The following is a 109,401-nucleotide window of genomic DNA, read 5'->3' as shown; positions in this document are numbered from 1 at the left end:
CGACCCGCAGGGCGCCCTCGATCCGGTGATCGACGCGCTCGACCGCCGCCGCGGTCTGCTGCTGTCGAGCGGGGTGGAGGCGCCGGGCCGCTACCGCCGCCACGCGCTGGGCTTCACCGATCCGCCGCTGGCGCTCACCGCGCGCGGGCGGACGCTGCGCCTCGACGCGCTGAACGCGCGGGGCCGGGTGCTGCTGCCGGCCATCGCCGAGGCCCTGCTCGGTCTGGAGGCGCTGGCCGGGCTGGAGGAGGCGCCGTCGCGCGTCACCGCCCTGGTCCGCAAGCCCCAGCACCCCTTCCCGGAAGAGGAGCGGAGCCGCCAGCCCTCCGTCTTCTCGGTCCTGCGCACGGTGCTGGAGCTGTTCGCCGCCCCAGACGACCCGCTGCTCGGGCTCTACGGCGCCTTCGCCTATGACCTCGCCTTCCAGTTCGAGCCGATCCGCCTGCGGCTGGAGCGGCCGGACGACCAGCGCGATCTGGTGCTCTACCTGCCGGACCGGCTCGTCGCTCTGGACCCCATCGCAGGACTCGCGCGGCTCGTCGAGTATGAGTTCGCCACGGTGGCGGGCAGCACCGAGGGGCTGGAGCGCGCTGGGCGCGACCATCCCTACCGCCCCGACACCAACACCGAGGCCGGCTGCGACCACGCGCCCGGCGCGTATCAGCGCGTCGTCGAGACCGCCAAGGCCGCCTTCCGCCGCGGCGACCTGTTCGAGGTGGTGCCCGGCCAGACCTTCGCCGAGCCCTGCGCCGACGCGCCCTCGGCGGTGTTCCGGCGGCTGCGCGCCGCCAACCCGGCGCCCTACGAGGCCTTCGTCAACCTTGGGCGGGGCGAGTTCCTCGTCGCCGCCAGCCCGGAAATGTACGTGCGGGTGGCGGGCGGTCGAATGGGCGGGCGGGTGGAGACCTGCCCGATCTCCGGCACCGTGGCGCGGGGGGCCGACGCGCTGGGCGACTCCTCCCAGATCCTCCGCCTGCTGACCTCGGCCAAGGACGCGGCGGAGCTGACCATGTGCACCGACGTCGACCGCAACGACAAGGCGCGGGTGTGCGAGCCTGGGTCCGTCCGGGTAATCGGGCGGCGGATGATCGAGCTGTACTCCCGCCTGATCCATACGGTGGACCATGTCGAGGGGCAGCTGCGGCCCGGCCTGGACGCGCTGGACGCCTTCCTCACCCACACCTGGGCGGTGACGGTGACCGGGGCGCCCAAGCGCTGGGCCATGCAGTTCCTGGAGGACACGGAGCAATCGCCGCGGCGCTGGTACGGCGGGGCCTTCGGCCGGCTGGGCTTTGACGGCGGGATGGACACCGGCCTGACCCTGCGCACCATCCGCATGGCCGAGGGCGTCGCTTACGTGCGGGCCGGGGCGACCCTGCTGTCCGACAGCGACCCGGATGCGGAGGACGCGGAGTGCCGCCTGAAGGCCGCCGCCTTCCGCGACGCCATCCGCGGGGTGACGGAAGGCGTGGCGTGCGCTCTTCCGGCGGCTCCCAACGGCGGGCGGGGCCGGCGGGTGCTGCTGGTGGATCACGACGACAGCTTCGTCCACACGCTGGCCGATTACCTGCGCCAGACCGGCGCGTCGGTGACGACGCTGCGTCACAGCCACGCGCGGGCGGCGCTGGCGGAGCGGAGGCCGGATCTGGTCGTGCTGTCCCCCGGTCCGGGGCGCCCGGCGGATTTCGACGTGGCCGGCACCATCGATGCGGCGCTGGCGCTCGGCCTGCCGGTGTTCGGCGTCTGCCTGGGCTTGCAGGGGATGGTGGAGCGCTTCGGCGGCGCGCTGGACGTGCTGCCGGAGCCGGTCCACGGCAAGGCGACGGAGGTCCGTGTGCTGGGCGGTGCGCTGTTCGCCGGCCTGCCGGAGCGGATGAGGGTCGGGCGCTACCACTCGCTGGTGGCGCGGCGCGACCGGTTGCCGGCGGACCTCACGGTGACCGCGGAGACCGCCGACGGTCTGGTGATGGCGGTCGAGCACCGGCGGCTTCCGCTCGCCGCCGTGCAGTTCCACCCCGAGTCGATCCTGTCGCTCGACGGTGGGGCCGGTCTTGCCCTGCTGGGCAACGTGATGGACCGGCTGGCCGCCGGCGCCCTGACGGACGCTGCGGCTTGATCGGGGCGGCGTAACGGGGAAGGAGTTGGGGGTGGTTACTCCACCATCCCCAGCGCTTCCTTATAGAGTTCCAGGATGGCTTCCTGCTCCTGGCGGTCGGCCTTGTCCATTTTGCGCAGCCGGATGATCTGGCGGATGATCTTGGTGTCGAAACCGGTGCCCTTGGCCTCGGAGTAGACCTCCTTGATGTCCTCCTGCAGGCCGCGCTTCTCTTCTTCCAGGCGCTCGATGCGCTCCACGAAGGATTTCAGGCGATCCGCCGCAATGCCGCCGACGTCGGACATGATAAGGGTAACCTCAAATTGGGTGCTTCCGGGGAATCCGGCGCGGACGATATCGGCGGGCGCCGTCGATGGCAAGCGACTCCCGGCGTCATCGGCACGGATGCCACAGGGCGCGGCAAAGCGCGCAAGGTCTCGGCCGGGTGTGCCCGGTAGTGGGATACGCCCGTGGCGACGAGCGCCGTGTCGGAGGACGCCTGATGCGAAAGACCGATGGCGGGAGCGTGCGAAAGCGGCGACCTTGCACTTTCCGTTGCACGCGGGCGTGCCAACCCTCTCCGGGCTGTTGCGCCGCACCCATCACCGCTGGTAATACCATCGACGCTCAAGAGCTTCACAAAGTCACATAAATCCGGCATTGATGCCGACGGTCTAGGCCGATTGCACGCAAATCGGCCACTTGCGGCAGGGGAGATAAAGAACCATGAAAATCGCCATACCCAGGGAGCGGCGCGCGGGCGAGAATCGCGTCGCGGCGTCTCCGGAGACGGTCAAGAAACTCAAAGCCCTCAGCCTGGAAGTGGTCGTGGAGACCGGGGCCGGTCTGGGCTCGAACCTGCCGGACCGGGTGTATCAGGACGCCGGCGCGGAGATCGCGCCGGATGCCGCGTCGGCGCTGGCCGACGCCGACATCGTGCTGAAGGTGCAGCGCCCGCTGCTGGCCGGGGAAGGGGACCTCGACGAGCTGGCGCTGATCAAGCGCGGCGCGCTGCTGTTCGCCATCCTCAACCCCTACAACAGCCGCGACCACGTGGCGGCCTACGCCGCGGCCGGGGTGAACGCCTTCGCCATGGAGTTCATGCCGCGCATCACTCGCGCCCAGGTCATGGACGTGCTGTCCTCGCAGGCCAACCTCGCCGGCTACAAGGCGGTGGTCGATGCCGCCAGCGAGTACGGCCGGGCCTACCCGATGATGATGACCGCGGCGGGCACCGTGCCGCCGGCGCGCGCCTTCATCATGGGCGTCGGTGTGGCGGGCCTGCAGGCCATCGCCACGGCCAAGCGGCTGGGCGCCATCGTCTCGGCGACCGACGTGCGTCCGGCGGTCAAGGAGCAGGTGCAGTCGCTGGGCGGCAGCTTCGTCGCGGTCGAGAACGACGAGTTCAAGCAGGCCGAGACCGCGGGCGGCTACGCCAAGGAGATGTCCGACGACTACAAGCGCCAGCAGGCGGCGCTGGTGGCCGAGCACATCAAGAAGCAGGACATCGTCATCACCACGGCGCTGATCCCCGGGCGCAAGGCGCCGATCCTGGTGACGCGCGAGCATGTGGCGTCGATGAAGCCGGGCTCGGTGCTGATCGATCTGGCGGTGGAGCAGGGCGGCAACGTCGAGGGCTCGGAGCTGGGCAAGGTCGTCACCACGGAGAACGGGGTGAAGATCGTCGGCCACGCCAACTACCCCAGCCGCATCGCCGAGAGCGCCTCGCTGCTCTACGCCAAGAACCTGCTCGCTCTGCTGCAGTCACTGCACGACAAGGACCCCGAAGACAACACAAAGGGTCGCGTCACGCTCAACTGGGACGACGAGATCGTGAAGGCCATCGCGCTCACCCGCGATGGGCAGGTCGTTCATCCCGCCTTCGCCGGCCAGACGGTCTAAAGGCCGGACGGAATTAGGGAGAGACACATGGATCAGACTCAATTGTCCAACCGCGTCGCTGAGCTGAAGGCCCAGCTCGCCGCGGCCAGCCAGCAGATCGACGCGCTCGCCGCCCAGGCCGCCGCGCTCGGCCACGCCACTCCCGTCGCGGACGCGGCGAGCCACGGCAACTTCTTCATCACCGGCCTGACGGTGTTCGTTCTGGCCTGCTTCGTCGGCTACTACGTGGTGTGGCGGGTGACGCCGGCGCTGCACTCGCCGCTGATGGCGGTGACCAACGCGGTGTCCTCGGTGATCATCGTCGGTGCCCTGATCGCCGCCGGCCCCGCGGGGTTCGGCTTCTCCAAGATCATGGGCTTCCTCGCGGTCATCCTGGCCAGCGTCAACATCTTCGGCGGCTTCCTGGTCACCCAGCGCATGCTGTCGATGTTCAAGAAGAAGGGCAAGTAACCATGGAAACCCTGTCCGCCCTTCTCTATCTGGTCGCCTCGGTCTGCTTCATCATGGCGCTGCGCGGCCTGTCCAGCCCGGAGACCTCCCGCCAGGGCAACTTCTTCGGCATGGCCGGCATGACCATCGCCGTGCTGACCACGCTGGCCCTGCCCATTGTCCAGTCCTACTGGATGATCGTGCTCGGCATCGCGATCGGCGGCGGCATCGGCTACGTCATCGCCAAGAAGATCGAGATGACCGCCCTGCCGCAGCTCGTCGCCGCCTTCCACTCGCTGGTCGGTCTGGCCGCGGTGTTCGTGGCGCTGTCGGCCTTCTACTCGCCCGAGGCCTACGGCATCGGCGTCCCCGGCGCCATCGCCAAGGGCTCGCTGGTCGAGATGGCGCTGGGCACCGCCATCGGTGCGATCACCTTCACCGGCTCGATCGTCGCCTTTGCCAAGCTGCAGGGCCTGGTCACCGGCAAGCCGCTGGTCTTCCCCTTCCAGCACCACCTCAACGCCGGCCTCGGCATCCTCACCATCCTGCTCATCGTCTGGCTGGTGCAGAGCAACTCCGGCGTGGCGATGTGGATCATCGTTCTGGTTGCTCTGGCGCTCGGCTTCCTGCTGATCCTGCCGATCGGCGGCGCCGACATGCCGGTGGTCATCTCGATGCTGAACAGCTACTCGGGCTGGGCGGCAGCGGGCATCGGCTTCACGCTGCAGAACAACCTGCTGATCGTCACGGGCGCGCTGGTCGGCTCGTCGGGCGCGATCCTGTCCTACATCATGTGCAAGGGCATGAACCGCTCGATCTTCAACGTCATCCTGGGCGGCTTCGGCGGCGACAGCGGGGCGGCGTCGGCAGCGGCCGGCGGCGGCGAGCGCGGCACGGTCAAGGCTGGCTCGCCGGAGGACGCGGCCTACATCATGAAGAACGCCCAGTCGGTGATCATCGTCCCCGGCTACGGCATGGCGGTGGCTCAGGCCCAGCACGCGCTGCGCGAGATGGCCGACCTGCTGAAGAAGGAGGGCGTCGAGGTCAAGTACGCCATCCATCCGGTGGCGGGGCGCATGCCCGGGCACATGAACGTACTGCTGGCCGAGGCCAACGTGCCCTACGACGAGGTGTTCGAGCTGGAGGACATCAACCGCGACTTCGGCACCGCGGACGTGGCCTTCGTGATCGGCGCCAACGACGTGACCAACCCGGCGGCCAAGACCGATCCGCAGTCGCCGATCTACGGCATGCCGATCCTCGACGTCGAGAAGGCCAAGACGGTGTTCTTCATCAAGCGCGGCATGGCCGCCGGCTACGCCGGCGTCGAGAACGAGCTGTTCTTCCGCCCCAACACCATGATGCTGTTCGGCGACGCCAAGAAGGTCACCGAAGAGGTCGTGAAGTCGATGGAGTGACCCGCACCCTTACCGGTGTGGCGTAAGATGAACCCCCGGGGCCGGCGCGCCCCGGGGGTTTCTTTTTGCCCTCACAAGAAACGGAGAGAGGACGCCATGCCCGCCTACATCATCGCCGACGTGAACGTGACGAATCCCGCGGCCTATGAAAACTACAAGAAGCTGACCCCGAACGCGGTCGCCAAGAATGGCGGGCGCTTCATCGCCCGCGGCGGGCAGGCGGAGGAGCTGGAAGGCGGCTGGCAGCCCAACCGCGTGGTCATCCTGGAATTCCCAGACTACGCCACCGCCAAGGCCTTCTACGACAGCCCCGAATACCGTGAAGCGCGCGAGGTCCGGAAGGACGCCGCCGATTTCCGCATGATCGTGGTGGACGGCGCCTGACGCTCCCCGGAACAAGAAAAAGCCGTGCGGAGCCGCACGGCTTTTTCTTTTGGGAAAGGGAAGGGGGCCTTACGCCTTCTTGATGCCGAAGCAATGCTCCGGACCGGGGAAGCTGCGGGCCTTCACCTCGGCGGCGTAGGTCGCGGCGGCTTCGCCGATGGCGGTGCCGAGCTGGGCGTAGCGCTTGACGAACTTGGGCTGGAACTCGCCGAACAGGCCGAACATGTCGTCGGACACCAGGACCTGCCCGTCGCAGGCTGGGGAGGCGCCGATGCCGATGGTCGGTATGGTCACATCCTCGGTGATCTGGCGGGCCAGCGACTCCATCGTGCCCTCGATGACCAGGGAGAAAGCGCCAGCCTCGGCGATGGCGCGGGCGTCGGCGCGGATGCGCTCCGCCGCTTCCGGATCGCGGCCCACCGCCTTGTAGCCGCCGAGCGCGTTGACCGACTGCGGCAGCAGCCCGACATGGCCCATCACCGGCACGCCGCGGGTGGTCAGGTAGGCCACCGTCTCAGCCATCTCCAGTCCGCCTTCCACCTTCACCGCCTGGGCGCCACTCTCCGCCATGACGCGGGCGGCGTTGCGGAAGGCCACCTGGGGGCTCTCCTGGTAGCTGCCGAAGGGCAGGTCCACCACCACGCAGGCGTGGCGCGAGCCGCGCACCACGGCCGCGCCGTGGGCGATCATCATGTCGAGCGTGACGGGCAGCGTGCTGTCGAAGCCGTAAATCACCATGCCCAGCGAGTCGCCGACCAGCAGCAGATCGACGTGCGGGTCCAGCAGGCGGGCGACCGGAGTGGTGTAGGCGGTCAGGCAAACGATCGGCTCCCCGCCCTTGCGCGCGCGCAGCGCCGGCACGGAAACGCGCGGAGTGTCCTTGGATGCGCTCATTGGCGACCCTCCCCATTCTTTTCTTGGCAAGCTTTATTCGGTGCGGCGAAGCGGACCGCAGATGCACCAAAACCGCCCACGCGCAGACGCGGGGCGGCAGGTGCAAGACACAAGAGGGGCAAGCGCGCGAACGCGCATGGATGCCCGGCGCGCCGAAGCGCGCCTGTCAATCCGGCGCGAAACGCGCCTGAGGATTAATAGCCCTCGCGCTCCATACGCTTGCGGAGCAGCTTGCGGGTGCGACGCACCGCCTCAGCCTTCTCACGCGCGCGCTTCTCCGAGGGCTTCTCGTAGTTCCGGCGCAGCTTCATTTCCCGGAAAATGCCCTCGCGCTGCATCTTCTTCTTCAGCGCGCGGAGGGCCTGATCGACGTTGTTGTCTCGGACCAGAACTTGCACGTTAACCGTCACCTTTATCAAGTGAGCCGAGTTGCCATGAAGCAACAAACAGGCATGCGACAGGCATGCGCTTTCGGGCGCACCCCTTGTGTGGACCTTTATGTAGCACGGCCGGGGCCGCCTGTGAAGCGGAGTCTTCCAACCCTGCGTGTTCCGCTGCGACAAGGTGTGGGCAAAACGGTTGCCCGGCGGCCCGCGCCGCCCAGATAATAGGGCATGGCCCTGTTGAAGATCGCCCGCATGGGGCACCCGGTGCTGCGCAAGGTCGCAGACCCCGTGCCCGACCCGACGGCCCCGGAGATCCGGCGGCTGGCGTCCGACATGATCGACACCATGCTGGACGCGCCCGGAGTCGGGCTGGCGGCCCCGCAGGTGCACGAATCGCTGCGCATGATCGTGTTCCGCGTCCCCGCCATGCGTTCCGGCGGCGAGTCGGTGGAGCCGACCGTCCTCATCAACCCGGTGATCGAGCCGCTGGACGATGGGATGGAACACGGGATGGAGGGCTGCCTGTCGATCCCCGAGCTGCGCGGCGTCGTTCCGCGATTCGCGCGCATCCGCTACCGCGGAGTCGGGCTGGATGGCGAACCCATCGAGCGTGAGGCGTCGGGATTCCACGCCCGCGTCATCCAGCACGAGTGCGATCACCTGGACGGCGTGCTTTACATCGACCGGATGACCGATCTGCGCTATCTGGCCTTCACCGACGAGGCGCATCACATCACCGAGGCGCTGGAACAGCAGGAGGGGAGAGACTGACATGGACGCTGCGCTGGATATGGACGCGGTGCGGGACGACATCCTGCTCTCCACGCTTCCCAACATCGTGTTCGACGGCTGGAGCCTCCAGGCGCTGCGCGACGGCGCCCAGATGGCCGGCTACGACACGGCGACCATGCACCGCGCCTTCCCCGGCGGTGTGCCGGAGCTGGCCGAGCATTTCGGCGCCTGGACCGACCGCCGCATGCTGGCCGAGCTGGACAAGCACCCGCTCGACGAGATGAGGGTGGGCGAGAAGATCGCGCTCGCCATCCGCACCCATTTCGAGGTGCTGGAACCGCACATGGAGGCCAAGCGCCGCCTGCTCGCCTACCTCGCCATGCCGCAGAATATCGGCATGGGGCTGACCATGCTCTACCGCACGGTGGACGCCATGTGGTTCGCGGCGGGCGACACGGCCACTGACTTCAACCACTACACCAAGCGCGCCACGCTGGCCGCGGTGCTCAGCTCCGCGACCTTCTACTGGCTGGACGACCGGTCGGAGGGCCATGCCGAGACCTGGGCCTTTGTGGACCGCCGGCTCCGCGACGTCATGAGCATGGGCAAGGCGATGTCCGCCATGGGCCGCGCCGGCCGTCTGCTCAGCCATCTGCCAAGTCCGGCGCGCTTTGCCCGTCAGGTCCGCCAGCGTGCCGGCGCCGCTCCGGTGGACACCGCCTCCGCCCATATGGCCGAGAACATCTGACGGCTCAGGCCCTGGCCTTCTTAAGGATAGCTTTCTTGCGGGACGGTTTCTTGACGGCGGCGGTGCGGATCGCCGCCGCCAGGGCCGGGCGGGCCCAGAGCAGAAGCTCGTCCGGGTCGTCCAGCGCCGAGTCGGGCGGCGGAAAGTAGGGCAGGACCGTCGGCTTGTCGTCGAAGGGCTTGAAGGGGCGCAGGCCCAGCGCCTCGTACTCCGCGCGGTTGCCGTCGTCGGTCTTGAAATACAGGATGTTGCGGGCGACCAGGGCGAAGACGACGCCGTCGCAATAGACCGCGTAACCGCCGAACATGCGGCGGGCGGTGATGGCCCCCAACGGCGTCAGCGACTCGCACAGGAAACGGACGAGTTCGCTGACCGTGGCCATGGTGGGGAGCCTGTTGGTAAAAGCCTATTTTTTGCGGAAAGCGTCGAGCGCCACGACCTCGCCGCGCTTCGGCTCCTCGCCGGAACGGTCGGAGTCGGGCTTGCCGGATTCGGCCTTGCCGATATCCGACTTGGCGAGCTTCGCGATGGACGGCTTCGGCCCATCCTTGCCGTCCGCAGCCTTCTTCTCCGACGTCTCGCGCGCGGGAATGGTGGCGATCTCCGCCGATTCGGCGGGCTCGACCGGCTGGAACTGCAGGGCGAAATTCTCCGACGGATCGGCGAAGGTGGTGATGGCGGCGTAGGGAATCACCAGCCGCTCATGCACGTTGTTGAAGCTCAGCGTCACCTCGAAATGATCGTCCAGCGCCTCCAGCCCGTAGAACTGGTACTGGATGACGATGGTCATCTCGTTGGGATACTGGGACGACAGATATTCGGGGATGTCGACGCCTGGGTAACCCGTCCGGAAGGTCAGGTAGAAGTGATGATCGCCGGGGAGCCCGCGGTCCGTCACCTGGCGGAGCGCGTCACGGACGACACCGCGCAGGGCGGCCTCGACCATGCGGTCATAACGCAACTGCTCTCTCGGCATTCTTGGGCGGGTCCTTAACGCCAGACAGGTAAGTGTGGGCCTTCTGTTGCTAGGCGGCCCACGGCCCCACCCTCAGGTGCTACCCATCGGGGATTGATTTCGGTCAGTTACCGCTGTTAGGCGGCAACGGCGACCGGAGCAACGTTGTCGTTGGCAACTATTGCAATGGCCCGATAACGGCGGAACCATGCCGGGCGAAGACCATGCCTTTACCACGCGTGTCGATCCTATTTCGCCCCCAACGAACCCGCTCCCTACGGCAACGCCCGAGAGACCGGTGGTTTGTTTGGTGGAGGCGCCGGGTACCGCCCCCGGGTCCACAACGCTTATTCCGCAAGGCGTTTATCGCCATAGTCGGCTGCTGCCGACGGACCCAATATAGGCCCTTCATCCGGATATGGAAAGGGGGTGCGGCGGATTCTGACCGGAGGCTCCTGCAAAGGGGTGACTGTCCGGGTTCGCGGACGTAGAGTGCCGCCCGAATTTCAGTCCCCGGAGTACCCATGCCGATCACGCCCGAGCAGCGCGCCGAGATCGACCGCCTGCGCGCCGTCACCGCCACCACCCGCCGCGCCACCGTTCCGGCCCTGGAGGAGATCCTCTACGAGCCGATCGAGGTCCTGGACCACGGCTTCGTGCGCGTCGTCGACTACATGGGCGACGATTCGGCCGTCGTCCAGGCGGCGCGCGTGTCCTACGGCAAGGGCACCAAGAAGGTCACCGAGGACGCCGGCCTCATCAAGTATCTGATGCGCCACCGCCACTCGACCCCGTTCGAGATGTGCGAGATCAAGTTCCACGTCAAGCTGCCGATCTTCGTCGCCCGCCAGTGGATTCGCCATCGCACGGCGAACGTCAACGAATACTCCGCGCGCTACTCCATCCTCGACCGCGAGTTCTACATCCCGACGCCCGAGAACCTGGGCGCCCAGGCCGTCGTCAACCGGCAGGGCCGCGGCGACGTTCTTCAGGGCGACGAGGCGGCGGCGGTGATGAAGCTGCTGCGCGACGATTCGGAGACGGTTTACGCGCACTACGAGGAGATGCTGAACCAGCGCGAGGACGGCACCACCATCGAGGAAGGGCGCCAGGGTCTGGCGCGCGAGCTGGCGCGCATGAACCTGACGCTGAACTACTACACGCAGTGGTACTGGAAGGTCGATCTCCACAACCTTCTTCATTTCCTCAGCCTGCGCGCCGACCCGCACGCCCAGTACGAGATCCGCGTCTACGCCGAGGCCATGCTGGACGTGGTGAAGCGCTGGGTCCCCGCCGTGTTCGACGCATTCAGCGAGTACCGGCTGGGCGGCACCCACATGTCGAAAACCGGCCTGGAGGTCGTGAAGCGCCTGCTGTCCGGCGAGGCCGTGACCCAGGAAGCCAGCGGACTGTCCAAGCGCGAATGGCGGGAACTGATGGACCAGCTCGGCCGCGCCGAGTAACGCCCGCTTCAACTGAAGGACCAACCGTCATGACGCCGCCCCCGATGACTCCGCACGAGGCCGATGGACTTCACCGCCAGGGCCTCGTCGCAGCACAGGCCGGGCGGTTTGACGAGGCGCTGGAGCTGATCGGGCGGGCCATCGCCGCCTATCCCTCGGTCCCCGTCTGGTGGGCCAACTACGGGCTGGTGATGGAAAGCCTGGGCGACGTCGCCGGGGCGGCCAACGCCTATGCCGGGGCGCTGAACCTCGATCCGTCGCTGGAGATGGCGATGGACGGGCTGCTCACCATGGCGGAGGCGGTGCGCCAGGCCGGCGATTCGGCGCGCGCGGAGGCCTTCTTCCGCCGCGCCATCGCACTGAACCCGAAGACTCTGGCGGCCGTCGCCAATCTGGGGGTGCTGCTGCGCGCCCAGGCGCGGCGGGCGGAGGCGGTGACGCTCTATGAGAGGGCCGGGCGGCTCGACCCGGCCAACTGGGCGCACCCCTACAACCTCGGCAACGCGCTGGCCGAGATGAACCGGCTGGGCGAAGCCGACGATGCCTATGAAGCGGCGCTCGCCCTCGCGCCGGGCCGGGCGGAGGTGCGGGCCAACCGCGCCACCCGCGTGCTCGCCATGCAGGGGCGGGCGGACGAGGCGCTGGCGGAAATTGACGCCGTGGTGGCGCAGCACGGCACCGTCGATTCGCTGCACGCCTCGCGCCTTTATCTGATGCAGTTCGTGCCGGGGCTGACCATGCCGGCCATCGCCCAGGCCCACGCGGACTGGGGCGCCCGCTACCCCGACCGTCCGGCGCCCGCGGTGGCCGCCCCGGCGCCGAAGATTCGCATCGGCTATGTCTCGCCGGACTTCCGCGCCCATCCCGTGGGCTTCTTCCTGGAGCCGGTGCTGGCGAACCACGACCGCTCGGCCTTCGAGGTCGTGTGCTACGCCAACACCGCCAACCCGGATTGGAAGACCGAGCGGCTGATGGCCCAGGCCGACCACTGGGTCTGGACCACCGGCCTGGACGACGCGGCGCTGGCCCAGCGCATCCAGGCGGACGGCATCCACATCCTGGTCGATCTGGCCGGGCAGACCTTCGGCAACCGCCTGCCGGTCTTCGCGCGGCGCGCGGCGCCGGTGCAGGCAACCTGGGCGGGCTATGTCGGCACCACCGGCCTGCCGGCCATGGATTACCTGATTTCCGATTCGCGGCAGAGCCCGCCGGGATCGGACGGTTGGTGCATCGAGGGCGTCGTGCGCATGCCGGACGCCTACGTCCCTTGGGCGCCGCCCGAGGACGCGCCGGCTGTGGCTTCGCTGCCGCTGGCGACGCGCGGCCACGCCACCTTCGGCTCCTTCAACGCACTGCCCAAGCTGAACGCGGAGGTCGCGGCGCTGTGGGCACGCGTGCTGGGCGCCGTCCCCGGTTCCCGCCTGCTGCTGCGCACGCCGGGCCTGGACGACGCCGGCACCGCCGCGCGCACCCTGGCGTTGTTCGAGCGGGCCGGGCTGGATCCGGCGCGGGTGGATTTGCGGGGCGGGGCGCCGCACCGGGAGTTCCTGGCCGGCTACGGCGAGGTCGACGTGGCGCTCGACCCCTTCCCTTATTCCGGCGGTCTGACGACTCTGGAGGCGCTGTGGATGGGCGTGCCGGTGGTGACGCTGGGCGGCGACCGCTTCTGCGCCCGCCATTCGGTGACGCACCTCGCCTCGGCGGGGCTGTCCGATCTGGTGGCCGACGGGCCGGACGGCTACGTCGCCAAGGCGGCGGCGCTGGTGGCCGACCCGGCGGCGCTAGCGGCCCTGCGCGGCGGCCTGCGGGACCGGCTGGCGGCGTCGCCGGCGCTGAACGGCGTGCGCTTCACCCGCGCGCTGGAGGCCGCCTTCGGCGTGATGTGGCAGCGCTTCCAGGCCGGGCAGGGGCGGGCGAGCTTCGCGCTCAGTTTCGATTGAGCCTCAGGCGCGCTCCGACCCCGGCGCGCCGGTGCTCCACAGCAGGCCCAGCACCACGCCCTTGCAACGCGGCAGCAGCAGGCCGGTCAGCAACAGGGTCAACAGCGGCCAGATGGTGAGATGCACCCAGGTGGCCGGCTCGTAGCTCTGCTCGACCGACAGGACCGCCGGAATGATGATGTGGCCGACGATCAGGATGGTCATCCAAGGCGGGGCGTCGTCGGCGCGCAGATGGCCGAACGCCTCGCCGCAATGGGCGCAGTGGTCGACCGGCTTCAGATAGTTCCGCAGCAGGCGCCCGCGTCCGCAGGCCGGGCATTGCCCCATCAGCCCGCGCAGCGCCGCCGTCGTCTTCGACCGCGCGCCGTCCTGAGTGCCGTCTTCCACCGCCCTGTCTTCCGCCGTCATGACCGTACCCCTGCGATCCGCTCCCCGAAGGGCCTCATATGGGGAGGGAGCGACCGATCGTCACGCCGTTCCGTCGCCCGCACCCCGGGGTTGCGCCGCGCGCAGGGCCTCCACGCGGCGGGCGATGTTCTCCAGCCGCATCTGAAGCTCATGGGCGCACAGCGCGTGCGCGGCGGCGCGGGCCTCCGCCTCGATGTCGGCGATGGCGGCTTCGAAGGCATTGAGTCGGGCTTGGAGTCGGGCGTCGCGCGGGTCTTCGCTCATCGGATTCCTGCTCCGGCAGTTGACGGACCGGCCCCTGGGCGTCTACGGGATGCACAAACCCCCTCCGGGAGCCTGGAGCCATGACGATCACCCGCCTGTTTCTCGCCGCCGCCACGGCGGCTGTCGCGCTGACCAGCGCCGCCGCCTTCGCCCAGACCAAGACCGTCGCGATCACCGCCATCGTCGAGCATCCGGCGCTGGACGCCACGCGCGACGGCGTGATCGAGGCGCTGAAGGCCGCGGGCTACACGCCGGGTGACACCCTGAAGGTCGAGTATCAGAGCGCCCAGGGCAACCCCGCGACCGCCGCGCAGATCGCGCGCCAGTTCGCCGGCGCCCGTCCGGACGTGATCGTTCCGATCTCCACCCCCTCCGCCCAGGCCGTCGTCGCCTCGACCCGCGACATTCCGGTGGTCTTCACCGCGGTGACCGACCCGGTCGGCGCGCAACTCGTCCGCAGCCTGGACAAGCCCGGCGCCAACGTCACCGGCGTGTCGGACATGGCCCCGGTGGCCGAGCATGTCGCGCTGATCCGCGAGATCGTGCCGTCCGTGAAGCGTCTGGGCGTCCTCTACAACGCCGGCGAGCCGAACTCGGTCTCGCTGGTCAAGGCGCTGAAGGACGAGGCGCAGAAGGCAGGGCTGACCGTGGTCGAGGCGACCGCCACCAAGTCCGCCGATGCCCAGCCCGCCGCCCGCAGCCTCGTCGGCAAGGCGGACGCGATCTACGTGCCGCTGGACAACACGGTCGTCTCGGCGCTTGAGAGCGTCGTCGCGGTGGGCCAGCAGGCCAAGCTGCCGGTCTTCTCCGCCGACACCGACAGCGTGGCGCGCGGCACGGTGGCCTCCATCGGCTTCGACTATCGGCAGGTCGGCCGCCAGACCGGCGAGGCCGTGGTCCGCATCCTCAAGGGCGAGAAGCCGGGCGACGTTCCGGTAACCTTCGCCAAGGGCACCGACCTGTTCGTGAATCCGAAATCCGCCGCGGCGATGGGCGTGACCATCCCCGAAGCGGTGACCCGGCGCGCGACCAAGGTGGTCGGGCAGTAAGTTTAATCTGCAAGGACCAAGTTCCGCTGGCTCTGCCCCCTCCCTAGCCCTCCCCCGCCTTCGGCGAGGGAGGGGACTCCTCCCCCGCCTTCGGCGAGGGAGGGGACTGATTCTCCCTCTCCCGCGTGAGCGGGGGAGGGTTGGGGTGGGGGCAAAGCCGGCGAAGCCGGATACACACATGAGTGAAATCGCCTTTTTCGGGGCCGTCGAGATCGGGCTGGTGTACGCGCTGGTCGCCCTTGGCGTGTACCTGTCCTTCCGGGTGCTCGATTTCCCGGACCTGACGGTGGACGGCAGCTTCCCACTGGGCGCGGCGGTCTGCGCCACGCTGCTGGTCGCCGGGGTCAACCCGTGGATCGCCAGCCTCGTCGCGGCGCTGGCCGGGTCGATGGCCGGGCTGGTCACGGCGACGCTGAACGTCCGCTTCAAGATCCTGCACCTGCTGGCCAGCATCCTGACCATGATCGCGCTGTTCTCGGTGAACCTGCGCGTGATGGGCCGCCCGAACGTGGCGCTGCTGATGCAGGACACGGTGCTGACGCCCTTTTACGGGCTGGGGCTGCCCGACCATGTGGTGCGGCCGCTCGTCGTGCTGGTCGTGGTCGTTGTGATCGTCCTGCTGCTGGCTCGCTTCCTGAACAGCGAATTCGGCCTCGCCATGCGGGCGACCGGCGTCAACGCCCGGATGGCCCGCGCACAGGGGGTTCAGACGGACTTCCACATCTACGCCGGCATGGCGCTGTCGAACGGGCTGTGCGCCCTGGCCGGGGCGCTGTTCGCCCAGACCAACGGCTTCGCCGACGTGACCACCGGCATCGGCACCATCGTGGTCGGTCTGGCCGCGGTGATCGTCGGCGAGACGGTGCTGCCGGCCCGCGCGATGCTGTGGGCGCTGGTCGGCTGCGTCGTCGGCTCCATCCTCTACCGTCTGGCGGTCCAGCTGGCCCTGTCGGCGGACGCCATCGGGCTCCAGGCCTCCGACCTCAACCTCGTCACCGCCGTCCTGGTTGCGGTGGCGCTGATCCTGCCGCGGATGCGGCTGAAAGCCGCATCGAAGAAGAGGGAGGCCGCCCGATGATCACGGTCAACGGCATCCATGTCACCTTCGGGCGCGGCACCCCGCTGGAGAAGCACGCCCTGCGCGGCGTCGACCTGACGATCCCGGAAGGGCAGTTCGTCACCGTCATTGGCTCCAACGGCGCCGGCAAGTCGACCTTCCTGGGTGCGCTGGCCGGCGACGTGATCGCCGAGGAGGGCCGCATCGCCATCGACGGGGTCGACGTCACCCGCTGGGCGACGCCGAAGCGCGCCTCGCTGGTCGCCCGCGTCTTCCAGGACCCGATGGTCGGAAGCTGCACCGCGCTGACCATCGAGGAGAACATGGCGCTGGCCGCCGCCCGCGGGCGCCGCCGCGGCCTGGGCTTCGCCCTGCGCGGCGACCGCCGCCGGCATTTCCGCGAGCGCATCGCGGAACTGGGGCTGGGGCTGGAAAACCGGCTGCACGACCGCATGGGACTGCTGTCCGGCGGGCAGCGGCAGGCGGTCAGCCTGCTTATGGCGACGCTCGCCGGGTCGAAGATCCTGCTGCTCGACGAGCACACGGCGGCGCTCGACCCCGGAACGGCGGAGTTCGTGCTGGGCCTGACCCGCCGCATCGTCGAGGAGAACCGGCTGACCACGCTGATGGTCACCCACTCCATGCGGCAGGCGCTGGACTACGGCGACCGCACGGTGATGCTGCACGAGGGAAGGATCGTGCTCGACGTGTCGGGGGAGCAGCGCGCCGGGCTGGACGTGCCGCATCTTCTGGCCCTGTTCGCCAAGCAGCGCGGCGGCGAGGACATCACCGACGACAGCCTGCTGATCGGGTGAGGTCTGATCGGCTGAGGCGGGGGAGGGGCGTCAGACGGTCTTGCGGTCGCGCTCCCCCTCCGGGTCCTCGCGGTCGGCCTCGAACAGGGCCTGAAGCTCGGCGGCGGCCTGCCGGGAGGTCTGGATCAGGCGGTTCTCGTCGTGGTGCACGGCGTGCTGTCGGATCAGCGTGCGCTCGTCATGCTCGCGGAAGGTGTCCAGCGTGTGCCGGGTTTCCTCCGGCGGCAGGCCCAGCGATTCCAGCACGCCGCCGGTCAGCCGCAGGCTGGAATCGTAGGTCTCGCGCACGAAATGCGTGACCCCGCGGTCCATCAGGAAATGGGCGTGGCGGCGGTTGCGGGCGCGGGCGTGGATGACGAGGTGGGGGAAATGGCGCGTCGCCAGCTCCACCACGCGCAGCGACTGCTCCATGTCCTCCAGCGCCACCACCAGCACCTTGGCCTTGTCGGCCCCGGCGGCGCGCAGCAGGTCGAGCCGCGACGGGTCGCCGTAATAGACCTTGTTGCCGAAGCGCCGCACGACGTCGACCTGCTCGGCGCTCTGCTCCAGCGCCGTAAAGGGGATGCCGCGCAGCCGCAGCACGCGCCCGACGATCTGCCCGACCCGGCCGAAGCCGCAGATCAGCACCGGCGGCTCCCCGTCCGGCGCGATGGTGTCGTAGGGGCGGACGGGCTTCACGATCAGCCGCGGCGCCAGCCAGCGCTCCTCCGCCGCGAAGACGAAGGGGGTGGCGATCATCGACAGCGTGACCACCAGCATGGCCGTCGCCGCCTGCCCCCCGCTCATCGCCCCGACGCCGACGGCCAGACCGAACAGCACGAAGCCGAACTCGCCGCCCTGGCTCAGCACGGTGGACAGCCGCGTCGAGCCGCCCGGACGCAGGCCGGACAGGCGGGCCAGCCCGAACAGCACTGCGGCCTTCAGCGCCATCAGCCCAAGCGCCAGCGACAGGTAGCGCACCGGCTCGGCCATCAGCGCCGCCACGTCGGCCCCCATGCCCACCGACACGAAGAACAGGCCGAGCAGCAGCCCCTCGAACGGCGCGATGTCGGCCTGCACCTCGTGCCGGTACTCCGAATCGGACAGCAGCACCCCGGCCATGAAAGCGCCGAGCGACATGGACAGCCCCGCCCAGGCGGCGAACAGGGCGGTGCCCAGCACGATCAGCAGGGCGGTGGCGGTGAAGATCTCCGGCGTCCGGGCGCCGTCCACGATGCGCAGCACCGGGCGCAGCAGGTAGCGCCCGCCGGCCAGGATCACCGCGATCGCTCCGCCGGCCTTCAGCACGGCCAGCCACGCGGTTCCCGCGTCCGGCACCTCCCCGGCGCCATGGCCGAGCAGGGGCAGCAGCGCCACCGCCGGGATGATGGCGAGGTCCTGGAACAGCAGGATCGAGAAGGCGCTGCGTCCGGCGTTGGTGGTCAGCAACTCCCGTTCCGCCAGCATGGGCAGCACCATGGCGGTGGAGGAGAGTGACAGGCCGAATCCGGTCACCGCCGCGGCGGCGGGGGTGAATCCCAGCAGGAAAATGGTGGCGGCGGCGATCACGACGGAGGTCACCGCGACCTGGGCACCGCCGAGCCCCAGGACCGATCGTCGCATCACCCAGAGGCGGGCGGGGCGCAACTCCAGCCCGATCAGGAACAGCAGCATGATGACGCCGAGTTCCGAGACGTGCCGGATCGCCTCGACGTCCGTCACCAGACCGAGCCCGCCCGGCCCGATGGCCAACCCCGCGGCGAGATAGCCGAGCGGCCCGCCGAAGCCGATCCGCTTGGCCACCGGCACCGCCAGGACCACGGCGGCCAGCAGCACCACCAACGTCACGAAATCCGGCATCGGCCCCACCCCCTAAAGGCTTTCCCCCACCTAACCCTCCCCCGCTAAACGCAGGGGAGGGAACTTAGGCCCTCCCCTGCGTTAGCTCTCGCGCAAACCAAAGGTTTGCGCTGATGCGGCAGGCGGACCTTCGGTCCGCCGAGAGCGGGGGAGGGAGGGGACCCACGAAGTGGGGAGGGTGGGGGCAAGCACGTCCCCTTACGACACCACGATCCGCGGCGCCGCCCGGGCCGGACCCTGTTCGCCGGCGATCTTCTCCCACAGGCGCTTGGCAATCCCGCGGTACACCTTCGCGTGTTCCGATTCGGGCTGGGACACCACGATGGGCTGGCCCTGGTCGGAGGTCTCACGGATGTCGAGGTGCAGCGGGACCTCGCCGAGGAACTCCATGCCCAGGTCCGACGCCTCCTTGCGGGCGCCGCCGTGACTGAAGATGTCCGTGCGGTGGCCGCAGTTGGGGCAGCAGAAGTAGCTCATGTTCTCGATGATGCCGAGGACGGGCACGTCCACGCGGCGGAACATGTTCAGCCCCTTGCGGGCGTCGAGCAGGGCGATGTCCTGCGGGGTCGAGACGATGATCGCCCCGGCCAGCGGCACCTGCTGCGCCATGGTGAGCTGGGCGTCGCCGGTGCCCGGCGGCATGTCCACCACCAGAACGTCGAGCGTGCCCCAGTTCACGTCGCGCAGCATCTGCTGGAGCGCGCTCATCACCATCGGGCCGCGCCAGATCATCGGCGTGTCCTCGGCCACCAGGAAGCCCATCGACATCACCTTGATGCCGTAGTTTTCCATCGGCTCCAGGATCTTGCCGTCGCGGCTGGTCGGCCGGCCGGAGATGCCCAGCATGCGCGGCATGGACGGGCCGTAGATGTCGGCGTCCAGAAGCCCGACCTTCAACCCGTTCGCCGCCATGGCGAGGGCGAGGTTGCTGGCCGTGGTGGACTTGCCGACGCCGCCCTTGCCCGACGCGACGGCGACGATGGCCTTCACGCCCGGCACCAGCGGCTTCTGCTCCGCCGGCTGGCCGTGGGAGTGGCCGGCATGGGAGTGGCCATGCCCGCCATGGGAGTGCCCGTGATCGTGCCCGTGGCCCTGCTGCGGGGCGGCACCCTGGCCGGCGGGGCGGTGCGCCGTCAGGACCGCGGTGACCGACAGAACGCCCGGCAGGGCCTCCACCGCTTTCTCGGCGGCGTGGCGCACCGGCTCGGCCTGGGCGCCGCGCTTGGGGTCCACTTCGATCGAAAAGGCGACGTGCCCGTCACGCACGACAAGTCCGGACAACATGCCGAGGCTGACGACGTCCTTGCCCCGTTCCGGATCGACAACCGTCCTCAGAGCTTCAAGGACTTGAGCTTCGCTGACCTGCGCCATGGTTGAAAACTCCGCTTCCTTCCCGATATTGGCGGATATCCGTCGGTGAAATCCTTCCCCGAATGGGATGGGCACTATAGGGCCGGCGGACAATAATGGTAAAGGGATCGGACGGTCCGGAAACGATTTGTTTTCCGGAATTTCCGTCCCAAGAATTGAGAGAGCGCGAAGGGGAACGAACGGAATGCCGTGGAGCAATCAGGGAGGGGGCGGCGGTGGCGGCCCCTGGGGTCCTCCGCCGGGTGGTGGCGGTCAGAATCCGTGGGGCCGTCCGCCGGGTGGCGGTGGAGGCGGCGGTGGAGGCGGCGGCGGAGGGCCGCAGCCGCCGGACCTGGAGGATCTGCTGCGCCGCGGCCAGGACCGCCTGAAGCGGGTGATGCCGGGCGGCGTCGGCAGCGGCCGGGGCATCGCGCTCGTCGTCGGCCTGCTGGCCGTGGTCTGGCTGGCCAGCGGCATCTACCGCGTCGAGGCGGATGAGCAGGGCGTCGTGCTGCGCTTCGGCCAGTGGGTGCGCACCGAGCAGCCTGGTCTGCGCTACCACCTGCCGTCGCCCATCGAAACGGTGCTGATGCCCAAGGTGACGCGCGTCAACCGCATCGAGGTCGGCTACCGCTCGGCCGGCGACGGGCGTCGCGGCGACCGTGACGTTCCCGACGAGTCGCTGATGCTGACCGGCGACGAGAACATCATCGACATCGATTTCACCGTCTTCTGGGTCATCAAGGACGCGGGCGAGTATCTGTTCAAGATCCGCGACCCCGAGGCCACCGTGAAGAAGGCGGCGGAAAGCGCGATGCGCGAGGTCATCGGCCGCACCGACCTGCAGCCGGCCCTGACCGAGGCCCGCCAGCAGATCGAAACCTCCACCCGCCAGCTCCTCCAGGCCATGCTGGACGACTATGAGGGCGGCATCGAGGTGACGCAGGTGCAGCTGCAGAAGGCCGACCCGCCGTCGCCCGTTATCGACGCCTTCAACGACGTGCAGCGCGCCCGCGCCGACCGCGAGCGCGCCCGCAACGAGGCCGAGGCCTACCGGAACGACGTGATCCCGCGCGCCCGAGGCGACGCGGAGCGGCTGATCCAGGAAGCGTCCGCCTACCGCGAGCAGGTCGTGAACCTGGCCCAGGGTGACGCCGACCGCTTCCGCAAGGTGTTCGACGCCTACTCGACCGCCAAGGACGTGACCGCCAAGCGCATGTATCTGGAGACCATGGAAGAGATCCTGAGCGGCGCCAACAAGGTCATCATCGACGGCAACGCGCAGGGTGCCCAGGGCGTGGTTCCCTATCTGCCGCTCAACCAGCTTCAGCCTGCTCCGGCGCGGCCCGCCGGCCAGCAGCCGGCCCGTTGAGGAGGGATGCCATGAACCGCACATTGTTGGTCGCCGGCATCGGCATCCTCGCCGCGGGCGTGCTCGCCTCGGCCTCGCTGTTCACGGTGAACGAGGCGCAGCAGGCGCTCGTCCTCCAGTTCGGCGAGCCGATGCGCGTGATCCGCGAACCCGGCCTGAAGGCCAAGGTTCCCTTCATCCAGGAAGTCCGCATCCTCGACCGCCGCGTGCTCGACCTCGACCCGCCGGTGGAGCAGGTCATCCTGGCCGACCAGAAGCGCCTGGACGTGGACGCCTTCGCGCGCTACCGCATCCTGGACCCGCTGCGCTTCTACCAGACCGCCGGCAACGAGGCGGTGGCCGAGACGCGGATGAACGCCATCGTGAACTCGGCGCTCCGCCGCGTTCTCGGCAGCGTGACGCTGCTCGCCATCCTGTCGGACGAGCGTCCGCGCGTGATGAACGACATCCGCGGGCAGGTGAACGACGAGGCGAAGCGCTTCGGCATCGAGATCGTCGATGTCCGCATCCGCCGCGCCGACCTGCCGGAGGAAACCAGCCAGTCGATCTTCGCCCGCATGCGGTCGGAGCGTGAGCGCGAAGCCGCCGAGGCCCGCGCCCAGGGTCAGGAGCAGTCGCAGCAGATCCGCTCCCGCGCGGACCGCGAGCGCACCGTCATCCTGGCCGAAGCGCAGCGCGATTCGCAGATCCTGCGCGGTGAAGGCGACAACCAGGCGCTGAAGATGATCGCCGAGGCGACGTCGCAGGACCCGCAGTTCTACAGCTTCTACCGGACGCTCGAAGCCTACCGGAAGTCGCTGAACAAGGACGATACCACCATGGTGCTGTCCCCGACCGGCGAGTTCTTCCGCTACTTCGGCGACATCACCGGTGGCGGCAACGGCCAGCCGGCGCCGGCCTCGGGCAGTGGTGCCGTGCCGCAGCGGGCCCCGGCCCCGGCGACCGCCCAGCAGCAGTAAGACGTCGCGCTCGTCTCCCCCTCCCCCGTCCCGGGGGAGGGGGTGGGGTGGGGGCTCCCGTTCTCCCACCCCGATTTTGTCTTTCCGCCCAGACTTCCTTCTCGGAAATGCCGCCCGACCGATGACGGATTTTCTCACCGCGCTGGCCCTGGTCCTGGTGATCGAGGGCGTGCTCTACGCGCTGTTCCCGTCCGCGATGCGGCGTCTGATCGTCGAAGCGCTGACGATGCCGGAGAACCGGCTGCGCACCGTCGGGCTGGTGACGGCGATGGCCGGCGTCGGATTCGTCTGGCTTCTGCGCGGCGCCTGACACCCTTTTGCCGCGCGCGCGTCGCTGGACCGCGCCGCCATTTTCCGGCCATACTCCGACTTCTATACTCGCGCGTCCTCCGTGGCGGATGGGACCCGTGCGCCTTTGCTTGAAGCGGTGAGGCGCGGGGATTACATCCGGCACACGGATCGGTGAAGCGCCCCCTCGGACCGCGTTCGCATGAAACCGCGGGCCGATTGGAACAGATGGCCGATTGGAACAAGAAGGTGCCGGATGTCCGGCAGGGAGAGCTGAGTTGAACCCGAACCACCCCATCCACCGCGCCGAATCCGGCCGCCGGCTGCGCGTCGTGCCGCTGATCGCCGCTCTCCTGTTGGGGCTGTCCGCCGCCGTCGGCACCCCCGCCATGGCCCAGTCTCGCCCGGCGCCGACCAGCTTCGCCGACCTGTCGGAAAAGCTGCTGCCCGCCGTGGTCAACATCTCCACCAGCCAGGCGGTGCCGCAGCGCCAGCAGGGCGCCCGTCCCGAGATGCCGCAGTTCCCGCCGGGCTCGCCGTTCGAGGAATTCTTCCGCGACTTCTTCGACCGTCAGCAGCAGGACCAGCCGCAGCAGCCGCGCAAGTCGACCTCGCTCGGCTCCGGCTTCATCATCGACGCCAAGAACGGCTACGTGGTCACCAACAACCACGTCATCCAGGACGCCGACGAGATCACCGTCATCCTGCAGGACGACACCAACATCAAGGCGGAGCTGATCGGCAAGGACCCGAAGACCGACGTCGCCCTGCTGAAGATTAACACCAGCCACCCGCTGGTCGCCGTGCCCTTCGGCGATTCGGATGCCATGCGCGTGGGCGACTGGGTGCTGGCCATCGGCAACCCGTTCGGCCTGGGCGGCTCGGTCACCGCCGGCATCATCTCGGCGCGCCAGCGCGACATCAACGCCGGCCCCTACGACGACTTCCTGCAGACCGACGCCTCGATCAACCGCGGCAACTCCGGCGGCCCGATGTTCAACCTGAACGGCGAGGTCATCGGCATCAACACGGCGATCTTCTCGCCGTCGGGCGGCTCGGTCGGCATCGGCTTCGCCATCCCGTCCAACCTCGCCAAGCAGGTGGTCGCGCAGCTCCGCGAGTACGGCAAGACCCGCCGCGGCTGGCTGGGCGTGCGCATCCAGGGCGTGACCCCGGAGATCGCCGAGAGCCTGGGCCTGCAGGGCCACAAGGGCGCGCTGGTCGCCTCGATCACCCCGAACGGCCCGGCGGCCAAGGCCGGCATCCAGGCGGGCGACGTGGTGACCAAGTTCGACGGCAAGGAAATCAACGAGATGCGCCGCCTGCCGCGCGTCGTCGCCGAAACGCCGATCGACAAGGCCGTCCCGATCGAGGTGTGGCGCAAGGGCAAGTCGCAGCAGCTCCAAGTGAAGGTGGGCGAGCTTGAGGCCGCCGAGGAATCGGGTCTTCTCGCCGCCAATCCGGAGGAGCAGCGCCGCCAGCCGCAGCAGGCCCCGGCCCAGAAGCCGACCGAGACGCTGGGCCTGAAGCTGACCAACATCACGCCCGAACTGCGCCAGCAGTTCGAGATCAAGCCCGAGCTGAAGGGCGTCGTGGTGACCGAGGTGGCCGGCAACTCGACCGCGTCGGAAAAGGGCATCCGCGCCGGCGACGTCATCATCGAGGTCGGCCAGGAGGAGGTCCGCAAGCCGGAGGACGTGACGTCCAAGATCCAGAAGGCCAAGGAGCAGGGCAAGAAGTCCATCCTGCTGCTGGTGGACCGTCACGGCGACCTGCGCTTCGTCGCCATCCCGCTCAGCCAGGGCTGATCCGGGGGCTCCCAAACGAAAAGGGCACCGGCGGGAGACCGCCGGTGCCCTTTCGCTTTGTGAGGTGCGTTGGTGGGCGGTCAGCCCTCCACGAACTCCCCGATCCGGTAGCCCTGGGCGAACAGCAGGGCGGTGAGGTCGCCATGGTCCACGCGGGCGCGGGCCTGGGCGGCCACCGTCGGTTTGGCGTGGAAGGCGACGCCCAGCCCGGCGGCCAGCAGCATCGGCAGGTCGTTGGCGCCGTCGCCGACGGCCATCGTCTCGACGGTCGGGACGTGGCGCTCCCCGGCGTAGGCGAGCAGGGCCTCCAGCTTGCTGTCCTTGTCGAGGATCGGCTCGACCACCGCACCGGTCATGACGCCGTCCACCACCTCCAGCACGTTGCCGCGGTCGTCGTCGAAGCCGACCCACTGGCGCACCCGCTCCGTGAAGCAGCGGAAGCCGCCGGAGACCAGGACGCAGGTTGCCCCGTTGGCGCGCATGGTGGAAACCAAAGTCTTGGCGCCCGGCATCAGGGTGGCGCGCTGCCACACCTCGTCGACGACGCTCTCGTTCAGGCCCTTGAGCAGGGCGACCCGCTCGCGCACCGCGCCCTTGAAGTCGATCTCGCCGTTCATGGCGCGGGCGGTGATCGCGGCGATGTGGTCCTTCAGCCCGACGTAATCGCCCAGCTCGTCCAACATCTCCTGCTCGATGATCGTCGATTCCATATCGGCGACCAGCAGGCGCTTCTTCCGGTTGCCCGGCTTCTGGGCGATGACGTCCACGGCCAGCCCGCCCGGCACGAGATTGGTCAGCGCGTGGCGGACGGCGGCTTCGGCCTGCTCGGGCACCAGCCCATCCTCGGCGATGTCGCAGGCACGGTCCGGCGCCAGCCAGTCCGGCTTGGCGGTGTCGGCCCCCAGCGCGGTCAGGGACGCGCGGGCGGCCTGCACGGCCTGCTCGTCGAGAACGGCGGAGGCGGCGGCGATCAGCGTAACGACAGCGCTCATGGCGGGGCGATCCTGGAAGAGCCGTGGGGAAGGGCGCGCGCGCTCCCTAGCACAGCCGGGAGTTTGCGCCAACCCACTCCGCCAAGCGTCGTAGACATTCCGCGCCAGGGACCTCAGCACCTGCCACCGCGTTTCCGCTCAAATCGCGGGAGGGTTCGTCCATGATCCAGCGGCCTGCCACCCTTCTTACCCCGTCCATTCTCGCTTTCACCCTGCTGTTGGCCGGATGCGGCGCCGGGACCGATCTGGCGCAGCGCCCGCCGCCCGGCTATGTCGGCGACGTGGCGGCACGCGTCTCGGCGGTGGATTGGGCGCAGGCCCGCCCCGTGACGGTGCAGTTGGACGAGTTCCAGTTCCAGCCCGACCGTTTGGCCTTCGAGCGGGGAACTCCGTACCGCCTGACGCTGGAGAACCGCGGGACCGTCGCGCACACCTTCACTTCCGAAGGCTTCTTCAAGGCCATCGCGGTGCGGCGGGTCACCACCGCGCAAGGCGCCGTCGAGACGCCGGCCCTGGTGAATCTGGAGATCCCCGCCGGCCAGACCGACGTGGTGGAGTTCGTTCCGGTCGAGGCCGGAACCTACGACCTGGCCTGCCATGAACCGCTGCACAGCAGTTTCGGCATGACCGGGACGATCACGGTTCGCTGAGGCCCCGCACCGGTCGCCGCACCGGTCGCCCTTGCCAAGCCGAGCCTTCCCCTGCCATACGCTGTAGCCGGAGGAACGTCAGGCAAGGCGACATGGCAGAGGACAGCCCGCGCAACCGGGATGTGCAGCACCGGCACGTGGTGGTGATCGGCGGCCCGACGGCGTCGGGCAAGTCGGGCATGGCGCTCGACATCGCCTTGGCGCGCAACGGCACGGTCATCAACGCCGACAGCATGCAGCTCTACGCCGAGCTGGACGTGCTGACCGCCCGTCCGGGGGCGGAGGATCTGGCGCAGGCCCCGCATCGGCTCTACGGCGTGCTTCCCGCGGCAGAGCGCGGGTCCGCGGCACGCTGGCGCGACATGGCGCTGGCCGAGATCGCCGCCGCTCACGCCGCCGGGCGGCTGCCCATCGTCGTCGGTGGCACCGGCCTCTACCTGCGCACGCTGATGGAGGGCTTGAGCGCCGTTCCCGCTGTCCCGGACGAGGTCCGCAAGGCCGCCCACGCCCGGCTCCAGGAGCTGGGGGGCGAGGCGTTCCGCGCGGAGCTGGTGGGCCGCGACCCGGCCTCGGCCAAGCTGAACCCCGGCGACACCACCCGCCTGACCCGCGCCTGGGAGGTGCTGGAGGCCACCGGCCTTCCGCTCTCCCACTGGCAGACCCAGCGCGCCGAGGGCCCGCCGGAGGGCCTGCTGTTCTCCGTGCTGGTGATCGACCCGCCGCGCGACGCGCTCTACGCCAACTGCGACCGCCGCTTCCGCGTGATGATGGGGCAGGGGGCGCTGGAGGAGGTGCGGCGTCTGGACGCGCTCGGCCTCGATCCCGACCTGCCGGCGATGAAGGCGCTCGGAGTGCCGGAACTGCGCGACCATCTGCGCGGCGCGCTGACCCTCGACGAAGCCATTGCGCTGGCTCAGCAATCGACCCGCCGCTACGCGAAGCGGCAGGTCACATGGTTCCGCCACCAGCTCGCGGGTCGGCCGCCAGCTTCCGCGCTGCATGGCTGCCATACGATCAATTCGCTCTACACAAGACCACTTAGTGAAGCAATACTGACCTATCTTGAAACGACGTTGCGTCGTTGACCCTCAGGAGGATTGAAAGTGACGGTCGATTGGGGAAACGTGTTTGCCGGTCGCGTCGCCGGTATGGGAGCCTCGGAAATCCGGGAGCTGCTGAAGCTGCTCGAACGGCCGGAAATCATCTCCTTCGCCGGGGGCATCCCGGACCCCGATTTCTTCCCGACCGCGGCCATCGCCCGCGCCTATGAGAAGATCTTCCAGTCCAACAGCGGGGCCGGCGGCGCGCTTCAATACACCATCAGCGAGGGCTTCACGCCGCTGCGCGAGTGGATCTGCGCCTATCTGGGTCGCCGCGGCATCCAGGCCGGGCTGGACGAGGTGCTGGTGACCAGCGGGTCGCAGCAGGCGCTGGAGTTCGTCGGCAAGCTGCTGATCGGGCCGGGCGAGAAGATCCTGGTGACCCGTCCGACCTATCTCGGCGCGCTCCAGGCTTTTTCGCCCTACGAGCCGCAGTATCTTTCCGTTCCCGGCGACGCCGAGGGACCGGACCTCGCCGCGGTTGAGGCGGCGCTGGAGCAGAAGCCGAAGTTCTTCTATCTCGTCCCCGACTTCCAGAACCCCAACGGCACGACGATCTCGCTGGCCCGCCGCGAGGCGCTTCTCGACCTCTGCGCCAAGCACGGCGTGCCGATCGTCGAGGACGCCGCCTACACCGAACTGCGCTACGAGGGCGAGGCGATCCCGTCCCTCGTCGCGCTGGACGCCGCCCGCAACGGTGGCAAGATCACCAACGTGCTCTTCTGCGGCTCCTTCTCCAAGACGATGGTGCCGGCGCTGCGCGTGGGCTGGATCAACGGCCCGGCCGAGGTCATCAACCGGCTGGTTCTGATGAAGCAGGCCGGCGACCTGCACACCAGCACCATCAACCAGATCGTGCTGCACGACGTGGTGTCGCAGAACTTCGACAGCCACATCCGCCGCCTGCGCGCCGGCTACAAGGAGCGCCGCGACGCCATGCTGACCGCGCTGGACGAGTTCGCCCCGGCCGGGGTGACCTGGACCAAGCCGGAAGGCGGCATGTTCGTCTGGATCGAACTGCCGGAGGGCACCGACGGGGTGGACCTGCTGGCCCGCGCCATCAAGGACGCCAACGTCGCCTTCGTCCCCGGCTCGGCCTTCCACGCCGACCGCTCGGGCAAGAACACGCTGCGCCTCAGCTTCTCCAACAACAACCCGGAGCGCATCCGCGAAGGCATCCGCCGCCTCTGCGGCCTGCTTCAAACCGTCGCGGCTTAACTTCGCGAGTCCTCGCGCAACGGCCTGCCTTCGCACCCGCGGGGCAGGCCGTTCGTGTTTACGGGCGGCTTTGCGGGGAGGGCGGTCTTTCCAGCTTGCGAAATATTTGGAAAAACTGCGGCAAAAAATCTTTTCGATCATTCGCAAAATGGGTTGACCAAGGACTGGCGGATTGTCTAGTTTGCCGGTCCCGGCCTTCGCCTTTGGGGATAACCCCTTGTTTTCCCAGCAGGCCATCGCCGGGGTTTGAGAAGGAACAGGGCCGCCCGTGAAAAGAGGGGCCCCCATTGGAAGGTCGTGAGCTATGCCCGAACAGAAGCTGACCGGCGCGCAGATCGTCATCAAGGCCCTGAAGGATCAGGGCGTAGACATCATCTTCGGTTATCCGGGCGGCGCGGTACTTCCGATCTACGACGCCATCTTCCAGCAGAACGACATCAAGCACATCCTGGTCCGGCATGAGCAGGCCGCCGTGCACGCCGCGGAAGGCTACGCCCGCTCCACCGGCAAGGTGGGCTGCGTGCTGGTGACCTCCGGCCCCGGCGCCACCAACGCCGTGACGGGCCTGCTCGACGCGCTGTGCGACAGCATTCCGCTGGTCTGCCTGTCGGGGCAGGTGCCGACCCACCTGATCGGCAACGACGCCTTCCAGGAGGCTGACACCACCGGCATCACGCGCCCCTGCACCAAGCACAATTATCTGGTGAAGGACGTCAACCAGCTGGCCCGCACCATGCACGAGGCCTTCTACGTGGCGCGCAGCGGCCGTCCCGGCCCGGTGCTGGTCGACATCCCGAAGGACGTGCAGTTCGCCGACGGCACCTACATCCCGCCGACCGAGGTCAAGCACAAGACCTACCGCCCGCAGGTGAAGCCCGAGATCGCCCGCGTGGAGGAGGCCATCGAGCTGATCGCCACCGCCAAGCGCCCGATCTTCTACACCGGCGGCGGCGTGGTGAACGCCGGCCCGATCGCGGCGAAGCTGCTGACCCAGTTCGTGAAGATGACCGGCTTCCCGATCACCTCGACCCTGATGGGGCTGGGCGCCTTCCCGGCGTCGGACCCGCAGTGGCTGGGCATGCTGGGCATGCACGGCACGTACGAGGCGAACCTCGCCATGTACAACTGCGACGTGATGATCAACATCGGCGCCCGCTTCGACGACCGCGTGACCGGCAAGCTGTCGGAGTTCGCGCCGGGCTCGAAGAAGATCCACGTCGACATCGACCCCAGCTCGATCAACAAGAACGTCGCGGTGGACATCCCCATTGTCGGTGACGCCGGCGCCGTGCTCGAGGACATGATCCGCATCTGGAAGGCCCGCCAGAAGCGCGCCGACCAGACCGCGCTGAAGGAGTGGTGGGGGCAGGTCGAGGGCTGGCGCGCCCGCAACTGCCTGAACTACAACCGCACCGAGGCGGTCATCAAGCCGCAGTACGCGCTGGAGCGGCTGCGCGAGGCTCTGCGCGGCAAGAACCATTACGTGACGACCGAGGTCGGCCAGCACCAGATGTGGGCCGCCCAGTTCCTGCCCTTCGACGAGCCGAACCGCTGGATGACCTCCGGCGGCCTGGGCACCATGGGCTACGGCCTGCCGGCGGCCATCGGCGCGCAGCTCGCCCACCCCGACGCCATCGTGGTGGACGTGTCGGGCGAGGCGTCCTTCCTGATGAACATGCAGGAGATCGGCACGGCGGTGCAGTACCGCGCCCCGGTCAAGATCTTCATCCTGAACAACAAGTACATGGGCATGGTGCGCCAGTGGCAGGAGCTGCTGCACGGCTCCCGCTACTCCAACAGCTACTCCGAGGCGCTGCCCGACTTCGTGAAGCTGGCGGAAAGCTGGGGCTGCGTCGGCCTGCGGGCGACCACGGTGGCCGAGGTGGACGAGGTCATCGAGAAGATGCTGGCCGTCACCGACCGCCCCTGCATCATCGACATCGCCGTGGACCCGAAGGAGAACTGCTTCCCGATGATCCCCGGCGGCAAGGCCCACAACGAAATCCTGTTCGGTCCGGAGGACAGCCCGTCCGAGGCCACGCCGGAAGACGGCATGGTGCTGGTCTGATCGCGGCGACCAAGACGAACGGTTGAAGGCCCTCTGGCGGAGTACGGATCGTGGAAGAGAAGATCGAGAAGCACACCATCGCCGTGCTGGTGGACAACGAGCCGGGCGTGCTGGCCCGCGTCATCGGCCTGTTCTCGGGCCGCGGCTACAACATCGAAAGCCTGACGGTGGCGGAGGTGAACAACGCCGACCACCTGTCGCGCATCACCCTGGTCACCTCCGGCACCCGCATGGTGGTGGAGCAGATCAAGGCCCAACTCGACCGCCTCGTGCCGGTGCACAAGGTGCACGACCTGACGGACGAGGGGCCGTCGGTGGAGCGCGAGCTGGCGCTGGTCAAGGTCGCCGGCACCGGCGAGCGCCGCATCGAGGCGCTGCGCCTGGCCGACATCTTCAAGGCGAAGGTCGTGGACGCCACCCTGACTTCCTTCGTGTTCGAACTGACCGGCACGACGGCGGAGGTCGACGATTTCGTCGGGCTGATGGCCCAGCTCGGCCTCGTCGAGGCCAGCCGCACCGGCGTCGTCGCCATGTCGAAGGGAGCCACCGGGTTCTGATCCCGGCCCGAAACGGCGGGCTATGACGCCACCCATGACAGGAAGGCGACCCAGCCCGCCGTCCTTTTGCAGGTCTGCCGAACAGTCTTATGCTTGACGCGGCCCTTTCGCCGGTGGAGTAATTCCGCTGCGCAAAACTCGCACCACCAGATCGAAAAATCCAAGGAAGACCACCATGCGCGTCTATTATGATCGTGATGCCGACGTGAACCTGATCAAGGGGAAGAAGGTCGTCATCGTCGGCTACGGCAGCCAGGGCCACGCCCACGCCAACAACCTGCGTGACAGCGGTGTGAAGGACGTGCGCATCGCCCTCCGCCCGGGTTCGGCCACCATCAAGAAGGCTGAGGCCGCCGGCTTCACGGTCATGGCTCCGGGCGAGGCCGCCGCCTGGGCCGACGTGGTGATGATCCTCACCCCGGACGAGCTGCAGGCCGACCTGTACCGCGACGACCTTGCCAAGAACCTGAAGGAAGGCGCCGCCCTGGCCTTCGCGCACGGCCTGAACGTGCACTTCAACCTGATCGAGCCGCGCGCCGACCTCGACGTGTTCATGATCGCGCCGAAGGGCCCCGGCCACACCGTCCGCGGCGAGTACCAGCGCGGCGGCGGCGTGCCCTGCCTCGTGGCCGTGCACCAGAACGCCTCGGGCAACGGGCTGGACATCGCCCTGTCCTACGCCTCGGCCATCGGCGGCGGCCGCGCCGGCATCATCGAGACGACCTTCAAGGAAGAGTGCGAGACCGACCTGTTCGGCGAGCAGGCCGTGCTCTGCGGCGGCCTGACCGAGCTGATCAAGGCCGGCTACGAGACGCTGACCGAGGCCGGCTACGCTCCGGAGATGGCCTATTTCGAGTGCCTGCACGAGGTGAAGCTGATCGTCGACCTCATGTATGAGGGCGGCATGGCCAACATGCGCTACTCGATCTCCAACACCGCCGAATACGGCGACTACAAGACCGGCCCGCGCATCATCACCCCGGAGACCAAGGCCGAGATGAAGCGCGTTCTGGAGGACATCCAGACCGGCCGCTTCGTCCGCGACTGGATGCTGGAGTGCAAGGCCGGCCAGCCGTCCTTCAAGGCGACCCGCCGCCGCAACGCCGAGCATTCGATCGAGCAGGTCGGCGAGAAGCTGCGCGCCATGATGCCGTGGATCGCCGAGCGCCGTCTGGTGGACAAGTCCAAGAACTGATCGGTTCCTGGATCAAGAAACGGGAAAGCGCGCCGCGAGGCGCGCTTTTTTGTTTTTGGGGTGCAGGAATGGGGAACTTTGGCCCCCTCCCTAACCCTCCCCCGCTGCGCGAGGGAGGGGACCTACCTCCCTCCACCGCAAAGCGGGGGAGGGCCGGGGAGGGGGCAAGCGCTCGCTTTCCCTCACACATCCCCCCGCGAGCGGTCTGCCTTCGGCCGCTCGTCGAGCAGCGGCCGGCCGGTGTGCACGAAATGCACCACCTCCGCGATGTTGGTCGCGTGGTCGCCGATGCGCTCCAGGCTCTTGGCGATGAACAGCAGGTGCATGTGGGCGGTGAACATCTCCGGCAGGCGGGCCGCCGACTGGTTGATGCTCTCGCACAGGCTGGTGTAGAGCGCGTCCACCTCGTCGTCGGTGCGCCAGACGCGCAGCGCCAGCTCGACGTCGCCATCCACATAGGCATCCACCGCCGTGGTCAGGCGCTGGCGCACCAAGCGGCCCAGGTTGGGCAGGGTGCTCATCGCCGGAGACTCGGGAAACTCCGCCACGGCGACGGCGCGGCGGGCGGTGTTGGCGGCGTGGTCGCCGACGCGCTCCAGGTTGCCGGCGATCTTCAGCGCGGCGATCACCTCGCGCAGGTCGTCGGCCACCGGCTGGCGCAGCACCAGCATGCGCATGCAGTTGGCCTCGATCTCGTGCTCGTAGCTGTCGAGCCGCGCGTCGGACTCGACGATGGCGCGGGCCTGCTCCGGGTTGCGCTGGGTCAGGCAGGTCAGCGCGCCGTCGAGCTGGGTTTCCGCGGCGCCCGCCATCTGCACGATGCTGGCCTTCAGCCGCTTCATGGCGTCTTCGAACGCGGTGACGATGTGCGGGGCGGGGTGCTTCATGGGACTGGCCTTATCGGTGCGGCGGACGGCCGGGAACGTTACCGTTTCGCAGCCCCGCAGGCCAGTGCTCTTGCCACGGGGCGACACGGCGGGTGCGGCATGGGAACGGTTGATTTCGCATGTGCGAAATGGCAAGAGTCCGGCCCTCCTACCCCTTATGACCAAGCACGGACGCCGACCGTCATGATCGAACGCCGTTTCGAACAGATCATCTTCGCCAGCCGCTGGCTGCTGGCCCCCTTCTATCTGGGGCTCGTCGTGTCGCTGGTGCTCCTGCTGGCGAAGTTCACCCAGGAGATCTTCCACATCGTCCCGCATGTGCTGGAGATGCAGGAGAAGGACGTGCTGCTGGCCGTGTTGACCCTGATCGACCTGTCGCTGGCCGGCAACCTGCTGCTGATGGTGATCTTTTCGGGATACGAGAACTTCGTGTCGAAGATCGACGTGGCCGACCACAAGGACCGTCCGGACTGGATGGGCAAGGTCGACTTCGGCGGGCTGAAGCTGAAGCTGATCGCCTCCATCGTGGCGATCTCCGGCATCCATCTGCTGAAGAGCTTCATGAACATCGACAACACCAGCAAGGAAAACCTGATGTGGATGGTCATCGTCCACATGACCTTCGTGGTGTCGGGCGTGTTGCTGGCCCTGATGGACCGGCTGGAGGGGAGCCATCACGGAGCGCACGGCACGGCCGCGGCCGCGGCGAAATCAGACCATCATTGAGGCCGCCGGAGCGGTTTCAAACCCGACACAAAGCCGTTGCGGCGGGTTGGGAATCAGCCTAAGGATACCCCCGCCGCGAGCGGGGCGGTTTGGCCGGACGCCGGAGGTATCCGCCTCCTGTTGACGGAAAATTAACCCTGACGCGGCAGTGTGGCGGGCACCGGAGGGCGGCGTTCCGCCTGCACTTCGGGGACTGGACATTCCGCCGGGACCGGCCTTGCCTCAAGGACCGCCTCCCATCGACCAGAGCGCCGGACCGGCGCCGGCGACCGCCCCACGGGCGCCGGCAACAGGGCTCGGCAAGGCGTGCCGGTTGCACTCTCCGCTTGAGCGCGAAGGGGCATTCGTCTATGGAACCGTTGGCGGGCGTGGCCCTCCGCACCGGAGCGGGCACATCGCCGGCAAGGCCGTCTCAACCGCATTGAAGAGTTAGTCGGGTCCATGCTTTCCAAACTCCTCGGCGTGCTTTCCGCCGACATGGCGATCGATTTGGGGACGGCCAACACCCTGGTCTACGTCAAGGGCCGCGGCATCGTTCTGAACGAACCCTCGGTCGTGGCGATCGCCAACGTCCGCGGCAAGAAGCAGGTGCTGGCCGTCGGCGACGAGGCGAAGATGATGCTGGGCCGCACGCCCGGCAACATCCAGGCCATCCGCCCCCTCCGCGACGGCGTCATCGCCGACTTCGAAGTCGCCGAGGAGATGATCAAGCACTTCATCCGCAAGGTGCACAACCGGCGCAGCTTCGCCAGCCCGCAGGTCATCATCTGCGTGCCGTCGGGCTCCACCGCCGTCGAGCGCCGCGCGATCCAGGAATCGGCGGAGGCCGCCGGCGCCCGCCGCGTCTTCCTGATCGAGGAGCCGATGGCCGCCGCGATCGGCGCCGGGCTTCCGGTGACGGAGCCGACCGGTTCCATGGTCGTGGACATCGGCGGCGGCACCACCGAGGTGGCCGTTCTGTCGCTGGGCGGCATCGTCTATTCCCGCTCGGTCCGCGTGGGCGGCGACAAGATGGACGAGGCCATCATCGGCTACATCCGCCGCACCCACAATCTGCTGGTCGGCGAAGGCTCGGCGGAGCGGATCAAGAAGGAAATCGGCTCGGCCTGCCCGCCGGAAGACGGCGAGGGCCGCATCCTGGAGATCAAGGGCCGCGACCTGATGAACGGCGTGCCCAAGGAACTCATCATCTCCGAGCGGCAGATCGCCGAATCCCTGGCGGAGCCGGTGTCGGCCATCGTCGAGGCGGTGAAGGTTGCGCTGGAGCACACGGCGCCGGAACTGGCCGCGGACATCGTGGACAAGGGCATCGTGCTGACCGGCGGCGGCGCCCTGCTGGGCAACCTGGACTTCGTCCTGCGCCACGCCACCGGCCTGCCGGTGTCGATCGCCGACGACCCGCTGTCCTGCGTCGCGCTGGGCACCGGGCGGGCGCTGGAGGAGATGAAGACGCTGCGAAACGTCTTGGTCAGCGCCTACTGATTGGTGTATTGCTCGCTTGGGTTCCCCCGGTGGTTCGTCCATTCGCCGGCGTAGCCGGGGGCGGATCGCGTACCTGGACGGGATGATCCTGTGAAGCCTCGCAATTCCGGTTCCGTCGTGCGCCTTGCCGCCCCGCTGCGGGCGCTCGCCCAGCGCTTCTCCTTCCTGTTGCTGGTGCTCGCCTCCGTCGCCCTGATGATGGTGGGCCGGATCGACGCGCTGTCGGTGGACAGCGCGCGCGCCCGGGTGACCGACGCCTTCGCCCCAATCCTCGACGCGATCTCGCGCCCCGCCGCCACCGCCGCCCATGTCGTGGAGTCGGTGGTCGAGGTGCAGAACGCCTTCGAGGAGAACCAGCGGCTGAAGGCGGAGAACGCGCGGCTGCTGCAGTGGAAGCAGGCGGCGCTGCGGCTGGAGGCGGAGAACATCAGCCTGCGCTCGCTGCTGAAGGCGACGCCGGAGCCATCCTCCTCCTTCATCACGGCGCGGGTCATCGCCGCTCCCGGCAGCTCCTTCCTGCGCACGCTGGTGGTCACCGCCGGCCGCCGCGACGGGGTGCGGAAGGGGCAGGCGGCCATCGCCGGCAGTGGGCTGGTCGGCCGGGTGATCGAGGTCGGGGAGTGGTCGGCCCGCGTCCTCCTGCTGACCGACATCAACACCCGCATCCCCGTGGTTCTGGAGCGCTCGCGCCAGCGGGCGGTGATGGCGGGCGACAATTCCGACCAGACGCGACTCCTTTACCTGCCGCCGGAAGCCCCGGTGCAGGTGGGCGAGCGGGTGGTGACCTCCGGTCACGGCGGGCAGTTCCCGCCGGGCCTGCCGGTGGGCGTGGTGTCCTCGGCTGGTGAACGTGGCGTCCGGGTGCAGCCGAACGTCGATCTGTCGCGGGTCGAGCACCTGCAGCTGGTCGAGTTCAGCCTGCCGGGAAGCGAGGCGGAACCGTCGTCCGAGTCGAAATGACGCTGACCTTGTGGCAGCGGCTGGACAAGACGGGGCGGAATCTCGCCCCGTTCGCGGTGACGGTCATGCTGGCGCTGGCCGGGATGATCCCGGTGCCGCTGCCCGGCTATGCGTCGGTGGCACCTTTCCTGACCGCCATCGCCGTCTATTATTGGGCGATCCATAGGCCCGACCTGATGGGGCCGGGCACCGCCTTCCTGATCGGTCTGCTGCAGGACCTGCTGACCGGAGGGCCTCTGGGGGTGAACGCGCTGGTGCTGGTGCTGGTCCATTGGGCGGTGTCCAGCCAGCGGCGCGTGCTGGTGTCCAGCACCTTCGCCCTGATGTGGTTCGGCTTCGGGCTGGTCATGATGGGCGTGGCCTGCATCCAGTGGCTGGCCTTCTCGGCGCTCCAGGCGACGGTGCTGCCGTTCCGGCCGGCGCTGTTCCAGGCGCTGCTGACCATGGCCTTCTTCCCGGCCATCGCCTGGATGCTGATCCGCGTGCACCGCGCGTTTCTTCAGGGGTGATGGAACTGGGGTGACGGGCAGGAATAGCCGGCAGGGATGATCTGGCAGGGGATGTGAGCCTTTGACTGCGATGGACCGCGACACCGACCGCTACCGCCTGCTGACCCGCCGCGCCGCCGTGCTGGGCGGGCTGAAGCTCGCCGGTCTGTCCGCTCTGGTCGGGCGGCTCTATTACCTGCAGGTGGTGGAATCCGCGCGCTTCACCATGCTGGCGGAGGAGAACCGCATCAGCCTGCGGCTGGTCGCTCCGTCGCGCGGCACCATCGTCGACCGGTTCGGCGCGCCGCTGGCGGTGAACCAGCAGAACTACCGCGTCGTCGTGGTGTCGGAGCGCACGCGCAACATCCAGGACACGCTCGACAAGATTTCCAAGATCGTCCCGCTGACCGACGGCGACCGCCGCCGCGTGATGCGCGAACTGCACCGCAAGCGGCGCTTCGTGCCGGTCACCGTGCGCGAGAACCTGACCTGGGAGCAGGTCGCCACCATCGAGATGAACACGCCGGACCTGCCCGGCGTCGCCATCGAGGTCGGCGAGATCCGCCATTACCCGGAGGCGGAGGCGACCGCCCACATCCTGGGCTATGTCGGCGCCGTGTCGGAGGCGGAGCTGAACGGCGACCCCGTGCTGTCGCTGCCCGGCTTTCGCATCGGCAAGGCCGGGATGGAGAAGTATCACGAGAAGGCGCTGCGCGGCACGGCGGGCACCAGCCAACTCGAGGTCAACGCCGTCGGGCGCGTCATCCGCGAGCTGTCGCGCGACGAGGGGCAGCCGGGCCGCGAGGTCCAGCTGACCATCGACATCGGCCTGCAGAAATTCGTGCAGCAGCGGCTGGCGCAGGAGGTCAGCGCCTCCTGCGTGGTGATGGACGTGCACACCGGCGGCATCTACGCCCTGTGCTCCCACCCCAGCTACGACCCCAACCAGTTCACCATGGGCATCAGCGCCGAGCTGTGGGAGGAGCTGCTGTCCAACCAGGCGACTCCGCTCAACAACAAGGCGGTGGCCGGGCAATACCCGCCGGGCTCGACCTTCAAGCCGGTGGTGGCCCTGGCGGCGCTGGAGTCCGGCTTGATCAGCCGCAACCACTCGGTGTTCTGCCCGGGCCACATGGACCTCGGCGACCACCGCTTCCATTGCTGGAAGAAGGGCGGGCACGGCACGGTGGACGTGGTCGGCGCGCTGCGCCATTCCTGCGACGTGTGGTTCTACGACGTGTCGCGGCGCATCGGCATCGACCGCATCGCCGAGATGGCCAACCGCTTCGACATGGGGCAGCTGACCGGGCTGGACCTGCCGCACGAGCGGCCGGGCCTGATCCCCTCCATCGACTGGAAGAAGGGCGCGCTCGGCAAGCCCTGGGCGCAGGGCGAGACGCTGATCGCGGCGATCGGGCAGGGCTACGTGCTGTCCACGCCGATGCAGCTCGTCGCCATGACGGCGCGGCTGGCCAACGGCGGCTTCGCGGTGAAGCCCCACCTGACCAAGCAGATCAAGGCGCTGTCCGGAGAGCAGACGAGCTGGCCGCCGATCGGGGTGAAGAAGGAGAACCTCGACCTCGTCCTGCGCGGCCTCTACGAGGTGACCAACGCGCCGAACGGCACCGCCTACAAGTCGCGCATCACCGAGCCCGGCTATGAGATGGCCGGGAAGACCGGCTCCGCCCAGGTCCGCCGCATCACCATGGCCGAGCGCAGCACCGGGGTGAAGAAGAACGAGGACCTGCCCTGGCGGGAGCGCGACCACGCGCTGTTCATCTCCTACGCGCCGGTCAGTTCCCCGCGCTACGCCTGCGCGGTGTTCGTGGAGCATGGCGGCGGCGGGTCCACCGCGGCGGCGCCGATCGCGCGCGACATCCTGCTGGAGTGCCAGAAGCGCGATCCGGGCCGCGCCGCCGTGGCGGAAAGCGCCCCGCCGCCCCCGCCGCCGGGCGGCACCCGGGGCTAGGGGCTTTGGAGACGCGCGGTCGATCAGGCCGCGCGCACTTCGGACAGGAACTGATCCACCTCGCGCTTCAGGCTCGATGCGCGTTCGGCCAGCTGGTCGGCCGCCTCCTTCACGCTGTGGGTGGCGGCGCTGGTCTCCGACTCCGCCTGCTGGATGCCGGCGACGTTGCTGGACACTTCCGCGGTGCCGTTGGCGGCCTGCTGGGCGTTGCGGCTGATCTCGCCGGTCGCCGCGCTCTGCTGCTCGACGGAGGCGGCCATCTCCGCGGTGGAACGGTCGATGTCCTCGACCTGGGTGATGATGGCGCGCATGGCGTCCACCGTCCGGCCGGAGGCGTTCTTCACCGCGGCGATCTGGTTGCCGATCTGCTCGGTCATCGCGTGGGTCTGGTTGGCGAGGTTCTTCACTTCGCTCGCCACCACCGCGAAGCCCTTGCCGGCCTCCCCGGCGCGGGCGGCCTCGATGGTCGCGTTCAGCGCCAGCAGATTGGTCTGGGCGGCGACGGCGTTGATGGAAGCGACGATCTGGTCGACCTGTTCGATGGCGGCGGACAGGGAGTCGAGCTGGGCCTGGGCCAGATTGGCCCCCTCCGCCGCGGCCTTGGAGCGGGCGGCGGCGCGGGTCACGCGCTCGGCCAGTTCGTGGATGGAGGCGGACATCTCCTCCGACGCCGAGGCGACCGTCTGCACGTTGGCGCTGGCCTCCTCCGACGCGCCGGCCACGGCGTTGCATTGGGCGCCGACCTCCTCGACCGCCGAGGCGAGCTGCGCGGCCGTGGCCTGAAGCTCCGTCGCGGCGCCGCCGACGTCGTTGACGATGACGCCCACCTGCGATTCGAAGCGGCCGGCCAGCGCGAGCATCGACGCGCGCTTCTCCGCCTGGGACCGGGCCTCCGCCTCCTTGGCCTCCCGCTCCATCGCGCGGCTGTGGAGGAGGTTGCGCTTGAACACGTCCGCGGTGGCGGCGATCGCGCCGACTTCATCCTTGCGGTCGGTGCCGTACACCTCGGTGTCCAACTTGCCGTCGGCCAGCCCACGCAGGCAGGCGACGATGGCGGTCACCGGGCGGACGATGCCGAACTGCGACATGAGCCAGCCCAGCAGCAGCCCGACGAGAATGCCGACCGCGGCCGCCGCGATGAGCTGGACGGCCCGCCGCTCCGCCAGTTGGGAGGCGTCGTCGGACAGCCGTGCCGCCTTGTCGTCGGTGTAGGCGGTGTATTTGACGCTCAGATCCTGGAGCGTCCGCGCGGCGACGGCGCTGTTCTCGACCGAAGAGAGAATGTCCTGATGGAATCCGACGGCGCCCTTCGCGTTGATCTGACGGGCGACGGCCAGAGTCTGTTCCAATTGAGTCTTGTAGAGCGACAACGCCGCTTCGAAGTCTGCCAGCAAGCGCTTCTGCTCGGGGTCGGCGGTTTCCTTGACCCTCGTGAGGTTCGTGGACAGCGTTTCGCGGCCCGTCGTGATGGAGGGCAGGACCACCGGCAGATCGGCCGGGTTGGCGGCAAGGCGGTATTCGTCGCGGAGCAGTTCAGCCACCAAGCGATTCAGCCGCGCGCCGACCCTCATGTCATCCCCGGAAGCCTTGATCTCGTCGGTGGCGCGGCTCAGCGCGTCCAATCCGGAGACCGACGTCGCCGTGATGCCCGCGCAGATGGCTCCCAGCAAGATGATAATGGACAAGATTTTCGTGGATATCTTGAAGTTGCTTAGAAGCATGGCGGTTCTCTCTTTTTTGACATGGCGGATTGGATGCGCCATGGCAGGTATCGAACGGAGACGCTCGACTGCATACAGAGGTGTGTAAGTCTCTTACCTATTTTATATCCAAACATTTATTGTCTGGATGTGACATGCGGTTTTGCGCCGCGATATCGTTCAGGAACCGATGGCCCGCCGGCTTGTTTTTTGACGGATTAAAATCTGGGTGGGCAGAAATGGCTGGCGGACTGACCAATTGGCTGGTCGATGTGATGCACACGATGAATTACGTGGGCATCTTCCTGCTGCTGGTCCTGGCGCGGGTCATCCCGCCGGTTCCCGCGGAATCGGTCATTCCATTGGCCGGCATCGCGGCGGCGCAGGGCGAGTACAATCTGTTCGGCGTTGCCTTGGCCGGTGGGTTGGGCTCGCTGGCCGGGCAACTGGTCTGGTTCCTGCCCAGCCGTCTGATGGGCCGCGATCGGCTGGAAGCCTTTTTAAAACGCTACGGCCACTGGCTGACGATCCACCCCAGGAAGGTCCGACGAAGCACGGAGTGGTTTGGAAAGCATGGCGGGATCGCCGTCTTCCTGACCCAGCCGGTGCCGGGGGTGCGGACGCTGATCTCGATCCCGGCGGGGGCCTGCCGGATGTCGATCCCGCTCTACTGCCTCTATTCCGGGGTCGGGTCGATCCTGTGGACCCTGCTGCTCGCCTGGACCGGCTACATGCTGTCCCGCTGGCCCTTCGCGCACAGTCTGGTGGGCTATTTCACCGTGGGGCTGCTGGTGGTGCTGGTCGGGCTGTACCTGTACCGGCTGGTCAGCCATTTCCACGGCATCCGCCGAGCCCAGAAGTCGTCGCGTGGGCCGGATGGCGACCCGCCGGTGGCGGGGGCCCCGCTCAGCCCTTAAGGATCACCCCATGGCCCAGCCGGCCATGCCGGTGAAGGCCATGCCGAGCGCCCAGAGCCCGAAGGCCGCCAGCGCCACCCCCGTGCAATGATTCAGCCGGGTCAGCCCGCGGTCGGAGATGCGGTGGCGCACGGCGGCGACTCCCATGGACAGGGTGAACCACCACAGCGAGGCGCCGATGAAGACGCCGGCCACCAGCGTGGTGGCGTCCACCCGACCGAGATTTCCACCCAGACCGAAGCCGGCGAAGATGGCGATGAAGGCCATGATGGTCGCCGGGTTGGTCAGGGTCAGCGACAGGCCGGTCATGAAGCCGCCGAGGAAGGACGGCGTGTCGGGCGCGCTGGCGGCCTCGCGCTCCTCGTCCTCCGGCTTCTGGCGGAAGGTGCGGATGGCGACGACGAGCAGGAAGATGCCGCCGACGAGCTGGAAGGCGATCTCATGCCCCTGCAGGAAGTCCAGCGCGGCGGACACGCCGAAGGCGGCGATGGCGCCGTAGATGGTGTCGGCCACGGCGGCGCCGAAGCCGGTGAAGAAACCCATCAGCGGCCCGTGCTGGAGCGTGCGGCGGATGCAGAGCAGGCCGATCGGACCGACGGGGGCGGCGATGGCGATTCCCAGGACGATGCCCTGCAGCAGCACCACCAGACCATGCACGCCGATCACCTCGTCCAATCTGCGATTCCCTCCTTCGGGCCCCTCCTCCGGGCAATGGCGGGCGTGATAGCGGGCCACCGCCCATCCGTCAACCGGCGTCGCGGGCGGAGGTCCCATACGGGCCATGGCCTGCGGCGGAATTCCCCCTGCCATGTGCCCCCTGTCACCGGGCGGGAGGAGCGGCTATCCTGGCCGCCACGACCCGGCAAGCGGGCGAACCGGAACGGGGAAGCGGAACGATGACGATGACGCGCATTCTGACCATTCTGGCGCTGTCGCTGACGGCGGCGGCCGTTCCCGCCGTGGGCCCTGCCCTGGCGGCGGACGAGTTCATGCCGGCGGTGGTGTTCGACCAGGGCGGCAAGTTCGACAAGTCCTTCAACGAGGCGGCCTACAACGGGGCGGAGCGCTTCAAGAAGGAGACCGGGATCGTCTACCGCGAGTTCGAGGTCACCAGCGAGAGCCAGCGCGAGCAGGCGCTGCGCAACATGGCGCGGCGCGGCGCCACCGTCATCACGGCGGTCGGCTTCTCCCAGTCCGCCGCCGTGGACAAGGTGTCGCGGGAGTATCCCAACACGAAATTCTGCCTGATCGACGACAAGCTGGACCTGCCGAACGTCCAGTCGGTGACCTTCAAGGAGCATGAGGGCTCCTTCCTCGTCGGCATGCTGGCGGCGCTGGCCTCGCAGAGCGGCAAGGTCGGCTTCATCGGGGGCATGGACATCCCGCTGATCCGCAACTTCCTGACCGGCTATGAACAGGGCGTGAAACATGTGAAGGCGGACGGCGAGGTCTTCACCAACATGACCGGAACCACCCCCGCCGCCTGGAACGACCCCACCCGCGGGGCGGAGCTGGCCAAGAGCCAGTTCGGGCGCGGCGCCGACGTGGTCTTCGCGGCGGCCGGGGCGACCGGGCTGGGCGTGCTCCAGGCTGCGGCGGACGCCGGCAAGCTGGGCGTCGGGGTGGACAGCAACCAGAACTGGATTCATCCGGGCAAGATCCTGACCTCGATGGTCAAGCGGGTGGACGTGACCGTCTACGACTGCATGAAGTCGGCCAAGGACGGCAGCTGGACGCCGGGCCACCGCGTCGTCGGGCTGAAGGAGGAGGGCGTCGGCTACGCGCTCGACGAGAACAACCGCAAGCTCGTCACGGCGGAGATGGAGAAGGCGGTCGAGGACGCCAAGCGCAAGATCATTGCTGGCGAGCTGATGGTGAAGCCGTATCAGCCGTGAGCTGATTTTCTGCGTCGTCGACCGTTTTCGGCCCTCTCCCGCCCAGCGGGGGAGGGACGGGGACCCGCGAAGCGGGGAGGGTGGGGGCGAGAACCTCTCCATAATAGATTCCCCATGCCCCAACACCCTCCCGCTCTGGAAACCCGCGGCGTCAACAAGTGGTTCGGCGCCAACCACGCCAACCGCGACGTGTCGCTGGCCGTGCCGAAGGGCACCATCCACGGCGTGATCGGCGAGAACGGCGCCGGCAAGTCGACGATCATGAGCATCGTCTACGGCTATCTGCCCGCCGACGGTGGCACCATCCTGGTGGACGGCCGCCCGGTGGCGGTGCGCAGCCCGCGCGACGCCCTGGCCGCCGGGATCGGCATGGTCCACCAGCATTTCATGCTCGTCGATCCCTTCACGGTGCTGGAGAACGTGCTGCTGGGCGCGGAGGGCGGCGTTACCCTGGCCGCCGGGATGGCGCGGGCGCGGACGGAGTTGACCAGGCTCGCCCGCGACTACGGGCTGGAGGTCGACCTCGACCGCCCGGTCGGCGAGCTGCCGGTGGGGGCGCAGCAGCGGGTGGAGATCCTCAAGGCGCTCTACCGCGGCGCCGACATCCTGATCCTCGACGAGCCCACGGGCGTCCTCACCCCGCAGGAGACCGACCACCTCTTCCGCATCCTCCGCGCGTTGCGCGGGCAGGGGAAGACGGTCGTCATCATCACCCACAAGCTGCGCGAAATCATGGAGCTGACCGACAACGTGACGGTCATGCGCCGCGGGCAGGTGGTGGCGAACGTCGCCACCGCCCGCACCAGCCGCGAGGAACTGGCCGAGCTGATGGTCGGGCGCAAGGTGCCGCTGCGGGTGGAGAAGGCGCCGGCCACGCCCGGCCCGGCGGTGCTGGAGGTCTCCGGCCTGCGCGTGCGCGACGGCGCCGGGGTGGAGCGGGTGAAGGGCGTCGGCCTGACCGTGCGCGCCGGGGAGATCGTCGGCATCGCCGGTGTCTCCGGCAACGGCCAGTCCGAACTGCTGGAGGCGCTGGCTGGGATGCGTCCACCGGCGGGCGGCTCCGTCCGCCTGCGCGGGGAGGAGCTGACCGCCACGCCCGACCGCTTCACGGCGCGGGGGCTGCGCGCCCTCGGCGTCGGCCATGTGCCGGAGGACCGGCAGAAGGTCGGCCTCGTCACCGGCTTCGAGGCGCAGGAGTGCGCGATCCTCGGCCATCAGGGCGATCCGGCCTTCAACGGGCGGCTCCTGATGGACCGCCGCGCGCTGTTCGACCGCTGTGCCGCCGAGATGGACGCCTACGACGTGCGCCCGCGCGACCCGCGCCTGCCCGCCGCCAACTTCTCCGGCGGCAACCAGCAGAAGATCGTGCTGGCCCGCGAGATGGAGCGGAACCCCGACCTGCTGCTGGTCGGTCAGCCCACCCGCGGCGTGGACATCGGCGCCATCGAGTTCATCCACCGCCGTCTGGTGGCGCTGCGCGACCAGGGCAAGGCGATTCTGCTGGTGTCGGTGGAGCTGGACGAGATTCGCGCCCTGTCCGACCGCATCCTGGTCATGTTCGACGGCCGTCTGGTGGGCGAGGTTGCCCCGGACGAGGCGGACGAGCGGCGTCTCGGCCTGATGATGGCCGGGGTGGCGGAGGCAGCGTAAGGTTGACCCCGAACGCTCCCGCTTGCGCTGGTCCCGTGCGCGGGGCACTTTCCTGTGGGCAGGGACGTTCGAGCCGTCCGGCTTGTGAACGGGCGTGACCACGGATGGAGCCGGGATGGCGCAGGACGCGGCGCAGGGGGGGACGGGCCGGGGCTTCGGCCGGCCGGGCGAGGTGCCCGGCTGGGTCGGCTACGCGCTTCTGCCGCTGCTGAACCTGCTGGCCGCCCTCGTCCTGTCCGGGCTGGTCATCCTGGTGATCGGCGAGAATCCGCTGGACGTGCTGGCGCTGCTGGTGACCGAGGCCGTCGGCTATCCCGAGGCCATCGGCTACACCCTCTACTACACGACCAGCTACATCTTCACCGGGCTGGCGGTCGCCATCGCCTTCCATTGCGGGCTGTTCAACATCGGTGGGGAGGGGCAGGCCTATCTCGGCGGGCTGGGGGCCGGGCTCGTCGGGCTGGCGCTGACCGGCTGGCCCTGGCCGGTGGCGGCGCTGGGGGCGGTGGCCCTGTCGGCGCTGTTCGGGGCGGCCTGGGCGGCAATCCCCGGCTGGCTCCAGGCCAAGCGCGGCAGCCACATCGTCATCACGACGATCATGTTCAACTTCATCGCCGCCGCGATCATGACCTACCTGCTGGTCGACGTGCTGATCCGCCCCGGATCGCAGTCGCCGGAAACGCGGGAGTTCGATCCCGGCGTCTGGCTGCCGACCATGGACCGGGCGGTCGGCTGGATCGGCGTCGCCATCCCGGTCTCGCCTCTGAACCTGTCCTTCCTGTGGGCGCTGGCCTGCTGCGCGCTGTTTTACCTGTTCCTGTGGCGGACCCGCTGGGGCTACGAGATCCGCACGGTCGGGCGGAACGAGCGGGCGGCGGTCTACGCCGGCATCTCCCCGGCGCGGAACATCATCCTCGCCATGGCGATCTCAGGGGCGCTTGCCGGCTTCGTCGGCGTGAACGAGATCATGGGGGTGCAGCACCGCATTCTGCTGAACTTCACCGGCGGGGTGGGCTTCGTCGGCATCGCCGTGGCGCTGATGGGGCGCAACCATCCGGTGGGGATCGTCCTGGCGGCGCTGCTGTTCGGCGTGCTGGCGCAGGGGGGCGGGCAGGTGTCCTTCGAATACCCCACCGTGAACCGGGAGTTGGTGATGGTCATCCAGGGCCTCGTCATCCTGTTCGCCGGGGCGCTGGAGAACCTGTTCAAGCCTCGGGTCGAGGCGCTGTTCCGCCGCCGCGGCGGGGGCCATGACGGGGGAACAGCGCATGGATGACGCCCTGCTCGTCGTCCTGCTGCTGGCCGACGCCACCATCCGCGTGGCGACTCCGCTGGTGCTCGCCGCCTTCGCGGCGCTCTACAGCGAGCGGGCGGGGGTGGTGGACATCGGGCTGGAGGGCAAGATGCTGGCCGGCGCCTTCTTCGCCGCCGCCGTCGCGTCGTCCACCGGCAGCCCCTGGCTGGGCTTGGGCGCCGCCGTCGCGGCCTCGGTGGCGCTGGCGCTGGTCCATGGCTTCGCCTGCATCACCCACAAGGGCAATCAGGTGGTGTCGGGCATGGCGATCAACATCCTGGTCGCCGGGCTGGCGCCGACCCTGGCCTACGCCTGGTTCCGCCAGGGCGGCCAGACCCCGCTGCTGCCGGGGGAGGCGCGGCTGCCGCAGGTCCGTCTGCCGGGGGTGGAGGCGCTGTCCGAGATTCCGGTCCTTGGCCCCGTCTACCGGGAACTGATCGATGACGCCAACGTGTTGATCTGGCTGACCGTCCTTCTGGTGGTGGCGACCCACTGGGTGTTCACCCGCTCGCGCTTCGGGCTGCGGCTGCGCGCGGTGGGGGAGAACCCGTCGGCGGTCGACACGGCGGGCCTGTCAGTCACGCGGCTGCGCTATCAGGCGGTGATCATCACCGGAGTGCTGACGGGGATCGCCGGTGCCTATCTGTCCACCGCCCACGGCGCCGGCTTCGTGCGCGACATGACGGCGGGCAAGGGCTATCTGGCGCTGGCCGCGCTGATCTTCGGGAAATGGCGCCCCTGGCCGACGCTGTTCGCCTGCCTGCTGTTCGCCTTCACCGACGCGGTGCAGGTGCGCCTGCAGGGCGTGCCGCTGCCGGTGGTGGGGGTGATCCCGGTGCAGTTCATCCAGATGCTGCCCTATGTGCTGACCGTGCTCCTGCTCGCCGGCTTCGTCGGCCGGGCGGTGGCGCCCAGGGCCAGCGGTGTCCCCTACGTGAAGGAACGGTGATGAGCGACCCGCTGGATTCCCTGATCGCCGACTCCCTGATTGCCGCCGCCCGCGACGCGATGGCGCAGGCCTACGCGCCCTATTCTCATTTTTCGGTCGGTGCGGCCATTTTGGGCGAATCCGGGCGCATCCACGCCGGGGCGAATGTGGAGAACGCGGCCTACCCGCAGGGTCAGTGCGCCGAGGCCTCGGCCATCGGGGCGATGATCCTGTCCGGGGACCGAAGCATCCGGGCGATCGCGGTGATGGGCGGCCAGACCGGCGACGGCCGGCTGTGCACGCCCTGCGGCGGCTGCCGCCAGCGCCTGCGCGAGTTCGCCAAACCCGACACGCCGATTCATGTCTGTGGACCGGAAGGGCTTCGGCAAACGTTTCGGTTGGACGAGTTGCTGCCGCATTCCTTCGGCCCTGACAATCTCGACTTCTGAGGGGAACTGACCGCCATGACCGCCGCACGCGCCGCCGCGGAAATCCTGCACCGGGTCCCCGGCTTCCGCCCGCGGGTGGGGATCGTGCTCGGCTCCGGCCTGGGCGGGGTCGCCGACCGGATCGAGGGGGCGACCGTCATGCCCTATGGCGACCTGCCCGGCTTCCCGCTGCCCAGCGTGGAGGGGCACATGGGCCGGCTGGTGCTGGGCCATCTCGGCGGCCAGCCCGTCGCCTGCATGCAGGGGCGCGTCCACGCCTATGAGGGCAACGGCTTCGACGCGCTGAAGACGGCGGTCCGCGCCCTGAAGCTGGCCGGTTGCGACACGCTGGTGCTGACCTGCGCCGCCGGCTCGCTGCGGGTGGAGGTCGGGCCGGGGCGGCTGATGGCGATTTCCGACCACATCAACATGCTGGGCGCCAACCCGCTGACCGGCCCCAACGAGGACAGCTTCGGCCCGCGCTTCCCCAGCATGACCGACGCTTGGGACCCCGCCCTGCGCGCGCTGATGCGGCGCCGGGCGCTGGAACTGAACATCGATCTGGTCGAGGGCGTGTACACCGCCTATCCCGGCCCCTCCTTCGAGACGCCGGCCGAGGTCCGGATGTTGAAGGTCCTGGGGGCGGACGCGGTCGGCATGTCCACGGTGCCCGAATGCATCGTCGCGCGGCATTGCGGCCTGCGGGTCGTGGGCTGCGCGGTCATCACCAACCTGGGGGTGGGACTCGGCGACGGGCCGGTGGACCATGACCAGACCCTGCGCGCCGCCTCGGCCGCCGCCTCCGATCTGGAGCGGCTGCTGACCGGCTTTCTCGACGGGCTGCACATAGACGAAGGACGCCGGTCATGAAACTTCCCGCCGATCTGCAACGGGCGCTCGACACTGCGGCCGCCGTCAAGGCCGACGCCAAGGGGGCCGGCCGGGCCATCGGCCTGCTCGACCTGACCAGCCTGAACGACGACGACACCGACCAGACGGTGGAGGCGCTGTGCAAGCGCGCCGTCACCCCCGCCGGCAAGGTCGCCGCGGTGTGCGTCTGGCCGCGCTTCGTCAAGACCGCGCGCAAGGCGCTGAAGGGCAGCGGCGTGAAGATCGCCACCGTCGTCAACTTCCCCTCGGGCGAGGCCGACGCGGCGACGGTGGCGGCGGAGACCAAGGCGGCCATCAAGGACGGCGCGAACGAGATCGACGTGGTGCTTCCCTACCGCGCCTTCATCGACGGCGCCCGCACCCAGCCGATGAACGTGATCCGCGCCTGCCGCGAGGCCTGCGGGACCGACGTGACGATGAAGGTGATCCTGGAGTCCGGCTGCTTTCCCGACCCGGAGCTGCTGGCCTGGGCCGCCCGCGATTCCATCGCCGCCGGGGCGGATTTCCTGAAGACCTCCACCGGCAAGGTGCAGCCGGCCGCGACGCTGGAGGCGGCGGCGCTGCTGCTGCACGTCATCCACGAGTCGGGCAAGCCGGTGGGCTTCAAGGCGGCGGGCGGCATCCGCGACGCCGATGGGGCGGCGGCCTTCCTGGCGCTCGCCACCGCGATCCAGGGCAAGGGCTGGGCCAAGCCGGACACCTTCCGCTTCGGCGCGTCGGCGCTGCTGGACTCGCTGCTCGCCACCGCCGGCCATGGCGGCGGCAAGGGTGAGGGAAAGGGAGAGGGCAAGGACAAGGACGCCAAAGACGGCAAGGGTGACGGCAAGGGCGGTGGAGCGGTTGCCCAGCCGGCCACCGCCGGCTATTGATCCGCGCGACAGACTCGACCACGGAACGGACGCACGGATGCTTCCCCAGGAACTGATTCGCAAGAAGCGCGACGGCGCACGCCTGGACGCGGCGGAGATCGGCGCCTTCGTGCGCGGCATCACCGACGGCTCCGTCAGCGAAGGGCAGGCAGCGGCTTTCGCCATGGCCGTCTTCTTCCGCGGCATGACGCTGGAGGAGCGGGTGGCCCTGACGCTGGCCATGCGGGATTCCGGGACGGTGATGCGCTGGGACCATCTGGACCTGCCGGGACCGGTGGTCGACAAGCATTCGACCGGCGGCGTCGGCGACAAGGTCAGCCTGATCCTCGCCCCGGCGCTGGCCGCCTGCGGCGGCTTCGTGCCGATGGTGTCGGGGCGCGGGCTTGGCCACACCGGCGGCACGCTCGACAAGTTCGAGAGCATCCCCGGCTACCGCGCCAAGCCCGACCGGGCGACGCTGGAGCGGGTGGTGAAGGAGGTCGGATGCGCGGTGATCGGCGCCACCGACGACATCGCCCCCGCCGACCGCCGCCTCTACGCCATCCGCGACGTGACGGCGACGGTGGAGACCATCGACCTGCTGACCTCCTCGATCCTGTCGAAGAAGCTGGCGGCGGGGCTGGACGCGCTGGTGATGGACGTGAAGTTCGGTTCCGGAGCCTTCCTGCCCGACATCGCCAAGGCGCGGGAACTGGCCGACAGCCTCGTCACCGTGGCCGAGGGCGCCGGGCTGCCCACCGTCGCGCTGCTGACCGACATGAACGAGGTGCTGGGCCTGACCGCCGGCAACGCGCTGGAGATGCGGGAGTGCATCGACATCCTGCGCGGCGGCGCAGCCGACTCCCGGCTCTACGAGGTCACCGCCGCCCAGGCCGCCGAACTGCTGGTTCTGGCCGGGCTGGTTCCCGACGCCGACGCCGGCCGCGCCCGCTTCGATGCGGCGATGGCCAGCGGGCAGGCCGCTGAGCGCTTCGCCCGGATGGTCCACGCGCTGGGCGGCCCGGCGGACCTGCTGGACGCGCCGGACCGTTATCTGGATACCGCCCCCGTCGTCCAGCCGGTCTTCGCCGAGCGGGCGGGCGTGGTGGCGGCCATCGACGTACGGGCGGTCGGCATCGCCGTGGTGGCCCTGGGCGGCGGGCGGACCAAGACGACCGATCCCATCGACTTCGCGGTCGGGCTGGCCGATGTCGTCGGGCTGGGGGCTTCGGTGGGGCCGGCGGAGCGCCCGCTTGCCGTCGTTCATGCCCGCAGCGCGGCGCAGGCGGAGGACGCGGCGGCGCTGCTCCGTCGCGCCTTCACCGTGGCCGACAGCGCTCCGCCGGCCGGGCCGCTGATCGCCGACCGCATCCGGCTGTAGGGGGCGGCTTCACGCGGCGCGGCGTCCGTCCTCGGCCTGCCGCGCCCGCACCGGCCCGACCAGAGCCTCCGCGGCAAGGCGGCCCGAGATGACGCAAGCCTCCACCCCCGAACCGGGGAAGACCCCGCCGCCGGCCAGCAGCAAGCCGGGCACCGGTGACTTGGCGGGGAGCGCCGGATCGGTGCCATAGATCGCCCCTTCCGTCGTGTGGGCGTAGCGGGCGAAGGTGGCGGCGCTGGCGTCCTGCCGGTGCAGGATGTGGCGCTCCAGATCCGGGATCACGGCGGCGGCCGCGGTGATCATCGCGTCGCCCTCCCGCGTTTTCCGCGCGCGGTAGTCAGGGGCGGAGCGGTCCCAGGCGGCGCCCACCGGGTCCAACCGCATCAGCGTCAGCGCCGCGCAGCCCGGCGGCGCCAGACTGGCGTCATGGGCCGACGGCAGGGCCAGCGCCATCCCTGCATCCTTCAGAAAGATCATGGCCGGCAGGTCCGGGCGGATGTCCAGCGCCAGCGTGACCATGAAGGCGGAGGTCGAGGGGCGCAGTGCGCGATATTGATCCGCGCTCCCGGCGGGCAGATGCTCCTCCCCCACCAGCTCCAGCAGGGTCCGCCGGGCGTCGGCGTTGGAGATCACTGCGGCGGCGGCGATGCGCTCCTCGTCCATGATTTCGACCCCGGCGGCCCGGCCGTCCTCGACCAGGATGCGGCGGACGGGGGTGCACAGCCGGACCTCGGGGCAATGACCCGCTCCGGCAGGAAACGGCAGGCGGCGGCTTTCACCTTGGTGGCGAGTGTGGCGGTGAGCGAGGCTACGGACGGCATGACGGACCCTTGCGGTGGTGACGCCCGCCAGACTGTCCAAGGCACCGGACGGGGCCAGCGCCGATCCGCGAAAGGCCGGGGCCGCTTCGCCAAACGCCCGAACGTCGATTCACGAAGCGTGAAACGCCGGTGCTTTCTCTGGGCAATGTGGCCTCCGGGCGATGTGGCGCGGGCCAGACCTGCGGTTGCGGCATTGGGCAGCATCCGGGCTGCTCATATACTGTGCAATCATGACCCAAGCCGCCGCTCTTCCCGCCGCCGCCGCCAGCGACGATACACGCCGCGCCATTGGCTGCTTCGTGTTGGCCATCTTCCTGTTCGCGGGCATGGACACGCTCATCAAATACCTGAGCAGCGGCTATCCGGTGGCGCAGCTCATGTTCGCGCGGTCGGTGGTGGCGGTGGTGCTGGTCGGCGGCATCTCGGTGGCGCGCAGCGGGTGGGGCGGGATGCGCACACGGCGCCCGGTCGCCCACGTCTTCCGTTCGCTGGCCGGGCTGCTGTCGATGGGCTGCTTCTTCTACGCCTTCAAGCATCTGCCGCTGGCCGAGGTCTATGTGCTGAGCTTCGCCGGGCCGCTGTTCATCACGGCGCTGTCCATGCCGCTGCTCGGCGAGCCGGTGGGCTGGCGGCGTTGGGCGGCGGTGCTGGTCGGGTTCGGCGGCGTGGTGGTGATGGCCCGTCCGGAGGCCGACGCGCCGCTCCTGCCGATTCTCGTCGGCGTGGCCGCAGCCTTCTTCTACGCGCTGGCGATGATCGCGGTGCGCGGCCTGTCGCGGACGGAGAGCAACACGGCCATCGTCGTCTATCTGCTGCTGACCACCACGGTGGTGAGCGGCGTGGCGGCGATCCCCGACTGGGTGCAGCCGGGCGGCTTCGACCTGGGGCTGATGCTTCTGGTCGGCACGCTGGGCGGCGCGGCGCAGGTGCTGATGACCCAGGCCTTCCGCCTGGGCCGCGCCGCGGTGGTGGCGCCCTTCGAATACACGGGGATGATCTGGGCGACCCTGCTCGGCTTCCTGGTCTTCGGCGACGTGCCGACCCCCACGGTGCTGGCCGGTGCCGGGATCATCATCGCCAGCGGGCTCTACATCCTCTATCGGGAAACGCTGCGCCGCGGCGACTGACGGGTCAGGCGGCGGCGGGAAGCGCCAGCCCGCCGTCAATGATGCGCGGGGAGTCCGTCAGGGCGACGATCCGGCTGCGTTCCAGCACGCGCCGGATCCGCGGCGGGTGATTTTCGAAGGCGATGGCGCCGCCGTGGTCGAGCACCGCATTGCGGAGCGCCAGCAAAATGCCGATGCCGCAGGAATCGAGGAACTCCACCCGCCCCAGATCGACGCACAGGGTCACTGCCCGCGCCTCCGCGACGCGGCGGAGCAGCGGCGTCAGGCCGGGCAGGGCGGCGTGGTCGACCCGCCCCGACAGGACGGCGCGCAGTCCGTATCCGCCCTGCGCCGTGGCGAAGGGGTGCAGGCTGACGGTGCTGTGCGACGGGGTAGGCCGCATGCTTCGTGACGACTTTCCGGTTGGGGCGACGGTCCGGCGCGGGCCGGGGGCGGCGGAAGGAACCACGGGAAGCGCGACTCTCCGGTGTCTGTTGCGTTGCGAAATTGTGAAAAGGCGCCGGGCCGCCGCTTGACAGCCGCGCGCCGGGCTCACACTGTGCACACGAACGGCTGGGGTGCCTGCCGAAAGGCGGGCTGAGACCACACCCATCGAACCTGATCTGGGTCATGCCAGCGAAGGGAGCCAAGCGTTCGAGGCTGTGCCGCCGCTACACCCCTGGCCTCCTCGTCCTCGCGCGGTTCTTCGCCGGGCAGGAGGAGACACATCCATGCGGCGCTTCCTTTCCATCCTCTCGGCAACGGTCTTTTCTGCGTCCCTCCTGTCCGGTGCGGCGCGGGCGGGCGAGGCCTCGGTCCCCGTGCTGGTGCCGTTGACCGGCTTCCTGTCGCTGGAGGGGACGAGCCAGCGCAACGGCGCCGTCCTGGCGCTGAAGGACGCGCCCGCGGGTGTCGCGGTGCGGTCGGAGGTGATCGACACCGGCACCTCGCCGGAGGCCGCGGTCACGGCGCTGGAGCGCGCGGCAGGCGGCAAGGTCACGGCGGTGGCGGCCAGCATGCTGGGCACGCAGATGCTGGCGATGCTGCCGCTGGCCCAGGATTACGGCATTCCGCTGGTCACGGTCTCCGGCACGGCGAGCATCACCGAGCAGGGCAACCCCTGGGTTTTCCGCTTCTTCCCCGGCGACGCGGTGACCAAGGAGGCCCATGCCCGCTACGTGACGGAGGAATTGGGCAAGAAGCGCCCGGCGGTCATCTACCAGACCACCGCCTACGGGCAGAGCGGCAAGGCCCATCTGGAGCAGGCCTTCAAAAAGTTGGGCGTCGAGCCGGTGTTCGAGGAGGGGGTGGACCCCGCCGCCAAGGATCTGCTGCCAGTCCTGACCAAGGCGCTGGCGGCCAAGCCCGACGTGTTGGTGCTGCATCTGCATTCCGGCCCGACCGCCCTGTTCATCCGGCAGGCGGCGGCCAACGGGGTGGCGGTGCCGATCGTCGCCGGCTCCGCCATGCACCAACCGAGCACCGCGGCGCTTCTGGAGCCAGCCGAGCTGAAGGGCGTCTGCGCCGAGACGGCGGCCTCGCCGATCTCCGGCGGCAACCCGGAGGTGGAGGCCTTCACCGCCGCCTACCGCGCCGCCTTCAACGCGGAGCCGGACGCCTTCGCGCTCGGCCAGTATGACGGCATCCGCATGGTGCTGGCGGCGGTGCAGGGCGGCGCGGAGAACGCGGAGGCGGTGCGCAAGGCTCTGTCCGGCGGGACCCACCAGGGCCTCGCCATGACCTACCGGTCGGACGGTAAGGGCAACATGGCGCATTCCGCGGTGATCGTTTGCTACGACGGCGCCTCACGGGTGCCGGCGATCGCCAAGCGCTACGACAACCTGACCGGTGTGGTGACCGGCGCGGTGAAGTGAGCGGGCCTTGATCACCCTGCAGCTTCTCGTCAACGGCCTCGCCCTGGGCGCGGCCTACGCGCTGGTCGCGCTGGGCTTCGTGCTGGTGCTGAACGCCACCGCGGCGGTGAATTTCGCGCAGGGCGATCTCGTGATGGCCGGCGGGCTGCTCGGCGTGGCGCTGGCGCCGCATCTGCCGGGGTATCTGCCGCTGCCCGGGCTGCTCCTGCTGCCGGTGGTGCTGGTGCTGATGGCCGGGCTGGGGCTGCTGCTGGCGGCTGCGGCCTATCTGCCGCTGCGGCGCCGCCCACCGGTGGCGGTCTTCATCAGCACCATCGCGGCGGGCATCATCCTGCAGAACGGCGCCTCCGTCCTGTTCGGGCCGGAACCGCGGGCGGCACCGCCGCTGCTGAGCGGGGGAACGCTCGACCTCGGTGGGCTGGTGGTGGCGGAGCAGTCGCTGGCCATCATCGCCGTTGCCGCTCTGCTCATCGCCGGGCAGCAATGGCTGTTCGGGCGGACCCAGCTCGGCCGGCGCCTGCGCGCCACGGCCCAGGACCCGGAGATGGCGCGGGCCTGCGGCGTGCCGGTGACGGCGATGATCCTGATCACCTTCGCGCTCGGCACCGCCTTCGCCGGGGCGGCGGGGCTGCTGCTCGCCAACCGCTACTTCGTCACGCCGACGGCGGGTGGTGACCTGATCCTTAAGGCCTACATCGCCGTGACCATCGGCGGCTGGGGTTCCGTCCCCGGAGCGGTGGCCGGCGCGCTGCTGATCGCGCTGTTCGAGGTGGGAGTGTCGTCGGTGCTGTCCTATCCGGTGGCGCTGGGGCTGCTCTACGCCACGCTGCTGATCATCCTGGTCGCCCGCCCGCAGGGGCTGTTCGGGGAGGCGGCGCGGCGCCGTGCGTAAGGGCGTGTGCAAGTTGTGGGCGCTGGCCCCCACCCTGACCCTCCCCCGCTGGGCGGGGGAGGGAATGATGCTTGCGGTGCTGCTGGCGTACGCGCTGCTGTACGCGTCGCCCTACGGGCTGCGCGTGTTGACCGTGGCGGGGGTGTACGCGCTGGCCGCCATCGGGTTCCAGATCGTGTTCGGGCTGGGCGGGGCGCTGTCGCTGGCCCATGGCGCCTTCTTCGGAATCGGGGCCTACGCCACCGGCATCCTGGGCAGCCAGTGGGGGTGGGGCTTCGCCGCGACCTTCCCGGTGTCGCTGCTGGTGCCGCTGCTGCTGGCCCTGCTGGTCGGACTGCCGGTGCTGCGGCTGGAATCCCATTACTTCGCGCTGGCGACGCTGGGCATCGCGCAGGTTGTCCATCTGCTGGCGGTCAACAGCCCCGGCCTGACCGGCGGCGCCAACGGATTGCCGGGGGTGCCGGGCATCGTCCTGTTTGGTTGGGCGGTGCCGCGCGGCCTGCCGCTGGCGGCGGTGGTCTGGGGCTTCGTGGCGCTGGGCGGGTTGCTCGCCTGGAGATTGGCGCGCGGGCGCTGGGGGCGGGCGCTGACGCTGGTGCGCGACGACCCGCTGGCCGCGGGCACGCTGGGTCTGGACGTCGGCGGACTGCGGCTGGCCGCTTTCGCGCTGAGCGCCGTCTATACCGGGGCGGCGGGCGCCTTGGCGGTGCACACCCAGCGCGTCGTCTCGCCGGAGGTGCTGGAATTTCCGGTCATGGTCTCCGTCCTGACCATCGCCGTGGTCGGCGGGCGGGGGCGGGTGGCCGGGGCGATCCTGGGGGCGGTGCTGCTGCTCCACCTGCCGGAGTGGTTCCGCTTCCTGGAGCGCAGCTATCTGATCGTCTATGGCGTGGCGCTGCTTGCCACCATCGTGCTGGCGCCGCACGGGCTGACCGGCCTGCTCGACCGGCTGTTCCCGGCCCGCCCGGCGTCGATGCCCAGGCCCGAAGCGCCGCCGGAAAAGGCCATTCCGAACGGGCCTTTGCTGCGGGTCGAGGGGCTGATCAAGGGCTTCGGCGGCGTGCGGGCGGTGGACGGCGTGTCGCTGACGCTGGAGGCCGGGACCATCACCGGGCTGATCGGCCCCAACGGTTCCGGCAAGACGACGCTGGTCAACCTGATCTCCGGCCTGGAGACGCCGGACGGCGGGCGGGTGCTGATGGGTGGGAAGAACCTGGCTGGACAGCGGCCCGACCGCATCGCCCGCGCCGGGATCGCCCGCACCTTCCAGGCGGTCAGCCTGCCGGAGGGCGCGAGCGTCCTGGCCGCCGTGGCCGCGGCACGGCTGGAGCGCGACGGCTCGATCGCCCAGGCCGAGGCCCACGCCTTGTGGGCGCTGGAGCGGCTGGGCGCGGCGGACCTCGCTGGGAAGCCCTGTGCCGGACTGCCCGCGGCGCTGCGCCGCCGGGTGGAGCTGACTCGCGCGCTGGCCCGCCAGCCCGCCGTACTGCTGCTCGACGAGCCGGCGGCGGGGCTGACCGACGGGGAGAAGGCGGAACTGGCCGGTCACCTGCGCGCCATCGCCGCCACCGGCACCGCGCTGCTGGTGGTAGAGCACGACATGGGCTTCCTGCTGCCGCTCGCCGGCCATGTGCTGTGCCTGGACCAGGGCCGCCCGCTCTACGCCGGCCCGCCGGAGGGGGTGCGCAACGATCCCGCCGTGGTCGCCGCCTATCTGGGGGAGGGAGCGTGATGAGCGAACCTCTCTTGCGCGTGGAAGAGCTGTCCGCCGGCTATGGCGGGGCGGTGGCGGTGGACCGGCTGTCGCTGTCCGTGGCGGCCGGGGAGGCGGTGGCCCTGCTGGGCGCCAACGGGGCGGGCAAATCCACGCTGCTGAAGGCCATCCTCGGCCTCGTCCCGGCGACGGGCGGGCGGGTCCGGCTGGCGGGCGAGGAGATCGGCGCCCTCGCCCCGGAACGGCGGGTGCGCCGCGGCCTGGGCTATGTGCCGGAGGGGCGGCGCGTCTTCCCCGGCATGAGTGTGCGCGACAATCTGGAGGTGGCGAGCTGGCTGGGCCGGACCGAGCGCGCCTGCGACCTGGAGCGCGTCTTCGCCCTGTTCCCGGCGCTCGAGGGCAAGGCGGAGGAACGGGCGTGGCGCCTGTCCGGCGGGCAGCAGCAGATGCTGGCGGTGGGGCGCGCGCTGATGGGCCGCCCGCGGGTCCTGCTGCTCGACGAGCCGTCGCTCGGCCTGTCGCCCAAGCTGGCCGGGGAGGTCTTCGCCGCCGTCCGCGCCATCGCCGCGACCGGAACGGCGGTTCTGGTCGCCGAGCAGAGCGCCGCCCGCGCCCTGTCCGCCGCCGGGCGCGTCGTGCTGCTGCGGCTCGGCCGGGCGGTCCATGACGGGCCGGTGGACACCCTTCCCGCCGATGCGGTGCGGGACGCGTTTCTGGGCGGCTGACGGGGCGGGGAAACCGGTTGCCGAGGGCGGCGCCGGACGCAATTCGGCATTGCGGCAACAGGCCGGGATCTTTGTCGTGACTTTCTCGTCTTGCGCTTGCCGATCCCAAACGGCGGGGCTAGCTTCCGGCGTCGCCCCGCCCGTAAGGATTACCTCTGCCATGCTGGACAAAGCCGTCGCTGCTGCACTCTCCTCCCTTCTTCTGCTGGGCGCCGCCGCCGCCCACGCCGATGGGGCGCAGGTGGCGGAGCTGGTCCCCGTGAACCCGCCGACCATGTATTACCCGGCGCCGTCCTCCGGACCGGCGCCGGCGCCCCGCACCGTCGCTCCGTCGGCGCCGTCGGCTCCGGCCGCCGCCGATCCCACCGAGAAGACCGGGCCGGCCGAGCTTGAGGATGGCTGGGAAGGCGGCCCGTCGCGCGACCGGGACGGCAAGTTCGCCTATTGCGCCATCGAGGGCCGCTTCGACACCGGCCATGTCCTGATGATCGCGCGCAACGTCAAGGGCGAGGTCAATCTCGGCATGGGCATCCCGGGCGCCGAGCTGCCGGGCGGCGAACAGTGGAAGGTCAAGGTCGTGGTCGACGGCAAGCTGACGCGCGAACGCCGCGCCCTGGCGCCAAAGCCGGACATGCTGGTCATCCCCAACGGCAAGGACGAGGAACTCTACACCGCCCTGATGAACGGCAAGGAGGTGGTCTTCGCCTCCGACGCCGACCGCATGGCCTTCGCGCTGAAGGGCACCAAGAAGGTGCTCACCGACCTGAAGACCTGCGTGGACAAGGCCGGCGCCGTTCCGCCCATCGACACCCGCACCAAGAAGGTCGCGACCCGCCCCGACGAATTGCCGGAAGGGCTGGCCGACCTGCTGAAGGCGGCCGGCGTGCGCGACGTCAAGCGCGTGTCGCTGGAGAATGTGCCGAAGGGCGAGCGCCCCGCCGACATGGCCTGGCGCATCGGCCCGATCGTCGGCGGCATCCGCGAGCGGATGGTCGAGGAGGGCTCCAAGCTGGAGGAGCTGTCCGCCGGCTACGTCGACGCGATGAAGAAGCGTTGTGAGGGCGGCACGCCGACCGCGTCGCTCAGCGCCGTCGAGGATCTGCCCGGTCTGGCGCTGCGCACCGGTTCGGTGGATTGCGCGATGAAGGAGGGCAAGATGCACGTCTCGCTGACCTTCTTCCTGTCGCCGGGCCGCCTGTTCACGATCCTGTTCCACGAGGCGCAGGAGGCTGACATCGGGCTGGCCGACAAGGTGCGCGACAATCTGGCGGAGGTTCTGCGCCGCCTCGCCGTCAACCCGCCGTCCGCCCAGCCTTCGGCTCAGGCGCCGGCCTCTCCGGCGCCGGCCCAGACGGGCAAGCCCTAAGGGGGTAGGTCCGCGCCCTGCGGTTGACGGCGCGGAGGCAGGGCACACATTGACCGGCATGCCGGACGACATGACGGGAATCCGGGGCTCCGCGGGGGATGCGGCGGGCGCCCTGACCAGAGCACGAAACCCCGGCCGGCGGTTCCTCAGGGTGCTGACACGGCGGAGCCTGCGCGACAGCGTCCTGGGCGTGCTGATGCTCGCCGGGGCCATCGGCGCCGGGGTCGGGCTGGCCGTCGCCCTGCTGCACGAGGCCGTGGTCTGGACGCAGTCCTTCGTCTTTTCGGTCGCCCATGGGCAGGATCTGGGCGAGGCCGCGCTGTCCGACCCCTGGCGGACCCTGCTGGTGCCGGCCATCGGCGGCCTGCTGCTCGGCGTGATGGTGAAGTTGGTGCGGCGCTGGCGCTCGAACGACATCGTCGACCCGGTCGAGGCGAACGCCCTCTACGGCGGCAAGATGTCCCTGATCGACAGCCTGCGCCTGACCCTGGCGACCCTGCTGTCCAACGGCTCCGGCGCGTCGGTGGGGATGGAGGCGGCCTACACCCAGGCGGGGGCGGGCATTGCCTCGACACTTGGCCAAAAGCTCCATCTGCGGCGGGCGGATTTGCGCACGCTGGTCGGCTGCGGGGCTGCGGCGGCCATTTCCGCCGCCTACGGCGCGCCGCTGGCCGGCGCCTTCTATGCCTTCGAACTGGTCATGGGTGGCTACACCATCGCCACGCTGGCCCCGATCGGGGCGGCGTCGGTCGCCGCGGTGGCGGTGGCCCACTGGCTGACCGATCCGTCGCCGGCCCTGTTCTTCGGCCGCCCGGTGGCGGTGGAGGGCTGGGACTATGTCGCCTGCGGGGTCCTCGGCTTCCTGGCCGGCTGGCTCAGCATCCTCGCCATGCAGGCGGTGACGGTGGCCGAGCGCGGTTTCCGCGCGCTGCCCATTCCGGTCTGGGGGCGCCCTGCGCTGGGCGGGCTCGCTCTTGGCGCGCTGGCACTGGCGGTGCCGCAGGTGCTGGGGGCCGGACCCGGCGCCGATCCGTCGCAGCTGGCCCGCGGACTGGAGGCCATGGCGATCCTGCTGGTCGCCAAGATCGTCGCGTCGGCCCTGTCGCTCGGTTCGGGCTTCCGCGGCGGGCTGTTCAGCGCCTCGCTGCTTCTCGGCGGGCTGTTCGGCGGGCTGGCCTATGGGGTGGTCGAGCTGCTGGTGCCGGGGCTGGGGCTCGACCGGATGCTGCTGGTGCTGGCCGGCATGGGGGCGGTGGCCGCCGGCATCATCGGCGCGCCGGTCACCATGGTGCTTCTGGTGCTGGAGGCGACGCAGGATTTCTGGGCAGCGTCCGGCGTGCTGATCGGCGTGGTGGTGTCGACCACCGTGGTCCGGCAGGCCTTCGGCTATTCCTTCGCGACGTGGCGCTTCCACCTGCGCGGCGTGCCGATCCGCGGCGCCTACGACGTCGGCTGGGTGTCGGAGCTGACGGCGATGCGGCTGATGCGTGGCGACGTGAAGACGATCCTGACCACCCAGACCCTGGACACGCTGCGCCGCTTGCACCCGCTGGGCGCCGCCAAGACCGTCTTCGCGGTGGAGCCGGACGGGTCCTACGCCGGCATCATCGACATGGGCGCCGTCCACGACCCGTCGCTCGGCGACGAGGACGCAAAGACGCCGGTCGGCGAGTTGGCCAAGCACGCCGACGACTTCCTGCGGCCGGGCGACGACGTGCGCAGCGTGCTCCAGCGCTTCTGCAGCGCCGAGGTGGAGGCCTTGCCGGTCGTGACGTCGCCCACCGACCGCCGGATCGTCGGCTACGTCACCGAGGCCTACGCCCTGCGCCGCTACAGCCAGGAGCTGGAGCGGCAGCGCGGCGAGGAATTGGGCGAACGCAGCCTCTACGGGCGGGACTGACCGCCCGTTTGGCGGCTGTGGTCAGTACACCTCCGGCACCCAGTTCTGCTTCGACTTCTTCGGCCGCTTGTAGCCGTCGTCGCTCTGCCGCGGCGGCAAGTCCAGCTCGACCGGGGCGATGTCCTGGTAGGGGATCTGCTGCAGCAGATGGTGGATGCAGTTCAGCCGGGCCTTCTTCTTGTCGTCGGCGTCGACGATGTACCAGGGGGTCAGCTTCTTGTCGGTGTGCTCCAGCATGGCGTCCTTGGCCTTGGAATACTCGACCCAGTGCTTGCGCGATTCGAGGTCCATCGGGCTGAGCTTCCAGCGCTTGATCGGGTTGCGCATCCGCTCGGTGAAGCGCTTCTCCTGCTCCTCGTCGCTGACCGAGAACCAGTATTTGATCAGGATGATGCCGGACTGGACCAGCATCTCCTCGAACAGCGGGCAGGCGCGCAGGAACTCCTGGTACTCCGCGTCGGTGCAGAAGCCCATGACATGCTCGACGCCGGCGCGGTTGTACCAGCTGCGGTCGAACAGGACGATCTCACCCTTGGCGGGAAGCTGCGCCACGTAGCGCTGGAAGTACCATTGCCCGCGCTCCTTCTCGGTCGGCGTGCCGAGCGCCACGATCCGGCAGACGCGGGGGTTGAGGCTTTCGGTGATGCGCTTGATGACGCCGCCCTTGCCGGCGGCGTCGCGCCCTTCGAACAGCACGCAGACCTTCAGGCCGTTGACCCGCACCCATTCCTGGAGCTTGATCAGCTCGAACTGCAGCCGGGCCAGCTCGTCGATGTACTTGACCTTCTTGCCGCCCTTCGCCGCCTTGCCGCCACCGAGGCCGCGCCAGTGGGATTCGATGGCCGCGACCTCCTTGGCGTCGCGCAGCACCTCGCCGCCGGTGGCCGGCACGCCGAGCCCGAGGTCCTTCAGCTTCAGCGCCTTGCGCTTCTTCCGCGGCTTGTCCTCCGCCCTGGCCTCGGCACCCGTCTTGACCTCGTCCATCGAACGCACCCTGCTTATTGTTTTACCCGCGAACCAACGCTAGGAGATGCCGGCGCGTCAGGCAACCGCCCGCACGCCCACCGCGACGAAGTGACCGAGGCCAAGGGCGCCGGCGGTCAGTCCTTCTCCTTCGCGTCGAAGGTCAGGTGGACGCCCAGCACCTCCGCGGCGATCCGGGCGACGGTCAGGTCGATGGGCGGCGGCGCGACGTTGACGCCCCGGCTCAGCGCCTCGGTGACGATCTCCATGACCTTCAGGCGGGCGTGCCATTTGGAGTTGGCGGGGACGACCTGCCAGGGTGCCGCCTCGGTCGAGGTCTTCTCGAACATCGCCTCGATGGCCTTGCTGTAGTCGTCCCAGCGGGCGCGGTTGCGCAAATCCTCCTCGGTCAGCTTCCAGCGCTTGTAGGGGTTGCTCAGCCGCTCGCGGAAGCGGTTGAGCTGCTCGTCCGGCGTGATGTGCATGAAGATCTTGATGATGCGGACCCCGTCATCGGTCAGCATCTTTTCGAACTGGTTGATCTCGTCGTAGGCGCGCTTCCATTGCTCCTTTTCGGCGAAGCCCTCCACCCGCTCCACCAGCACGCGGCCGTACCAGGAGCGGTCGAAGATGGCGAAGGTGCCGGGGGCGGGCAGCTTGGTCCAGAAGCGGTAGAGGTAGTGCTTGCCCTGCTCGTCCGCCGCTGGGGCGCCGATCGGCCAGACATGGAAGCCGCGGGGGTCGAGCGGTTCGGTCAGGCGGCGGATGCAGCCGCCCTTGCCGGCGGCGTCCCAGCCCTCGAACACCAGGATGGCCCGGCGCTTCTCGTGCCAGTAGGTCTGCTGGATGTGCAGCAGGTCCTTCTGGAGTTTGGCGAGGCGGCGTTCGTAGTCGTCCTTGCTGCCGATGCCTTCCGCCGTCATATCGAGCTTGTCGAGACGGATCTTGCCGTTTCCGTTGCCCATGCACGCACCTTTCGAAATGTCTGGCCCAAGTGTTTTGGCCCAAGTGTCAGGTTTCGGAACCTTCGCGCTTCGCAGGGGTTGAGCGCGTGCGCCCCGCAGGGCGCGCGTTGCAACCTCGCGATGGTCCTTCCGGTGATGGTCCTTCGGCCGGTGACGGTCTTCTGGACGATCCACGGGAGGCGCCACGCTTGTCAACCAGCGGCGACCGGCTGGCGTGCCGCTGCCGACCAGGAGGAATTCCCCGATGGCCACCGCCGGACCGCGCATCTACAACCTGTTTCCCACGCTCGTCGGCCCGATGCGCGACTGGGCCGGGCATCTGCCCCGCATCCAGGGGATGGGCTTCGACTGGCTGTTCCTGAACCCGATCCACTATCCGGGCTTTTCCGGCAGCCTCTACGCCGTGAAGGACTATTACCGGCTGCACGACCGCATCCAGGGCGGCGCGCCGGAGCATCCGGACGAGCTGCTGCGCGGCTTCATCGCCGAGGCGGGGCGGCACGGCCAGTCGGTCATGCTCGATCTCGTCATCAACCACACCGCCAAGGACGCGATCCTGGTGGGGGAGCATCCGGACTGGTACCGGCGCGACGCCAACGGCGACCTCTACAGCCCGCGGGCCGTCGACCCGGTGGATCCGTCGCGGGTGACCATCTGGGGCGACCTCGCCATGCTCGACTACGAGCGGCTGGAGGTCCGGGCGGGGCTGACCGACTATTGGACGCGCTACCTGCGCCATTACATCGGGCTGGGCGTGAAGGGCTTCCGCTGCGACGCCGCCTACCAGATCCCGGCGGAGGTGTGGAAGACGCTGATCGAGCGCTCCCGCGAGGCCGATCCGGAGGTCAAGTTCTTCGCCGAGACGCTGGGCTGCACGGTGGAGCAGGTGCGCGACCTCTGCGGCGCGGGCTTCGACTTCCTGTTCAACAGCGCCAAATGGTGGGACTTCAAGTCCGACTGGCTGCTCGACCAGTATGACGAGTTCCGCTGGATCGCCCCCTCCATCGCCTTTCCGGAAAGCCACGACACCGACCGTCTGGCGGCGGAGGTCGGCAGCCAGGACACCGAGCGGCTGGCCGCCCAGCTGAAGATGCACTACCTGTTCGCCGCCTCCTTCTCGACCGGCGTGATGATGCCGGTGGGGTTCGAATACGGCTTCACCCGCAAGCTGGACGTGGTGAACACGACGCCGGACGACTGGGAGCAGCCGAAGTTGGACCTGACCGGCTTCATCGGGGCGGTCAACGCCATGAAGGCGGACAGCCCGGCGCTGAACGTCGAAGGGCCGCAGCGGCGCGTGACCTCCCCGCACAACCCGGTGATCGGGCTGATCCGCGAGACCAGCGGCTGGGCCAACGGGAGCGGGGAGGGCTGTTCCGTCCTGCTCATCAACCCCGATGAGAACCAGCCCCACGCCATCGACCCCGGCCCGCTGCTGGCCAGCACCGGCGGCGGCTTCGCCGATTTCGAGGACGTGACCCCGGAGGCCGCACCGCTGCCCTTCGAGCCGGGCCGCGACCTGCGTCTGCGCCCGCTGGAGATGCGCGTCTTCCGCGCCCGCCCGGCGCAGAGCCGCCCCATCGAGCTGAACCATCTGGGCGAGCGCGGAGCGGAGCACGACTCCGCCACCCGCGCTTGGATGGACGAGCTGGCCTCCCGCCGCGTCACCATCGAGAACGTCTATCCGGAACTGGACGGCGGACGCTTCCCGGTCAAGCGGGTGGTCGGCGACGTGATGGAGGTGTGGGCGGACATCTACACCGACGGCACCTTCGTGCTCGGCGCCGCCGTCACCTACCGCCCGGTCGACGAGGAGGAATGGCGCGAGGTGCCCATGACCTTCTTCGACAACGACCGCTGGATCGGCAAGCTGCCGCTGACCCGCAACACGCGCTACCAGTACAGCATCCTGGCGTGGCGCGACGTCTGGGAGAGCTGGCGCGCCGACTTCAAGAAGAAGAACGACGCCGGTCTCGACGTCGGGCTGGAGCTGATCGAGGGCCGCCGCTTCGTCGAGCACGCGGTCGGGCTGAACGAGGGCGAGGGCCGCGCCGCGCTGGAGCGGGTGGTCGAGCGGATGAACAGCCTGCAGGGGGCGGAGCTGACCGCCTACGCCCTGTCGGACGAGCCGCGCCAAGCCATGGCCAAATATGGCGAGCGGCAGTATCTGTCCCGCTACGGCTGCGATCTGGAGGTCTATGTGGACCGCACCGCGGCCCGCTATTCGGCGTGGTTCGAGATATTCCCGCGCTCGGCCTCCCCGGACCCGTCGCGGCCCGGCACCTTCGACGACGTGTCGAACATGCTGCCCTTCATCCGGGGCATGGGCTTCGACGTGCTGTATTTCCCGCCGATCCACCCGATCGGGCGCAGCTTCCGCAAGGGGCGCAACAACACGCTGAACCCCGGCCCGAACGATCCCGGCGTGCCCTACGCCATCGGTGCCTCGGAGGGCGGGCACGCCGACATCGACCCGATGATCGGCGACTTCGAGGGCTTCCGCCGGCTGGTCAAGGAGGCGCGGCGGCACGGGATCGAGATCGCGCTGGACTTCGCCGTCCAGTGCTCCCCCGACCATCCCTGGATCAAGTCGCACCCGCAGTGGTTCTACTGGCGCCCCGACGGCACGATCCGCTACGCCGAGAACCCGCCCAAGAAGTACCAGGATATCGTCAACGTCAGCTTCTACCGCGAGTCCTACCCGGACCTGTGGTACGCGCTGCGCGACGTGGTGCTGTTCTGGTGCGACGAGGGGGTGCGCATCTTCCGCGTCGACAACCCGCACACCAAGCCCTTCCCCTTCTGGGAGTGGATGATCCGCGAGGTGCAGGACCGCTTCCCCGACGCGCTGTTCCTCGCCGAGGCCTTTACCCGCCCCAAGCTGATGCGGCGGCTGGCGAAGATCGGCTTCACCCAGTCCTACAGCTACTTCACGTGGCGCAACACCAAGGCGGAGCTGACCGAGTATCTGACGGAGCTGACCCAGGGCGAGTCCAAGGACTATATGCAGCCCAATTTCTTCGCCAACACGCCGGACATCCTGCCGCCGATCCTGGTCCATGGCGGACGGCCCGCCCACATGATGCGTGCCGTGCTGGCCGGGACCTTGTCGGGCGTCTACGGCCTCTATGCCCCGTATTTCGTCTGCGAGGCCGACCCCTATCCGGGCAAGGAGGAGTACAACCACTCCGAAAAATACGAGATCCGGCACTGGGATTGGAACAAGCCCGGCAACATCGTCGATTACGTCACGCGGCTGAACAGGATCCGTGCGGAGAACCCGGCGCTTCATAAGTTCACGAACCTGAAGTTCTACAACGCCTACGACGACAACATCCTGCTCTACGGCAAGATGACGGAGAGCAAGGACAACGTGATCCTGATCGCGGTGAACCTCGACCCGCACAACGGCCATGGCGGCACCATCGAGGTTCCGTTGTGGGAACTGGGGCTGGACGATGGCGCCCATGTCCAGGTGGAGGATCTGTTCACCGGCCAGCGCTTCACCTGGATCGGCAAGTTCCAGCATGTCTGGCTGGACCCGCAACAGAACCCGGCGGCGATCTGGCGCATCCGCCCGCCGGGGCGGTGAGAAGGGGGGAGCGTAGGGCCCACACCGCTCCCGGACGCTACGCCGTCCCGTCGCGCGACGAACCCTCCCCCGCTTTGCAGGGGAGGGCTTAACTCCTCCCCCTGCGCAGCGGGGGGAGGTCGGGAGGGGGGCTCGCCGCAACCACTCCCCACACCACCGCCTCACCGAAACTCTGGCATTCCCGCCCAGCCCAAGCTAGAACCCGGCCGGTCCGTGACGGTTCTTCCTGGCGAGGGACGGGTGCAGTACCGACTCGACGACGAGGCGTCCCTGTGTTCGATCGACATCCTGGCTCAGGCGGTCGAGCGCATCTGCGTCAAAGGCGTGCTGGAGTTGCGCATGCTGCGCAACGCGCTCCGCGAGGCCGCCACCAGTCCGACGCCCGACGCGGTCAAGTTCGCCTTCGCCATGTTCTCGCGGGTGGACGGTGACTACCGGCGCCTGATCGCGCACGAGGCGCTGACCCTCGCGACCGAGCAAAGGGGGCGTTACGCCGCCCCACGGCCGCGGGCGGTGCGCCGCCCGCGGATGCTGTAGCCCGCTCAGGCCACCGCCAATTCGAAGTCCATGACGGGCGTCGCCTCCAGCCGTTCCACCGCCGGGCGGGCGAACAGATAGCCCTGCATCAGCGTGATCCCCAGATCGCGCAGTACCCTCGCCTCGCCGGGCGTTTCGATGCCCTCGGCCACCGGGGTGATCCCCAGATCGCGGCACACGGTGAGGATGGCGCTGACGATGCTGCGGCGGGCGCGGTCGGTGTCGATGGAGCGGGTCAGCTCCATGTCCAGCTTGATGATGTCCGGCTGGAACTCGGCGAGCAGGTTCAGGCCGGAATAGCCCGATCCGAAATCGTCGATGGCGGTGTGGAAGCCCTGGCGCTTGTATTCGGTGAAGATCGACTTCAGATGGGCGCCGTCGACGACCCGCTCGTTTTCCGTCACCTCGAAGATGATGCGCTCCGGCGGGAAGCCGGTGCGCTTGGCGGCGGCGAGCGTGGCGCGGATGCAGGCTTCGGGCTGGTAGACGGCGTTGGGCAGGAAGTTGATCGACAGCCGGGTGTCGGGCTGCTGGCCCATGCCGAGGCTGGCGGCCAGCTCGATCGCCTTGACCCGGCAGGCCTGGTCGAAGGCGTAGCGGTTGGCCTCGGTCACCTGGCCCAGCACCCAGCCGGCCCCCTGGCCGTCGAGGCCGCGCACCAGCGCCTCGTGCGCCCACGGCCGTCCGCCGCCGGGCCCATCACCGACATCAACGATGGGCTGAAAGGCCATGGTGAAGTCGAATCCCAATCCCTCGGTGCACTGCCCGCCGCACCCGCCGCCCCTGATCCGCTCCGCCGTCATGCCCGTTTCTCTCTTGGGGTGATTCTATGTTAATTCATTATAGCACGTATATTGTCTCAAATTTATTCGACGCAAGGTGTGACATCGGGTCTGGAAATAGGGCCTATGACGTCGTTACTCCGTTCTTCATCATTCGGCAGCGGCTTTACTATGCGTCTGGATCGCGGTCCATACGGACAGCGGGGTCGCCGGCATGTCGATGTGGTCGATTCCATAGTCCGAGAGCGCGTCCACCAGGGCGTTGATGACGGCGGGCGGCGCGCCGATGGCCCCGGCCTCGCCGGCGCCCTTCATGCCCAGCGCGTTGGTGGTGCTGGGCACGCAATTCAGCTTGATGCGGATGTCCGGAACGTCCACGGCGCGCGGCATCTGGTAGTCCATGAAGGAGCCGCTGAGCAGCTGGCCGCTGTCCGGGTCGAACACCACCCGCTCCTGAAGCGCCTGCCCGATGCCCTGGGCGACGCCGCCATGGACCTGTCCCATGACCAGCAGCGGGTTCACCACCGTCCCGAAATCGTCGACAACGGTGTAGCCGACGACCTCGACCACGCCGGTGTCGGGATCGACCTCGACCTCCGCCACGTGGCAACCGTTGGGGAAGGTGTTGGCGGGCGGGGTCCAGCGGGCGACCTCGGTGAAGGCGATGGGGCCTTGCGCCGCCGCTTTGGCGGCCACCTCCTTGAAGGAGACGCTGCGGTCGGTGCCGACGACGCTGAAGCGGCCCTCGACGAACTCGACGTCCACCGCGGCGGTCTCCAGCAGGTCGGCGGCGACCTCGGTCGCCTTGGTCACCACGCGCGCCGCGCCCTCTGCCAGCGCCGCCCCGCCCACCGGGACGGAGCGGGAGCCGCCGGTGCCGGCCCCCCAGGACACCCGGTCGGTGTCGCCCTGCACGACCTCCACATCCTCCGGCGGGACGCCCAGCCGGTCGGCGATGATCTGCTTGTAGGCGGTCTCGTGGCCCTGGCCGTTGGTCTGGGTGCCGATCATCAGGACGATGCGCCCGTCGCCGTTGACCTGCACCGTCGCCTGCTCCGCGCCGCCGCCGGCGCAGGCCTCGATGTAGGTGGCGATCCCGGCCCCGCGCAGCTTCCCGCGCGCCTTCGCCGCCGCCTTGCGGGCGGGCAGGCCGGCGTGGTCGGACAGCTCCAGCCCGTCGCGCAGATTCTGCTCGAATTCGCCGGTGTCGTAGGTCTGGCCCATCGGCGTGGCGTAGGGCATGGCGGTGGGCGGGATGAAGTTGCGTCGCCGGATCTCCGCCGGGCCGAGGCCGGTGACGCGCCCGGCATGGTCGATCAGCCGTTCCAGCAGATAGGCCGCCTCCGGCCGGCCGGCGCCGCGGTAGGCGTCCACCGGCTGGGTGTTGGTGAAGACGCCCTTCACCCGCACATAGACCGCCGGCGTTGTGTAGGAGCCGACGAGCATCGCCGACCCGGCGTCGGTCGGGATGAAGGGGCCGTAGTTCGACAGGTAGGCCCCCAGATTGGCGACCGTGTCCACCCGCAGCCCGAGGAAGCGCCCGTCGCCGTCCAGCGCCAGCCGGGCGCGGCTGACATGGTCGCGCCCGTGGTCGTCGCTGAGGAAGCCCTCGGTCCGCTCCGCCGCCCATTTCACCGGCCGGTTCAGGCGGCGCGCGGCGAACAGGCAGACCATGTATTCCGGGTAGTTGAACAGCTTCATGCCGAAGCCGCCGCCGACGTCGGTGGTGATGACGCGGAATTTCGATTCCGGCAGGCCGAACAGCTGGGCGAACTGTTTGCGCAGCCCGTGCACGCCCTGGCTGGTGACGTAAATGACCAGCCGGCCGGTCTCCGCCTCCACCGCGGCGAGGCAGGCGCGGCCCTCCATCGGGTTGGCGACGACGCGGTTGTTGACGATCTCCAGCTCCACCACGCGGGCGGCCTTGGCAATCGCCGACTCCACCGCCTCTTCCTCGCCCTGTTCCCAGTCGAAGCAGAGGTTGCCCGGCGCCTCGTCCCACACCTGCGGGCGGCCCTCCTCCAGCGCCTCCGCCGTGCCGGCGATGGCGGGCCGGTCGTCGTAATCGACCATCACCAGCTCCGCCGCGTCGCGGGCGGCGTCCAGCGTTTCGGCCACCACCACGGCGACCGGATCGCCGACGTGGCGCACGCGTCCCTTGGCCAGCGCCGGGCGGGGCGGGGCGACGTAGGGGGAGCCGTCGCGCTGGGTCAGCGCCGCGGCGCAGGGGATCGGCTGGATGCCGTCCGCCTCCAGGTCGGCGACGGTGAAGATGCCGAGCACCCCCGGCTGCGCCGCCGCCTCCACCGCGTCGATCCCGCGGATGTCGGCGTGGGCGTGGGGGGAGCGCACGAAGACCGCGTAGGTCTGGCCGGGAAGCGACACGTCGTCGGTGTAGCGCCCGCCGCCGGTCAGCAGGCGCGCGTCTTCGGTGCGGGGGACCGGCTGGCCGATGCCGAACTTCATCATGGGGCGGGGCTTTCCTATGGCGTGGAGAGACACCCGGAGAAGATAGGCGGAGCCTTGGCCGGCGAAAACCCTCGGTTGGGCATAAGCCGGCGGTGGCGTGGGGGCGCCGGGCCACCTATTCTTAGGCCATGTGCGGACGCATGATACTCGCCACGCCGGCCGCGGAGGTTCAGCGGCTGTTCGGCTTCCCCGAACTGCCGAACCTCCAGCCCCGCTGGAACGTGGCTCCCACCCAGCCGGTGCCCGCCGTGCGGCGGGAGGAGGATGGGCGCCATCTGGTCACCCTGCGCTGGGGCCTCGTGCCCTTCCGGGCGGACGACCCGTCCATCGGGGCGCGGCTGATCAACGCGCGCGGGGAGACGCTGGCCGAGAAGCCGTCCTTCCGGGAGGCGTTCCGCAAGCGGCGCTGCCTCGTCCCGGTGGACGGATTCTATGAGTGGAAAGCGGAGGGCAAGCGCAAGCAGGGCTACGCCATCCGCCGCCGCGACCGCGCGCCCTTCGCCTTCGCCGGCCTGTGGGAGCGCTGGAACGGTCCGAAGGGCGGCCCGGCCCTTGCGGAGCCCGTGGAGACGCTGACCATCGTCACCACCACGGCGAACGCGGTGCTGAAGCCGCTGCACGATCGCATGCCGGTGATCCTCGACGAGACGGACTGGGACCTGTGGCTGGACCCCGCCGCCCCGCTGCCGGTGCTGGAGGGGCTGCTGAAGCCGGCGCCCGACGCGCTGCTGGAGGCCCATCCGGTGGGACCGCGCGTCAACAACGTGCGCAACGACGACGAGGCGTGCGCGGCTCCCTTGGACGATGCACCGCCCGATGACGCGCCGACCTTGTTCTGAGTGGCTCGCTCCTTTGGTGGCGCTTCTCGTCCTGTGCTCAACCGGAACGGTGTATGCCCAGGGAGGGACGACCAAAGGCAAGGTCGCCAACACCCCCAATGAAACGTTAAAAGGACAGGGTGTCGCCATGGAGGGCGATACCTTGTCCATCAAGGGCGCGCCGGTTCGCCTGATGGGGATCGACGCCCCCGACGTCGGGCAGAAATGCCGGAACCGGTACGGGCATGAGCTGGACTGCTTCCGCATCGCCACCGCGGTGCTGGCCAGCCTGATCAAGGACCAGGAGGTGACCTGCACCATCGCCGAACGCGACCGCAACGGCCAGCAATTGGGCGAATGCCGGGTGCTCGGCGTCGATCTGGGGGCGGCCATGGTGGCGCGCGGCTGGGCCTTCGCCTACCGCAGCCTGTCGCCGGCCTACGCCTCCAGCGAGGCCTTCGCGCAGAGCCGCCGGCTGGGCCTGTGGGCGGGGCAGGTGGAGAAGCCCTGGCAGTGGCGGTCGCGCCAGCAGCGGGAGCAGGCGCGGTAGGCCCAGCGATGCGGTTCGGCCATGTGGCCTCTGCCAACGGGGGAAGGGGGACTCGGCCTTTTTTTCGGTTCGCCCTCCTTGGGGGGCGTGATAGTGTTTCAGAGTGTTAACAAGTTATGAATCAAGCCGACCGGCCAGCGCCCCTCGGTGCCGAAGGCCGGACGGACCCACCCACCGGCGCGGAAGAACGGGTCATGCGAGTCTACGCACGCCAGCTTTACGATCATCTCCCTTACCTGCGCCGCTACGCGCGCGCGCTGACCGGAGCGACCGAACGCGGTGACGATCTCGTGACGCGCTGCGTCGAGGTCGCCGTGATGGCCCCGTCCCGCTTCGGGCTGGAAGCCGGGGCGCGGGTGCCGCTCTATGCACTGCTGAATCTGCTGTTCGACGAGGACGGGGACGGGCTGCCGACCCCGTCGCCGCACCCCATCGAACGGGCGCTGGCGTCCCTGCCGGAAGGCGAACGGCGCATGTATCTGCTGATCACGCTGGAGGGGCTGACGGTTCCCGAGGCCGCCCAGGTGCTGCAGATCCCCGCGCCCGAGGGCCACGACCGGCTGACCGTCGCCCGCGACAAGGTGCGCAACGCCTTGACCCAGCGGGTTCTGGTGGTCGAGGACAACCCGATCCTGGCGATGGAGATCGGCTCGCTGGTCACCGACATGGGCCACGTCGTCTGCGGCACCGCCAACAACGAGCAGGAGGCCCTGGAACTGCTGGAGGCCGAGAAGCCGACGCTGGCCCTGCTCGACGTCCGGCTGGCCGACGGCGGCAGCGGGGTCGAGGTCGCCCGCCGGCTGCGCCAGAAGCGCGCCATGCGGACCATTTTTGTCACGGCCTTCGACGGCGACCTGGAGGAGGCGGATGCCCGCCATCTCGGCCAGATCGTCCGCAAGCCCTTCACCAACGAGGCGATCCAGGCGGCGATCTCCCGCGCGGTCTTCATGCCGAGCCCGGTTGCCCTGGCGTAACAACTGCGGTCCGGTGATCTGCGGTCCGGATGGAAAAGCGAAAGGGCGGCCCCGTCGGGCCGCCCTTTGCGTGTGCGGTGTGGTGTGCCGCAGTCTCAGACGGTGGTCCGGCGCCCGGCGATCATGCGGTAGATGGCCAGGATGATGATGGCGCCGACGATGGCGCCGATGAAGCCGGCCCCTTCGCCCGCCCGGTACCAGCCCACGGCCTCGCCCAGATAGGTGGCGACGAAGGCACCCGCGATGCCGAGCAGCGTGGTGATGATGAAGCCGCCCGGATCACGGCCCGGCATCAGGAACTTGGCGACGATGCCGGCCAGGAAGCCGATGATGATCGTCCACAGAATACCCATAACCTCTCTCCCTCCAGTATCGATGTCCTCGATCCCACGCAGCCATAACGCCCAGAACGGCGTTTGGTTCTGCCCGAAGGAGGACCCTCTTGCGGATAAACCCACCTGGAGCATGGCCGGGAGGGAGAGGGGTGGGCCGGAGATCAGCTCCGGAGAGCGCGGATGTTGGCGGCGTAACGGTCCGGCCCGCCGGTGAAGGTGGCGGTTCCGGCGACCAGAACGTCGGCCCCCGCCTCGATGGCGATGCGGGCGGTCTCGCCGTTGATGCCGCCGTCCACCTGGAGGTCGATGGGCTTGCCCAGCGCGTCGATGCGGCGGCGCAGCTCATGGATCTTGGGAAGCTGGTTGGCGATGAAACTCTGCCCGCCGAAGCCGGGGTTGACCGTCATGACCAGGATGAGGTCGAGGTCTTCCAGCAGATAGTCGACGGCCTCCAGCGGGGTGGCCGGGTTCAGCGACAGGCCGGCCTTCTTGCCCAGCGACTTGATGAGCTGGATGGTGCGGTGGACGTGCGCGCCGGCCTCCGGATGGACGGTGATGATGTCGGCGCCGGCGTCGGCGAAGGCGGCGATGTAGGGGTCCACCGGGGAGATCATCAGATGCACGTCGAAGGGCTTCGCCGTGTGCGGGCGCAGCGCCTTCACCACCGCCGGGCCGATGGTGATGTTGGGGACGAAATGGCCGTCCATCACGTCGATGTGGATGTAGTCGGCGCCCGCCGCATCGATGGCGCGCACTTCCTCGCCCAGCCGGGCGAAATCGGCGGAGAGGATGGACGGGGCGATCTTGACCGGGCGCATGGCGGAAATCCTTGGCGTGAGCGATGCGGGAAAGGGTGGTGGAAAATCCGCCTTCCCATACCACGGCTCCCCCGTCGCCCCAACCCCTCTCGCCGTTTGGAAGAACCGTCAGGCCGGCTTGCAGCCGGGCTTCAGCCCAGGGTCGCCGGAGAAGCTGCCGTCGTCCGCCGGGTTGCTTCCCGCGCCATACCCGGCGTTGAGCATCCCCTCCAGCGCCTCCAGCCGGGGGGTCGTCGCGGCGAAGGCATCGCGCTCCACCGCTCGGTAATGCTCGATCACCCGCTCGCCGAAGGCGGTCAGCGCGGTCCCGCCGCCATGCTTGCCGCCCACCGCGGCGGAGACCACCGGCTCGGCGAAGATGCGGTTCAGGTCGTCGACCAGCAGCCAGGCGCGGCGGTAGGACATGTCCAGGGTCCGCGCCGCGGCGGAAATGGAACCGGTCTCCCGGATCCGCTCCAGCAGCATGATCTTGCCCGGCCCGACCGAGCCGCCGGTGTCGAAGTCGATGCGGATGCGCAGGCGGGTCATGGCGCCGCCCAAGACGCACCGGTCTCGCCGGCCCGCTTCCGGCATCCGAGCCACTTCACCCCGGCCATTCCCGCTTCTCCGCTCCGCTCCCTTGGGACGGGAGACTGGCCGTCCCCCGCCCAAAAGGCAAGGAGGGGTTCAGAAGCCGGCCAGCACGATCTTGCCCTTGGCCCGCCCGCTTTCGAGCAGGGCGTGGGCGCGCGTCAGGTTGGTGGCGTTGATGGTGCCGAACGTCTCGGCCAGCGTCGTGCGGACGGTGCCGGCGTCGACGAGGCGCGACACCTCGCTGAGCAGCGCGTGCTGGGCGTCGATGTCGGCGGTGCCGAACACCGGCCGGGTGAACATGAATTCCCAATGCAGCGACACGCTCTTGCGCTTCAGCACCATGACGTCCAGCCCCGCCGGGTCGTCGATCAGCGCGACGCGGCCCTGCGGGGCGATCAGGGCGGCGATCTCCGGCAGGTGGGCGCCGGTGTCGTTGGTCGAGAAGACGAAGGCGGGGGCGCCGATGCCCAGCGCCTCCACCTGGGCGGCCAGCGGCTTGCGGTGGTCGACGACGTGATGGGCGCCCAGATCGCGGCACCAGGCCTGCGTCTCCTCACGGGACGCGGTGGCGATGACCGTCAGGTCGGTCAGCTGCCGGGCGAGCTGGATGGCGATGGAACCGACGCCGCCGGCCCCGCCGACGATCAGGATGGCGTTGGCCGCCCCCGGCACCGGACGCCGCACGTCCAGCCGGTCGAACATGGCTTCCCACGCGGTGATGCTGGTCAGCGGCAGGGCGGCGGCCTGGGCGAAGTCGAGGCTGGCCGGCTTCGGCCCGACGATGCGCTCGTCCACCAGATGGAACTCGGCGTTGGTGCCGTCGCGGTCGATGGCCCCGGCGTAGAAGACGGCGTCTCCCGGCTTGAACAGCGTGGCCTGCGGCCCGGCGGCGACCACGGTGCCGGCGGCGTCCCAGCCCAGCACCTTCATGGCGCCCGGTGCGGGCGGCATGTTGCGGCGGACCTTGGTGTCCACGGGGTTGACCGAGACGGCCTCGATCTTGACGAGAAGGTCGCGGCCCTGGGGTTCGGGGCGGGGGCGCTCGACGTCGATTAGGGCGTCGGGGGCGTCGATGGGCAGGGATTGGGTGAAGGCGACAGCGCGCATGGCCTGAAGTCCTTGTGCTTGTTGTTGGGTGCTTGTTGCGGCGTGGTGTGCTCTGCCGACAGACTTGCGCCTTGCAGCACCGGGGCGCAAGAATGCACATGAAACGCACATAGTGTCGAAAAGGATACCGTCATGGCCCGCGTTCCCCACGCCAACCTGGACTGCTCGCCGGGCTGCCCGGTGGAGGGTGTTCTGGCCCTCATCGGCGGGAAGTGGAAGGGGCTGATCCTCTACCATCTGCTGGACGGCACGCTGCGCTTCAACGAGATCCGCCGCCGCGTGCCGAACGTCACCCAGCGCATGCTGACCACCCAACTCCGCGAGCTGGAGGCGGACGGGCTGCTGGTCCGCACCGTCTATGCGGAGGTGCCGCCGCGCGTCGAATACAGCCTGTCGCCGCGCGGGCGGAGCCTGGAGCCGATCATCCTGGCGCTGAAGGCCTGGGGTGAGGAGCATCTGCGCCCCGCCGCGGCGGTTTCTGACACCGCCTCTGCTGTCGTCGCCGCATGAGCGCCTTCGTCCCGCCGCCCCCGCAGCGTCCGTGGGGGCACCGCCTGTTCTTTCCCACCGCCGCGCTCTATGGGGCGCTCAGCGTGCCGCTGTGGGTGGCCGGTTATTTCGGCTGGCTCGGCATCGGCTGGACCCCGGCGCTGCACGCCCACGAGATGCTGATGGGCTACGCGCTGGCGGTGGTCGGCGGCTTCCTGCTGACGCGACCGTCCGGGATGGCGCTGACCGTCGCCTTCGCCGCGTGGCTGGCCGGGCGGCTGGCGGTGCTGGGCGGCCTGCCGCCGGAGGTCGCGGCACCGCTGGCGTTGGCCTATCCGCTGGCGCTCTTCGTGATCGCCGGCGTGCCCTTCCTGCGCGCCGCCAAGAGCGGCCACAACAGGCTGTTCGGCCCGGTGATCGGCGCCTTCGCGCTGGCCGAGGCGCTGGTCTGGTGGGGCGGCGACGGCGGACGGACGGGCGCTTTGTTCGCGCTGCATCTCGTCGGCATCCTGATGCTGGTGATGGGCGGGCGCATCATCCCGTCGGCCACGGCGGGGGAAGTCCGCAAGCAGGGCGGGACGCTGGTCGAGCGGGTGCAACCGCGCCTGGAATGGGCCGGTGTCGCCGGAGCGGTGCTGGCCGCCCTGACCGTGGCCGCCGGGTTGACGACCGGTCCGTTGGCCTGGATCGGGACGGCGGGTGCGGCGCTGGCCGGGGTGACCGCCTGGGCGCGTCTGGCGCGCTGGCGGACGGGTGCCGTGCTGAAGCGTCCGGACCTGTGGAGTCTGCATCTGGGCTACGGCTGGCTCGGGCTCGGCTGGCTGTTCCTGGGGGTGGAGCGGCTGGCTCCGCTGACCGGCGGGGCGGGCTGGCACGTGATCGGGGCGGGCGCGCTGGGCACGCTGGCGGCCTCCATGATGGTGCGCGCGACCCTGCAGCGCGAGGCGCTGCCGCCGGACTTCTCCCGGCCCGCCACCGCCGCCATCGCCCTGGTCGGCCTGTCCGCCGCGCTGCGCGTCGCCGCGGCCAGCACGGCGCCGGGCCTGCTGATGCCCGCGGCGGCGCTGGCCTGGATGGCAGCGCATCTTCTGGTGCTGTGGGTGCTGCTGCGCGTCCCGAAGCGGATCAGGGCGTGAACCATCCGCCGCTTGACGCTCCCCGCCGCGCCCCCGACACTCCGAAGCAACGGCCATTGCTAACGGGCCACGGGGAGACGCGGACGCGTCCGCAGGGGGGATCATGAGCGATGCGTTGGAACCGGTCCGCAGCGCGGGCGTCGTCGGGCTCGGCTCCATGGGCATGGGGGTGGCGCTGTCGCTGCTCCGTGCCGGCTTCCGGGTCGTCGGCTGCGACCTCGACGCCGCCAAATGCATGAGCCTCGTCACCCATGGCGGGGAGGCCGCGGGATCGCCCGCCGACGTCGGGCGCCGGGTGGATCGCGTCATCGTCCTGGTCGCCACGGCGGATCAGGCGGAGGAGGTGCTGTTCGGCGTCGAGGGCGTGGCTGGCACCCTGCCGAAGGGCGGCGTGGTCGTCCTGTCCACCAGCGTCCCGCCGGACATGGCTGCGGCCATCGGCCGCCGCCTCGCCGAGCGGGACCTGCTGATGCTCGACGCGCCGGTCGGCGGAGGTCCGGTGCGGGCGGCGGAAGGGCGCATGGTGGTGATGGCCTCCGGCCCCGAGGACGCCTTCGCGCGGGCGGCCGATCTGATCGCCGCCGCGTCGGGCACGCTGCACCGCGTCGGCACCGAGCACGGGCAGGGCTCCGCCGTGAAGGCGGTGGAGCAGATGCTGACCGGCATCCACGCCGCCGCGGTGGCGGAGGCCACGGCCTTCGGAGTCCGCGCCGGGGTCGATCCGCAGCGGCTGGCCGAGATCCTCGCCGCCGGTCCCTTCCACATCCCGTCGCAACGGCCGCTGGGCATCGTCGGGGCGGACCTGGGCAACGTGATGGACGCCGCGCGGCGGCTGACCGTGCCGACTCCGCTGGCCGCCTCCGCCCTGCAACTCTTCACCATGGCCGCCGCGGTTGGGCTGGGGCGCGAGGGCGACGGCGCGCTCGCCCGGATTTTCGACCGGCTGGCCGGCAACCCGCAGGAGGGCTAAGAAACCATGTCCACCACGCTCACATCGCTGGTCGTCACCGGCGGCGGTCGGGGTATCGGGGCGGCGGTCGCCCGCATGGCCGCGCAGCGCGGCCACGCCGTCACCTTCTCCTACATCGGCAACGAAGCGGCGGCGGAGGCCACGCTGGCGGCGATCCGCGAGGCCGGCGGGCAGGCCCAGGCCGTCAAAGGCGATGCGGCTCGCGAAGAGGACATCCGCGCTCTGTTCGACGCGGCGGAGGACCGCTTCGGCCCCACCGCTGGACTGGTCAACAACGCCGGCATCATCGGCCCTTACGGACGGCTTGACGAGGCCGCGCCGGACGACCTGCGCCGCATGCTGGACATCAACGTGACCGGCGCGGTCCTCTGCGCGCGGGAGGCGGTGCGCCGCATGTCCACCCGCCACGGCGGGAAAGGTGGCAGCATCGTCAACGTCGGCTCCATTGCCGCCGTGCTGGGCTCGCCCAACGAGTATGTGGGCTATGCGGCCAGCAAGGGCGCGGTGGACAGCCTGACCGTCGGCCTCGCCCGCGAGGTGGCGAAGGAGGGCGTCCGCGTGAACTGCGTGCGGCCCGGCCTGATCGACACCGACATCCAGATCATTCCCGGCATCGGCAACCGGCTCGACAACCCCGCCCTGATCCCGCCCGCCGGGCGCGCCGGGACGGCGGACGAGGTCGCCGAAACCGTATTGTGGCTGCTGTCCAACGCCGCGTCCTACGTGACCGGCGCCCTTCTCAACGTTTCCGGAGGCCGCTGAGCCATGCCCGCGTCGAATTCCTTTGCCATCGGCCACCAGGACATCGTCGAGGCCGCGGCGCGGCTGGACGGCTTCGCCGTGCGCACGCCGCTCCTGGAGAACGCCCTGCTGAATGAGCGGGTCGGCGGGCGTGTCCTGCTGAAGCCAGAGGTCCTGCAGCGCAGCGGCTCCTTCAAGTTCCGCGGCGCCTTCAACCGGCTCTCCCAACTGACGCCGGAGGAGCGCCGGGGCGGGGTGGTCGCCTGGTCGTCGGGCAACCACGCCCAGGGCGTCGCGGCGGCGGCGGCGCTGCTCGGCATGCCCGCGGTCATCGTCATGCCCAGCGACGCGCCGGCCCTGAAGATCGCCAACACCCGCGGCTACGGCGCCGAGGTGGTTCTCTACGACCGCTGGACCGAAAGCCGCGAAGCCATCGCCACGGCCATCGCGGAGGAGCGGGGTGCGGCCACCGTGCCGCCCTACGACCATCCGCAGATCATGGCCGGGCAGGGTACGGTCGGGTTGGAGATCGCGGCGCAGGCGCAGGCCATCGGCGCGGTTCCGGACGACGTGATCGCGCCGTGCAGCGGCGGCGGGCTGATGTCCGGGGTCGCGACGGCGGTCCGCCACAGCTTCCCCGACGCCCGCCTGTGGGCGGCGGAGCCGGCGGGCTTCGACGACGTGGCGCGCTCGCTGGCCGCCGGGGAGCGGGTGGAGAACGCCGCCGGGCAACGCTCCATCTGCGACGCGCTGCTGACGCCGACACCGGGCGCCCTGACCTTCCCGGTGATGAAGGACCTGCTGTCCGGCAGCCTCGCCGTCACCGACGCCGAGGTGAAGGCCGCCATGGCCTACGCCTTCACCGTGCTGAAGCTGGTGGTCGAGCCGGGCGGGGCGGTCGGGCTGGCCGCCGTGCTGACGGGCAAGCTGCCGGCGGCGGGCCGCACCGTCGCCGTGGTGCTGAGCGGCGGCAACGTCGACGCGGCGACCTTCACGGACGCGCTGGCGTCGTCGTAGCGCGCTCCAGCACGTAATAGACGGCGCCGGGGGCGAACTTCTTGCGGAGCGAGTCGCGGTGGTAGGCGATGTTCCACCGCGTCAGCGCGCAGGCCGCCTCGTCCAGTCGCACCAGCAGCGGGTTGCCGTAGGGCAGGGAGACGCCCATCAGCGGCCCCAGCCGCTCGGTCAGCGGGAAGGAGCAGAAACGGCGCTGCCGCACCGTGAAGCCCAGCCGGGCGAAGCGCTCCTCCAACCACTCCACGGGGAAACCGCGCTCGTTCGCGGTCAGGCCGCGGCGGGGGCGGCGCCAGTCGCCCATGGTGCTGATCGGCTCGCGCAGGATGAACAGACCGCCGGGGCCGGTGACGCGGGCGAACTCGGCCAGCAGGGCGCCGGCGTTCGGGATGTGGTGCAGCGTGTGCAGGCAGACGGTCAGGTCGTTGGCCCCGTCCGCGCAGTCGATGCGCCCACCCAGCGTGGGACGGCGGTACTCGGCGGGGGTGCCGGCGATGTCGGTCCGCCAGAAGCGCTCGATGGGTTCCACGGCGAGGAAGCGGTCCACCTGCCCGGCGATCGGCGCCACGTCGTCCCCCGCGGCGCAGCCGAAGGCCAGCGCCTGCCGGAAGCGCCGCCCGGCCAGGAAGCGGAAGGCGTGGCGGTGGTTCAGCGCGTGGTATTCGTAGCGATAGCCGGGCCGCTCGGGCGCCGTGCGCGCGAATTCCTCTTCCAGGTTCCGCGCCGCGACACCATACCAGCCGGCGATCCGGGCCGCGTCGAAGTCGTCGCCGTAAAGGGCGGCACCGGAGAAATACTGATCCTCGAAACTGGTTGTCTCGACGCTGGCCGACTCGAAGGTGGCGGTCATGGGGGCTGAGGCTCCGCTGGATGGACCGCGCGACGATAGCGCGCCGGTTCCGGCGGAAACATTCAGCTTGCCCGCCTAGGACGGAGGGGGAGTCCTATGGCGGAGCGCGATCGCGCGGCGTGAAGGGGGCGCCTCCGGTTGATAGGGAGCCATCCGAAAGGGTGGCGCTACAGCCGGATGTCGCTTTGGAAGAGGCCGAGGTCGAGATGCTCCATCGGCACGCGGCGGGCGCGGCGGCGGCTGAAGCGTTGCACGGCGTGGCGGGCGCGACCGATGAGGGCGGCGTAGCTCTTCAACGTCTTGGGCATGTCCGTTCTTCCCAATCTGTGTAGGGGGTGAACGGATCACAGCTATGACGGGTCCATGTGACAAATTCTATCGCACCGCACACCGGCCCGAGGAACGCCGCGCCACGCCGTCTGTTCGAGAAGGAATACCCCCAAAAACACGTGGGCAGCATGGTGAGGAGGCGGCGATGAGCGGCGTTCTGAAGGCCGTCATTTTCGACGTGGACGGCACGTTGGTCGACTCGGTGGACCTGCACGCCCACGCCTGGGTGGAGGCGATCCGGCATTTCGGCTACCACGCGGAGTTCGACGCGGTGCGCTCCCAGATCGGCAAGGGTGGGGATCAACTGATGCCGGTCTTCGTGCCGGAGGAGGATCTGGACCGCATCGAAGATGAGCTGGACCATTTCCGGCACGAGCTGTTCGCCCGCAAATACATGCCGAAGGTCCGCGGTTTCCGCCGGGTGCGCGGCCTGTTCCAGCATCTCCACGCCGAGGGGCTGCGCATCGCGCTCGCCTCCTCCGCCAAGGGGGACGAGCTGGAGCGCTACAAGCGCGCGGCGGAGATTACGGACTTGGTGGACGTGGAAACCTCGTCCGACGACGCCGAGCGGTCGAAGCCGCATCCGGACATATTCGAGGCGACGTTGGAAAGGCTGGGCCTGCCGGCGGAGGAGGCGGTGGTGGTCGGTGACAGCCCCTGGGACGCCAAGGCCGCGGGGCGGGCCGGGCTGACCGTGGTGGGGGTTCTGTGTGGCGGCTTTGCAGAGCAGGATCTGCGCCGGGCCGGCTGCGCGGAGATTTTCCGTGATCCGGAAGACCTCCAGCGCCGCTTCGCCACCAGCCTCATCGGGAAACGCAGCCCACGTGCGATGGGCCTTCTTCAGCCCGGTGGACCTCAGCCGGAGCGGCCGTCGGCCCGCGGGGCGAGCAGAATGGGCGCGTAGACGTAGAGGTAGCAGGCGAAGGCCGCGATCCAGGCCGCACCGGCGGCCTCCAGGGCGGTCCAGTAGAGGCCGCCCGGCAGCTCGGGCGCCAGCACCCGCAGCAGCGCTGCGGCGGTCAGCAGGATGTAGGCGGCCACGGTCGGGCGGGTCACCACCAGCATCCGCCCGGTGTGGCCGAGCGTGGCCCGCGTCATCACCGCCAGGATCATCGTGGCGAAGGCCCCCGCGGTCAGCGCATGGACCCAGGCGGAGCTTTCCACGCCCGCCCCCAGCAGGTGCGCGGCCTTCAGCGCCAGCGCCGCCGGCACCCAGGCGTAGCCGAGATGCAGCACCCACAGGATCGGCTGGTCCAGCGTCTTCGCCGGCTGCCAACCGGCCAACCGCAGGGCGTGGGCGAGCGCCGCGACAAGCGCCAGCAATCCGGCGATGGCGGTGCCCGGCAGAGCGAGGTCGGCGGGGATCATCAGCAGGGTCGAGACGAGCGTCACCTTCTCCACCCAGGGGCGGGAGACGACGGTGCCGTCCAGCCCGCGCAGCCGCAGGGCGTTGCGGGTGAAGGCCGGGACGATGCGCCCGCCGATCACCGCGATCATCATCAGCACGACGCCGATGGCCAGCGTCTCACCCAGCGCGGTGCCGCCGGACAGCACGCCCAGCCAGTCCAGATGGAACAGCAGGTTGGCGGCGGTCAGCAGGCCCAGCAGGGCGAGGAAGGCGGTGTTGCGGATCTTGCCCGCCGCCACCAGCGGCCCGGCCAGCGCCACGCCGAGCGCCGGCAGGAAGGCGAGGTCGAGGATGGCCGCAACCGGCAGCGGCACGCCGAGGACAGGCAGCAGCGCCACCCGCCCGGCCAGCCACAGCGCCGTCAGGCCGGCGAGCGGCAGGCCGGACAGCGCCTTGGTGCCCGTCCAACTCGGCACCGCGGTCAGCAGGAAACCGGCCACCGCGGCGACCACGAAGGCGAACAGCATCTCGTGCGCGTGCCAGGAGGCCGCCGGGACGGCGCCGTCCGGCCAGGACCCGGTCGCCAGCACGGCGATCCAGGCGGCCAGCAGGACGGGTGCGGCAAGGCCGGAGAGCAGGAAGAAGGGCCGGAACCCATAGGCGAAGATCAGGGGGACCGGCGGGCGGTCCGGCTGGTCGGCAACGGAACTGGTCATGGCGTTCCCCGCGCGTTTGAGGCATCGGTCATGCCGTCACACTGCGCCGGGGGCGGTCACCCTTCTTTGACCGCCGTCAAACAGAAACCCTCCAAACAAAAATCTGGCACGTTGGAGAAAAGCCGCGGTCAGACCGTGATGCCGTTCTCGGCCATCAGGCGCTTCAGCGCGTCGCGGGCGGGCGCGTCCAGAACGGGAAGGCCGTCGCGGGCGGTCAGCACGAAGGCGCCGGGATCGGCCAGGGTGCGCAGGGCGAAACCGCCCACGCGCGGCGGGCCGCTGCTCAGCGGCGCGTCCTCGTAGATCGGCGAGAAGGTGCAGCCCAGAAGCATGGCGCGGGCGATCAGCGCCTCGTCCGACGACCCGCCCGACGCCGGGCTGTTGATGCCGAAGAGCAGACGCTCGGCCTCGCCGCTGGTGACGAGCCCGCGTTCCTGAAGGATGTCCACCATGGCTGAGGTGGTCATGACCGGGGCGGCGCGGCCCTTCCAGCAGAAGCGCCCGTCGTCCCACCCGATGTCCAGGCAGCGGTAGATCATGTGCGGATCGGCGCCGCCGGGTGACCCGGCGACGATGTAGTTGACCCGAAGCAACCCGTTCCACGCCCCGGCCGGAGCGACGATGCAGGAAACACCGCGCCGGGTCAGGCGCAGATAGGTGTCGTTGATGCCCGAAGGCTCGAAATCGAACAGCATGGCTGGCTCACCTTGATCGGGGACCCCGCTCCCCTCGAACGAAAAAGGTGAGCACGGGTTCCCGCAAGGCAACATGGCCATGCGTATGGTATTCCTCTCCGCACGCGCAAAAAGGGTATAGGCAAAAGCTCAGGACTTCGGGCGGAATGCCTTGCAGACCAATGGGTCAGTGTCGATGCGCGCCGCGCCGATCAGATCGAGGCAATACGGAATTGCCGGAAAGACCGCCATCAGGCAATCGTGAATGGCGGAAGGCTTGCCCGGAAGGTTCACGATCAGGCTGGAGCCGCGGATTCCCGCGGTCTGGCGCGACAGGATGGCGGTCGGCACCACGGTCAGGCTGACCGACCGCATCAGCTCGCCGAAGCCGGGCATCATCTTTTCGCAGACCTGCTCCGTCGCCTCCGGCGTCACGTCGCGCGGGGCGGGGCCGGTGCCGCCGGTGGTGACGATCAGGTCGCAACGCTCCCGGTCGGCCAGCTCGATCAGGGTGGCGGCGATGCCCTCGCGGTCGTCGGGGATGACCCGGGCCACCGGCTCCCAGGGGGAGGCGACGATGCGCGTCAGCTCGTCCCGGATGGCCGGGCCGCCCTTGTCCTCGTAGATGCCCTGGCTGGCCCGGTCGGACACGGTGACGATGCCGATGCGGGCGGGCTTTGCGGAGGTCATGGGCGGCGGTCCTTATGGAATGTCCGGCAGGCTTACTTGCTGCCCGGCGCCAGGAACACGCTCTTGTAGCTGTCGCGGTCGCCGTTGTTGGTGTCGGTCAGCTGGAAGGTGACCGGGGTGGAGGCGTCCGGCACGGAGTCGCGCGGCACCGTGACGTAGACGCGGTAGGTCGCCACGCTGTCCGGCGAGGCGGAGATGTGGCTGACCGCGCTGCCGCTGTCCTCGTCGCGCTCTCCCACCACCTTCACCTCGGCACCGGCGATGCCGGCGGCGGCCAGCGTGTAGGAACGGTCCTGGCGGGTCTTGTTGGAGACCTTGAAGGTGTAGGCGTTGCGGATGGTGCCGTCCTGCAGCGTGACGAAGAGCGGGGCGCGGTCGCGCTGCACGGCGATGTCCAGCCGCGGGCGCAGCGCGTAGCTCCAGGCCATGGCGCCAGTGATCACCAGCATCAGCAGGCCGTAGACGATGGTGCGCGGGCGGATCAGCCGCCACTGGTAGGTCTTGCCCTGGGCGCGGGTGTCCTGGGCGGCCAGGCTGTCGAAGCGGATCAGGCCCTTCGGCAGCTCCTGCGACACCATGATGTTGTCGCAGGCGTCCGCGCACAGGCCGCAATTGATGCAGTCCGCCTGCTCACCGGTGCGGATGTCGACGCCGACCGGGCAGACCTGCACGCACTGGCCGCAATCGATGCAATCGCCGAAGCCCTTGGTCCGGCGCTCGTCCCAGCTCTGCGACTTGCGCTTCGGGCCGCGGGTGTCGCCGCGCAGCGTGTCGTAGGTGACGACGAGGCTGTGCTCGTCCAGCATGGCGGTTTGGATGCGCGGCCACGGGCACATATAGTAGCACATCTGCTCGCGCGTCCAGCCGGCCATGACGTAGGTCATGCCCGCGAACAGCGCGAAGAAGCCCGCCGCCTCATAGGTCGCGTTGAAGGTCAGCAGATCGACGGCCAAACGCGGCGCGTCGGTGAAGAAGGCGACGAAGCCGAAGCCGGTGATGACGGACAGCGCCAGCCAGCCGGCGTGCTTGCCGGTCTTGCGCAGGACCTTCTTCGCGCTCCAGGGGGCCTTGTCCAGGCGGATGCGCTCCGCCCGGTCGCCTTCGAAGGCGCGCTCGATCCAGACGAACAGGTCGGTCCACACCGTCTGCGGGCAGGTGAAGCCGCACCACACGCGCCCGGCCAGCGCCGTCGCCAGGAACAGCCCCAGCGCCGCCACGATCAGGACGCCGGTGAGGTAGTAGATTTCCTGCGGCCAGATCTCGATCCAGAAGATGAAGAAGCGCGGCGTCGTCAGGTCGAACAGCACCGCCTGGGCCGGCGCGTCGGGGCCGCGTTCCCAGCGAATCCAGGGGGCGATGAAGAAGACCGCCAGAAGCACCCAGGTCAGGATGGTCTTCCAGCGCCGGTAGCGTCCGGAGACGGCCTTCGGGTGGATCTTCTTCTGGCTCTCGAAAAACTGGATTTTCGCCGGCGTGACAGCGCTTCCGTCTGGCATATCGTCTGCCTTGGCTCCGGATAGGGACGCAAGACCGGACAATAGCGGACAGGACCCGAGCGCTTCTTGATCGGGATCAAGACGAGAACGGATTTGAAAAATCCCTATGGATTATAAGGATTTTTCAGCGGCGCTGGTGACCGGCCGGGATTACCGGCTGTAATACGTCCATCGGCCGATTGGCTCAAGCTTCGTTTCGCAATGCGGAAACGTTTCCGTCCGCCGCCGCTGTGCCTTCGGACGCCGCATCTTGTGGTGCGGGCCGGGATGGTGACGGACGGGTGACGATGTAGACGGCCACCGCCGCCATGCAGGTGCCGGCCAGGACGGGAACCAGCGGGCGGCTGGCGGTCAGCGCCACGATCGCCCAGCTCACGCTCATGCCGATCAGCGCCGCCGCCTTCGCCTTGCGGGGGATCGCTCCTTCGGACTGCCAGTCGCGCAGCAGCGGGCCGAAGCGCGGGTCGCGGTACAGCCGGTCGCGCAGGGCGGGGCTGCTCTTGGCGAAGGCCCCGGCGGCCAGCAGAAGGAACGGGGTGGTCGGCAGGAGCGGCAGCACGGTGCCCGCGATGCCCAGCCCGACCGCGGCGTATCCCAGCGCCAGCCACAGCCGGCGCCGCAGGGGGGAAGCGCAGACGGGTGCGTCCTCCGCAAGGGCGGTCTGGTCATCCATGGGGTGAATGTAGGCCGCTCACACGGCCAGGACCAGCACCGCGTAGCGGGCCGCCTTGCCCGCGGTGACCAGCAGCAGGAAAATCCGGATGTCCACCCGCAGGATGCCGGCCACCAGCGTCAGCGGATCGCCGATGACGGGCATCCAGGCCAGCAGCAGCGACCACACCCCGAAACGTTGGTACCAGCGGGTGGCCCGCGCCACCATGGACGCGGGGACCGGGAACCAGCGGCGATCCTGGAAATGCATCAGGTAGCGCCCGAGCGCCCAGTTGACCACCGACCCCAGCACGTTGCCCGCCGTGGCGAACAGCAGAAGTGCCAGATGGTCGTAGTTGCCGGTGGCGTGCATGCCGACCAGCAGGATTTCCGATTGGGCCGGAAAGATCGTCGCGGCCAGGAACGCGGTGAGGAACAGCCCGCCGTAGGCGGCAAACTCGGACATGCGGCGGTCGGTCCTTCCGGGCCGGGGGTGGCGGAGGCTAGAACATGGGTGCGCATACAGGAATGCGGGAGGCGCCATGGTGCAGCCGCGATAAACTGGTGTAGATTCATTTTGTATGAATTCGCAGCGGATGGACTCGGAACGCCCGACCGGTCTCATCCGGCGGGCGTCATTCTGGGGAATGAAGGGGAGTGTTCGCGGATGGCCGCTGCCGGCCTTGCCCGCTTCGATGCCGACGGGCGCCTGATCTGGGCCAACGCCGTGTTCCGGGCGTCGCTGGGCGGTCGTCCGGGGGATCGCCTCGACGCCCTTCTGGCGTCGCTTCCGTTGCGTGAGGACGCTGCCGCGGCGGCGGAGCGGTTGCGCGCCGGGGAGACGGTGGCGCTTGCGGTTCCGCCGGGTGAAGGACGCAGACTCCTGATTCCGGCGGAGGGCGAGAGCGGCGACTTGGTGCTGACCCTTGCCGGTGATGGCGGCGCCCTGCAGGAGGACACCGGCTTCTTCGGCCTGGAGGACCTTCTGGGCGACCGGGCCGGCGAGGCGGAGCGGGCGATCATGCAGGCCATTGCCGTTCCCCTGGTGGTGACCCGGCTGTCCGACGGCTTGGTGATGGCGGTCAACCAGCCCGCCGGCCGGCTGTTCGGGGTGCCGCCCGACGACGTGGTCGGGCGCAGCTTCGCCAAGGCCTACTACACCGAACCGGCGGAGCGGGAACGGCTCCTCGCCGCCCTGTGCGACGGGGCGGGCGGCGTGGATGGGTTCGAAACCCGGCTGTGCCGGCCCGACGGCAGCGATCTCTGGGCGATGGTCTCCGCCCGGCGGTTCCGGTTCCGGGGCGAGGACGCCATGCTCGCCTGCATCAGCGACATCTCCGCCCGCAAGCGCACCGAACAGGCGCTCGAAGCCCAGTGGGACCAGAGCCGGGCGGTCCTGAACGGGCTGGGCCAGGGGGTGATGGCCTTCGATCGGGGGCTTCGGCTGGTCGCCTGGAACTTGCGGGCCGCGGAGCTTCTGGGGGTGGAGCCGGAATTCCTGCGCTACCACATGCCCTACGCCGCCATCGCCGGGCGGGTCGGGGAGGGGCTGGCCTTCGGGCCGGCGAGTGCTTGCCCCGCCACCCTGTCCGCTGGCGGGCCGTCCGCGGCCCTCGAGGTGCCGCTTCCCGCCCGCCCCGCCCCGGACGAGCGGTCCTGGGAGTGCACCCGTTCCGACGGTCATGTGCTGGAATGCCTGATCCGGCCTCTGCCCGACGGCGGATTCGTCGTCACCTACACCGACGTGACCGAGCGGCGGAACGCTGAGCGGGAGATCATCGCCAGCCGGGAGCTGTTCGAACTGGCGATCCAGGCGGCGCGCGAGGGGATCTGGCAATGGGACGTGCGCACGGGGGAGTTGTGGCTGTCGCCCTACTGGTGGGGAATGCTCGGCTACGGCGAGGATGAGATGGTCAACACCGCCGCCCGCTGGGCCGAGCTGATCCTGCCCGAGGATCGCGAGTTGTCGGCCCGGATGGCCCGCGACCTGATCAACGGCGCGATGGGCGAATGCCAGTTCATCCTGCGCTTCCGCCACAAGCGCGGCACCGTGGTTCATATGCTGAGCCGCGCCATCCGCGTTCTTGGTCCGGACGGCGAGCTGTTCCGCATCGTCGGTTCGCACACCGACGTGTCGGACCGCGTCCATGCGGAGGAGCGCGCCCACGCCGCGCGGGATGAGGCCGAACGCGCGCTCCATGACCTGAAGGAGGCGCAGGCCCATCTGATCCAGTCCGAGAAGATGGCCGCGCTGGGGTCCCTGGTGGCGGGGGTGGCGCATGAGATCAACACCCCCATCGGCATCGCCCTGACCGGCGCCTCGCTGATGGCGGAACGGACCCGGGTCATCCGGCGCGATTTCGAGGCGGGAACGCTGCGCCGGCCCGACTTCGCCGACTTCCTCGACATGGCCGGGGAGGCGGCACAGCTGATGCTGCTGAACATCGACCGTGCCGCCCAGCTCATCCAGAGCTTCAAGCAGATCGCCGTCGATCAGGCGAGCGAGGAACGCCGCGTGTTCGACCTGCGCGACTACATCGACGAGGTGCTGCGCAGCCTGGGCGTCCGCATCAAGCGGGCGGCCCACGGCGTGGAGGTGGATTGCCCGGCGGATCTGCTGATCGACGGCTATCCCGGCGCGCTCAGCCAGGTGCTGACCAACCTCGTGATGAACTCGATCATCCATGGCTACGCCCCGGGCCAGCACGGGACGCTGCGCGTTGCCGCGCGCGCGGTGGGGGGCGACGAGGTGGAGCTGGTCTATGCCGACGACGGGCGCGGCATCCCGTCCGAACTCCATGGCAAGGTGTTCGAGCCCTTCTTCACCACCAGCCGTGGAACGGGCGGCAGCGGGCTGGGGCTGAACATCGTCTACAACATCGCCACCCGCCGGCTGAGGGGCCGCATCGCGCTCGACAGCGCGCCGGGCCGCGGCGCGGCTTTCACCCTGCGCTTTCCCCGGGTCGCGCCGGCGGAGCGTGCGCCGGCCTGACGGCTTTCCTCTTACTGCGCATCCACCCAGGCGATGCGCAGGATGTTGGTGTTGCCGGGGGTGCCGAAGGGCACGCCGGCGGTGATGACCAGCCGCTGGCCCTCCACCGCCAGCCCGTCCTCATAGGCGCAGCGGGCGGCCTTCTGGACCATCTCGTTGAAGTCGGCGACGTCGGCGGAGTGCACGCTGTGCACCCCGTAGGCGAGCTGGAGCCGCCGCGCCGTCTCCAGGCTGGACGTCAGGCACATGATCGGCACCTCCGGCCGCTCGCGGGCGGCGCGCAACGTGGTGGAGCCGCTGGTGGTGTAGGTGACGATGGCCGCGGCCTGGATGGTGTGGGCGACCTGCCGCGCCGCCGCGGTGACGGCGTCGGTGGAGGTCTGCTGCGGGTCGGGATGCTGGGCGTCGGTTATGGTGCGGTAGAGCGGGTCCTGCTCGACCCGGCGGGCGATGCGGTCCATCATCGACACCGCCTCGATGGGGTAGGTGCCCGCCGCGGTCTCGGCCGACAGCATCACCGCGTCCGCGCCGTCATAGACCGCAGTCGCCACGTCCGACGCCTCCGCGCGGGTCGGAGCCGGGGCGCCGATCATCGACTCGAGCATCTGGGTGGCGACGATCACCGGCTTTCCGGCCCTGCGCGACTCGCGGATGATCCGCTTCTGGATGCTCGGCACGTCCTCCGCCGGCATCTCGACGCCGAGATCGCCGCGGGCCACCATCACGCCGTCCGACAGTTCGACGATGCGCTCCAGATGCTGGATGGCCTGCGGCTTCTCCATCTTCGACAGCAGGGCGGCACGCCCGGCGACCAGCTTGCGCGCCTCGGCCACGTCCTCCGGCCGCTGCACGAAGGACAGGGCCACCCAGTCCACTCCCTGGTCGAGCGCGAAGGCCAGATCCTCGTGATCCTTCGGGGTCAGCGGCGTCAGCGGCAGGACGACGCCCGGAACGTTCACGCCCTTGCGGTCGGACAGGCGGCTGCCGGACAGCACGACGCAGTCGGCGTGGTCGGGGCTGCAGTCGACGACGCGCAGGCGGACCTTGCCGTCGTCCACCAGCAGTTCCGCCTCCGGCTCAAGCGCGGCGAAGATTTCCGGGTGGGGCAGGCCGACGCGGGTCGCGTCGCCCGGCTCGGTGGAGAGGTCGAGGCGGATGCGGTGCCCCGGTTCGACGGTGATGGGGCCATCGACGAAGGTGCCCAGCCGCAGCTTCGGCCCTTGAAGGTCGGCCATCACCGCGATGGGGTGGTCCAATTCCGCCTCCAGCGCGCGCAGCGTGGCGAGGCGCTGGCCGTGATCCTCGTGCGTGCCGTGGCTGAAGTTCAGGCGGAAGACGTCCACGCCCGCCTCGAACAGCGCGCGGATCATCTCCGGCGTCGCGGTGGCCGGCCCAAGCGTGGCGACGATCTTGGTCAGGCGGAAGCGCCGGAAGGGGATGCCTTTGCGGGTCATGGGACTGCCTTCTGATATGTGCCGTTCGGATTGTTCCGTTCGGGGCGGGCCGTTCATCTCAAGTTCTGCCGTCCGGCTTGTCAACCGCGGTCCGCCTCCCCACAATGGTCGGGCACCGGGAAAAGCACGGTAACGCCGCAGAACGGCCTTGACAGATTTCCGGCTTTTTCTATAGTCGCACCCTCCCGCGGCCCAACCGGCCCGGCGGGAGACATTGTGCGTCCCGTATCCGTGTTTTGCCTCCGGGCCTTCGGGCCCCGGCGTCCGGATCGGGGATCAATCGGTGTGTAGGCGGCCCATGAGGGCTGCCGTTGAGATATCGAGGAGAGCAGGCGTGGCGCGTATCGCTGGCGTCAACATCCCCGCGCAGAAGCGCGTGGAGATTGCGTTGACCTACATTCATGGCATCGGCCCCTTCAAGGCCAAGGAAATCTGCACGAAGCTGGAGATCCCGGCGGAGCGCCGTGTGAACCAGCTCACGGACGACGAGATCCTCAAGATCCGCGAGACCATCGACGCCGACTACCGCGTCGAGGGCGACCTGCGCCGTTCGGTCGCCATGAACATCAAGCGTCTGATGGACATGGCCTGCTACCGTGGCCTGCGTCACCGCAAGGGCCTGCCGGTCCGCGGCCAGCGCACCCACACGAACGCCCGCACCCGCAAGGGTCCGGCCAAGCCGATCGCCGGCAAGAAGAAGTAAGAGGACGCACGGACCATGGCCAAGCCCTCAGCCGCTTCGCAGCGTCTTCGTCGTCGCGAGCGCAAGAACATCACCGCCGGCGTCGCTCACGTGAACGCCTCCTTCAACAACACGATGATCACCATCACCGACGCGCAGGGCAACACCATTGCATGGTCGTCGTCGGGCACGATGGGCTTCAAGGGTTCGCGCAAGTCGACCCCCTACGCCGCCCAGGTCGCCGCCGAGGACGCGGGCCGCAAGGCCCAGGAGCACGGCATGAAGACCCTCGAGGTCGAGGTGAAGGGTCCGGGTTCGGGGCGTGAGTCGGCGCTGCGCGCTCTGCAGTCGATCGGCTTCCAGATCACCTCGATCCGCGACGTCACGCCGATCCCGCACAACGGCGTCCGTCCGCCGAAGAAGCGTCGCGTCTAAGAAGCATCGCTACTCCGCACCCGCGGGGACCCGCCGTTCCGGGACAGGCGCCGCAGCCATCGCGGCGCCATCGGATGGGAACGGCCGGTCCCCGCGGACGTGTGTCCACCCCGATGGCATGAGGTAATACCGTGGCTCTTCAGAAGAACTGGCAGGAACTGATCAAGCCGAACAAGCTGGACATCCAGCCCGGTGACGACGCCGACCGCACGGCGACCGTCGTGGCCGAGCCGCTGGAGCGTGGCTTCGGTCTGACGCTCGGCAACGCGCTGCGCCGCGTGCTGCTCTCCTCGCTGCAGGGTGCGGCCGTCACGGCGATCCACATCGACGGCGTGCTGCACGAGTTCTCGTCGATCCCCGGCGTGCGCGAGGACGTGACCGACATCGTCCTCAACATCAAGTCGATGGGTCTGCGCATGGGTGGTGACGGCCCGAAGCGCATGCGCCTGCGCGCCGAAGGCCCCGGCGAGGTGAAGGCCGGCATGATCGAGACCGGCGCGGACATCCAGGTGATGGACCCGGACCTCGTGATCTGCACGCTGGACAACGGCGCCCGCCTGAACATGGAACTGACGGTCGAGACCGGCAAGGGCTACGTCCCGGCCAGCCAGAACCGTCCGGAAGACGCTCCGATCGGCCTGATCCCGGTCGACGCGCTGTTCTCGCCGGTCCGCAAGATCTCCTATAAGGTCGACAACGCCCGCGTCGGGCAGGTCACCGACTATGACCGCCTGTCGATGGTCGTCGAGACCAACGGCGCCGTGAAGCCGGACGACGCGGTGGCGCTCGCCGCCCGCATCCTCCAGGACCAGCTGCAGCTGTTCATCAACTTCGAGGAGCCGACCCACGCGGTCGCCGAGGAGAAGCACGAGGAGGTTCCGTTCAACAAGAACCTGCTCCGCAAGGTGGACGAGCTGGAACTGTCGGTCCGTTCGGCCAACTGCCTCAAGAACGACAACATCGTCTACATCGGCGATCTGGTGCAGAAGACGGAAGCGGAGATGCTCCGCACGCCGAACTTCGGCCGCAAGTCGCTGAACGAGATCAAGGAAGTGCTGGCCCAGATGGGTCTGCACCTCGGTATGGAAATCCCGAACTGGCCGCCCGAGAACATCGAAGAGCTGGCCAAGCGTCTGGAAGAGCCGTACTAAGTCTCGCACACCTTATTGCCCCCTCCCTGACCCTCCCCCGCTTCGCAGGGGAGGGGATGATCTCCCTCCCTTGCCGAAGGCGGGGGAGGGCCGGGGAGGGGGCAAGTGTTCCCAGGGCCACCAACCGGCCCGCCCCGCGCCGTACCAGCCGAAAACTGGGCGGTCGGGTTCACCACCGGCTCCCCGAGGGGGGCCACGCCATGAAGGAGGACCGTCATGCGTCACGGCGTTTCCGGACGTAAGTTCAGCAAGACCACCAGCCACCGCAAGGCCATGTTCTCGAACATGGCGAACGCCCTGATCAAGCACGAGCAGATCAAGACGACCCTGCCGAAGGCCAAGGATCTGCGCCCGATCGTCGAGCGTCTGATCACCCTCGGCAAGAAGGGTGGCCTCGCCAACCGCCGTCTCGCCTTCGCGCAGCTGCGCGACGACGCGATGGTGACCAAGCTGTTCACCGTCCTGGCCGACCGCTACAAGGACCGCCAGGGTGGCTACAGCCGCGTTCTGAAGGCCGGCTTCCGCTACGGCGATGCCGCCGCCATGGGCGTGATCGAACTGGTCGACCGCGATGTCGCCGCCAAGGGCCAGGACTCGGGCCCGGTGGAGATCAAGGAAGAGGTCGAGGCCGAGGGCTGAGCCCCCCGGTTGAGCGATCGTGAAATCTTGTCGCCGCCGTTGCCCACCGGGCCGCGGACGACGATATAGGTGACCGACCGGCCCTCCCTTCGGGTTCATCCCCGGAGGGAGGGTTTCCGGTTTTCGGGTTCCGTCACTTCGGGAGGGCGCCGCGCGCGCGGTATGCTGAAACCTCTCTATAACCGGATTCTCAAGCTCTCCGCCCGCAAGGACGCCGTCTGGTGGATGTCCGCCGTCTCCTTCGCGGAAAGCTCCTTCTTCCCTCTGCCGCCCGACGTCATGCTGGTGCCGATGTGTCTGGCGGAGCCCAAGAAGCTCTGGCGCTACACCAACATCTGCGCACTGGCCTCGCTGATCGGCGGGCTGTTCGGCTACGCGGTCGGGTTCTATCTGTTCGAGAGCATCGGACGGCTGATCATCGACCTCTACAACGCACAAGAGTCGTTCCAGCGCTTTCAGGACATGTTCGCCGAATTCGGCCCCTGGTTCCTGATTCTCAAGGGCATCACGCCCATACCCTACAAATTGCTGACGATCACCGCGGGATTCGCGCACCTCGACCTGACGGTGTTCATCCTGTGCTCGATCGTCGCACGATTCTCGCGATTCTACATGATCGCGATCCTGCTGCATTTCTATGGGCCGCAGGTGCGCGACATCATCGAAAAGCGGCTGATGCTGGTGACGACCGTTCTGCTGGTCATCATCATCGGCGGATTGCTCAGCTTCAAATTCGTGTGAGCCGCGCGGGGCTCGGCCCCGCGCGTCACCCTCATTTTCCGGCCAACATCAATCGGGCATCCCGCGGTCCTGGCGGTTGCGCTCCGACGGGGGCAGGGCGTTGCGCTCGCGGCGGTCGCGCATGACCATCACCCCGATGGCCAGTGCCATGCCGATGCCGGCCAGCAGGGGCAGCACGACCTCGCCGGCGCTGACGGTGGGCATGGAGAGCATGCGCACGATGAGCAGCAGCAAGCCGCCGATCAGCAGCGCCACGAAGACGGTGGTCGATGTCCGGCGGCGCGGCGACGGGCCGGGATTGTTGGGACTCATTTGAGGCATTCCCTTATCGCTTGCGTTCCCGGCATAGTGGGCGCCGAGCCCGCGGCATGGTCCAATGCGGGGGACCATCCGCCAACGTCCGGGGTCACGCAAGAACAATGGGAGTCAAAGCCGAGATGTTCCGTCCGAAACTCATTCTGGGGCCGGTGCTGGCCCTCGCCCTGGTTGCGCTCGCCGCCTGCGCGGACGCGCCGGGGCGTTCGTCCGGCGCCGCCGTGGGCGGTGCTCCGGCGGCCTCCACCACGGCCCCTACGACGGCTCCCGCCGGGGCGCCGGCATCCTCGCGCCCGGCCCGCGGGGTCGAAGACCCGTCGCTCCGCCTGGACGGCGGCGTCGGCAGCGACGATTCCTGCCGCGCCCAGTGCGAGCGCAGCAACAACTCCTGCATGGACTCGGTGGCCGCGCGCGCGCAGAGCGGGCTCGACCGTCCGGACCGCGGCGGCATCTTCTCGCCGACCGACAACTGCCAGCATTCGCTGCGCATGTGCTACCAGCGCTGCGGCGCGCCCACCAACCAGTGACCGGTCCGGTGCGATCGGTGGATCGGCGATGAGCAAACGCGGCGACTCCGGAGCCACCGGCGGCCTGTTCGAGGCGGGCGCCCCCCGCCCGCTGGCCGACCGGCTGCGCCCGCGCAGCCTGGGCGAGGTGGTCGGGCAGGAGCATCTGCTGAAGCCCGACGGCCCGCTGGGCCGCATGGTCGCCGCGCGCCGGCTGGCCTCCATGATCCTGTGGGGGCCGCCCGGCTGCGGCAAGACAACCATCGCGCGGCTGCTGGCCCTGTCCACCGACCTGCATTTCGAGCCGCTGTCGGCGGTCTTCTCCGGCGTGGCCGACCTGCGCAAGGTCTTCGACGCCGCGCGGGCGCGGCGCGCGGCCGGGCAGGGCACGCTGCTGTTCATTGACGAGATCCACCGCTTCAACCGCTCCCAGCAGGACGGCTTCCTGCCCTATGTGGAGGACGGCACGGTCACGCTGGTCGGCGCCACCACCGAGAATCCGTCCTTCGAGCTGAACGCGGCGCTTCTGTCCCGCGCTCAGGTCTTCGTGCTGAACCGGCTGGACGACGCAGCGCTGGAAAAGCTGCTGTCGCGGGCCGAAGCGGAGATGGGCCGCCCGCTGCCGCTGACGCCAGACGCGCGGTCCGCACTGAAGGCGATGGCCGACGGCGACGGGCGCTTCTGCCTGAATCTCTGCGAGGAGCTGTTCGCCCTGCCGGTGCCGGAGGACGGGGCGCTTCTCGACAACAACGCGCTCGCCACCGCCATCCAGCGCCGCGCCCCGCTCTACGACAAGGCGCAGGAGGGGCACTACAACCTTATCAGCGCGCTGCACAAGTCGCTGCGCGGGTCGGACACCGACGCGGCGCTCTACTGGTACGCCCGCATGCTGGAAGGTGGCGAGGACCCGCGCTACATCGCCCGGCGGCTGACCCGCTTCGCGGTGGAGGACATCGGCATGGCCGACCCCAACGCGCTGGCCCAGGCCACCGCCGCCTGGGAGGCCTACGAGCGGCTGGGCAGCCCGGAGGGGGAACTCGCCATCGCCCAGCTGGTGATCTATCTGGGGACGGCGCCGAAGTCGAACGCCGGCTACACCGCCTACAAGAGCGCGGTGCGCGCCGCCAAGGAAACCGGCAGCCTGATGCCGCCCAAGCACATCCTGAACGCCCCGACCAAGCTGATGAAGCAGATCGGCTACGGCAAGGGCTACGAGTACGACCACGACACGGCGGACGGCTTCTCCGGCCAGAACTACTTCCCGGAGGGCATGGCGCGGCGCGCCTTCTACCAGCCGGTGGAGCGCGGATTCGAGCGCGAGATCAAGAAGCGCCAGGACTATTGGGCGCGCCTGCGCGAGCGCAAGGCGGCCGAGGGCGAGGAGTAGGATCGTTTCACGGCTTCGGGTAGGCGACCCCGAGAATCCAGATCGGGGCGTGCGGCGGGCCAGCGTGTTCGAACCCATAAGTCATGGTCGTGCTGGTGAAGGAGCGCGCGTCACTGCAGCGCCCGATGTCGTCGTTGTCCCCGCACACTTCGTGTTGTTTCACGGATGCTCGGTGTCAGGATTCGTGAAATGGGAGGAGGCGCGTGGGCATGATGGTGGGTGACTCAGTTCCGGCATTCTCACGCTTCATCGCCATCGATTGGTCGGGCGCCGCCGGCAAGCGCTACGCGGGCGTTGCCGTTGCCGAATGCGGAGCCGAGGGGCCGCCGCGGATCGTCGCGCCCACGGAGCGGCAATGGTCGCGCACCGCCGTGTTCGACTGGCTGCTCGACGGGCTGGAGCGCGGGCCGGCGCTGGTAGGAATCGACTGCGCCTTCTCGCTGCCCTTCGACGTGGCTCAGCGCTATTTCCCCGACCCCGACGCGGCGACGGTGTTCGACCTGTGGGACCGGGTGGAGGCGGTGGCCGGGGCGGAGCCGGACTTCGCCGGAGGCGGCTTCGCGGCGCACCCGGACTACGGCGCCGATTTCTGGCGCGCCGGGATGCAGCCGGACTGGTACCGCGACCCGCACCGGCTGACCGAGCGGGTGTGCCGCGCCGACGGCTACGGCAGCCCGCAGAGCCCCTACAAGCTGATCGGCGCCAAGCAGGTGGGGAAGGGCGGGCTGGCCGGGATGCGCATGCTGCGCGCGCTGAAGCAGGCGGCCCCGGACCGGGTGGCGGTGTGGCCCTTCGATCCGCCGGGGCCGGGCCGCACCGTCTTCTGCGAGATCTACCCGCGCCTGTTCCTCATCCGCGCCGGCTTCGGGCTGCGCAAGATCCGCGACGGGGCGGCGGTCGACGCCGCGCTGGCCGTCCTCGGCGCGCCGCCCGCCGGCCTGTCCGGGGCAGTGACCGACCATGACGCGGACGCGCTGGTCTCCGCGGCGGGGCTGCGTTGGCTGGCCGGACGGCAGGCGGTGTGGAGTCCGCCGGCCATGGACGCGCGGGCGCGGCGGCAGGAGGGCTGGATCTTCGGCGTGGGCGACCGGAATGCGGGGCTTCCTGCGCCCGGCGCGTGACAAGCCGCCGCAATTCTGGCTCTAATCCGCGCGGGATGCCCGTCGTCCCGTCCGTTCCGGAGGCTTCGTGATCGCATCACCGTCCACGCTCGCCGCGGTCGCCGTCGGCGGTGCCGTCGGCTCCATGGCGCGCTATCTGCTGATGACGGCGGTCGGCCAATGGCTGGGCACGCAGTTTCCCTACGGGACGCTGATCGTGAACGCCGTGGGCTGCTTCACCATGGGCGCGCTGGCAGAGCTGGCCGCGCTGGTGTGGTCGCCCTCGCCGGAGCTGCGCGCGTTGCTGATGGTCGGGGTGCTGGGGGGATTCACGACCTTCTCCTCCTTCACGCTCGACGTCGGTCTGCTGGTGGAGCGGAACGCCCTGCCGGCGGCGGCGGGTTACATCCTCGCCTCGATGGTGCTGACCATCGCGGGTTTCTTTGCCGGCCTCGCGGTCGTGCGTTCTCTTGTTTCGGTGCCCGTTTGATGAGTGAGAACAAAGCCCCCAGCGTTGAAACCCGGACCGTGACGTCCGACGAGGCCGATGTGCGCCTCGACCGCTGGTTCAAGCGCCATTTCCCCGACGTGGGGCACGGCTATCTTCAGAAGCTGCTGCGCACCGGCCAGATCCGCGTGGACGGCAAGCGGGCGGAGACCTCGACCCGGCTCGCCGCCGGCCAGTCCATCCGCATCCCGCCGCTGGCCGACTGGGCCAAGCCGGAGGGCGCCGCCCCGGCCCCCGCGCCGAAGAAGCCGGCCATGTCGGACAAGGACATCGCGGCGCTCCAGGCGCTGGTTCTCTTCAAGGACGGCGACGTCATCGCGCTGAACAAGCCGGCCGGGCTCGCCGTTCAGGGCGGCACCAACACCACCAAGCATCTCGACGCCATGCTGGACGCCCTGCGCTTCGACGCGAAGGAGCGGCCCAAGCTGGTCCACCGGCTGGACAAGGACACCTCGGGCGTTCTGCTGCTGGCGCGCAACACCTTCGCGGCGTCCAAGCTGACCGAGCAGTTCCGCGGCCGCGACGTGCGCAAGATCTACTGGGCCGCCACGGTCGGCGTGCCGAAGCCCTACCAGGGCAAGATCGACCTCGCGCTGGCCAAGGAAGGCGGGCCGCAGGGCGAGCGGGTGGCCGGCGACGAGGACGACGGCAAACGCGCCGTCACCTATTACACGGTGCTGGAAAACCTGGGCAAGCAGGCGGCCTTCGTGGCCATGTGGCCGCGCACGGGCCGCACCCACCAGCTCCGCGTCCACATGAACGCCATCGGCACGCCGATCCTGGGCGACGGCAAGTATGCCGGGCAGGGGGCCTATCTGCCGGGCGCCGAGGTCCAGAAGAAGCTGCATCTGCACGCCCGCCGCCTGATCCTGCCGCACCCGCGCGGCGGCAACCGGATGATCGACGTGACGGCGCCGCTGCCCGACCACATGCTGACCACTTGGAAGTATCTGGGCTTCAGCGCCAGCCTGAAGGGCGATCCGTTCGAGGGGGTCGAATAGAGGCGGGGTTTACCCCGCTTCGCGCCCCTCCAAAAACGCCGTAAGCTGCTCCGCCGCCTGCCCGACATGGTCGGTGACCAGTCGGCAGGCCGTGTCCGCATCGCCCGCCCGGCAGGCCGCCAGCAGCGCGCGGTGCTCGTCCTGCGACCGCGGCCGGTAGCCCAGCGCCGCGAACTGGAATCGCAGATAGCGGTCGGCGGCCAGCAGATGCTGCTCCGTCAGCGCCAGCAGCCGGGGCCGCCCGGCCCGCGCGTAGAGCGTCATGTGGAAGCGCCGGTTCAGCTCCCCCATGCGGCCGGGATCGGCCTCTCCATCCATCTCGGCGATCAGTTCCTCCGCCTGATCGAGGTCCGCCGCCGTCAGGCCGGGCAGCGACAGGCGGAGCGCCATCGGTTCCAGCGCCATGCGGATCGCCCCGATGTCGGCGCCGTCCGCCGCCGAGATTTCCGCGACGACGGCCCCGCGGTGCGGGTGGAACTCGGCGAGCGCCCGCGCCTCCAACTGGCGCAATGCCTCGCGCACCGGCATGCGGCTGACCCCGAAGGTTTCCGCCAGCTCCTCCTGCCGCAGTGGCGTGCCCGGCGCGATGACCCCGGACAGGATCGCCTCGCGCAGCGTCGCCTCCACGAACTCCGCGGTGGTGCGGTGGCGCGGTCGCGCGCGCGCCACGAGGCGCGACAGCCCGTCGTTAAGCGCCATGCGTGATCTCCCCTTGCCAGGATATTGGATCCAATCTATCACCTTCCCCATCGTCCTGCACCCCCGATGGAGGGTTTCGCGCCATGTCCTCTTCCGACACCGTCCCGGCGACGGGCCTTTCGACGGGGCTTTCCCTGCGCGCGGTCGGCGCCGGCCTGCTGGCGGCCCTGGTCGGCTACGCCAGTTCGGTGGCGGTGGTCATCCATGGGCTAACCGCCGTGGGTGCCGGCACGGAGCAGGTGGTGTCGGGCCTCGTCCTGCTGGGCTTCGCCATGGGGCTGACGGCGATGGGCCTCAGCCTGCACCGACGCAAGCCGATCAGCATCGCCTGGACGACGCCGGGCATGGCGCTGCTCGCCACCACCGGGGCGGTGGAGGGCGGCTTCGCCGCCGCGGTGGGGGCCTTCGTGGTGACCGGGGTGCTGATCGTCCTGGCCGGGCTGTGGTCGCCGCTGGGCCGCTGGATCGCGGCGATTCCCAAGCCGCTGGCCAACGGCATGCTGGCGGGCATCCTGCTGAAGCTCTGCCTCGCCCCCTTCCTGGCGGTGTCGCAGGCGCCGGGGATGGCGCTGCTGGTGCTGGCAACCTGGGCGGTGGTGGGGCGGGTGGCAAGACTCTACGCCGTGCCCGCCGCGGTGGCGGTGGCGCTGGGGGCGATGGCGCTGGACCCTTCCAGCGGTCTGGCCGGCGGGGCGGCGCTGTCCGGCGCGCTGTGGCCCAGCGTGACCTTCGTGCAGCCGGTCTTCACCTGGGAGGCGATGGTCGGCATCGCCCTGCCGCTGTTCGTCGTCACCATGGCGTCGCAGAACATTCCCGGCCTCGCCGTCCTGGCGACCTACAACTACGCGCCGCCGACCCGCCCGATCTTCCTGGCGACGGGGGCGGCCTCCGCCCTGACGGCGCTGGGCGGCGCGCCCACCATCAACCTCGCGGCGATCACCGCGGCGCTCTGCGCCAGCCCGGACGCCGACCCCAACCCGGCGCGGCGCTGGCAGGCCGCCTTCGTCGGCGGCGTCGGCTACATCCTGTTCGCCGGGCTGGCCGGGATGACGGCGGTGATGGTCACCCGCTCCCCGCCGATCCTGATCGAGGCGGTGGCCGGGCTGGCACTCGTCGGCGCCTTCGGCTCCGCCCTGATGGGCGCCGTGCAGGTGGAGGCGAACCGGACGGCCGCGCTGGTCACCATGCTGGTCACCGCCTCCGGCCTGTCCTTCGCCGGGGTGGGCTCAGCTTTCTGGGGCCTGCTGCTGGGCGGGGCGGTCCATCTGCTCCATTGGCGCCCTTCGGTGTCGCAGCCGGCAAAGTGAGTTGCGCTTTCCCGACGCGGCCCGCATAAGTCCGGTACGACCCGCGTCCCGGAGGCGATGCCCGTGAGCAGCTCAGAGAATGCCCGTCCGCTGCGGCTGGCCCTGTTCGATTGCGACGGCACGCTGGTGGACAGCCAGTTCGCCATCATCGACGCCATGACCAGCGCCTGGGCCGTCCACGGTCTGGGCGAGCCGGACCCGCTGGAGGTGCGCCGCATGGTCGGGCTGCCGCTGGTGCAGGCGGTATCGCAACTGCTGCCGAACCTGGACACCGACCGCCATGTGGCCGTCGCGGAAAGCTACAAGGACGCCTTCGCGGCGCTGCGCCACCGCGGCGACCTGCACGAGCCGCTGTTTCCCGGCCTGCGCGACACGCTGGACGCGCTGGAGGCGGAAGGCGTTCTGCTCGGCGTGGCGACCGGCAAGTCGCGGCGCGGGCTGGACGCCGTGCTGGCCCATCACGGGTTGACCGAGCGCTTCGTCACGCTCCAGACCAGTGATATCGGCCCCGGCAAGCCGCACCCCGACATGGTCTACCGCGCTCTGGCCGAAACCGGGGTGGAGGCGGCGCGGACGGTTGTGATCGGCGACACCACCTACGACATTCAGATGGCCCGCAACGCGCGGGTCGCGTCGGTCGGCGTCTCCTGGGGCTATCACGCGGTGGCCGAGCTGGAGGGCGCCGGGGCCGACCGCATCGTCCACCGCGGGCGCGAGGTGGCCGGCGCCGTGCTGGACCTGTTGCACCGTTAAGAGAGCATTCGAAGGACCCTGATGAAGCGCTTCTACAAGACCGCCTCCGTCGACGAGGCCGCCGGCGGCGGCTTCGAGGTGCGCCTGGACAACCGCCCGATCCGCAGCCCGGCCAAGGCGCCGCTGGTCTTCGCGAGCTGGCCGCTGGCCCAGGCCGTCGCCGCCGAATGGGACGCCCAGCCCGAGGACATCGCTCCGGACAGCATGCCGCTGATGCAGCTCGCCAGCACGGCGGTGGACCTGATCGGCAAGGGCCGTGCCGCCATCGTCGACGGCGTGGCCGCCTATGCGGAGACGGACCTGCTCTGCTACCGCGCGGAGCATCCCCGGAACCTGGTGGAGCGGCAGGCGCAGCGCTGGCAGCCGCTGCTCGACTGGGCGACGTTGCGCTACGACGCGCCGCTGCACGTCAACGCCGGTCTGATGCCCAAGCCGCAGCCGCCCGAGGCGCTGCGCGCCCTGCGCAATGCGGTCGAGGCCTACGACGACTGGACGCTGTCGGCGCTCCAGACCGCGACCGGTTCCTGCGGCTCGCTGATCGTCGCGCTGGCGCTGGTCGAGGGGCGCATCGACGCCGAGGAGGCGTTCGAGGTGTCACAGCTCGACGAGACCTTCCAGATCGAAGCCTGGGGCGAGGACCCGGAGGCAACCAAGCGCCGCGCCGCCCTGCGCGTGGACATTGCCGCCTGCCGACGCTTCGTCGATTTGCTGCGGGCCTGATCATCCTTCGGGTGGGGACGGAATAAAGCGGCGCGGCGGGCGTCCTGTCAGTGAGGGGCGGGTCCAATTACCCGCCCCGTCACGACAGGGAGGTTCCGTCCATGCACCGCTTCACCCGTTTCACCGCCGCCGCGGCGATCGCGCTGGCGCTCGGCCTCGTGGCGCCGTCTGGTTTCGCGCCGTCCGCCTTCGCGCAGGGCGCCATGCCCGCCAAGACCGGCCAGTCGGCCGGCGGCCCCGTGCTGACCGACAGCAAGGGCATGACGCTGTACGTTTTCGACCGCGATGCGGGCGGCAAGTCCGCCTGCAACGGGCAGTGCGCCACCAACTGGCCGCCCCTGATGGCCCCGGCGGGCGCCAAGGCGATGGGTGACTATTCGGTCGTCACCCGCGACGATGGTTCCATGCAGTGGGCCTACAAGGGCAAGCCGCTCTACAACTGGGCGAAAGACGGCAAGCCGGGCGACACCACCGGCGACGGCGTCAACAACGTCTGGCACGTCGCGCGTCCGTAAGCACGATTCCGAACAGGGAAAAGCCCCCGCGGCGCTTGGCCGCGGGGGCTTTTCATGACCGGATCGGCGATTACTGGCCGGTGCCCGACGGAGCGGCCGGCGGGGTGCCGGTGGCGCCGCCCGGGGCGGTCATGGTGCCGGAGGTCCCGGTGGAGGAGCGGCTCGCCGCGCCGTTCACCGTGTCGCCGGCCTTGTCCTTGTTGCGGTTCAGCGAGGTGGTGGTGTCGGAGTACTCGAACTCCGGCATCTCCTTCACCTGATCGCGGGTCAGGCCCGAGAGCTGGACGCGCTCCTGCTGGGCGTCCCAGTTGGCGTTGCCGATGTCCACGGCGATCTGCTTCTCGCCGATGCCGAGGAAGCCGCCCGAGGAGATCACGAGCTGGCGGGCCTGGCCGTTGCTGTCGAGGATGATGTCCTCGACCTCGCCGACCTTCTCGTTGTCGGTGCCGTAGACGTTCTTGCCCATCATGTTCTCGGCGCTGGCGAGCGTGCCGCCGGTCAGGCCCGAGGCACTGCCGGTCGTGGCGCTGCCGGTCGCGGCGCTGCCCGGGGCGCTGCCGCTTTTGTTCATCTCGGTCGCGGTCGGGGCGCCGGTGGTGGGGCTGCCGGTGGTCGGCGACGTGGTCTGCGCCATCGCCGTGCCGGTCATCAGCGCCAGGACGGACGCAGCCGCGATGATTTCCCTACGCATAACTCACTCCTCTCCGTGTTTCGGCGTGTCGTCGAGTGCCTTGGTTTGTCTCGGTAAGGCAGTTCGACAACAGGGCCTCGGCGGGAATGGTCACGCGGAAAATCGAAAAAATCTTTCGGCTAGTCCGTGCAAGTTTCGGGAATAAAAGTGACGAAGAACTCAAAAGCTTGCCCAGACTGGCTTTGCCGGCGTGACTGTGGCCTCTCCGGCTGTCAAGACCAATCCGTCTTGCCCCGCACGGGTGAGGTCTTCCAGCCGCAACAAAGCCAGGGCGGAGGAGCCGGAACCGCTGCGGATCTCGCCGACCTCCTTGCCCTCCAGCGTCACCGGCGTGCCGGGGGCGGGCAGCGGGCCGTCCAGCGTCACTGGGAACAGCTTCTTCTTGATCAGGGCGCGGTACTTGGTGCGGGCGGTCAACTCCTGCCCCATGTAGCAGCCCTTGTCCCAGGAGATGGCGTTGAGGTCGTCCAGATCGTTCTCCAGAGGCAGCGCCTTGTCAGGGGTGAGGTCGCGGCTGCCCTCCGGGACGCCGAGCGAAAGGCGCAGCCGGTCGTAGTCCTCCGCACCGCGCGGAACGAAGCCCGCCGCTTCCAGCGCCGCCGCGGCGCCCTCGCGCGGCAGGAAGGCACGGGCGCCCAGCGCCGGCAGGCGCGGGTCGGTGAAGGCGACGCCGCCCGCGAAGGGGATTGCGGCCCCGGCCTCCTCCGGCAAACCCAGCCGCGCAAGCGCGTCGCCGCCGAACAGGACGACGGCCAGCATGGCGTCGGCCCGATCCTCCAGCGTGATCTTGGAGCGCAGCTTGTACATTTTCAGGCGGCGCAGGAATTCCTCGCGCCGCTCCGTCTCGGGGTCGAGCAGAAGGGCGCCGTCCGATTCGGCGATGCGGAAGTCGTGCAGGAATTTGCCCTGCGGGGTCAGGAACAAGGCGTAGACAGCGCGGTCCGCGGCGACGCGGCGCACGTCGTTGGACACCAGCCCTTGCAGGAAGGCCGCCCGGTCCTCGCCCGCGACCGCGATGACGCCCCGATCCTCCAGGATCGCGTAGCCCGCCTGTTCCGCCGTCATGCCCTTGCTCCGATTGTCCCGTTCAAGTCCCCGATAGTTGGGCGAAGGGGGCAGGGGAGGCAAGGGTGGCGAGGTCTGTGCCCTTGCATGGCGCGTCCGCCTTTTCCGCGGACGCGCCACGGTGCAAGCCGTGGTCGATGGACCTTCAGGTGGGCCGTCAGGCCGCCGGAGGTTCGATCCGCAAGACCTGCACCGACTTGGTGCGGCCGTCGAGCGTGCCGTAGGCGATGGATTGCCCCTCGGACAGGCCGAGCAGGGCGGCGCCCACCGGTGTCAGGATCGAGATGCCGTCCTGGCGCCGGGCCGCTTCGTCCGGTGTGATGAGTGTGGCGGTATGCCGCGTGCCCCGGTCGTCCGCGAAGGTGACCCGGCTGCCGAGCCGGACGAAGGGCGTTCCGCCGTCGTCGGAATAATCCGCGACATCGGCGCGGTCGACCTCGCGCTGGAGGAAGTCGATGACGCCGGCGGGCTGGCTGAGATGGGCGAGAAGGACGTCGAGACGCCCAAGGTCATGGGGGGTGATTCGGATCGGCGGCGGATCGCCGAGCATCGACTTGCGGTTCATTCCAAAAGCTCCATAAGCAAAGGCCGCCGGAAATGGCGGCCCTTCCCATAGCTGAGGACGACGGCGGCCTCTTGTCAACCGTGCGGCGGCGTGGCATCTGTCCGTGTGCGAAGCAACTGCTGATTTGTTGGGTCATCTGCCGCTTTGTTGGGCTGCGACAGGCGCCCGAAACGGGGCGAATGACCGCAGGCTGGGCAACCGCTTCCCCTGTTGACGGCGAACAGCCTTGACGGGCAAGACTCTCCGAAAGTGGCATGGCTTTGGCAATGCCCTGCCGACTTCACCCCTACCCGGTCCGTCTCCTTGGATTCCCCATCCGTGTCATCCCCTCCGCACCGGCTCGAACTGCGCGGCATCACCAAGCGCTTTCCGGGCTGTCTGGCGAACGATCAGGTCGATCTCGTCCTCCGGCCGGGGGAGATCCACGCGCTGCTGGGCGAGAACGGCGCCGGCAAGTCGACGCTGGTGAAGATCATCTACGGCGTGCTGCACGCCGACGCCGGCCGGATTCAGTGGAACGGGCATGATGCGCACATTCCCGATCCGGCGGGCGCCCGCCGGCTGGGCATCGGCATGGTGTTCCAGCATTTCTCCCTGTTCGACACGCTGACGGTCGCCGAGAACATCTCGCTCGGCCTCGATCAGCCCGGCCCGATGGACGCGCTGTCGGCGCGCATCGCCGAGGTGTCGGAACGCTACGGCCTGTCGCTGGACCCGCGCCGCCACGTCCACAACCTGTCGGTCGGCGAGCGGCAGCGGGTGGAGATCGTGCGCTGCCTGCTCCAGGACCCCAAGCTGCTCATCATGGACGAGCCGACTTCGGTCCTGACGCCGCAGGAGGCGACGCGCCTGTTCGAGACTCTGCGCCGGCTGGCGGCGGAGGGCTGCACGATCCTCTACATCAGCCACAAGCTGGAGGAGATCCGCGCGCTCTGCGACACCGCCACGGTGCTGCGCGGCGGGCGCGTGGTGGGGAGCTGCGATCCGCGCAGGGAGACGGCGCGCAGCCTCGCCGAAATGATGATCGGCACCGAGCTGTCGACCCCGGAGCGGTTGCCGCAGGGCGAGGCCGGGGCGGCGAAGCTGCAGGTCCGCCACCTCTCCACCACCTCCGACAACCCCTTCGCCACCAACCTGAAGGACGTGTCCTTCGAGGTGCGGGCCGGCGAGATCCTGGGCATCGCCGGTGTGGCCGGCAACGGGCAGGCGGAGCTGATGGCCGCGCTGAGCGGCGAGGCTCTGGTGCCCGACCCGGCGTCGGTTGCCATCGAGGGGCGGCCCGCCGGGCATCTCGGCCCACGCGAGCGGCGCCTGCTCGGCCTCGCCTTCGTGCCGGAGGAGCGGCTGGGCCGCGGCGCCGTGCCGGAGCTGAGCCTGTCGGAGAACGCGCTGCTCTCCGGCTACGCCCGCGAGCCGCTGGTGCGCAGCGGGCTGGTGCATTTCGGGCGCGCGCGCTCCTACGCCGAACGGATCATCGGCGCCTTCAACGTGGTCACCCACGGCCACCGGGCGGAGGCGCGGTCGCTGTCGGGCGGCAACCTTCAGAAATTCATCATCGGCCGCGAGATTCTTCAGAAGCCGCGCCTGCTGGTTGTTGGCCAGCCGACCTGGGGCGTGGACGCGGGTGCTGCGGCGGCGATCCACCGGGCGCTGATCGACCTTGCGCGCTCCGGCGCCGCCGTCCTGGTCATCAGCCAGGATCTGGACGAGCTGTTTGTGCTGAGCGACCGCATCGCCGTGCTGTTCCACGGCCATCTCTCGGAAAGCCGTCCCACCCACCACACCAGCGTGGAGGAGATCGGCCTGCTGATGGGCGGCCTGTTCAACCACCCGCCCGACGAGGATGAGGAGTGATGGGACCGACGCTTCATACCCTCTCCCCTCTGGGGAGAGGGGAGGGTGAGGGGGATGCCCTTCTGCCGGACGCCGCGCCCTGCGCAACCCCCTCCCCCCAACCCTCTCCCCGCTCCCGGCGGACCTTTGGTCCGCCTGCCGCGTCAGCGCAAACTTCGTTTGCGCGTGAGCGGGGGGGAGAGGGGGCAATCCTCGGCAAGGTGCGGGCATGACCCTCCTCCGTCTCGAACCCCGCGGCGAGGCGTCGCGCGCGATGGTCTACGCGACGCCGCTGTTGGCGGTCGCGCTCACGCTCGTCAGCGGCTTCCTGCTGTTCTGGGCCATGGGCTTCGACCCGGTGAAGGCGCTGCACGCCTTCTTCATCGCGCCGCTGATGTCGCTGCGCGGCCTCGGTGAGCTGGCGGTCAAGGCGACTCCGCTGGTGCTCTGCGCCATCGGCCTCGCCATCGGCTTCCGCGCCAACGTCTGGAACATCGGGGCCGAGGGGCAGCTTACGCTCGGCGCCATCACCGGCGGCGGGCTGGCGTTGGCTTTCTACGGCGAGGGCGGCTGGTGGCTGCTGCCGCTGATGATCGTCGCGGGCATGGCCGGCGGCGCGCTGTGGGCGGCGATCCCCGCCTTCCTGCGGGTGCGCTTCAACGCCAGCGAGATCCTGACCAGTCTGATGCTGAACTACGTGGCGCTGCATCTGCTGAACTACCTGATGCACGGCCCTTACCGCGATCCGGACGGCTTCGCCTTCCCGGAATCCCGCCTGTTCGAGGCCGACGCGGTGCTGCCGCTGCTCGTCGCCGGGACGCGCGTGCATCTGGGGTCGCTGTTCGCCCTGCTCGCGGTGGCGGCGGGCTGGTTCCTGATGGCGCGGACCTTCATCGGCTTCCAGATCAAGGTCATCGGCCTGACCCCGACGGCGGCGGGTTACGCCGGCTTCAACCAGAAGAAGATTATCTGGCTGACGCTGCTGCTGTCCGGCGCGCTGGCCGGTCTGGCCGGGCTGGGCGAGGTCGCCGGGCCGATCGGCCAGATGAACCCGACCATCTCCCCCGGCTACGGCTACACCGCCATCATCGTCGCCTTCCTGGGGCGGCTGCACCCGGTGGGCATCCTGCTGGCCGGCTTCCTGATGGCGCTGTCCTTCATCGGCGGCGAGGCGGCGCAGATCGCGCTCGGCCTGCCCAAGGCCATCACCGGTGTGTTCCAGGGCATGCTGCTGTTCTTCCTGCTGGCGACCGACGTGCTGATCCGTTACCGCGTGCGCTTCGGCGCGAAAGGCGCTGCCGGGTCCGGGGTGGGGAGGGCTGCGGCATGAGCGCCGAACTGGCCCTGATCGGCCCGATCCTGGCGGCCATGCTGGCCGCCGCCACGCCGTTGCTCTTCGCCGCTCTGGGCGAGCTGGTGGTGGAGAAGTCCGGCGTCCTGAATCTGGGCGTTGAGGGCATGATGCTGGTGGGCGCCGTCTGCGGCTTCGCCGTGGCGGTCCAGACCGGCAGCTCCACGCTGGGCTTCGTCGCCGGAGCGGCGGCGGGGGCGGGCATGGCGGCGCTGTTCGGCGTGCT

109 protein-coding genes, 1 other RNA gene and 1 riboswitch (2 of these 111 running past the window's edge) are annotated in these 109,401 nt (G+C 69.5%); of the genes, 72 read left to right on the top strand and 38 right to left on the bottom strand.

Going from position 1 to position 109,401, the window contains the following annotated elements:
• A protein-coding gene (locus tag ABAZ39_RS08960) for an anthranilate synthase (RefSeq protein ID WP_038528657.1) crosses the window boundary here: on the top strand, positions 1–2,116 show its 3' portion. Its footprint begins 98 nt before the window's first position; 2,116 of the gene's 2,214 nt are visible here — the last part of the coding sequence; its start codon lies beyond the left edge, outside the window; it ends in the stop codon at positions 2,114–2,116.
• Positions 2,117–2,151: 35 nt separating this feature from the next.
• On the opposite strand, the gene ABAZ39_RS08955 is transcribed toward ABAZ39_RS08960, so the two are convergent.
• Positions 2,152–2,400 carry a DUF2312 domain-containing protein gene (locus tag ABAZ39_RS08955; protein ID WP_014239966.1) on the bottom strand — a complete coding sequence of 83 codons (249 nt, stop codon included), beginning with the start codon at positions 2,398–2,400 and terminating at the stop codon, positions 2,152–2,154.
• Between the two features lie 421 nt (positions 2,401–2,821).
• Between ABAZ39_RS08955 and ABAZ39_RS08950 the strand changes: the two genes are divergently transcribed.
• The 4 genes from ABAZ39_RS08950 to ABAZ39_RS08935 all read left to right on the top strand — a co-directional run bounded on the left by ABAZ39_RS08950 (position 2,822) and on the right by ABAZ39_RS08935 (position 6,228).
• Positions 2,822–3,997, top strand: coding sequence for a Re/Si-specific NAD(P)(+) transhydrogenase subunit alpha (locus tag ABAZ39_RS08950; protein ID WP_038528653.1), 1,176 nt, complete (start codon positions 2,822–2,824; stop codon positions 3,995–3,997).
• Positions 3,998–4,024: 27 nt separating this feature from the next.
• Positions 4,025–4,447 (top strand): NAD(P) transhydrogenase subunit alpha part 2, encoded by a 423-nt coding sequence (locus ABAZ39_RS08945; protein WP_038528650.1) that lies wholly within the window; start codon positions 4,025–4,027, stop codon positions 4,445–4,447.
• A gap of 2 nt (positions 4,448–4,449) precedes the next feature.
• Complete coding sequence (locus ABAZ39_RS08940) at positions 4,450–5,844, top strand: NAD(P)(+) transhydrogenase (Re/Si-specific) subunit beta (protein WP_038528648.1); 1,395 nt, start codon at positions 4,450–4,452, stop codon at positions 5,842–5,844.
• Between the two features lie 96 nt (positions 5,845–5,940).
• Complete coding sequence (locus tag ABAZ39_RS08935) at positions 5,941–6,228, top strand: DUF1330 domain-containing protein (protein ID WP_038528644.1); 288 nt, start codon at positions 5,941–5,943, stop codon at positions 6,226–6,228.
• A gap of 69 nt (positions 6,229–6,297) precedes the next feature.
• On the opposite strand, the gene panB is transcribed toward ABAZ39_RS08935, so the two are convergent.
• Both panB and rpsU read right to left on the bottom strand, forming a co-directional pair.
• Positions 6,298–7,122 carry a 3-methyl-2-oxobutanoate hydroxymethyltransferase gene (gene panB / locus ABAZ39_RS08930; protein WP_038528641.1) on the bottom strand — a complete coding sequence of 275 codons (825 nt, stop codon included), beginning with the start codon at positions 7,120–7,122 and terminating at the stop codon, positions 6,298–6,300.
• Positions 7,123–7,316: 194 nt separating this feature from the next.
• Positions 7,317–7,520, bottom strand: coding sequence for a 30S ribosomal protein S21 (gene rpsU / locus ABAZ39_RS08925; protein WP_012974546.1), 204 nt, complete (start codon positions 7,518–7,520; stop codon positions 7,317–7,319).
• A gap of 216 nt (positions 7,521–7,736) precedes the next feature.
• Between rpsU and def the strand changes: the two genes are divergently transcribed.
• Both def and ABAZ39_RS08915 read left to right on the top strand, forming a co-directional pair.
• Positions 7,737–8,279: a peptide deformylase gene (gene def / locus ABAZ39_RS08920; protein WP_038528638.1), complete on the top strand. Its 543-nt coding sequence runs from the start codon at positions 7,737–7,739 to the stop codon at positions 8,277–8,279.
• Between the two features lies 1 nt (position 8,280).
• Positions 8,281–8,988, top strand: coding sequence for a COQ9 family protein (locus tag ABAZ39_RS08915; protein WP_051657888.1), 708 nt, complete (start codon positions 8,281–8,283; stop codon positions 8,986–8,988).
• 4 nt (positions 8,989–8,992) lie between these two features.
• Here ABAZ39_RS08915 and ABAZ39_RS08910 read toward each other — a convergent pair whose 3' ends face one another.
• The 3 genes from ABAZ39_RS08910 to ssrA form a co-directional block, all read right to left on the bottom strand.
• Positions 8,993–9,370 carry a TfoX/Sxy family protein gene (locus ABAZ39_RS08910; RefSeq protein ID WP_038528635.1) on the bottom strand — a complete coding sequence of 126 codons (378 nt, stop codon included), beginning with the start codon at positions 9,368–9,370 and terminating at the stop codon, positions 8,993–8,995.
• A 24-nt stretch (positions 9,371–9,394) separates the two neighbouring features.
• Positions 9,395–9,964 (bottom strand): SspB family protein, encoded by a 570-nt coding sequence (locus ABAZ39_RS08905; RefSeq protein WP_038528632.1) that lies wholly within the window; start codon positions 9,962–9,964, stop codon positions 9,395–9,397.
• 31 nt (positions 9,965–9,995) lie between these two features.
• Positions 9,996–10,372: a transfer-messenger RNA gene (gene ssrA / locus ABAZ39_RS33725) on the bottom strand.
• A 95-nt stretch (positions 10,373–10,467) separates the two neighbouring features.
• Between ssrA and thyX the strand changes: the two genes are divergently transcribed.
• Together thyX and ABAZ39_RS08895 are read left to right on the top strand one after the other, a co-directional pair.
• Positions 10,468–11,406, top strand: coding sequence for an FAD-dependent thymidylate synthase (gene thyX / locus ABAZ39_RS08900; protein WP_038528629.1), 939 nt, complete (start codon positions 10,468–10,470; stop codon positions 11,404–11,406).
• A gap of 29 nt (positions 11,407–11,435) precedes the next feature.
• Complete coding sequence (locus ABAZ39_RS08895; protein WP_038528627.1) at positions 11,436–13,346, top strand: O-linked N-acetylglucosamine transferase, SPINDLY family protein; 1,911 nt, start codon at positions 11,436–11,438, stop codon at positions 13,344–13,346.
• Positions 13,347–13,349: 3 nt separating this feature from the next.
• On the opposite strand, the gene ABAZ39_RS08890 is transcribed toward ABAZ39_RS08895, so the two are convergent.
• Positions 13,350–13,754, bottom strand: a complete 405-nt coding sequence (locus tag ABAZ39_RS08890; protein ID WP_038528624.1) for a DUF983 domain-containing protein — start codon at positions 13,752–13,754, stop codon at positions 13,350–13,352.
• A gap of 60 nt (positions 13,755–13,814) precedes the next feature.
• On the bottom strand, positions 13,815–14,018 hold the full coding sequence (locus tag ABAZ39_RS08885) for a hypothetical protein (RefSeq protein WP_038528622.1): 204 nt from the start codon (positions 14,016–14,018) through the stop codon (positions 13,815–13,817).
• 80 nt (positions 14,019–14,098) lie between these two features.
• On the opposite strand from ABAZ39_RS08885, the gene ABAZ39_RS08880 reads away from it, so the two are divergent.
• The 3 genes from ABAZ39_RS08880 to ABAZ39_RS08870 all read left to right on the top strand — a co-directional run bounded on the left by ABAZ39_RS08880 (position 14,099) and on the right by ABAZ39_RS08870 (position 16,939).
• Entirely contained in the window at positions 14,099–15,067 is a 969-nt protein-coding gene (locus ABAZ39_RS08880; protein WP_038528618.1) for an ABC transporter substrate-binding protein, read from the top strand.
• Positions 15,068–15,245: 178 nt separating this feature from the next.
• Positions 15,246–16,145, top strand: coding sequence for an ABC transporter permease (locus tag ABAZ39_RS08875; RefSeq protein ID WP_038528615.1), 900 nt, complete (start codon positions 15,246–15,248; stop codon positions 16,143–16,145).
• Positions 16,142–16,939, top strand: coding sequence for an ABC transporter ATP-binding protein (locus ABAZ39_RS08870; protein WP_038528612.1), 798 nt, complete (start codon positions 16,142–16,144; stop codon positions 16,937–16,939). The genes ABAZ39_RS08875 and ABAZ39_RS08870 overlap by 4 nt, the downstream gene beginning before the upstream one ends.
• Before the next feature lie 30 nt (positions 16,940–16,969).
• On the opposite strand, the gene ABAZ39_RS08865 is transcribed toward ABAZ39_RS08870, so the two are convergent.
• Complete coding sequence (locus ABAZ39_RS08865; RefSeq protein WP_038528609.1) at positions 16,970–18,778, bottom strand: monovalent cation:proton antiporter-2 (CPA2) family protein; 1,809 nt, start codon at positions 18,776–18,778, stop codon at positions 16,970–16,972.
• A gap of 198 nt (positions 18,779–18,976) precedes the next feature.
• Positions 18,977–20,149 (bottom strand): iron-sulfur cluster carrier protein ApbC, encoded by a 1,173-nt coding sequence (gene apbC / locus ABAZ39_RS08860; RefSeq protein WP_038528607.1) that lies wholly within the window; start codon positions 20,147–20,149, stop codon positions 18,977–18,979.
• Positions 20,150–20,333: 184 nt separating this feature from the next.
• On the opposite strand from apbC, the gene hflK reads away from it, so the two are divergent.
• The 4 genes from hflK to ABAZ39_RS08840 all read left to right on the top strand — a co-directional run bounded on the left by hflK (position 20,334) and on the right by ABAZ39_RS08840 (position 24,555).
• Positions 20,334–21,500: an FtsH protease activity modulator HflK gene (gene hflK, locus ABAZ39_RS08855; RefSeq protein WP_038528604.1), complete on the top strand. Its 1,167-nt coding sequence runs from the start codon at positions 20,334–20,336 to the stop codon at positions 21,498–21,500.
• Positions 21,501–21,511: 11 nt separating this feature from the next.
• Positions 21,512–22,459: a protease modulator HflC gene (gene hflC / locus ABAZ39_RS08850; RefSeq protein ID WP_014239987.1), complete on the top strand. Its 948-nt coding sequence runs from the start codon at positions 21,512–21,514 to the stop codon at positions 22,457–22,459.
• A gap of 121 nt (positions 22,460–22,580) precedes the next feature.
• Positions 22,581–22,769, top strand: coding sequence for a DUF2065 domain-containing protein (locus ABAZ39_RS08845; RefSeq protein WP_014239988.1), 189 nt, complete (start codon positions 22,581–22,583; stop codon positions 22,767–22,769).
• Between the two features lie 256 nt (positions 22,770–23,025).
• The gene (locus ABAZ39_RS08840; RefSeq protein ID WP_038528601.1) at positions 23,026–24,555 is read left to right on the top strand and encodes a DegQ family serine endoprotease; all 1,530 of its coding nucleotides are present in this window, start codon (positions 23,026–23,028) and stop codon (positions 24,553–24,555) included.
• An 80-nt stretch (positions 24,556–24,635) separates the two neighbouring features.
• Here ABAZ39_RS08840 and serB read toward each other — a convergent pair whose 3' ends face one another.
• Positions 24,636–25,547, bottom strand: a complete 912-nt coding sequence (gene serB, locus ABAZ39_RS08835) for a phosphoserine phosphatase SerB (protein WP_038528599.1) — start codon at positions 25,545–25,547, stop codon at positions 24,636–24,638.
• 161 nt (positions 25,548–25,708) lie between these two features.
• On the opposite strand from serB, the gene ABAZ39_RS32920 reads away from it, so the two are divergent.
• From ABAZ39_RS32920 to ilvC, 6 genes are all read left to right on the top strand, one after another.
• A complete protein-coding gene (locus tag ABAZ39_RS32920; protein ID WP_051657886.1) occupies positions 25,709–26,197 on the top strand; it encodes a cupredoxin domain-containing protein in 489 nt (162 codons plus the stop codon).
• A gap of 92 nt (positions 26,198–26,289) precedes the next feature.
• Positions 26,290–27,282: a tRNA (adenosine(37)-N6)-dimethylallyltransferase MiaA gene (gene miaA, locus ABAZ39_RS08825; protein ID WP_051657885.1), complete on the top strand. Its 993-nt coding sequence runs from the start codon at positions 26,290–26,292 to the stop codon at positions 27,280–27,282.
• A gap of 18 nt (positions 27,283–27,300) precedes the next feature.
• A complete protein-coding gene (locus ABAZ39_RS08820; protein WP_038528597.1) occupies positions 27,301–28,515 on the top strand; it encodes an aminotransferase-like domain-containing protein in 1,215 nt (404 codons plus the stop codon).
• Between the two features lie 304 nt (positions 28,516–28,819).
• A complete protein-coding gene (locus tag ABAZ39_RS08815) occupies positions 28,820–30,583 on the top strand; it encodes an acetolactate synthase 3 large subunit (protein WP_038528594.1) in 1,764 nt (587 codons plus the stop codon).
• Between the two features lie 50 nt (positions 30,584–30,633).
• A complete protein-coding gene (ilvN, locus tag ABAZ39_RS08810; RefSeq protein ID WP_014239995.1) occupies positions 30,634–31,140 on the top strand; it encodes an acetolactate synthase small subunit in 507 nt (168 codons plus the stop codon).
• Between the two features lie 175 nt (positions 31,141–31,315).
• Positions 31,316–32,335, top strand: coding sequence for a ketol-acid reductoisomerase (gene ilvC, locus ABAZ39_RS08805; RefSeq protein WP_014239996.1), 1,020 nt, complete (start codon positions 31,316–31,318; stop codon positions 32,333–32,335).
• Between the two features lie 182 nt (positions 32,336–32,517).
• Here the strand turns inward: ilvC and phoU are convergent, their stop codons facing one another.
• The gene (gene phoU / locus ABAZ39_RS08800) at positions 32,518–33,222 is read right to left on the bottom strand and encodes a phosphate signaling complex protein PhoU (protein WP_014239997.1); all 705 of its coding nucleotides are present in this window, start codon (positions 33,220–33,222) and stop codon (positions 32,518–32,520) included.
• Between the two features lie 183 nt (positions 33,223–33,405).
• On the opposite strand from phoU, the gene ABAZ39_RS08795 reads away from it, so the two are divergent.
• From ABAZ39_RS08795 to mrdA, 5 genes are all read left to right on the top strand, one after another.
• Positions 33,406–33,948, top strand: a complete 543-nt coding sequence (locus ABAZ39_RS08795) for a TIGR00645 family protein (protein ID WP_038528591.1) — start codon at positions 33,406–33,408, stop codon at positions 33,946–33,948.
• A gap of 441 nt (positions 33,949–34,389) precedes the next feature.
• Positions 34,390–35,430: a rod shape-determining protein gene (locus ABAZ39_RS08790; protein ID WP_014240000.1), complete on the top strand. Its 1,041-nt coding sequence runs from the start codon at positions 34,390–34,392 to the stop codon at positions 35,428–35,430.
• Between the two features lie 90 nt (positions 35,431–35,520).
• Complete coding sequence (mreC, locus tag ABAZ39_RS08785) at positions 35,521–36,390, top strand: rod shape-determining protein MreC (protein ID WP_038528588.1); 870 nt, start codon at positions 35,521–35,523, stop codon at positions 36,388–36,390.
• The gene (gene mreD / locus ABAZ39_RS08780; protein WP_038528586.1) at positions 36,387–36,899 is read left to right on the top strand and encodes a rod shape-determining protein MreD; all 513 of its coding nucleotides are present in this window, start codon (positions 36,387–36,389) and stop codon (positions 36,897–36,899) included. The genes mreC and mreD overlap by 4 nt, the downstream gene beginning before the upstream one ends.
• Positions 36,900–36,969: 70 nt before the next feature.
• A complete protein-coding gene (mrdA, locus tag ABAZ39_RS08775; protein WP_014240003.1) occupies positions 36,970–38,847 on the top strand; it encodes a penicillin-binding protein 2 in 1,878 nt (625 codons plus the stop codon).
• A gap of 23 nt (positions 38,848–38,870) precedes the next feature.
• Here mrdA and ABAZ39_RS08770 read toward each other — a convergent pair whose 3' ends face one another.
• Positions 38,871–40,532, bottom strand: a complete 1,662-nt coding sequence (locus tag ABAZ39_RS08770) for a methyl-accepting chemotaxis protein (protein ID WP_160174808.1) — start codon at positions 40,530–40,532, stop codon at positions 38,871–38,873.
• A gap of 254 nt (positions 40,533–40,786) precedes the next feature.
• Between ABAZ39_RS08770 and ABAZ39_RS08765 the strand changes: the two genes are divergently transcribed.
• Entirely contained in the window at positions 40,787–41,464 is a 678-nt protein-coding gene (locus tag ABAZ39_RS08765; protein WP_038528580.1) for a DedA family protein, read from the top strand.
• A 3-nt stretch (positions 41,465–41,467) separates the two neighbouring features.
• Here the strand turns inward: ABAZ39_RS08765 and ABAZ39_RS08760 are convergent, their stop codons facing one another.
• A complete protein-coding gene (locus ABAZ39_RS08760) occupies positions 41,468–42,130 on the bottom strand; it encodes a LysE family translocator (RefSeq protein WP_244439389.1) in 663 nt (220 codons plus the stop codon).
• 230 nt (positions 42,131–42,360) lie between these two features.
• Here ABAZ39_RS08760 and ABAZ39_RS08755 point away from each other — a divergent pair, with 230 nt between their 5' ends.
• The 8 genes from ABAZ39_RS08755 (at position 42,361) to deoA (ending at position 50,779) form a co-directional block, all read left to right on the top strand.
• On the top strand, positions 42,361–43,359 hold the full coding sequence (locus ABAZ39_RS08755) for a BMP family lipoprotein (protein ID WP_200885615.1): 999 nt from the start codon (positions 42,361–42,363) through the stop codon (positions 43,357–43,359).
• Between the two features lie 114 nt (positions 43,360–43,473).
• Positions 43,474–45,009 (top strand): ABC transporter ATP-binding protein, encoded by a 1,536-nt coding sequence (locus tag ABAZ39_RS08750; RefSeq protein WP_038528577.1) that lies wholly within the window; start codon positions 43,474–43,476, stop codon positions 45,007–45,009.
• A 115-nt stretch (positions 45,010–45,124) separates the two neighbouring features.
• Positions 45,125–46,285 (top strand): ABC transporter permease, encoded by a 1,161-nt coding sequence (locus ABAZ39_RS08745; protein WP_051657883.1) that lies wholly within the window; start codon positions 45,125–45,127, stop codon positions 46,283–46,285.
• Complete coding sequence (locus ABAZ39_RS08740) at positions 46,278–47,252, top strand: ABC transporter permease (RefSeq protein ID WP_038528574.1); 975 nt, start codon at positions 46,278–46,280, stop codon at positions 47,250–47,252. The genes ABAZ39_RS08745 and ABAZ39_RS08740 overlap by 8 nt, the downstream gene beginning before the upstream one ends.
• Positions 47,252–47,680, top strand: coding sequence for a cytidine deaminase (cdd, locus tag ABAZ39_RS08735; RefSeq protein ID WP_038528572.1), 429 nt, complete (start codon positions 47,252–47,254; stop codon positions 47,678–47,680). The genes ABAZ39_RS08740 and cdd overlap by 1 nt, the downstream gene beginning before the upstream one ends.
• A 15-nt stretch (positions 47,681–47,695) precedes the next feature.
• On the top strand, positions 47,696–48,529 hold the full coding sequence (locus ABAZ39_RS08730; protein WP_038528570.1) for a purine-nucleoside phosphorylase: 834 nt from the start codon (positions 47,696–47,698) through the stop codon (positions 48,527–48,529).
• Entirely contained in the window at positions 48,526–49,419 is an 894-nt protein-coding gene (deoC, locus tag ABAZ39_RS08725; RefSeq protein WP_038528567.1) for a deoxyribose-phosphate aldolase, read from the top strand. The genes ABAZ39_RS08730 and deoC overlap by 4 nt, the downstream gene beginning before the upstream one ends.
• 37 nt (positions 49,420–49,456) lie before the next feature.
• Positions 49,457–50,779 (top strand): thymidine phosphorylase, encoded by a 1,323-nt coding sequence (gene deoA, locus ABAZ39_RS08720; protein ID WP_038528565.1) that lies wholly within the window; start codon positions 49,457–49,459, stop codon positions 50,777–50,779.
• Positions 50,780–50,788: 9 nt separating this feature from the next.
• Here deoA and ABAZ39_RS08715 read toward each other — a convergent pair whose 3' ends face one another.
• Positions 50,789–51,640 carry a phytoene desaturase family protein gene (locus ABAZ39_RS08715; protein ID WP_372684149.1) on the bottom strand — a complete coding sequence of 284 codons (852 nt, stop codon included), beginning with the start codon at positions 51,638–51,640 and terminating at the stop codon, positions 50,789–50,791.
• 190 nt (positions 51,641–51,830) lie between these two features.
• Between ABAZ39_RS08715 and ABAZ39_RS08710 the strand changes: the two genes are divergently transcribed.
• Entirely contained in the window at positions 51,831–52,727 is an 897-nt protein-coding gene (locus ABAZ39_RS08710) for a DMT family transporter (protein WP_038528562.1), read from the top strand.
• A 4-nt stretch (positions 52,728–52,731) separates the two neighbouring features.
• On the opposite strand, the gene ABAZ39_RS32915 is transcribed toward ABAZ39_RS08710, so the two are convergent.
• Entirely contained in the window at positions 52,732–53,109 is a 378-nt protein-coding gene (locus ABAZ39_RS32915; protein WP_051657882.1) for an STAS domain-containing protein, read from the bottom strand.
• 161 nt (positions 53,110–53,270) lie between these two features.
• Positions 53,271–53,368, top strand: a riboswitch (TPP riboswitch).
• A gap of 69 nt (positions 53,369–53,437) precedes the next feature.
• Between ABAZ39_RS32915 and ABAZ39_RS08700 the strand changes: the two genes are divergently transcribed.
• The 6 genes from ABAZ39_RS08700 (at position 53,438) to ABAZ39_RS08675 (ending at position 61,177) form a co-directional block, all read left to right on the top strand.
• Positions 53,438–54,580 (top strand): ABC transporter substrate-binding protein, encoded by a 1,143-nt coding sequence (locus ABAZ39_RS08700; protein ID WP_038528559.1) that lies wholly within the window; start codon positions 53,438–53,440, stop codon positions 54,578–54,580.
• Between the two features lie 7 nt (positions 54,581–54,587).
• Positions 54,588–55,472, top strand: a complete 885-nt coding sequence (locus ABAZ39_RS08695; RefSeq protein ID WP_038528556.1) for a branched-chain amino acid ABC transporter permease — start codon at positions 54,588–54,590, stop codon at positions 55,470–55,472.
• A 64-nt stretch (positions 55,473–55,536) separates the two neighbouring features.
• Positions 55,537–57,204, top strand: coding sequence for a branched-chain amino acid ABC transporter ATP-binding protein/permease (locus ABAZ39_RS08690; RefSeq protein WP_051657881.1), 1,668 nt, complete (start codon positions 55,537–55,539; stop codon positions 57,202–57,204).
• Positions 57,204–57,911, top strand: coding sequence for an ABC transporter ATP-binding protein (locus tag ABAZ39_RS08685; protein WP_038528552.1), 708 nt, complete (start codon positions 57,204–57,206; stop codon positions 57,909–57,911). Before ABAZ39_RS08690 ends, ABAZ39_RS08685 begins: the two co-directional genes overlap by 1 nt.
• A 160-nt stretch (positions 57,912–58,071) precedes the next feature.
• Positions 58,072–59,277, top strand: a complete 1,206-nt coding sequence (locus ABAZ39_RS08680) for a hypothetical protein (protein WP_038528549.1) — start codon at positions 58,072–58,074, stop codon at positions 59,275–59,277.
• Positions 59,278–59,428: 151 nt separating this feature from the next.
• Positions 59,429–61,177: a chloride channel protein gene (locus ABAZ39_RS08675; RefSeq protein ID WP_247881558.1), complete on the top strand. Its 1,749-nt coding sequence runs from the start codon at positions 59,429–59,431 to the stop codon at positions 61,175–61,177.
• A gap of 21 nt (positions 61,178–61,198) precedes the next feature.
• On the opposite strand, the gene ppk2 is transcribed toward ABAZ39_RS08675, so the two are convergent.
• Both ppk2 and ABAZ39_RS08665 read right to left on the bottom strand, forming a co-directional pair.
• Positions 61,199–62,161, bottom strand: coding sequence for a polyphosphate kinase 2 (gene ppk2, locus ABAZ39_RS08670; RefSeq protein WP_038528546.1), 963 nt, complete (start codon positions 62,159–62,161; stop codon positions 61,199–61,201).
• 116 nt (positions 62,162–62,277) lie between these two features.
• A complete protein-coding gene (locus ABAZ39_RS08665) occupies positions 62,278–63,105 on the bottom strand; it encodes a polyphosphate kinase 2 family protein (protein WP_014240025.1) in 828 nt (275 codons plus the stop codon).
• Between the two features lie 244 nt (positions 63,106–63,349).
• On the opposite strand from ABAZ39_RS08665, the gene ABAZ39_RS08660 reads away from it, so the two are divergent.
• Together ABAZ39_RS08660 and ABAZ39_RS08655 are read left to right on the top strand one after the other, a co-directional pair.
• Complete coding sequence (locus ABAZ39_RS08660) at positions 63,350–66,697, top strand: maltotransferase domain-containing protein (protein ID WP_038528544.1); 3,348 nt, start codon at positions 63,350–63,352, stop codon at positions 66,695–66,697.
• Between the two features lie 213 nt (positions 66,698–66,910).
• Entirely contained in the window at positions 66,911–67,234 is a 324-nt protein-coding gene (locus ABAZ39_RS08655; protein WP_144243480.1) for a hypothetical protein, read from the top strand.
• Positions 67,235–67,239: 5 nt separating this feature from the next.
• Here ABAZ39_RS08655 and ABAZ39_RS08650 read toward each other — a convergent pair whose 3' ends face one another.
• Both ABAZ39_RS08650 and ABAZ39_RS08645 read right to left on the bottom strand, forming a co-directional pair.
• Positions 67,240–68,037 carry an EAL domain-containing protein gene (locus ABAZ39_RS08650; protein ID WP_038528539.1) on the bottom strand — a complete coding sequence of 266 codons (798 nt, stop codon included), beginning with the start codon at positions 68,035–68,037 and terminating at the stop codon, positions 67,240–67,242.
• Positions 68,038–68,166: 129 nt separating this feature from the next.
• Positions 68,167–70,485 carry a xanthine dehydrogenase family protein molybdopterin-binding subunit gene (locus tag ABAZ39_RS08645; RefSeq protein ID WP_038528536.1) on the bottom strand — a complete coding sequence of 773 codons (2,319 nt, stop codon included), beginning with the start codon at positions 70,483–70,485 and terminating at the stop codon, positions 68,167–68,169.
• A 140-nt stretch (positions 70,486–70,625) separates the two neighbouring features.
• Here ABAZ39_RS08645 and ABAZ39_RS08640 point away from each other — a divergent pair, with 140 nt between their 5' ends.
• The 3 genes from ABAZ39_RS08640 to ABAZ39_RS08630 all read left to right on the top strand — a co-directional run bounded on the left by ABAZ39_RS08640 (position 70,626) and on the right by ABAZ39_RS08630 (position 72,827).
• A complete protein-coding gene (locus tag ABAZ39_RS08640) occupies positions 70,626–71,324 on the top strand; it encodes an SOS response-associated peptidase (protein WP_081862925.1) in 699 nt (232 codons plus the stop codon).
• A 127-nt stretch (positions 71,325–71,451) separates the two neighbouring features.
• Positions 71,452–71,853, top strand: coding sequence for a thermonuclease family protein (locus ABAZ39_RS08635; protein ID WP_038528531.1), 402 nt, complete (start codon positions 71,452–71,454; stop codon positions 71,851–71,853).
• A gap of 194 nt (positions 71,854–72,047) precedes the next feature.
• Positions 72,048–72,827: a PhyR family response regulator anti-anti-sigma factor gene (locus ABAZ39_RS08630; protein WP_038528528.1), complete on the top strand. Its 780-nt coding sequence runs from the start codon at positions 72,048–72,050 to the stop codon at positions 72,825–72,827.
• A gap of 95 nt (positions 72,828–72,922) precedes the next feature.
• Here ABAZ39_RS08630 and ABAZ39_RS08625 read toward each other — a convergent pair whose 3' ends face one another.
• The 4 genes from ABAZ39_RS08625 to ABAZ39_RS08610 form a co-directional block, all read right to left on the bottom strand.
• A complete protein-coding gene (locus tag ABAZ39_RS08625; protein ID WP_014240033.1) occupies positions 72,923–73,180 on the bottom strand; it encodes a GlsB/YeaQ/YmgE family stress response membrane protein in 258 nt (85 codons plus the stop codon).
• A gap of 143 nt (positions 73,181–73,323) precedes the next feature.
• Positions 73,324–73,980: a ribulose-phosphate 3-epimerase gene (gene rpe, locus ABAZ39_RS08620; protein WP_038528526.1), complete on the bottom strand. Its 657-nt coding sequence runs from the start codon at positions 73,978–73,980 to the stop codon at positions 73,324–73,326.
• Between the two features lie 108 nt (positions 73,981–74,088).
• Positions 74,089–74,508: a winged helix-turn-helix domain-containing protein gene (locus ABAZ39_RS08615; protein WP_038531027.1), complete on the bottom strand. Its 420-nt coding sequence runs from the start codon at positions 74,506–74,508 to the stop codon at positions 74,089–74,091.
• A gap of 138 nt (positions 74,509–74,646) precedes the next feature.
• Positions 74,647–75,660, bottom strand: coding sequence for a zinc-binding alcohol dehydrogenase family protein (locus tag ABAZ39_RS08610; RefSeq protein ID WP_038528524.1), 1,014 nt, complete (start codon positions 75,658–75,660; stop codon positions 74,647–74,649).
• A 132-nt stretch (positions 75,661–75,792) separates the two neighbouring features.
• Between ABAZ39_RS08610 and ABAZ39_RS08605 the strand changes: the two genes are divergently transcribed.
• The 5 genes from ABAZ39_RS08605 to ABAZ39_RS08585 all read left to right on the top strand — a co-directional run bounded on the left by ABAZ39_RS08605 (position 75,793) and on the right by ABAZ39_RS08585 (position 80,013).
• A complete protein-coding gene (locus ABAZ39_RS08605; RefSeq protein WP_038528522.1) occupies positions 75,793–76,170 on the top strand; it encodes a winged helix-turn-helix transcriptional regulator in 378 nt (125 codons plus the stop codon).
• Complete coding sequence (locus ABAZ39_RS08600; RefSeq protein ID WP_038528519.1) at positions 76,167–77,285, top strand: NnrS family protein; 1,119 nt, start codon at positions 76,167–76,169, stop codon at positions 77,283–77,285. Before ABAZ39_RS08605 ends, ABAZ39_RS08600 begins: the two co-directional genes overlap by 4 nt.
• Before the next feature lie 103 nt (positions 77,286–77,388).
• Complete coding sequence (locus ABAZ39_RS08595) at positions 77,389–78,255, top strand: NAD(P)-dependent oxidoreductase (protein ID WP_038528517.1); 867 nt, start codon at positions 77,389–77,391, stop codon at positions 78,253–78,255.
• Positions 78,256–78,261: 6 nt separating this feature from the next.
• Positions 78,262–79,017, top strand: coding sequence for an SDR family oxidoreductase (locus ABAZ39_RS08590; RefSeq protein ID WP_038528515.1), 756 nt, complete (start codon positions 78,262–78,264; stop codon positions 79,015–79,017).
• 3 nt (positions 79,018–79,020) lie between these two features.
• A complete protein-coding gene (locus ABAZ39_RS08585; RefSeq protein ID WP_051657879.1) occupies positions 79,021–80,013 on the top strand; it encodes a threonine ammonia-lyase in 993 nt (330 codons plus the stop codon).
• Here ABAZ39_RS08585 and ABAZ39_RS08580 read toward each other — a convergent pair.
• Positions 79,988–80,860: a class I SAM-dependent methyltransferase gene (locus ABAZ39_RS08580; protein WP_038528513.1), complete on the bottom strand. Its 873-nt coding sequence runs from the start codon at positions 80,858–80,860 to the stop codon at positions 79,988–79,990. The genes ABAZ39_RS08585 and ABAZ39_RS08580 overlap by 26 nt on opposite strands.
• A 167-nt stretch (positions 80,861–81,027) precedes the next feature.
• Entirely contained in the window at positions 81,028–81,168 is a 141-nt protein-coding gene (locus tag ABAZ39_RS36070; RefSeq protein ID WP_160174807.1) for a hypothetical protein, read from the bottom strand.
• 167 nt (positions 81,169–81,335) lie between these two features.
• On the opposite strand from ABAZ39_RS36070, the gene ABAZ39_RS08575 reads away from it, so the two are divergent.
• The gene (locus ABAZ39_RS08575; RefSeq protein ID WP_038528510.1) at positions 81,336–82,094 is read left to right on the top strand and encodes an HAD family hydrolase; all 759 of its coding nucleotides are present in this window, start codon (positions 81,336–81,338) and stop codon (positions 82,092–82,094) included.
• Here the strand turns inward: ABAZ39_RS08575 and ABAZ39_RS08570 are convergent.
• From ABAZ39_RS08570 to ABAZ39_RS08545, 6 genes are all read right to left on the bottom strand, one after another.
• The gene (locus ABAZ39_RS08570) at positions 82,046–83,254 is read right to left on the bottom strand and encodes an NnrS family protein (protein ID WP_038528509.1); all 1,209 of its coding nucleotides are present in this window, start codon (positions 83,252–83,254) and stop codon (positions 82,046–82,048) included. The genes ABAZ39_RS08575 and ABAZ39_RS08570 overlap by 49 nt on opposite strands.
• 128 nt (positions 83,255–83,382) lie before the next feature.
• On the bottom strand, positions 83,383–83,949 hold the full coding sequence (locus ABAZ39_RS08565; protein ID WP_038528507.1) for a hypothetical protein: 567 nt from the start codon (positions 83,947–83,949) through the stop codon (positions 83,383–83,385).
• 129 nt (positions 83,950–84,078) lie between these two features.
• Entirely contained in the window at positions 84,079–84,618 is a 540-nt protein-coding gene (gene mog / locus ABAZ39_RS08560) for a molybdopterin adenylyltransferase (protein ID WP_038528504.1), read from the bottom strand.
• A 32-nt stretch (positions 84,619–84,650) separates the two neighbouring features.
• Positions 84,651–86,114 carry a cytochrome c oxidase accessory protein CcoG gene (gene ccoG / locus ABAZ39_RS08555; RefSeq protein ID WP_014240049.1) on the bottom strand — a complete coding sequence of 488 codons (1,464 nt, stop codon included), beginning with the start codon at positions 86,112–86,114 and terminating at the stop codon, positions 84,651–84,653.
• A 184-nt stretch (positions 86,115–86,298) separates the two neighbouring features.
• Entirely contained in the window at positions 86,299–86,787 is a 489-nt protein-coding gene (locus ABAZ39_RS08550; RefSeq protein WP_051657878.1) for a YbaN family protein, read from the bottom strand.
• 18 nt (positions 86,788–86,805) lie between these two features.
• Positions 86,806–87,231 (bottom strand): YqaA family protein, encoded by a 426-nt coding sequence (locus tag ABAZ39_RS08545; RefSeq protein WP_014240051.1) that lies wholly within the window; start codon positions 87,229–87,231, stop codon positions 86,806–86,808.
• 201 nt (positions 87,232–87,432) lie between these two features.
• Here ABAZ39_RS08545 and ABAZ39_RS33720 point away from each other — a divergent pair, with 201 nt between their 5' ends.
• Positions 87,433–89,757, top strand: coding sequence for a PAS domain S-box protein (locus tag ABAZ39_RS33720; protein WP_063922631.1), 2,325 nt, complete (start codon positions 87,433–87,435; stop codon positions 89,755–89,757).
• A gap of 11 nt (positions 89,758–89,768) precedes the next feature.
• Here ABAZ39_RS33720 and pyk read toward each other — a convergent pair whose 3' ends face one another.
• A complete protein-coding gene (pyk, locus tag ABAZ39_RS08535; protein ID WP_038528502.1) occupies positions 89,769–91,211 on the bottom strand; it encodes a pyruvate kinase in 1,443 nt (480 codons plus the stop codon).
• Between the two features lie 334 nt (positions 91,212–91,545).
• Between pyk and rpsM the strand changes: the two genes are divergently transcribed.
• The 5 genes from rpsM to ABAZ39_RS08510 all read left to right on the top strand — a co-directional run bounded on the left by rpsM (position 91,546) and on the right by ABAZ39_RS08510 (position 94,859).
• Positions 91,546–91,914: a 30S ribosomal protein S13 gene (rpsM, locus tag ABAZ39_RS08530; protein WP_014240054.1), complete on the top strand. Its 369-nt coding sequence runs from the start codon at positions 91,546–91,548 to the stop codon at positions 91,912–91,914.
• 15 nt (positions 91,915–91,929) lie between these two features.
• Entirely contained in the window at positions 91,930–92,328 is a 399-nt protein-coding gene (gene rpsK, locus ABAZ39_RS08525; RefSeq protein ID WP_012974490.1) for a 30S ribosomal protein S11, read from the top strand.
• Positions 92,329–92,459: 131 nt separating this feature from the next.
• A complete protein-coding gene (locus ABAZ39_RS08520; protein ID WP_014240055.1) occupies positions 92,460–93,479 on the top strand; it encodes a DNA-directed RNA polymerase subunit alpha in 1,020 nt (339 codons plus the stop codon).
• 216 nt (positions 93,480–93,695) lie between these two features.
• The gene (gene rplQ / locus ABAZ39_RS08515; RefSeq protein WP_014240056.1) at positions 93,696–94,118 is read left to right on the top strand and encodes a 50S ribosomal protein L17; all 423 of its coding nucleotides are present in this window, start codon (positions 93,696–93,698) and stop codon (positions 94,116–94,118) included.
• 162 nt (positions 94,119–94,280) lie between these two features.
• Positions 94,281–94,859 carry a YqaA family protein gene (locus ABAZ39_RS08510; protein WP_014240057.1) on the top strand — a complete coding sequence of 193 codons (579 nt, stop codon included), beginning with the start codon at positions 94,281–94,283 and terminating at the stop codon, positions 94,857–94,859.
• A gap of 48 nt (positions 94,860–94,907) precedes the next feature.
• Here ABAZ39_RS08510 and ABAZ39_RS08505 read toward each other — a convergent pair whose 3' ends face one another.
• Positions 94,908–95,171, bottom strand: coding sequence for a hypothetical protein (locus tag ABAZ39_RS08505; RefSeq protein WP_038528496.1), 264 nt, complete (start codon positions 95,169–95,171; stop codon positions 94,908–94,910).
• A gap of 125 nt (positions 95,172–95,296) precedes the next feature.
• Here ABAZ39_RS08505 and ABAZ39_RS08500 point away from each other — a divergent pair, with 125 nt between their 5' ends.
• From ABAZ39_RS08500 to ABAZ39_RS08480, 5 genes are all read left to right on the top strand, one after another.
• Positions 95,297–95,701 (top strand): hypothetical protein, encoded by a 405-nt coding sequence (locus ABAZ39_RS08500; protein WP_144243479.1) that lies wholly within the window; start codon positions 95,297–95,299, stop codon positions 95,699–95,701.
• Positions 95,702–95,729: 28 nt separating this feature from the next.
• Positions 95,730–97,067 carry a replication-associated recombination protein A gene (locus tag ABAZ39_RS08495; RefSeq protein ID WP_038528491.1) on the top strand — a complete coding sequence of 446 codons (1,338 nt, stop codon included), beginning with the start codon at positions 95,730–95,732 and terminating at the stop codon, positions 97,065–97,067.
• 209 nt (positions 97,068–97,276) lie between these two features.
• Entirely contained in the window at positions 97,277–98,188 is a 912-nt protein-coding gene (locus tag ABAZ39_RS08490) for a hypothetical protein (protein ID WP_038528488.1), read from the top strand.
• Between the two features lie 67 nt (positions 98,189–98,255).
• Positions 98,256–98,657 carry a fluoride efflux transporter CrcB gene (crcB, locus tag ABAZ39_RS08485; RefSeq protein WP_038528485.1) on the top strand — a complete coding sequence of 134 codons (402 nt, stop codon included), beginning with the start codon at positions 98,256–98,258 and terminating at the stop codon, positions 98,655–98,657.
• Positions 98,657–99,676, top strand: a complete 1,020-nt coding sequence (locus ABAZ39_RS08480) for an RluA family pseudouridine synthase (RefSeq protein WP_038528483.1) — start codon at positions 98,657–98,659, stop codon at positions 99,674–99,676. The genes crcB and ABAZ39_RS08480 overlap by 1 nt, the downstream gene beginning before the upstream one ends.
• 9 nt (positions 99,677–99,685) lie before the next feature.
• Here ABAZ39_RS08480 and ABAZ39_RS08475 read toward each other — a convergent pair whose 3' ends face one another.
• Positions 99,686–100,375: a GntR family transcriptional regulator gene (locus ABAZ39_RS08475; protein ID WP_038528480.1), complete on the bottom strand. Its 690-nt coding sequence runs from the start codon at positions 100,373–100,375 to the stop codon at positions 99,686–99,688.
• 83 nt (positions 100,376–100,458) lie between these two features.
• Here ABAZ39_RS08475 and ABAZ39_RS08470 point away from each other — a divergent pair, with 83 nt between their 5' ends.
• The 4 genes from ABAZ39_RS08470 (at position 100,459) to ABAZ39_RS08455 (ending at position 103,670) form a co-directional block, all read left to right on the top strand.
• Positions 100,459–101,682: a benzoate/H(+) symporter BenE family transporter gene (locus ABAZ39_RS08470; protein ID WP_051657877.1), complete on the top strand. Its 1,224-nt coding sequence runs from the start codon at positions 100,459–100,461 to the stop codon at positions 101,680–101,682.
• A gap of 63 nt (positions 101,683–101,745) precedes the next feature.
• A complete protein-coding gene (locus ABAZ39_RS08465; RefSeq protein ID WP_103040761.1) occupies positions 101,746–102,435 on the top strand; it encodes an HAD-IA family hydrolase in 690 nt (229 codons plus the stop codon).
• 21 nt (positions 102,436–102,456) lie between these two features.
• Positions 102,457–103,155 carry an ATP12 family chaperone protein gene (locus ABAZ39_RS08460; RefSeq protein ID WP_014240068.1) on the top strand — a complete coding sequence of 233 codons (699 nt, stop codon included), beginning with the start codon at positions 102,457–102,459 and terminating at the stop codon, positions 103,153–103,155.
• A 101-nt stretch (positions 103,156–103,256) separates the two neighbouring features.
• The gene (locus tag ABAZ39_RS08455; RefSeq protein ID WP_247875111.1) at positions 103,257–103,670 is read left to right on the top strand and encodes a COG4315 family predicted lipoprotein; all 414 of its coding nucleotides are present in this window, start codon (positions 103,257–103,259) and stop codon (positions 103,668–103,670) included.
• A gap of 70 nt (positions 103,671–103,740) precedes the next feature.
• On the opposite strand, the gene ABAZ39_RS08450 is transcribed toward ABAZ39_RS08455, so the two are convergent.
• The 3 genes from ABAZ39_RS08450 to ABAZ39_RS08440 all read right to left on the bottom strand — a co-directional run bounded on the left by ABAZ39_RS08450 (position 103,741) and on the right by ABAZ39_RS08440 (position 105,991).
• Positions 103,741–104,361: a PRC-barrel domain-containing protein gene (locus ABAZ39_RS08450; protein WP_038528474.1), complete on the bottom strand. Its 621-nt coding sequence runs from the start codon at positions 104,359–104,361 to the stop codon at positions 103,741–103,743.
• A gap of 159 nt (positions 104,362–104,520) precedes the next feature.
• Entirely contained in the window at positions 104,521–105,426 is a 906-nt protein-coding gene (ygfZ, locus tag ABAZ39_RS08445; protein ID WP_014240072.1) for a CAF17-like 4Fe-4S cluster assembly/insertion protein YgfZ, read from the bottom strand.
• A gap of 157 nt (positions 105,427–105,583) precedes the next feature.
• Positions 105,584–105,991 (bottom strand): GreA/GreB family elongation factor, encoded by a 408-nt coding sequence (locus ABAZ39_RS08440; RefSeq protein ID WP_038528471.1) that lies wholly within the window; start codon positions 105,989–105,991, stop codon positions 105,584–105,586.
• A 318-nt stretch (positions 105,992–106,309) separates the two neighbouring features.
• Here ABAZ39_RS08440 and ABAZ39_RS08435 point away from each other — a divergent pair, with 318 nt between their 5' ends.
• From ABAZ39_RS08435 to ABAZ39_RS08425, 3 genes are all read left to right on the top strand, one after another.
• A complete protein-coding gene (locus ABAZ39_RS08435; protein ID WP_081862924.1) occupies positions 106,310–107,845 on the top strand; it encodes an ABC transporter ATP-binding protein in 1,536 nt (511 codons plus the stop codon).
• Between the two features lie 208 nt (positions 107,846–108,053).
• The gene (locus tag ABAZ39_RS08430; protein ID WP_038528467.1) at positions 108,054–109,154 is read left to right on the top strand and encodes an ABC transporter permease; all 1,101 of its coding nucleotides are present in this window, start codon (positions 108,054–108,056) and stop codon (positions 109,152–109,154) included.
• A protein-coding gene (locus tag ABAZ39_RS08425; RefSeq protein ID WP_038528464.1) for an ABC transporter permease crosses the window boundary here: on the top strand, positions 109,151–109,401 show its beginning. Its footprint extends 682 nt past the window's final position; the window shows 251 of its 933 coding nt (coding positions 1–251); the start codon lies at positions 109,151–109,153; its stop codon lies off the right edge, out of view. The genes ABAZ39_RS08430 and ABAZ39_RS08425 overlap by 4 nt, the downstream gene beginning before the upstream one ends.

The organism is Azospirillum argentinense (genome assembly GCF_000632475.1).
In the GTDB taxonomy this organism is placed as follows: Bacteria; Pseudomonadota; Alphaproteobacteria; order Azospirillales; family Azospirillaceae; genus Azospirillum; species Azospirillum baldaniorum.
Note: the sequence above shows the minus strand (reverse complement) of the source record. Positions and strands in the feature narration are given on the sequence as shown.

Bases quoted from the DNA above. Each gene is read 5' to 3' on its own strand.
- ABAZ39_RS08950 (WP_038528653.1), top strand. From the start codon at position 2,822: ATGAAAATCGCCATACCCAGGGAGCGGCGCGCGGGCGAGAATCGCGTC.
- phoU (WP_014239997.1), bottom strand. From the start codon at position 33,222: ATGAAGCACCCCGCCCCGCACATCGTCACCGCGTTCGAAGACGCCATG.
- ABAZ39_RS36070 (WP_160174807.1), bottom strand. From the start codon at position 81,168: ATGCCCAAGACGTTGAAGAGCTACGCCGCCCTCATCGGTCGCGCCCGC.
- mrdA (WP_014240003.1), top strand. From the start codon at position 36,970: ATGGACCGCGACACCGACCGCTACCGCCTGCTGACCCGCCGCGCCGCC.
- ABAZ39_RS08590 (WP_038528515.1), top strand. From the start codon at position 78,262: ATGTCCACCACGCTCACATCGCTGGTCGTCACCGGCGGCGGTCGGGGT.
- ABAZ39_RS08865 (WP_038528609.1), bottom strand. From the start codon at position 18,778: ATGCCGGATTTCGTGACGTTGGTGGTGCTGCTGGCCGCCGTGGTCCTG.
- def (WP_038528638.1), top strand. From the start codon at position 7,737: ATGGCCCTGTTGAAGATCGCCCGCATGGGGCACCCGGTGCTGCGCAAG.
- ABAZ39_RS08640 (WP_081862925.1), top strand. From the start codon at position 70,626: ATGATACTCGCCACGCCGGCCGCGGAGGTTCAGCGGCTGTTCGGCTTC.
- rpe (WP_038528526.1), bottom strand. From the start codon at position 73,980: ATGCGCCCGGTCAAGATCGCCCCGTCCATCCTCTCCGCCGATTTCGCC.
- ccoG (WP_014240049.1), bottom strand. From the start codon at position 86,114: ATGCCAGACGGAAGCGCTGTCACGCCGGCGAAAATCCAGTTTTTCGAG.
- ABAZ39_RS08745 (WP_051657883.1), top strand. From the start codon at position 45,125: ATGGCGCAGGACGCGGCGCAGGGGGGGACGGGCCGGGGCTTCGGCCGG.
- hflK (WP_038528604.1), top strand. From the start codon at position 20,334: ATGCCGTGGAGCAATCAGGGAGGGGGCGGCGGTGGCGGCCCCTGGGGT.
- serB (WP_038528599.1), bottom strand. From the start codon at position 25,547: ATGAGCGCTGTCGTTACGCTGATCGCCGCCGCCTCCGCCGTTCTCGAC.
- pyk (WP_038528502.1), bottom strand. From the start codon at position 91,211: ATGACCCGCAAAGGCATCCCCTTCCGGCGCTTCCGCCTGACCAAGATC.
- ABAZ39_RS32915 (WP_051657882.1), bottom strand. From the start codon at position 53,109: ATGCGGCCTACCCCGTCGCACAGCACCGTCAGCCTGCACCCCTTCGCC.
- ABAZ39_RS08585 (WP_051657879.1), top strand. From the start codon at position 79,021: ATGCCCGCGTCGAATTCCTTTGCCATCGGCCACCAGGACATCGTCGAG.
- ABAZ39_RS08565 (WP_038528507.1), bottom strand. From the start codon at position 83,949: ATGCTGTTCGATTTCGAGCCTTCGGGCATCAACGACACCTATCTGCGC.
- apbC (WP_038528607.1), bottom strand. From the start codon at position 20,149: ATGGCGCAGGTCAGCGAAGCTCAAGTCCTTGAAGCTCTGAGGACGGTT.
- ABAZ39_RS08710 (WP_038528562.1), top strand. From the start codon at position 51,831: ATGACCCAAGCCGCCGCTCTTCCCGCCGCCGCCGCCAGCGACGATACA.
- ABAZ39_RS08455 (WP_247875111.1), top strand. From the start codon at position 103,257: ATGCACCGCTTCACCCGTTTCACCGCCGCCGCGGCGATCGCGCTGGCG.
- ABAZ39_RS08700 (WP_038528559.1), top strand. From the start codon at position 53,438: ATGCGGCGCTTCCTTTCCATCCTCTCGGCAACGGTCTTTTCTGCGTCC.
- ABAZ39_RS08765 (WP_038528580.1), top strand. From the start codon at position 40,787: ATGGCTGGCGGACTGACCAATTGGCTGGTCGATGTGATGCACACGATG.
- ABAZ39_RS08605 (WP_038528522.1), top strand. From the start codon at position 75,793: ATGGCCCGCGTTCCCCACGCCAACCTGGACTGCTCGCCGGGCTGCCCG.
- ABAZ39_RS08910 (WP_038528635.1), bottom strand. From the start codon at position 9,370: ATGGCCACGGTCAGCGAACTCGTCCGTTTCCTGTGCGAGTCGCTGACG.
- ABAZ39_RS08905 (WP_038528632.1), bottom strand. From the start codon at position 9,964: ATGCCGAGAGAGCAGTTGCGTTATGACCGCATGGTCGAGGCCGCCCTG.
- ABAZ39_RS08870 (WP_038528612.1), top strand. From the start codon at position 16,142: ATGATCACGGTCAACGGCATCCATGTCACCTTCGGGCGCGGCACCCCG.
- ABAZ39_RS08885 (WP_038528622.1), bottom strand. From the start codon at position 14,018: ATGAGCGAAGACCCGCGCGACGCCCGACTCCAAGCCCGACTCAATGCC.
- ABAZ39_RS08495 (WP_038528491.1), top strand. From the start codon at position 95,730: ATGAGCAAACGCGGCGACTCCGGAGCCACCGGCGGCCTGTTCGAGGCG.
- ABAZ39_RS08570 (WP_038528509.1), bottom strand. From the start codon at position 83,254: ATGACCAGTTCCGTTGCCGACCAGCCGGACCGCCCGCCGGTCCCCCTG.
- ABAZ39_RS08815 (WP_038528594.1), top strand. From the start codon at position 28,820: ATGCCCGAACAGAAGCTGACCGGCGCGCAGATCGTCATCAAGGCCCTG.
- cdd (WP_038528572.1), top strand. From the start codon at position 47,252: ATGAGCGACCCGCTGGATTCCCTGATCGCCGACTCCCTGATTGCCGCC.
- ABAZ39_RS08790 (WP_014240000.1), top strand. From the start codon at position 34,390: ATGCTTTCCAAACTCCTCGGCGTGCTTTCCGCCGACATGGCGATCGAT.
- ABAZ39_RS08635 (WP_038528531.1), top strand. From the start codon at position 71,452: ATGGAGGGCGATACCTTGTCCATCAAGGGCGCGCCGGTTCGCCTGATG.
- ABAZ39_RS08490 (WP_038528488.1), top strand. From the start codon at position 97,277: ATGATGGTGGGTGACTCAGTTCCGGCATTCTCACGCTTCATCGCCATC.
- ABAZ39_RS08690 (WP_051657881.1), top strand. From the start codon at position 55,537: ATGATGCTTGCGGTGCTGCTGGCGTACGCGCTGCTGTACGCGTCGCCC.
- ABAZ39_RS08430 (WP_038528467.1), top strand. From the start codon at position 108,054: ATGACCCTCCTCCGTCTCGAACCCCGCGGCGAGGCGTCGCGCGCGATG.
- ABAZ39_RS08600 (WP_038528519.1), top strand. From the start codon at position 76,167: ATGAGCGCCTTCGTCCCGCCGCCCCCGCAGCGTCCGTGGGGGCACCGC.
- ABAZ39_RS08740 (WP_038528574.1), top strand. From the start codon at position 46,278: ATGGATGACGCCCTGCTCGTCGTCCTGCTGCTGGCCGACGCCACCATC.
- ABAZ39_RS08935 (WP_038528644.1), top strand. From the start codon at position 5,941: ATGCCCGCCTACATCATCGCCGACGTGAACGTGACGAATCCCGCGGCC.
- ilvC (WP_014239996.1), top strand. From the start codon at position 31,316: ATGCGCGTCTATTATGATCGTGATGCCGACGTGAACCTGATCAAGGGG.
- ABAZ39_RS08460 (WP_014240068.1), top strand. From the start codon at position 102,457: ATGAAGCGCTTCTACAAGACCGCCTCCGTCGACGAGGCCGCCGGCGGC.
- ABAZ39_RS08470 (WP_051657877.1), top strand. From the start codon at position 100,459: ATGTCCTCTTCCGACACCGTCCCGGCGACGGGCCTTTCGACGGGGCTT.
- ABAZ39_RS08480 (WP_038528483.1), top strand. From the start codon at position 98,657: ATGAGTGAGAACAAAGCCCCCAGCGTTGAAACCCGGACCGTGACGTCC.
- ABAZ39_RS08940 (WP_038528648.1), top strand. From the start codon at position 4,450: ATGGAAACCCTGTCCGCCCTTCTCTATCTGGTCGCCTCGGTCTGCTTC.
- ABAZ39_RS08795 (WP_038528591.1), top strand. From the start codon at position 33,406: ATGATCGAACGCCGTTTCGAACAGATCATCTTCGCCAGCCGCTGGCTG.
- ABAZ39_RS08545 (WP_014240051.1), bottom strand. From the start codon at position 87,231: ATGTCCGAGTTTGCCGCCTACGGCGGGCTGTTCCTCACCGCGTTCCTG.
- ABAZ39_RS08580 (WP_038528513.1), bottom strand. From the start codon at position 80,860: ATGACCGCCACCTTCGAGTCGGCCAGCGTCGAGACAACCAGTTTCGAG.
- ABAZ39_RS32920 (WP_051657886.1), top strand. From the start codon at position 25,709: ATGATCCAGCGGCCTGCCACCCTTCTTACCCCGTCCATTCTCGCTTTC.
- miaA (WP_051657885.1), top strand. From the start codon at position 26,290: ATGGCAGAGGACAGCCCGCGCAACCGGGATGTGCAGCACCGGCACGTG.
- ABAZ39_RS33720 (WP_063922631.1), top strand. From the start codon at position 87,433: ATGGCCGCTGCCGGCCTTGCCCGCTTCGATGCCGACGGGCGCCTGATC.
- ABAZ39_RS08890 (WP_038528624.1), bottom strand. From the start codon at position 13,754: ATGACGGCGGAAGACAGGGCGGTGGAAGACGGCACTCAGGACGGCGCG.
- ABAZ39_RS08510 (WP_014240057.1), top strand. From the start codon at position 94,281: ATGCTGAAACCTCTCTATAACCGGATTCTCAAGCTCTCCGCCCGCAAG.
- ABAZ39_RS08440 (WP_038528471.1), bottom strand. From the start codon at position 105,991: ATGAACCGCAAGTCGATGCTCGGCGATCCGCCGCCGATCCGAATCACC.
- ABAZ39_RS08955 (WP_014239966.1), bottom strand. From the start codon at position 2,400: ATGTCCGACGTCGGCGGCATTGCGGCGGATCGCCTGAAATCCTTCGTG.
- ABAZ39_RS08880 (WP_038528618.1), top strand. From the start codon at position 14,099: ATGACGATCACCCGCCTGTTTCTCGCCGCCGCCACGGCGGCTGTCGCG.
- ABAZ39_RS08610 (WP_038528524.1), bottom strand. From the start codon at position 75,660: ATGCGCGCTGTCGCCTTCACCCAATCCCTGCCCATCGACGCCCCCGAC.
- ABAZ39_RS08450 (WP_038528474.1), bottom strand. From the start codon at position 104,361: ATGCGTAGGGAAATCATCGCGGCTGCGTCCGTCCTGGCGCTGATGACC.
- ABAZ39_RS08665 (WP_014240025.1), bottom strand. From the start codon at position 63,105: ATGGGCAACGGAAACGGCAAGATCCGTCTCGACAAGCTCGATATGACG.
- rplQ (WP_014240056.1), top strand. From the start codon at position 93,696: ATGCGTCACGGCGTTTCCGGACGTAAGTTCAGCAAGACCACCAGCCAC.
- ABAZ39_RS08645 (WP_038528536.1), bottom strand. From the start codon at position 70,485: ATGATGAAGTTCGGCATCGGCCAGCCGGTCCCCCGCACCGAAGACGCG.
- deoC (WP_038528567.1), top strand. From the start codon at position 48,526: ATGAAACTTCCCGCCGATCTGCAACGGGCGCTCGACACTGCGGCCGCC.
- ABAZ39_RS08845 (WP_014239988.1), top strand. From the start codon at position 22,581: ATGACGGATTTTCTCACCGCGCTGGCCCTGGTCCTGGTGATCGAGGGC.
- ABAZ39_RS08475 (WP_038528480.1), bottom strand. From the start codon at position 100,375: ATGGCGCTTAACGACGGGCTGTCGCGCCTCGTGGCGCGCGCGCGACCG.
- ABAZ39_RS08660 (WP_038528544.1), top strand. From the start codon at position 63,350: ATGGCCACCGCCGGACCGCGCATCTACAACCTGTTTCCCACGCTCGTC.
- ABAZ39_RS08625 (WP_014240033.1), bottom strand. From the start codon at position 73,180: ATGGGTATTCTGTGGACGATCATCATCGGCTTCCTGGCCGGCATCGTC.
- ABAZ39_RS08505 (WP_038528496.1), bottom strand. From the start codon at position 95,171: ATGAGTCCCAACAATCCCGGCCCGTCGCCGCGCCGCCGGACATCGACC.
- panB (WP_038528641.1), bottom strand. From the start codon at position 7,122: ATGAGCGCATCCAAGGACACTCCGCGCGTTTCCGTGCCGGCGCTGCGC.
- ABAZ39_RS08650 (WP_038528539.1), bottom strand. From the start codon at position 68,037: ATGACGGCGGAGCGGATCAGGGGCGGCGGGTGCGGCGGGCAGTGCACC.
- ABAZ39_RS08500 (WP_144243479.1), top strand. From the start codon at position 95,297: ATGTTCCGTCCGAAACTCATTCTGGGGCCGGTGCTGGCCCTCGCCCTG.
- hflC (WP_014239987.1), top strand. From the start codon at position 21,512: ATGAACCGCACATTGTTGGTCGCCGGCATCGGCATCCTCGCCGCGGGC.
- ABAZ39_RS08755 (WP_200885615.1), top strand. From the start codon at position 42,361: ATGACGATGACGCGCATTCTGACCATTCTGGCGCTGTCGCTGACGGCG.
- ABAZ39_RS08915 (WP_051657888.1), top strand. From the start codon at position 8,281: ATGGACGCTGCGCTGGATATGGACGCGGTGCGGGACGACATCCTGCTC.
- ppk2 (WP_038528546.1), bottom strand. From the start codon at position 62,161: ATGGACGAGGTCAAGACGGGTGCCGAGGCCAGGGCGGAGGACAAGCCG.
- deoA (WP_038528565.1), top strand. From the start codon at position 49,457: ATGCTTCCCCAGGAACTGATTCGCAAGAAGCGCGACGGCGCACGCCTG.
- ygfZ (WP_014240072.1), bottom strand. From the start codon at position 105,426: ATGACGGCGGAACAGGCGGGCTACGCGATCCTGGAGGATCGGGGCGTC.
- ABAZ39_RS08730 (WP_038528570.1), top strand. From the start codon at position 47,696: ATGACCGCCGCACGCGCCGCCGCGGAAATCCTGCACCGGGTCCCCGGC.
- ABAZ39_RS08550 (WP_051657878.1), bottom strand. From the start codon at position 86,787: ATGGATGACCAGACCGCCCTTGCGGAGGACGCACCCGTCTGCGCTTCC.
- rpsK (WP_012974490.1), top strand. From the start codon at position 91,930: ATGGCCAAGCCCTCAGCCGCTTCGCAGCGTCTTCGTCGTCGCGAGCGC.
- ABAZ39_RS08615 (WP_038531027.1), bottom strand. From the start codon at position 74,508: ATGACCCGCCTGCGCATCCGCATCGACTTCGACACCGGCGGCTCGGTC.
- ABAZ39_RS08630 (WP_038528528.1), top strand. From the start codon at position 72,048: ATGCGAGTCTACGCACGCCAGCTTTACGATCATCTCCCTTACCTGCGC.
- ABAZ39_RS08680 (WP_038528549.1), top strand. From the start codon at position 58,072: ATGCTGGACAAAGCCGTCGCTGCTGCACTCTCCTCCCTTCTTCTGCTG.
- ABAZ39_RS08875 (WP_038528615.1), top strand. From the start codon at position 15,246: ATGAGTGAAATCGCCTTTTTCGGGGCCGTCGAGATCGGGCTGGTGTAC.
- thyX (WP_038528629.1), top strand. From the start codon at position 10,468: ATGCCGATCACGCCCGAGCAGCGCGCCGAGATCGACCGCCTGCGCGCC.
- mog (WP_038528504.1), bottom strand. From the start codon at position 84,618: ATGACCTCCGCAAAGCCCGCCCGCATCGGCATCGTCACCGTGTCCGAC.
- ABAZ39_RS08945 (WP_038528650.1), top strand. From the start codon at position 4,025: ATGGATCAGACTCAATTGTCCAACCGCGTCGCTGAGCTGAAGGCCCAG.
- mreD (WP_038528586.1), top strand. From the start codon at position 36,387: ATGACGCTGACCTTGTGGCAGCGGCTGGACAAGACGGGGCGGAATCTC.
- ABAZ39_RS08750 (WP_038528577.1), top strand. From the start codon at position 43,474: ATGCCCCAACACCCTCCCGCTCTGGAAACCCGCGGCGTCAACAAGTGG.
- ABAZ39_RS08575 (WP_038528510.1), top strand. From the start codon at position 81,336: ATGAGCGGCGTTCTGAAGGCCGTCATTTTCGACGTGGACGGCACGTTG.
- ABAZ39_RS08895 (WP_038528627.1), top strand. From the start codon at position 11,436: ATGACGCCGCCCCCGATGACTCCGCACGAGGCCGATGGACTTCACCGC.
- ABAZ39_RS08685 (WP_038528552.1), top strand. From the start codon at position 57,204: ATGAGCGAACCTCTCTTGCGCGTGGAAGAGCTGTCCGCCGGCTATGGC.
- ABAZ39_RS08595 (WP_038528517.1), top strand. From the start codon at position 77,389: ATGAGCGATGCGTTGGAACCGGTCCGCAGCGCGGGCGTCGTCGGGCTC.